Annotated in this window: 96 protein-coding genes, 1 tRNA gene and 1 pseudogene; 50 read left to right on the forward strand and 48 right to left on the reverse strand. The window is 71.2% G+C overall.

All coding sequences use genetic code 11. The annotated features are described in order from the left end of the window. The first annotated feature begins 261 nt into the window (after positions 1-261). Positions 262-2,982, forward strand: coding sequence for a helix-turn-helix transcriptional regulator (locus HALOF300_RS11320; protein ID WP_156741050.1), 2,721 nt, complete (start codon positions 262-264; stop codon positions 2,980-2,982). 46 nt (positions 2,983-3,028) lie between these two features. Here the strand turns inward: HALOF300_RS11320 and HALOF300_RS11325 are convergent, their stop codons facing one another. From HALOF300_RS11325 to HALOF300_RS11370, 10 genes are all read right to left on the reverse strand, one after another. Then, the gene (locus HALOF300_RS11325) at positions 3,029-3,457 is read right to left on the reverse strand and encodes a GNAT family N-acetyltransferase (RefSeq protein ID WP_231955278.1); all 429 of its coding nucleotides are present in this window, start codon (positions 3,455-3,457) and stop codon (positions 3,029-3,031) included. Positions 3,458-3,507: 50 nt separating this feature from the next. Next, entirely contained in the window at positions 3,508-4,728 is a 1,221-nt protein-coding gene (gene manA, locus HALOF300_RS11330) for a mannose-6-phosphate isomerase, class I (RefSeq protein ID WP_156741051.1), read from the reverse strand. 12 nt (positions 4,729-4,740) lie between these two features. Beyond that, a complete protein-coding gene (locus tag HALOF300_RS11335; protein ID WP_269455282.1) occupies positions 4,741-5,676 on the reverse strand; it encodes a phosphodiesterase in 936 nt (311 codons plus the stop codon). A 109-nt stretch (positions 5,677-5,785) separates the two neighbouring features. Further along, the gene (rfbD, locus tag HALOF300_RS11340; RefSeq protein WP_156741052.1) at positions 5,786-6,631 is read right to left on the reverse strand and encodes a dTDP-4-dehydrorhamnose reductase; all 846 of its coding nucleotides are present in this window, start codon (positions 6,629-6,631) and stop codon (positions 5,786-5,788) included. Positions 6,632-6,683: 52 nt separating this feature from the next. Beyond that, a complete protein-coding gene (locus tag HALOF300_RS11345; protein WP_156741053.1) occupies positions 6,684-7,322 on the reverse strand; it encodes a DUF305 domain-containing protein in 639 nt (212 codons plus the stop codon). A 78-nt stretch (positions 7,323-7,400) separates the two neighbouring features. Beyond that, a complete protein-coding gene (locus tag HALOF300_RS11350) occupies positions 7,401-7,781 on the reverse strand; it encodes a hypothetical protein (RefSeq protein WP_156741054.1) in 381 nt (126 codons plus the stop codon). A 186-nt stretch (positions 7,782-7,967) separates the two neighbouring features. Further along, positions 7,968-8,660 (reverse strand): acVLRF1 family peptidyl-tRNA hydrolase, encoded by a 693-nt coding sequence (locus tag HALOF300_RS11355; RefSeq protein ID WP_156741055.1) that lies wholly within the window; start codon positions 8,658-8,660, stop codon positions 7,968-7,970. A 64-nt stretch (positions 8,661-8,724) separates the two neighbouring features. Continuing rightward, complete coding sequence (locus HALOF300_RS11360) at positions 8,725-9,324, reverse strand: hypothetical protein (protein WP_156741056.1); 600 nt, start codon at positions 9,322-9,324, stop codon at positions 8,725-8,727. 71 nt (positions 9,325-9,395) lie between these two features. Continuing rightward, complete coding sequence (locus HALOF300_RS11365) at positions 9,396-10,304, reverse strand: 2-phosphosulfolactate phosphatase (RefSeq protein WP_156741057.1); 909 nt, start codon at positions 10,302-10,304, stop codon at positions 9,396-9,398. Next, the gene (locus tag HALOF300_RS11370; protein ID WP_156741058.1) at positions 10,301-11,533 is read right to left on the reverse strand and encodes an MFS transporter; all 1,233 of its coding nucleotides are present in this window, start codon (positions 11,531-11,533) and stop codon (positions 10,301-10,303) included. Before HALOF300_RS11370 ends, HALOF300_RS11365 begins: the two co-directional genes overlap by 4 nt. Positions 11,534-11,816: 283 nt before the next feature. On the opposite strand from HALOF300_RS11370, the gene HALOF300_RS11375 reads away from it, so the two are divergent. Then, complete coding sequence (locus HALOF300_RS11375; RefSeq protein WP_156741059.1) at positions 11,817-13,583, forward strand: polysaccharide biosynthesis protein; 1,767 nt, start codon at positions 11,817-11,819, stop codon at positions 13,581-13,583. 98 nt (positions 13,584-13,681) lie between these two features. On the opposite strand, the gene HALOF300_RS11380 is transcribed toward HALOF300_RS11375, so the two are convergent. The 3 genes from HALOF300_RS11380 to HALOF300_RS11390 form a co-directional block, all read right to left on the reverse strand. Beyond that, complete coding sequence (locus HALOF300_RS11380) at positions 13,682-13,963, reverse strand: hypothetical protein (RefSeq protein WP_156741060.1); 282 nt, start codon at positions 13,961-13,963, stop codon at positions 13,682-13,684. A 151-nt stretch (positions 13,964-14,114) separates the two neighbouring features. Further along, complete coding sequence (locus tag HALOF300_RS11385) at positions 14,115-14,957, reverse strand: DUF3027 domain-containing protein (protein WP_156741061.1); 843 nt, start codon at positions 14,955-14,957, stop codon at positions 14,115-14,117. A 5-nt stretch (positions 14,958-14,962) separates the two neighbouring features. Then, a complete protein-coding gene (locus HALOF300_RS11390; protein WP_156741062.1) occupies positions 14,963-15,346 on the reverse strand; it encodes a cold-shock protein in 384 nt (127 codons plus the stop codon). A gap of 363 nt (positions 15,347-15,709) precedes the next feature. Here HALOF300_RS11390 and HALOF300_RS11395 point away from each other — a divergent pair, with 363 nt between their 5' ends. The 11 genes from HALOF300_RS11395 to HALOF300_RS11445 all read left to right on the forward strand — a co-directional run bounded on the left by HALOF300_RS11395 (position 15,710) and on the right by HALOF300_RS11445 (position 27,340). Next, positions 15,710-16,867 (forward strand): DegT/DnrJ/EryC1/StrS family aminotransferase, encoded by a 1,158-nt coding sequence (locus HALOF300_RS11395; RefSeq protein ID WP_197522486.1) that lies wholly within the window; start codon positions 15,710-15,712, stop codon positions 16,865-16,867. After that, positions 16,864-17,481, forward strand: coding sequence for a sugar transferase (locus HALOF300_RS11400; RefSeq protein ID WP_156741064.1), 618 nt, complete (start codon positions 16,864-16,866; stop codon positions 17,479-17,481). Before HALOF300_RS11395 ends, HALOF300_RS11400 begins: the two co-directional genes overlap by 4 nt. Next, positions 17,474-18,118 carry an acetyltransferase gene (locus HALOF300_RS11405; RefSeq protein WP_156741065.1) on the forward strand — a complete coding sequence of 215 codons (645 nt, stop codon included), beginning with the start codon at positions 17,474-17,476 and terminating at the stop codon, positions 18,116-18,118. The genes HALOF300_RS11400 and HALOF300_RS11405 overlap by 8 nt, the downstream gene beginning before the upstream one ends. A gap of 77 nt (positions 18,119-18,195) precedes the next feature. After that, positions 18,196-19,392, forward strand: a complete 1,197-nt coding sequence (locus tag HALOF300_RS11410; protein WP_197522487.1) for an MATE family efflux transporter — start codon at positions 18,196-18,198, stop codon at positions 19,390-19,392. A gap of 100 nt (positions 19,393-19,492) precedes the next feature. After that, on the forward strand, positions 19,493-20,647 hold the full coding sequence (locus HALOF300_RS11415; protein ID WP_197522488.1) for an O-antigen ligase family protein: 1,155 nt from the start codon (positions 19,493-19,495) through the stop codon (positions 20,645-20,647). Beyond that, positions 20,637-21,797, forward strand: coding sequence for a glycosyltransferase (locus HALOF300_RS11420; RefSeq protein ID WP_156741068.1), 1,161 nt, complete (start codon positions 20,637-20,639; stop codon positions 21,795-21,797). The genes HALOF300_RS11415 and HALOF300_RS11420 overlap by 11 nt, the downstream gene beginning before the upstream one ends. Before the next feature lie 146 nt (positions 21,798-21,943). After that, positions 21,944-22,708, forward strand: a complete 765-nt coding sequence (locus HALOF300_RS11425) for a D-glucuronyl C5-epimerase family protein (RefSeq protein WP_156741069.1) — start codon at positions 21,944-21,946, stop codon at positions 22,706-22,708. A 256-nt stretch (positions 22,709-22,964) separates the two neighbouring features. After that, the gene (locus tag HALOF300_RS11430) at positions 22,965-23,741 is read left to right on the forward strand and encodes a glycosyltransferase family protein (RefSeq protein WP_156741070.1); all 777 of its coding nucleotides are present in this window, start codon (positions 22,965-22,967) and stop codon (positions 23,739-23,741) included. Continuing rightward, positions 23,738-24,955, forward strand: coding sequence for a glycosyltransferase family 4 protein (locus HALOF300_RS11435; RefSeq protein ID WP_156741071.1), 1,218 nt, complete (start codon positions 23,738-23,740; stop codon positions 24,953-24,955). The genes HALOF300_RS11430 and HALOF300_RS11435 overlap by 4 nt, the downstream gene beginning before the upstream one ends. Before the next feature lie 179 nt (positions 24,956-25,134). Then, positions 25,135-26,721, forward strand: a complete 1,587-nt coding sequence (locus tag HALOF300_RS11440) for a polysaccharide biosynthesis tyrosine autokinase (protein WP_197522489.1) — start codon at positions 25,135-25,137, stop codon at positions 26,719-26,721. A 40-nt stretch (positions 26,722-26,761) separates the two neighbouring features. Continuing rightward, complete coding sequence (locus HALOF300_RS11445; protein WP_156741073.1) at positions 26,762-27,340, forward strand: arsenate-mycothiol transferase ArsC; 579 nt, start codon at positions 26,762-26,764, stop codon at positions 27,338-27,340. Between the two features lie 6 nt (positions 27,341-27,346). On the opposite strand, the gene HALOF300_RS11450 is transcribed toward HALOF300_RS11445, so the two are convergent. Further along, positions 27,347-28,300 (reverse strand): beta propeller repeat protein, encoded by a 954-nt coding sequence (locus HALOF300_RS11450; protein ID WP_156741074.1) that lies wholly within the window; start codon positions 28,298-28,300, stop codon positions 27,347-27,349. Between the two features lie 440 nt (positions 28,301-28,740). Between HALOF300_RS11450 and HALOF300_RS11455 the strand changes: the two genes are divergently transcribed. After that, on the forward strand, positions 28,741-31,017 hold the full coding sequence (locus tag HALOF300_RS11455; protein ID WP_156741075.1) for a helicase-associated domain-containing protein: 2,277 nt from the start codon (positions 28,741-28,743) through the stop codon (positions 31,015-31,017). Between the two features lie 114 nt (positions 31,018-31,131). Further along, positions 31,132-32,454 (forward strand): UDP-glucose dehydrogenase family protein, encoded by a 1,323-nt coding sequence (locus HALOF300_RS11460; RefSeq protein WP_156741076.1) that lies wholly within the window; start codon positions 31,132-31,134, stop codon positions 32,452-32,454. 69 nt (positions 32,455-32,523) lie between these two features. On the opposite strand, the gene HALOF300_RS11465 is transcribed toward HALOF300_RS11460, so the two are convergent. Further along, complete coding sequence (locus tag HALOF300_RS11465; RefSeq protein WP_156741077.1) at positions 32,524-33,729, reverse strand: serine hydrolase domain-containing protein; 1,206 nt, start codon at positions 33,727-33,729, stop codon at positions 32,524-32,526. A 106-nt stretch (positions 33,730-33,835) separates the two neighbouring features. On the opposite strand from HALOF300_RS11465, the gene HALOF300_RS11470 reads away from it, so the two are divergent. Next, complete coding sequence (locus tag HALOF300_RS11470; RefSeq protein ID WP_156741078.1) at positions 33,836-34,120, forward strand: hypothetical protein; 285 nt, start codon at positions 33,836-33,838, stop codon at positions 34,118-34,120. A 20-nt stretch (positions 34,121-34,140) separates the two neighbouring features. Here the strand turns inward: HALOF300_RS11470 and mgrA are convergent, their stop codons facing one another. Then, positions 34,141-35,184: an L-glyceraldehyde 3-phosphate reductase gene (gene mgrA / locus HALOF300_RS11475; protein WP_156741079.1), complete on the reverse strand. Its 1,044-nt coding sequence runs from the start codon at positions 35,182-35,184 to the stop codon at positions 34,141-34,143. A 165-nt stretch (positions 35,185-35,349) separates the two neighbouring features. Between mgrA and HALOF300_RS11480 the strand changes: the two genes are divergently transcribed. Both HALOF300_RS11480 and HALOF300_RS11485 read left to right on the forward strand, forming a co-directional pair. Continuing rightward, positions 35,350-36,717, forward strand: coding sequence for an FAD-binding oxidoreductase (locus HALOF300_RS11480; RefSeq protein WP_156741080.1), 1,368 nt, complete (start codon positions 35,350-35,352; stop codon positions 36,715-36,717). Between the two features lie 56 nt (positions 36,718-36,773). Beyond that, entirely contained in the window at positions 36,774-37,667 is an 894-nt protein-coding gene (locus HALOF300_RS11485) for a sigma-70 family RNA polymerase sigma factor (protein ID WP_156741081.1), read from the forward strand. Here HALOF300_RS11485 and HALOF300_RS11490 read toward each other — a convergent pair. From HALOF300_RS11490 to HALOF300_RS11520, 7 genes are all read right to left on the reverse strand, one after another. Continuing rightward, positions 37,654-38,313 (reverse strand): aspartate/glutamate racemase family protein, encoded by a 660-nt coding sequence (locus tag HALOF300_RS11490; RefSeq protein ID WP_197522490.1) that lies wholly within the window; start codon positions 38,311-38,313, stop codon positions 37,654-37,656. The genes HALOF300_RS11485 and HALOF300_RS11490 overlap by 14 nt on opposite strands. Next, complete coding sequence (locus HALOF300_RS11495) at positions 38,310-38,996, reverse strand: AroM family protein (RefSeq protein ID WP_156741082.1); 687 nt, start codon at positions 38,994-38,996, stop codon at positions 38,310-38,312. Before HALOF300_RS11495 ends, HALOF300_RS11490 begins: the two co-directional genes overlap by 4 nt. A gap of 9 nt (positions 38,997-39,005) precedes the next feature. Continuing rightward, positions 39,006-40,301, reverse strand: a complete 1,296-nt coding sequence (locus tag HALOF300_RS11500) for an alpha/beta fold hydrolase (RefSeq protein WP_156741083.1) — start codon at positions 40,299-40,301, stop codon at positions 39,006-39,008. Further along, positions 40,301-41,368: a M29 family metallopeptidase gene (locus HALOF300_RS11505; protein WP_156741084.1), complete on the reverse strand. Its 1,068-nt coding sequence runs from the start codon at positions 41,366-41,368 to the stop codon at positions 40,301-40,303. Before HALOF300_RS11505 ends, HALOF300_RS11500 begins: the two co-directional genes overlap by 1 nt. A 71-nt stretch (positions 41,369-41,439) precedes the next feature. Then, complete coding sequence (locus HALOF300_RS11510; RefSeq protein ID WP_156741085.1) at positions 41,440-43,110, reverse strand: OPT/YSL family transporter; 1,671 nt, start codon at positions 43,108-43,110, stop codon at positions 41,440-41,442. A 42-nt stretch (positions 43,111-43,152) separates the two neighbouring features. Then, positions 43,153-43,905, reverse strand: coding sequence for an IclR family transcriptional regulator (locus HALOF300_RS11515; protein WP_197522491.1), 753 nt, complete (start codon positions 43,903-43,905; stop codon positions 43,153-43,155). A gap of 174 nt (positions 43,906-44,079) precedes the next feature. Beyond that, on the reverse strand, positions 44,080-45,027 hold the full coding sequence (locus HALOF300_RS11520) for a DUF1177 domain-containing protein (protein ID WP_156741087.1): 948 nt from the start codon (positions 45,025-45,027) through the stop codon (positions 44,080-44,082). A 165-nt stretch (positions 45,028-45,192) separates the two neighbouring features. On the opposite strand from HALOF300_RS11520, the gene pepE reads away from it, so the two are divergent. Both pepE and HALOF300_RS11530 read left to right on the forward strand, forming a co-directional pair. After that, on the forward strand, positions 45,193-45,888 hold the full coding sequence (gene pepE / locus HALOF300_RS11525; RefSeq protein ID WP_156741088.1) for a dipeptidase PepE: 696 nt from the start codon (positions 45,193-45,195) through the stop codon (positions 45,886-45,888). Positions 45,889-45,943: 55 nt separating this feature from the next. Beyond that, on the forward strand, positions 45,944-47,599 hold the full coding sequence (locus tag HALOF300_RS11530; protein WP_156741089.1) for a DNA repair helicase XPB: 1,656 nt from the start codon (positions 45,944-45,946) through the stop codon (positions 47,597-47,599). A 48-nt stretch (positions 47,600-47,647) separates the two neighbouring features. Here HALOF300_RS11530 and HALOF300_RS11535 read toward each other — a convergent pair whose 3' ends face one another. After that, positions 47,648-48,100 (reverse strand): hypothetical protein, encoded by a 453-nt coding sequence (locus tag HALOF300_RS11535; RefSeq protein ID WP_156741090.1) that lies wholly within the window; start codon positions 48,098-48,100, stop codon positions 47,648-47,650. 239 nt (positions 48,101-48,339) lie between these two features. On the opposite strand from HALOF300_RS11535, the gene HALOF300_RS11540 reads away from it, so the two are divergent. After that, complete coding sequence (locus tag HALOF300_RS11540; RefSeq protein ID WP_156741091.1) at positions 48,340-49,056, forward strand: head GIN domain-containing protein; 717 nt, start codon at positions 48,340-48,342, stop codon at positions 49,054-49,056. Positions 49,057-49,259: 203 nt separating this feature from the next. Here the strand turns inward: HALOF300_RS11540 and HALOF300_RS11545 are convergent, their stop codons facing one another. Beyond that, positions 49,260-49,967 carry a type 1 glutamine amidotransferase gene (locus HALOF300_RS11545; protein WP_231955279.1) on the reverse strand — a complete coding sequence of 236 codons (708 nt, stop codon included), beginning with the start codon at positions 49,965-49,967 and terminating at the stop codon, positions 49,260-49,262. Between the two features lie 163 nt (positions 49,968-50,130). On the opposite strand from HALOF300_RS11545, the gene HALOF300_RS11550 reads away from it, so the two are divergent. The 4 genes from HALOF300_RS11550 to HALOF300_RS11565 all read left to right on the forward strand — a co-directional run bounded on the left by HALOF300_RS11550 (position 50,131) and on the right by HALOF300_RS11565 (position 55,414). Further along, positions 50,131-52,260, forward strand: a complete 2,130-nt coding sequence (locus HALOF300_RS11550; protein WP_197522492.1) for a TPM domain-containing protein — start codon at positions 50,131-50,133, stop codon at positions 52,258-52,260. A gap of 78 nt (positions 52,261-52,338) precedes the next feature. Beyond that, positions 52,339-53,205 carry a PspA/IM30 family protein gene (locus HALOF300_RS11555; protein ID WP_197522493.1) on the forward strand — a complete coding sequence of 289 codons (867 nt, stop codon included), beginning with the start codon at positions 52,339-52,341 and terminating at the stop codon, positions 53,203-53,205. A 169-nt stretch (positions 53,206-53,374) separates the two neighbouring features. Then, positions 53,375-53,953 (forward strand): NYN domain-containing protein, encoded by a 579-nt coding sequence (locus HALOF300_RS11560; RefSeq protein ID WP_154795588.1) that lies wholly within the window; start codon positions 53,375-53,377, stop codon positions 53,951-53,953. A gap of 456 nt (positions 53,954-54,409) precedes the next feature. Beyond that, positions 54,410-55,414: a zinc metalloprotease gene (locus HALOF300_RS11565; protein ID WP_156741094.1), complete on the forward strand. Its 1,005-nt coding sequence runs from the start codon at positions 54,410-54,412 to the stop codon at positions 55,412-55,414. Positions 55,415-56,368: 954 nt separating this feature from the next. Here HALOF300_RS11565 and HALOF300_RS27525 read toward each other — a convergent pair. Beyond that, positions 56,369-56,539 carry a hypothetical protein gene (locus HALOF300_RS27525; protein WP_197522494.1) on the reverse strand — a complete coding sequence of 57 codons (171 nt, stop codon included), beginning with the start codon at positions 56,537-56,539 and terminating at the stop codon, positions 56,369-56,371. Between the two features lie 94 nt (positions 56,540-56,633). Here HALOF300_RS27525 and HALOF300_RS11570 point away from each other — a divergent pair, with 94 nt between their 5' ends. The 3 genes from HALOF300_RS11570 (at position 56,634) to HALOF300_RS11580 (ending at position 59,662) form a co-directional block, all read left to right on the forward strand. After that, complete coding sequence (locus HALOF300_RS11570) at positions 56,634-57,299, forward strand: class I SAM-dependent methyltransferase (RefSeq protein ID WP_197522495.1); 666 nt, start codon at positions 56,634-56,636, stop codon at positions 57,297-57,299. Positions 57,300-57,426: 127 nt separating this feature from the next. Next, a complete protein-coding gene (locus tag HALOF300_RS11575) occupies positions 57,427-58,164 on the forward strand; it encodes a response regulator transcription factor (RefSeq protein ID WP_156741096.1) in 738 nt (245 codons plus the stop codon). 1 nt (position 58,165) lies between these two features. Then, positions 58,166-59,662 carry a sensor histidine kinase gene (locus HALOF300_RS11580; RefSeq protein WP_156741097.1) on the forward strand — a complete coding sequence of 499 codons (1,497 nt, stop codon included), beginning with the start codon at positions 58,166-58,168 and terminating at the stop codon, positions 59,660-59,662. Here the strand turns inward: HALOF300_RS11580 and HALOF300_RS11585 are convergent. The 4 genes from HALOF300_RS11585 to HALOF300_RS11600 are packed head-to-tail and all read right to left on the reverse strand — an operon-like array spanning position 59,594 to position 62,881. Beyond that, positions 59,594-60,781, reverse strand: a complete 1,188-nt coding sequence (locus HALOF300_RS11585; RefSeq protein WP_156741098.1) for an ABC transporter ATP-binding protein — start codon at positions 60,779-60,781, stop codon at positions 59,594-59,596. The two genes, HALOF300_RS11580 and HALOF300_RS11585, sit on opposite strands and share 69 nt — an antisense overlap. Further along, a complete protein-coding gene (locus HALOF300_RS11590) occupies positions 60,778-61,665 on the reverse strand; it encodes an ABC transporter permease (RefSeq protein WP_156741099.1) in 888 nt (295 codons plus the stop codon). The genes HALOF300_RS11585 and HALOF300_RS11590 overlap by 4 nt, the downstream gene beginning before the upstream one ends. Next, positions 61,662-62,480, reverse strand: a complete 819-nt coding sequence (modA, locus tag HALOF300_RS11595) for a molybdate ABC transporter substrate-binding protein (RefSeq protein ID WP_156741100.1) — start codon at positions 62,478-62,480, stop codon at positions 61,662-61,664. Before modA ends, HALOF300_RS11590 begins: the two co-directional genes overlap by 4 nt. Beyond that, positions 62,477-62,881, reverse strand: a complete 405-nt coding sequence (locus tag HALOF300_RS11600) for a TOBE domain-containing protein (RefSeq protein WP_156741101.1) — start codon at positions 62,879-62,881, stop codon at positions 62,477-62,479. The genes modA and HALOF300_RS11600 overlap by 4 nt, the downstream gene beginning before the upstream one ends. A 210-nt stretch (positions 62,882-63,091) precedes the next feature. Here HALOF300_RS11600 and HALOF300_RS11605 point away from each other — a divergent pair, with 210 nt between their 5' ends. The 8 genes from HALOF300_RS11605 (at position 63,092) to HALOF300_RS11640 (ending at position 69,447) form a co-directional block, all read left to right on the forward strand. Continuing rightward, complete coding sequence (locus HALOF300_RS11605; protein ID WP_156741102.1) at positions 63,092-63,856, forward strand: SDR family NAD(P)-dependent oxidoreductase; 765 nt, start codon at positions 63,092-63,094, stop codon at positions 63,854-63,856. A gap of 186 nt (positions 63,857-64,042) precedes the next feature. After that, positions 64,043-65,221 (forward strand): ThiF family adenylyltransferase, encoded by a 1,179-nt coding sequence (locus HALOF300_RS11610; protein WP_156741103.1) that lies wholly within the window; start codon positions 64,043-64,045, stop codon positions 65,219-65,221. After that, a complete protein-coding gene (locus tag HALOF300_RS11615) occupies positions 65,206-66,450 on the forward strand; it encodes a molybdopterin molybdotransferase MoeA (protein WP_156741104.1) in 1,245 nt (414 codons plus the stop codon). Before HALOF300_RS11610 ends, HALOF300_RS11615 begins: the two co-directional genes overlap by 16 nt. Beyond that, complete coding sequence (gene moaC / locus HALOF300_RS11620; RefSeq protein ID WP_154795598.1) at positions 66,447-66,923, forward strand: cyclic pyranopterin monophosphate synthase MoaC; 477 nt, start codon at positions 66,447-66,449, stop codon at positions 66,921-66,923. The genes HALOF300_RS11615 and moaC overlap by 4 nt, the downstream gene beginning before the upstream one ends. A gap of 6 nt (positions 66,924-66,929) precedes the next feature. Continuing rightward, the gene (gene mobA / locus HALOF300_RS11625; RefSeq protein ID WP_156741105.1) at positions 66,930-67,712 is read left to right on the forward strand and encodes a molybdenum cofactor guanylyltransferase; all 783 of its coding nucleotides are present in this window, start codon (positions 66,930-66,932) and stop codon (positions 67,710-67,712) included. Continuing rightward, positions 67,709-67,996, forward strand: coding sequence for a DUF6457 domain-containing protein (locus tag HALOF300_RS11630; protein WP_197522496.1), 288 nt, complete (start codon positions 67,709-67,711; stop codon positions 67,994-67,996). Before mobA ends, HALOF300_RS11630 begins: the two co-directional genes overlap by 4 nt. Then, the gene (locus HALOF300_RS11635; RefSeq protein ID WP_154795600.1) at positions 67,993-68,229 is read left to right on the forward strand and encodes a MoaD/ThiS family protein; all 237 of its coding nucleotides are present in this window, start codon (positions 67,993-67,995) and stop codon (positions 68,227-68,229) included. The genes HALOF300_RS11630 and HALOF300_RS11635 overlap by 4 nt, the downstream gene beginning before the upstream one ends. A 21-nt stretch (positions 68,230-68,250) precedes the next feature. Next, positions 68,251-69,447, forward strand: coding sequence for an acyltransferase family protein (locus HALOF300_RS11640; RefSeq protein WP_156741106.1), 1,197 nt, complete (start codon positions 68,251-68,253; stop codon positions 69,445-69,447). Here HALOF300_RS11640 and HALOF300_RS11645 read toward each other — a convergent pair. Next, positions 69,427-70,224: a TetR/AcrR family transcriptional regulator gene (locus HALOF300_RS11645; protein WP_156741107.1), complete on the reverse strand. Its 798-nt coding sequence runs from the start codon at positions 70,222-70,224 to the stop codon at positions 69,427-69,429. The genes HALOF300_RS11640 and HALOF300_RS11645 overlap by 21 nt on opposite strands. 129 nt (positions 70,225-70,353) lie before the next feature. On the opposite strand from HALOF300_RS11645, the gene HALOF300_RS11650 reads away from it, so the two are divergent. Next, positions 70,354-71,133 carry a hypothetical protein gene (locus HALOF300_RS11650; protein WP_156741108.1) on the forward strand — a complete coding sequence of 260 codons (780 nt, stop codon included), beginning with the start codon at positions 70,354-70,356 and terminating at the stop codon, positions 71,131-71,133. Between the two features lie 57 nt (positions 71,134-71,190). On the opposite strand, the gene HALOF300_RS11655 is transcribed toward HALOF300_RS11650, so the two are convergent. From HALOF300_RS11655 to HALOF300_RS11670, 4 genes are all read right to left on the reverse strand, one after another. Continuing rightward, positions 71,191-71,973, reverse strand: coding sequence for an inositol monophosphatase family protein (locus HALOF300_RS11655; RefSeq protein ID WP_156741109.1), 783 nt, complete (start codon positions 71,971-71,973; stop codon positions 71,191-71,193). A 152-nt stretch (positions 71,974-72,125) separates the two neighbouring features. Further along, complete coding sequence (moaA, locus tag HALOF300_RS11660; protein ID WP_156741110.1) at positions 72,126-73,142, reverse strand: GTP 3',8-cyclase MoaA; 1,017 nt, start codon at positions 73,140-73,142, stop codon at positions 72,126-72,128. Beyond that, positions 73,139-73,564: a molybdenum cofactor biosynthesis protein MoaE gene (locus HALOF300_RS11665; protein ID WP_156741111.1), complete on the reverse strand. Its 426-nt coding sequence runs from the start codon at positions 73,562-73,564 to the stop codon at positions 73,139-73,141. The genes moaA and HALOF300_RS11665 overlap by 4 nt, the downstream gene beginning before the upstream one ends. Further along, positions 73,561-74,046, reverse strand: a complete 486-nt coding sequence (locus HALOF300_RS11670) for a MogA/MoaB family molybdenum cofactor biosynthesis protein (protein WP_156741112.1) — start codon at positions 74,044-74,046, stop codon at positions 73,561-73,563. Before HALOF300_RS11670 ends, HALOF300_RS11665 begins: the two co-directional genes overlap by 4 nt. 116 nt (positions 74,047-74,162) lie before the next feature. Here HALOF300_RS11670 and HALOF300_RS11675 point away from each other — a divergent pair, with 116 nt between their 5' ends. The 3 genes from HALOF300_RS11675 to HALOF300_RS11685 all read left to right on the forward strand — a co-directional run bounded on the left by HALOF300_RS11675 (position 74,163) and on the right by HALOF300_RS11685 (position 76,553). Then, a complete protein-coding gene (locus HALOF300_RS11675) occupies positions 74,163-75,188 on the forward strand; it encodes an HD domain-containing protein (protein WP_156741113.1) in 1,026 nt (341 codons plus the stop codon). Positions 75,189-75,326: 138 nt separating this feature from the next. Continuing rightward, on the forward strand, positions 75,327-75,617 hold the full coding sequence (locus tag HALOF300_RS11680; RefSeq protein WP_154795608.1) for a WXG100 family type VII secretion target: 291 nt from the start codon (positions 75,327-75,329) through the stop codon (positions 75,615-75,617). A gap of 63 nt (positions 75,618-75,680) precedes the next feature. Beyond that, positions 75,681-76,553, forward strand: a complete 873-nt coding sequence (locus HALOF300_RS11685) for a DUF4031 domain-containing protein (protein ID WP_156741114.1) — start codon at positions 75,681-75,683, stop codon at positions 76,551-76,553. A gap of 14 nt (positions 76,554-76,567) precedes the next feature. On the opposite strand, the gene HALOF300_RS11690 is transcribed toward HALOF300_RS11685, so the two are convergent. The 3 genes from HALOF300_RS11690 to HALOF300_RS11700 all read right to left on the reverse strand — a co-directional run bounded on the left by HALOF300_RS11690 (position 76,568) and on the right by HALOF300_RS11700 (position 80,826). Then, positions 76,568-77,236 (reverse strand): hypothetical protein, encoded by a 669-nt coding sequence (locus HALOF300_RS11690; RefSeq protein WP_156741115.1) that lies wholly within the window; start codon positions 77,234-77,236, stop codon positions 76,568-76,570. Between the two features lie 149 nt (positions 77,237-77,385). Then, positions 77,386-79,023 carry a chaperonin GroEL gene (gene groL, locus HALOF300_RS11695; protein WP_156741116.1) on the reverse strand — a complete coding sequence of 546 codons (1,638 nt, stop codon included), beginning with the start codon at positions 79,021-79,023 and terminating at the stop codon, positions 77,386-77,388. 318 nt (positions 79,024-79,341) lie between these two features. Next, positions 79,342-80,826 (reverse strand): phytoene desaturase family protein, encoded by a 1,485-nt coding sequence (locus tag HALOF300_RS11700; protein ID WP_156741117.1) that lies wholly within the window; start codon positions 80,824-80,826, stop codon positions 79,342-79,344. A gap of 65 nt (positions 80,827-80,891) precedes the next feature. On the opposite strand from HALOF300_RS11700, the gene HALOF300_RS11705 reads away from it, so the two are divergent. Next, positions 80,892-82,223, forward strand: coding sequence for a glycoside hydrolase family 15 protein (locus HALOF300_RS11705; RefSeq protein ID WP_156741118.1), 1,332 nt, complete (start codon positions 80,892-80,894; stop codon positions 82,221-82,223). 51 nt (positions 82,224-82,274) lie between these two features. Here HALOF300_RS11705 and HALOF300_RS11710 read toward each other — a convergent pair whose 3' ends face one another. Continuing rightward, on the reverse strand, positions 82,275-82,880 hold the full coding sequence (locus HALOF300_RS11710) for a LytR C-terminal domain-containing protein (RefSeq protein WP_156741119.1): 606 nt from the start codon (positions 82,878-82,880) through the stop codon (positions 82,275-82,277). Between the two features lie 27 nt (positions 82,881-82,907). After that, complete coding sequence (locus tag HALOF300_RS11715; protein ID WP_154795615.1) at positions 82,908-83,201, reverse strand: DUF3263 domain-containing protein; 294 nt, start codon at positions 83,199-83,201, stop codon at positions 82,908-82,910. A 241-nt stretch (positions 83,202-83,442) separates the two neighbouring features. On the opposite strand from HALOF300_RS11715, the gene HALOF300_RS11720 reads away from it, so the two are divergent. The 3 genes from HALOF300_RS11720 to HALOF300_RS11730 all read left to right on the forward strand — a co-directional run bounded on the left by HALOF300_RS11720 (position 83,443) and on the right by HALOF300_RS11730 (position 85,425). After that, positions 83,443-84,141 (forward strand): uracil-DNA glycosylase, encoded by a 699-nt coding sequence (locus tag HALOF300_RS11720; RefSeq protein ID WP_231955280.1) that lies wholly within the window; start codon positions 83,443-83,445, stop codon positions 84,139-84,141. Between the two features lie 151 nt (positions 84,142-84,292). Further along, positions 84,293-85,201, forward strand: coding sequence for an SGNH/GDSL hydrolase family protein (locus HALOF300_RS11725; RefSeq protein ID WP_269455284.1), 909 nt, complete (start codon positions 84,293-84,295; stop codon positions 85,199-85,201). Beyond that, a complete protein-coding gene (locus HALOF300_RS11730; protein WP_156741121.1) occupies positions 85,198-85,425 on the forward strand; it encodes a hypothetical protein in 228 nt (75 codons plus the stop codon). Before HALOF300_RS11725 ends, HALOF300_RS11730 begins: the two co-directional genes overlap by 4 nt. An 88-nt stretch (positions 85,426-85,513) precedes the next feature. Here the strand turns inward: HALOF300_RS11730 and HALOF300_RS11735 are convergent, their stop codons facing one another. After that, positions 85,514-85,933 (reverse strand): pyridoxamine 5'-phosphate oxidase family protein, encoded by a 420-nt coding sequence (locus HALOF300_RS11735; RefSeq protein WP_156741122.1) that lies wholly within the window; start codon positions 85,931-85,933, stop codon positions 85,514-85,516. A 211-nt stretch (positions 85,934-86,144) separates the two neighbouring features. Here HALOF300_RS11735 and HALOF300_RS11740 point away from each other — a divergent pair, with 211 nt between their 5' ends. Continuing rightward, positions 86,145-88,061, forward strand: a complete 1,917-nt coding sequence (locus tag HALOF300_RS11740; RefSeq protein ID WP_156741123.1) for an acyl-CoA dehydrogenase family protein — start codon at positions 86,145-86,147, stop codon at positions 88,059-88,061. A gap of 189 nt (positions 88,062-88,250) precedes the next feature. On the opposite strand, the gene HALOF300_RS11745 is transcribed toward HALOF300_RS11740, so the two are convergent. Beyond that, positions 88,251-90,287, reverse strand: coding sequence for a S9 family peptidase (locus HALOF300_RS11745; protein ID WP_156741124.1), 2,037 nt, complete (start codon positions 90,285-90,287; stop codon positions 88,251-88,253). Positions 90,288-90,368: 81 nt separating this feature from the next. Between HALOF300_RS11745 and HALOF300_RS11750 the strand changes: the two genes are divergently transcribed. Beyond that, positions 90,369-91,400 (forward strand): peptidoglycan DD-metalloendopeptidase family protein, encoded by a 1,032-nt coding sequence (locus HALOF300_RS11750; RefSeq protein ID WP_197522497.1) that lies wholly within the window; start codon positions 90,369-90,371, stop codon positions 91,398-91,400. A gap of 110 nt (positions 91,401-91,510) precedes the next feature. Here the strand turns inward: HALOF300_RS11750 and HALOF300_RS11755 are convergent. From HALOF300_RS11755 to HALOF300_RS11775, 5 genes are all read right to left on the reverse strand, one after another. Next, positions 91,511-91,586 (reverse strand) — tRNA-Thr (locus tag HALOF300_RS11755). 60 nt (positions 91,587-91,646) lie between these two features. After that, positions 91,647-92,438, reverse strand: coding sequence for a DsbA family protein (locus HALOF300_RS11760; protein ID WP_156741126.1), 792 nt, complete (start codon positions 92,436-92,438; stop codon positions 91,647-91,649). Between the two features lie 4 nt (positions 92,439-92,442). Next, on the reverse strand, positions 92,443-93,231 hold the full coding sequence (locus HALOF300_RS11765; RefSeq protein ID WP_156741127.1) for a DsbA family protein: 789 nt from the start codon (positions 93,229-93,231) through the stop codon (positions 92,443-92,445). A gap of 83 nt (positions 93,232-93,314) precedes the next feature. After that, complete coding sequence (locus tag HALOF300_RS11770; RefSeq protein WP_156741128.1) at positions 93,315-93,812, reverse strand: hypothetical protein; 498 nt, start codon at positions 93,810-93,812, stop codon at positions 93,315-93,317. Between the two features lie 208 nt (positions 93,813-94,020). Beyond that, on the reverse strand, positions 94,021-96,213 hold the full coding sequence (locus tag HALOF300_RS11775; protein ID WP_156741129.1) for a serine/threonine-protein kinase: 2,193 nt from the start codon (positions 96,211-96,213) through the stop codon (positions 94,021-94,023). Positions 96,214-96,342: 129 nt separating this feature from the next. Here HALOF300_RS11775 and HALOF300_RS11780 point away from each other — a divergent pair, with 129 nt between their 5' ends. The 4 genes from HALOF300_RS11780 (at position 96,343) to HALOF300_RS11795 (ending at position 101,294) form a co-directional block, all read left to right on the forward strand. Beyond that, entirely contained in the window at positions 96,343-97,770 is a 1,428-nt protein-coding gene (locus HALOF300_RS11780) for an alpha,alpha-trehalose-phosphate synthase (UDP-forming) (RefSeq protein WP_156741130.1), read from the forward strand. A 66-nt stretch (positions 97,771-97,836) separates the two neighbouring features. Beyond that, the gene (otsB, locus tag HALOF300_RS11785) at positions 97,837-98,685 is read left to right on the forward strand and encodes a trehalose-phosphatase (protein ID WP_156741131.1); all 849 of its coding nucleotides are present in this window, start codon (positions 97,837-97,839) and stop codon (positions 98,683-98,685) included. A gap of 117 nt (positions 98,686-98,802) precedes the next feature. Beyond that, a complete protein-coding gene (locus HALOF300_RS11790; protein WP_156741132.1) occupies positions 98,803-99,927 on the forward strand; it encodes an ABC transporter ATP-binding protein in 1,125 nt (374 codons plus the stop codon). A 119-nt stretch (positions 99,928-100,046) separates the two neighbouring features. Beyond that, positions 100,047-101,294, forward strand: a complete 1,248-nt coding sequence (locus HALOF300_RS11795; RefSeq protein ID WP_156741133.1) for a DUF4032 domain-containing protein — start codon at positions 100,047-100,049, stop codon at positions 101,292-101,294. A 46-nt stretch (positions 101,295-101,340) separates the two neighbouring features. Here HALOF300_RS11795 and HALOF300_RS27005 read toward each other — a convergent pair. Next, positions 101,341-102,010: pseudogene (locus tag HALOF300_RS27005) on the reverse strand (Gfo/Idh/MocA family oxidoreductase); the annotation flags it as partial.

The raw sequence follows: 102,010 nt of genomic DNA on the forward strand, positions 1-102,010 counted from the left end.
CCCTGGATCGCCCCACCGCAGCACAGGTCGGAGCGTCAGTGGGGCGATTCCGACGCACTGGGTGCCTCGGAATCGCACCACTACGGCCCAGGCATGGGACGGTCCGAAGGGACCACGCGGGGCGACGCGCCTGCACGCTCCTGCCCGCTCCGCGCTCCCCGCCCACCGGCCCACTGTTGAGGTGCGACTCCGACGTACCGCGTGCGTCGGAACCACACCGATCCCGCGGATTTGACTGCGACGGTTCCCTAGACTTGAGCGGTGACGCTCCTCGGCCGGGCCGCCGAGCAGGAGACGGTGTCCCGCCTCCTCGCCTCGGCGCGCCTGGGCAGCGGCGGGGTGCTGACGATCATCGGCGAACCCGGGGTCGGCAAGACGTCGCTGCTCACCGAGGCACTCGCCGGCGTCCCGCCCGGCGACGTCCGCGTGCTCCGGGCCACGCCCGCCGAGGCCGAGGGGAACCTCCCGTTCGCGGCGCTGCACGCCCTGGTGCTACCAGCGCTGCCGCTCCTCGACGACATCCCGGCCCCGCAGGCAGCGGCCCTAGGGACCGCGCTGAGCCTGCGGCACGGTGGCGGCCCGGACCGGTTCGCCATCGGCGCTGCGACACTGAGCCTGCTCTCCCGCTTCGCCGAGGACGGGCCGGTCGTCGTGGTGCTCGACGACGTGCAGTGGGCGGACCAGCCCTCCGTCGACGCCGTCGCGTTCGCGGCACGCCGGGTGCGCAACGACCCGATCGCGATCCTGATCGCGGGACGCAGCACCGAGGTGCCGGAGCCGGTGCGGGGCCTGCCCACGATCGAGCTCGGTGGCCTGTCCCCCGAGGCCGCGGAACAGCTGCTGGACGAGGCGTTCGGCTCGGCGGGTCGGCGTCGCGACGCCGACGGTCTGTACCGCTCGACGGGCGGGAACCCGCTGGCACTCCTTGAACTGGCCGGCGAGCCGGATGCGGCCGACGACGCCGGCGCCGGCCTGCCGCGGACCCTGCCCGACCGGCTGCAGCGCACCTTCGCCCGACGTCTGGACGCGCTCACCCCGGACGAGCGCACCGTCGCGATGGTGGCCGCGATGGCCGGTGACGACCTTCGGCTCACCCGCGCGGCCTGCGGTCGTCTCGGCGTCGACCCCGCCGGACTGGACGGTGCCGCCGGAGCCGGCCTGATCGCCATCGACGGCGGTCATGTGAGGTTCCGGCATCCGCTCCTGCGCGCGGCCGCCTACGGCTCCGCGCGCCCCGACCTGCGGCGACGGGCACACCTCGCCCTCGCCGACGAACTCGCCGGGGTGGACGCCGACCGGCACGCCTGGCACCTCGCCGCCGCCACGACCAGCCTCGACGAGTCCGTGGCCGCGCTCCTGGCCGCACTCGGCGATCGGGCGGGAGTGCGCACCGCGTTCACGGTCGCCTCCACTGCCTTCGAGCGGGCGGCGCGGTTGAGCCCGGATCGCGGTGACAGCCACGAGCGGCTGATCGCCGCCGCGCACGCGGCGTGGGCCGGCGGGCAACGCGTTCGGGCCCTCGCCCTGCTCGACGAGGTGGAGCCTCCGAGCGGACCCGCGACCGCGACCGGCACCGAGCTGCGGGCCACCATCGCGGTGCGCTCGGGCTCTGCGCGCGAAGGCCTTGGCCTCCTCGAGCGCGCGGCCGAGCTCGCCGACCCCGACCAGCGCGTCCTGATCCTGGCCCAGGCCTGGCACGCCTGCATGTACCTCGCCGACACCGGCGCCATGCGGCGGATCGACGCGCGCCTCGCCGCCGCCCTGCCGTTCGCGACGGACCCCGTGGCCCGCGCCGTCGGGCTGGCCGCGTCCGGAACCGCGGGGGTGCTGCTCGGCCGGGACAGCACGGTCCTGCTCAGGGACGCCGTGTCACAGCTGGCCGACCACGTCGACCCGCTCGCGCACCCGGCGGCACTTCCGTGGCTGCTGCTGGCGCCGCTGTTCCTACGGGACGCCGACGGCGGCGGCGAGCTGCGCAGCCTCGTGGACCGGGTGCGGGCCCGGGTCGGTGTCGGAGCACTGCCGAACCTGCTCTTCCACGTGGCCCGCGACCAGGCGACCACGAACGCCTGGGACCGGGCTGCGGCCAACTACGACGAGGCGGCCCGGCTGGCCCGGGAGACCGGTCAGGGTGGCGAGCTGGCGATGTCGCTCGCGGGGCTGGCCTGTCTGGAGGCACGCTCCGGTAGGGCCGCACAGTGCCGCGAGCACGCCGCGGACGCGCTGGCCCGCTGCCAGGAGCGGTCGATCCGCTTCGGCGAGATCTGGTGCGAGCTCGCCGTGGGCGAGCTCGCCCTCTCCGAGGGCAGGTCCGCCGAGGCCGTGGCGAGGCTCGGTGCCACCGCGGCCCGGCTCGACGAGGACGAGGTCGGCGACCCCGATCTACATCCCGGGCCGGACCTGGTCGACGCGCTGCTGCGGACCGGTGACTCCGAGGGCGCGGCAGAGGTGGCCCGCGCCTTCACGGCCGCCGCAGCCGTGAACGGCCGGCCCTGGACCCTCGCGCGGGCCGACCGCGCGCTCGGCCTGATCGCCGACGACGAGGACTTCGAGGCCCACTTCGCCTCCGCGCTGGCGCACCACCGGCATACCCGGGACGAGTTCGAGACGGCGCGGACCCACCTGACGTACGGGATGCGGCTGCGCCGGGCCGGGCGCCGGGTCGACGCCCGCACGCCCCTGCGAGCGGCACTGGCGTCGTTCGACGAGCTGGGCGCACGGATCTGGGCGGCGAACACCCGGACCGAGCTGGAGGCGACCGGGGAGCACGTGCCGCCGCGCGAGGCCGCCGGCCCCGGCGCCCTCACCCCCCAGGAACTCCAGGTGTGCCTGCTCCTGGCCGAGGGCCGGACCACCCGGGAGGCCGCGGCCGCCCTCTTCCTGAGCCCGAAGACGATCGAGTACCACCTGCGCAAGGCCTACACGAAGCTCGCGATCCACTCCCGCGACGAGCTCGCCACGGCCCTGCGCGACGCCGGCTGAGGCGTCTCGGACCCACCGGTGGAACAAGCCGGCACCGACAGCCGAATCACGCCGGGCCGGTCAGGTGGATCAGGCCGGCGGGAGTGGCGCGGAACCCGCACACCTCGAGGTAGAACTCCGCCAGGGTCGGCTCGAAGTCCACGAAGAGCCACTCGCACCCCGCTGCTCGTGCCTCCTCGACCGCGCGGCGCACCACCTCGGTGCCGAGCCCTTGCCGCTGGTGGGTGGGTCGAGTCTTGGTGTCGATCAGGAAGGCGTGGTCACCGCCGTCCCAGGCCACGTTGACGAACCCGACGAGCTGACCGGCCCCGGATCGAGCGGTCACCCAGCCCAGCGAGTGTGCGCGCACCCGGTCCCACCACCCGGCCTCGGGCGAGCCGCCGTGTGATCTGGTGAGCTCGACGAGCTCGTCGTCGGACACAGGTGCCCGCCACTCGATCTGCACGTCCGGGCTCGCCATCGGAGGAGTCACCATCCCACCACCCTGCCCAAGGACGGTGGACAGCGCGAACCGGGGCCGCCGTCCTACCGCGCCTGGGGGAGGTGGGCGACGAGCACCGGCCCGGATGACCGCACCCGGAGCGGGCCGTCCGCGTCGGAGACGAACGCGCTCTGCCCCGTCGAGAGGGTCATTCCGCCGGCGTCCGTGGTCAGCGAGACGGTCGCGCGGCCGCCCGGGCCGGCGTCGGCCTCCGGCGACCACCGATGCAGGCACACCACCAGACGCGGCCCGTGCGCGGGTCCGGGCACCGGCCCGGGTGCGCCCGGCGACGCCCACAACCCCAGATCACCCGCGGGCGACGCGAACACGGCAGCGACGCCGTCGGGCACTGACTCGAGCCGTGACGGCTCGCCGACGGTCAGGCCGGCGATCCGCAGCACCTGCCGCAGGTCCACGTGCTCCAGGCTCAGGCCCGCGCGCACCACGTTTCCGGAGGACGCCGTCAGTTCCAGGCCCATCCCGCTCAGGTAGCCGTGGATCATCCCGGGCGGCAGGTACCGGACCTCGCCGGGCTCCATCCGGACCTGGTTCAGCAGCAGAGCCAGGACCACCCCGACGTCACCGGGGTGGTGTTCGGCGAGCAGGGTGACGAGGCCTGCATCGGGATGCTCGGGGTGTTCCTGGGCGGCCCGCGCGAGACCCTCGGCGATCTGCCGCTGCTTCGTCGCACTCGACGCGAGCAGCGTGGTGAGCGCGTAGAGCAGCTCGTCGCCGGGCCCCGCCTGCGTCAACGCGGAGGCGATCGGGGCCAGGATCGACAGGTCCCAGCCGGCCAGCGACGCCCGGATCGCCGGCACCGGCCGGAACCCGGCGAGCATCTGCACACCTGAGAACGCGTGGATCAGTCCCGGGCGGGCGGAGTCGTCCGGGTAGAGGCGCTGTGGGGCGTAGGCATCGACGCTGGCCGCCTCCTCGCGGGCGTGGCCGACCCGTGCCTGGGTGGCGTCGGGGCACACCTGCAGCGGCAGCGGCGCCGTGGTGGCGAGCAGGCGCGCCTCGAACGGCAGCCGGCGGCCGCCGTCCCGGGTGGCCGCGTCCCCGAGCGTCGCGGCCGGGTGCGCCGCGACGAACCGGTCCAGCCGGACCGCATGGCCTCCCTCGATGAGCTGCGAGGACTCCTCACCGTGGGCACCGATCCGCACCTCGGCGAGCGGGTGCCCGTCCGTCGGCACGCCGAGCAGGCGCTGGAGCAGGTCCCCGGAGCCCCAGCGGTAGCGCAGCAGCGGATTGGTGAGCAGGTGCACGGCGAGGCAGGCTCAGCGGACTTCGTGCAGGACCTGGGCGTCGCGGATGTACATGCCGGCCGCTGCGAGCCGTTCCGCGGTGGCGTTCGCGTCCACGTGCGCACCGACGGTGGCGCCGCCGCCCATCGGGACCACCGAGTGCAGGATCGTGTCGGCGTAGACGTGCACGAGGTTGAAGGCCTGCGCGCCGTCGCGGCCGCGGGTGCCGCGGTCCGGGGTCTGCAGGTCCTGGGTGTAGCAGGTGGCCGACGCCACCGATACCGGGATCCCGGCGAACGTCGACGTGGACGAGTAGTGGTAGTGCCCGGCCAGGATGGCGCGCACGTCCGTGCCGGTCAGGACCGCGGCGAGCGCGTCCTGGTCGCGCAGCTCGAACGTGACGAGCAGGTCCATCACGCACGGCGCAGGCGGGTGGTGCAGGGCGAGGACGGTGCCCTCCGGAGCGGGCTCGGCGAGCACCCCGGCCAGCCACTCGAGCTGGGCCGGGGTGATCTCACCGTAGTGACGACCGGGCACCGTGGAGTCGAGGACGACGATGCGCAGCCCGCCGAGCATGACCACCCGGTCGTAGGGCTCGGTCAGGTCGGCATCAGATCCGTCGGCCGGTGCGTCCAGGAGGGTGCGCCGCATGGTGGCGCGGTCGTCGTGGTTGCCCATCACCCAGATCAGTTCGGCGCCGAGGCGCTCGGCCACCGGCGCCACGATCCCGCGCAGGATCCGGTATGCCTCCTCCTCGCCCCGGTCCGCGAGGTCCCCGGTGAAGATCAGCGCCTCCGGGCGCATGTTGGTGGCCTCCAGGTCCGCGAGCAGTGCCTCAAGGTGGTCACGCATCGGGGCCACGCCGTGCAGCAGCTCGCCCTCGGGCAGGAGGTGGGTGTCGGACAGGTGCACCAGCACGTGGTTCGGGTGCGGGTACTCGGCGGCGCGCAGAGGCAATGAGGAGGTCACGGTTCCGAGTGTGGTGCACCCGTCGAACCGCGAGTTGAACGACACGTGAACAGCCTGCTCCGGTACGGGCCGGCGTCGTCTCGTTCGCGCGGCCCGGCCGGGCGCGAAGTCAGCCCAGCACGACGGCGGCCGCCTGCTCCCAGCGCTCGCGCCAGTCCCCGATCGGCTCGACGCCGATCGCCGTCAGCGCGGTGTGGCCGAGCACGGACCAGGCCGGGCGGGGTGCTGGGCGCGCGAACGAGGCCGAGTCGGTCGGGGTCACCTTCGCCGGGTCGTGGCCTGCGGAGGCGACGACGGCGCGGGCGAAGTCGAACCAGGACCCGTGCCCCCCGGAGGTGGCGTGGTAGGTGCCGGTCGGGGCGCCCGCGGCGATCAGCGCGGCGATCAGGCGCGCGACGTCCCCGGTCCAGGTGGGCTGGCCCACCTGGTCGTCGACGACGCTGAGCGAGTCCTTCTCGCCGGCGAGGCGGGCCATCGTCGCAGCGAAGTTCGGGCCGTGTGCGCCGTACAGCCACGCCGTCCGCAGGATCCAGTGCTCGGGCGCTTCGGCACGTACGGCCCACTCCCCCGCGGCCTTCGTGCGTCCGTACGCGGAGCGGGGGGCGATCGGCGCGTCCTCGGCATACGGTTCGCCTGCGTCACCGGCGAACACGTAGTCGGTGGAGATCTGCACGAGCCGGGCGCCGGCCGCCGCGCACGCACGGGCCAGGTTCGCCGGTCCGACGGCGTTCGCCGTGAAGGCGTCCGCCTCGGCGGTCTCGGCCGCGTCCACGGCGGTCCAGGCGGCGCAGTTGACCACCAGGTCCGCACCTGCGAGGGCCTCGGGTGTGATCGGGCCGGCCGTGATGTCCAGCTCGGCCCGCGAGCGCGCCAGCACATCATGCCCCGCGTCGCGCAGGACCGTCACGACGTCCGTGCCGAGCATGCCGGACGCGCCGGTGACCAGGATCTGCACGTGTTCTCCCTCTGTCCGTGCCGGGACAGGTCCGTCGACGGCAGCGTCCACTCTATCCGGTCGCCCCGGTGGGATCGGCGTCCGCGAGGAGCTCGCGCAGGTCCGTGAGCTCCTCGGGCTGGGCCGTGACGATCTGCTCGGCGAGGGCCGCGAGCTCCGGGCTGGTGCCGGTCGTCAGCACCTCCTCGGCGAGCGCCAGGGTGGCCTCGTGATGGGCGATCATCCCGTTCATGTAGATGACGCTCGCGTCGGAGCCGGTGCCGACGAACAGTTCCTGCAGTTCCTCGGGCGTGAGCATCCCGGTGAGCGTGCCGGCTGCCGCGGGGTCGGCGGGCTCCTCGCCCCAGGCGACCAGCAGCAGCTGGAGGTCCTCGCTCTCGCGGCCCTGAACGTTGCTCAGGGTCCCGGCCAGCGCGAGCACGTCCGCCGGCACTCCGGCCTTGCTGAGGATCGCCTGGTGCATCTGCGAACTCTGCGCGTGGTAGGCCCGGATCGCGTTCGCGAAATCGATGTCGGCCTGGTTGCCCGGCTCGGGCTCGGCGGTGGTCTCCTCGGCGCTCGGGCTCGCCGAGGCCTGTTCACTGGCGGTCTCGGTCGCCGACGGGGACGTGTCGGGCGACGGGTCCGTGCAGCCCACCAGGAGCCCGACGGCGAGGGTGGCGACTGCACACTGGACGAGACGGCGCGTCATGACGGTCCTTCGATTCCCACGCCCCGGTTCGCACGGTGCGTGGGGCAGGCCCACCCTAACGGCCTCCGGCGGGCCGGCTCAGTCGACGAGCCGGGAGGAGTCGAGCGAGTCGCTGATGGCGGAACTGATCCGCGCGTAGAGCGCGTCGGCCCCGTGGAGCAGGTCCCGGTACTGGTCGGGCAGGTCCGCGGGCGCGAACACGGCCAGCTCGGGCCGGCGCGTGACGCGGCCGCGCTTGTTCACGGCCACGCCGACGGCCGTCACCTCGTACCGCCACCGTGGCTCGTCCAGCGGCCGCCCGGCAGCATCGGTCCCGACCAGGGAGATCGCCTCGATGAGTTCGTCGACGAGGAGTTCGGTACCCCAGCGCGGGTGCGTCAACCGTTCCCGGAGCTGCTCCGGGAGCGCGTGCACGAACGTCGCCGACGCCCGGACTGTGGTCGCTGGTTCCGCGCTCATCGGATCCGACCCAGCCCTTCGCACCCGGAGGCGTCCATTACACAGTCCTTCGTCTCGATCGGGCCGGACACGCGCCCCTGCATCGGCCCCACCCGCCACGATACTTGCGTACGGCACCGTAAGCGCAACCCGAGCCCCACCGGGTTCGTCTGATACCGGGATGATCGGCCCGTGCGGTCCACCCCTTCACCCCGCCCCGGGCTCGCGAAGCGTGATCTGCAGGCCCCGGGAGCGGTCGAGGACGTCGCTCAGCACCCGTAGCCGTGGATCCGGCACGTCGTGGAAGGACCGCCGCGGGAGGTCGGCGAGAACGGTCAGCCGCGGGTCCTCCAGCACCTGCGCGGCCAGGGCACGGTCGCCGCCGAGGACCAGCCCGCCGGAGTTCGCGCCCGCCGCCGGTAGGACATGCTCGCCGAGGATGCGCACGACGTGCCCGACGACGGCGGTGACGAGCTCGTCGGCCTGGTTGCCCCGCCGTCGGGCGAACCGCTGCTGCGACCAGCCGCCCGCGGCCGTGCGCGACTGCACGTAGCGGGTGCCGCTCTTATGGGCGGTCAGATCGGCGCCGTGCGCCCGCCCGACGGCGTACCCGCCTCGCCGGACCAGGATCAGCACGAGGTCGGTCGGGCCGTGCGCCCAGCCGGGCACGTCGGCGAGGATGGTGGGTGGCTCACCCGGCCACGCGGTCAGCACTGCTGTGGCGCCGTCCGCACCGAGCAGCGTGACGCCGTCCGGTGGTCCCGGCAGGTCCGCCACCGCTGCACCGGACCCGCCGCCCAGGACCATCTCGGCGCCGCCGTGCCGCTCGCCGAAGCCGGTAACCCAGCGCGCCACACGCGCGCCCGGCACCTCGACGCGGCGTTCGGGATGGGCGGGCACGCACCGATCATGTCAGGTGCCCCGACCTGCCCGGGCAACTGCCCGCCGTCGGGCCGGGGTGGCGTCAGTGGGCGCGGCGGCGCAGCGTCGTGAGCAGTTCCGAGAGCGCCGGGGCGGGGTCGGCGTGCACCGCGTCGGCGTCGGTGCGGTAGCGGTGCACCCGCAGCCGCCCGTGCACCCTCGTGGCGTCCTCGGTCCACTCCGGGGCCCGGACCAGGTCACCGACGGCGCGTGGGTCCACCGCCGTCCGGGTCGCGGTGGTGGCGCCGGAGGCGTCCGTGGTGAGCGTGACGTCGCGCAGCTCGCCGGTGCGGAGCAGCCAGAACTCATGGACCTGGCGTGAGACGTCCGCGCCGAGGCGTGCGCCCTTGTTGTCGGTGACGAAGTGCTCCTCCACGAGGGCGCCGGTCACGCGCCAGCCGCCGATGGGCTCCCGGCGTTCCAGGGTCGGGACCAGCACGGACTCGCCGAGTTCGTGCCACCCGAACTGCTCGGCAGCACGCGGTGGCCGGTACTCCTGGGACACCCACTCGTCCTGCGGCACCCGGGCCGCCTCCAGCTCGTGGGCAACCTTGCGCGCGAACGCGAGCACATGGGTGAACGCGACCGGGTCGTTCGGCTCCGCCGCGGTCAGATCGCTGGGTTGTTCGACCGTCTCCGACATGACGCCTCCTGCTGTGGTGGCTCCACTTTCGAGTCTCCCACAGGGGCGCCTGCGGCGCAGGTCACTCCTGCTCAGGACGGCGTGGCTCGCCGTATGCCGCCTCGTTCGCCTGACCCGACGTGCGGGTCGCGTGCATGACCATCGACAGTTCGCGTCAGCGGAGCCGGATCGGCCGGGGTGAACCCGTGGCCCTCGGCGAGTGCGCCGGCGAGCAGGGGGACGACGTCGGAGCCGCCGACCTCGGCGGCGATGCGCACGTCCTCGCCGTGGCCGGCGGCGACCAGTTCCCGCCCGCTGGCAAGGTCGGCAAGCAGCGCGGGCCAGCCGGCGTCGTCGGCCGCGGCGCGCGCCTCGAGGAACGCAGCGCGGGCCACCCGCGCCTCGGGTGAGCACACTCCGGGCGCACCGGCCGACGCGGCCGCACCACCGCCGTCGGGCAGTGCCTCGGCGACGGCGTCGATCACGGCGCCGGCGCCCCAGAGGTCCTCCACCGCCGGGCGCAGCGTGTCGTCCGGCCACCGCTCGCCGGCCGCGACGACCAGGATGCCGACCCCTCGGGTAGCGGCCCACCGACCGACCGCGGCCGCGTTGCGCAGACAGCCGGCGACCACCTGCGCGCCCGCGGAGTGCAGCGAGAAGGAGATCGTGGCGCCGTTCGGTGACGGCAGCACGACCCGCCGGACCCCCTCGGCCCTGCGGAGCGAACCGGGGGCGAGAGTGATCCGGTCCGGTCCCGCGTCGTCCCGGTGGACGGCGGGTTGGGCGTCGTGACGGAGGGCGTACTCAGCGGCGTCGGCACGCGCCCAGGGGTAGGGCAGCACCGTGATGCCGCGGTCCGCAGCCACCGAGACGGCAGTGCTGAAGCTGAGCACGTCCACCACCACCGCGATCTCGCCGCGCCGGATCAGCGTCGCCCCGGCCCGGCCCCACTCGAAGCGGACCCGGGCGTCTGCCTGAGTGTGGGCGGCGTTCGGAGTCAAAGGATCCCGGCCCGACGGCGGGTGGTCCGGTTCGCGTGCACGGACCAGCGGGGCACCCACCGCCAGAGCGCGAGCGCCGCAACGGCGCCGAGGGCGCCCATCGTCCCGATGCCGGCCGCGAGGGAGCCGAGCGCCGTGCCGGCCGAGACCACGAGCGGGCCGGAGGCGCTGCCGGAGTCGGAGAACAGCCGCCAGATACCGAGGTACTGCGCGCGTTCGCCCGGTGGTGCGGTGTCCGCACCGAGCGTCATCAGGATGCCGGAGCCGATGCCGTTCCCGAAGCCCATGATCATGGCGACGATGCTGACACTGACGAGGCTGTCGGTGAAGGTCAGGGCGATCATCGCGGCGCCCATGACGAGCATCGACGGGATCGCCACCCAGAGCCGGCCGTACCGGTCCATGACCTTGCCGGCCGGGTAGAACAGGAGCATGTCGATGGCGCCGGAGATCCCGAACACCAGAGCGGTCGCGGAGGGTTCGAAGCCGAGGTGCTCGGTCCACAGCGGCAGCACCGTCTGGCGGGCGCCCCGGACCGCGCCGATGAGCAGCACCGCCACGCCCAGGGTGCGGAACACGGGCAGGTACTCGCGCAGCACGGCTCGCATCGGGCGGCGCGGCGCGGCGTCCCGGGCGGCCACGGTGCGCTCGTGGGCCACCTCCGGCGCGACGATCACGACGATCGCGGCGGCCAGGGACGTGCCCACCCCGAGCCAGTAGGCGTTCGCGGTGTCCGCGCCGCCGTGGATCAGGGCGGCGCCGGCGAACGGGCCGATGAACAGGCCGATCCGGGCGACCCCGCCGAGCGTGGACAGCGCCCTGGCCCGGCGCAGCGGGTGGATCACCTCGGTGAGGTAGGACTGCCTGGCGAGGGTGTAGACGGAGTTCGTGGCCCCGACCAGCAGCACGCCCGCACCGATCACGATGAGGTTCGGCGCGAGTGCGAGGGTGGCCATGCCTGCCATTGCCACGATCGAGGAGCCGATCATGGCCTTGCGGTCACCGAACCGGGCCGCGAGCATCCCGGCGGGTACGTCGGCGAGGATCTGCCCGATCGGTAGCAGGGCGGCCACCAGGGCAGCTGTGGCCAGGTCCGCGCCGAGGCCGATGGCGGTGACAGCGATCAGCGGGAGCATCGCCCCGATGCCGATCTCGAACAGCAGCGAGGGCAGGTACACGCCGGGGATCATCGTCCGCAGGGACGTGGTGTGTTCGGGGGTCGGTGTCATCGCGGGGCCATCGTCTCGCACCCGCCGGACCCGGCGCACCGGGGGGTCAGTGGTCAAGACGGTGCGTCGCGGCCAGCTACAACGCCGCGGCGGCAGGAAATCCCAACCTACCGAACTGCGGTCATGATGCCGCGCGTCCGGCGTGCGCTCACACGCGCGCGGGCCTAAATTGGGGCCGGGGCAGACAGGCTGCGGATTGCGTGCCAATGCCCGTCGGCTCGCGCTCGATTCCAGCCACTAGTCTTTGTGGACAGTCGGAAATCTGGGGGAATGAGATCAGTCGATGAATTCGGTGTGGGGACGAAGGGCCCTGCGCGCCGTCTGGGACTGCTTCAGTTGGGCGGCCGCCGTACTACTCGTGGTCGGGGCGCGGTACGACTTCACCTTGCCCGATGATCTCTGGGCCTCGGTCGGTTGGTATGTCGCTGCGGCGAGCGTGCTCCAAGTCGGCGTCGGCACCGTGCTCATGCTGTATCGGGGCCGCTACAGGACCGCGAGCTTCGACGAGTCGATCGGCATGGCGGTCACCGCCGTCACCGTCGGGGCGCTCTTGGCGATCACCTTCGTGGTGCTGCTCGGCTCATCGTTCCCGCGCGCCGTAGCCGTCTTGACCCCGCCCATCGCACTGCTCTTCATGGCCGCGGGCCGCTGGATGTATCGGGCGAGCACCAGCTGGCAGAAGAACTCTCGGGTACGCAACAAGCCGGTGCTCATCTACGGGGCTGGGGATGCGGGGCATCAGTTGATCCGGCTGATCGCCACCGACGACGCGACCCAGTACCGAGTGGTCGGATTCATCGACGACGACAAGGCCAAGAGGAATCTCAGGTTGTTGGGCGTGCCGGTGCTCGGCCGCCGTGAGCACCTCCTCGATGTCGCAGCGAAGGCCGGTGCCCGCACGGTGATCTTCGCCGTGACGAACGCGGACGCCGCGACGATCCGGGAGGTCTCCGACCTGGTGATGGGTGGCGGGCTCAAGTTCCTGGTGCTGCCACCGCTCGCCGACCTGATCGGCGGGCGCGTCCGGCTCAGCGATGTCCGGGAGATCGAGGTGAGCGACATCCTCGGGCGCCGTCAGATCAAGACCGACATCGACTCGATCGCCGGCTACCTGACCGGGCGCCGGGTACTGATCACAGGCGCCGGTGGTTCGATCGGATCCGAGCTCGCGCGGCAGGTGCACCGGTTCGGTCCCTCCGAGCTGACCATGCTCGACCGCGACGAGTCCGCTCTGCACGGCGTCCAGCTCTCGATCTACGGGCAGGGCCTGCTCGACACCCCCGACGTGGTGCTCTGCGACATCCGCGATGAGGACGCGCTGCGAAAGGTGTTCGCGGCCCGGCGCCCGGAGGTCATCCTCCACACGGCCGCGCTGAAGCACCTGCCGATGCTCGAGCAGTACCCGGAGGAGGCGTGGAAGACCAATGTCCTGGGTACCCTCAACGTGCTCCGGCTCGCGGACGAGTACGGCGTGCGGCAGTTCGTCAACATCTCCACGGACAAGGCGGCCGATCCGAGCAGCGTCCTCGGCCACACGAAACGGATCGCGGAGCAACTGACGGCGTGGCAGGCGGCGCGTGCCGATGGCACGTACCTGTCTGTCCGGTTCGGGAACGTGCTCGGCTCCCGAGGATCGATGCTGCATACGTTCAGCGCCCAGATCGCCAAGGGCGGGCCGGTCACGGTCACGCATCCCGAGATCACCCGCTACTTCATGACGATCCCCGAGGCATGTGAGCTCACGATCCAGGCCGCCGCGATCGGACGCGGCGGTGAGGTCCTCGTCCTGGACATGGGTGAACCGGTCAGCATCCTCGACGTCGCCAAGCGCATGATCGCGAAGTCCGGCAAGCGGATCGATATCGCGTTCACGGGGCTTCGCGGCGGCGAGAAGATGCACGAGGTGCTCATTGGCCGGGAGGAGGCCGACGCCCGGCCGTTCCATCCCCTGATCACGCACGTCCCGGTACCGCCGGTGGCGCCGGAGGACCTGCCTGCGGTCCATTCCCCGGCTGCTTCATCGGCGGCCGCCGAGCATCGCGCCCGCTAGTCACCACCTCCTGGGCACCAGGCGAGCCACGACCAGAAGACGAAGGGCTCGTGTGGACACATCCAAGGACATGTCCACACGAGCCCGCGACCCGAAGGTCAGATCAGTTCGTCGCCCCAACCGTTGCGGATGAGCTCATCGCCCCAACCCGCACGGATGAGCTCATCGCCCCAACCGTTGCGGATAAGTTCGTCCCCCCAGCCCGCACGGATGAGCTCGTCGCCCCAACCGTTGCGGATTAACTCGTCGCCCCAGCCCGTGGCGACGGCGTCGTCGGACTGCGTGGCAGCGATGGCCGCGGGTCCGACGGCGACGAGTCCGAGTGCGGTCGCAGCAGCGACGGCGGCAATTCGGAATCTCAGACGGAAGGTCTTCTTCATATTCAGGCTCCTTTAGACGGGGTAAGGCGCGCGGTATCCACAAACGTGGCTTGCACGATCAAATCTACCCCAGCCCTCCCGTCGGGGCGACCCCTCCGTATCACACTGGGCGGGTGAATCACCAACCGGCGTGACGCCGGCCGAGGGTGACTCAGGCGATCGGGTCCTCCTCGGGCGACGGCTCCGCGTCGGGCCCACTCGGCGCTGCCGGCTGGACGGCGACCACCTCGATGTCCGTCTCGTCCAGGTGCGGCGCACTCTGCTGCCATTCGTGGCCCTGCGGCGGGACATCGGTCTCGGAGTGGGCGCCGCAGCCATGATCGAGGGCGACGACCTTGCCGTCGTCGGGCGACCACTCGTTCGCGCAGACCCCGAACACGGTGCCGAGCGACCCGGCGATCCGCACGATGAAGCCGCACTCGGCGCAGTTCGCGCCGGCGGCCTTGGTGCCCGCCGTGTCAGGACCCTGGGAGCCCGCGTACCACCGGCTGGCCGCGGCATCGATGGCCTTACGGTTCATCACCCGGTCGCGTCCGAGACCCAGTTCCGCGATCGCGATCCGGTCCTCCTCCGGGTCCCCGGTGGCCAGGTAGCCGGGCTCGAGCCGCTCGTCCTCGGCCACGTACGGGAGCCGGTCGGTCGGCCCGAGGTCCCCCGGTGCCAGTCGGTCAGCCCACGGGAGCCAGGCGGGGGCCAGCAGGGCGCCGTCGCCCGGCAGCAGTCCGCTCTCGCAGACGGTCGCGGTCCGGGACCGCGAGATCCGGGACACTGTCACGTACCAGCGCCAGCCCTCGTAGCCGGGCGAGGTGGCCGCGAAGTAGTGGGTTGCAAGTCGGTCCGCCTCCAGCACCATGCCGAGGTGGTCGCCGACGTCCTTCGCGCCCCCTTCGAGCAGTGCCTCGCGGGCCTGGTCGACGGCGGCTGCGAGTACGGCGTCCTTGGCAGGCCGGCGGGCGCTGGTGGTCGTTGAGGGCACGGTGAAGGTCTCCGTCATGGGTCTCAGGCGTCGAACTCGTCGGCCACGACGCGCAGCATCTGGGCCACCTTGGTGGCCTCGGACTTGTCCGGGTAGCGGCCCGCGCGGAGCTTGTTGCCGGCGCGGTCGAGCAGTTTGATCAGGTCCTCGACGATCGGGCCCATGTCCTCAGCCGGGCGACGGTGTGCCCGAGCCACGGACGGGGCGGCGTCGAGCACCCGCACCGAGAGTGCCTGGAGGCCGCGGCGGCCGTCGGCAACACCGAACTCCAGGCGTGTGCCGGGCTTCGGGGCCGGGGTGTCAGGGGGCATCGCGGAGGCGTGCAGGAATACCTCGCCGCCGTCGTCGGAGGCGATGAAGCCGAAGCCGCGGTCGGCGTCGAAGAACTTGACCTTGCCGGTGGGCACGAGGATCCCTGACTCTCTCTGGTTCGTGATGCGGGCGCGCCGAAGTGCGCTCGCAGACATGGTGCGGCGCCCAGTTTACCCGGATGCCCCGACGACACCGAGCCAATACGGTGTTGACACCCTCGCTCTGCTCGGCCCGTTCTGTCGAACCCGGCGCGCCCAGGAATACGACCTCGAGGGGAGCTGTAGCCTGAAAATGAGGGCTCCGCTCCGCATCCCCACCAGATGAGGGACAACGAACTTCCGGGAGTCTAGAGGGAAGGAGCACAACTTCCGATGCACGCGACTTCCGATGCACGCGACGCATGGACGCCCGCATCCGAGAGGGACGCCTCGCGGTCGCTTCGACCCGGGTCGGGCAATGTGAGCGGCCGCATCCACCTGTCGTCACCGGACATCGGCGCGGAGGAGGAGGAAGCGGTCCTCAGCGCACTCCGGTCAGGCTGGATCGCGCCGCTCGGGCCACATGTCGACAAGTTCGAGAGCGACCTGGCCGCACTCACTGAGAGAAGACACGCCGTCGCACTGTCCTCCGGGACAGCGGCACTCCACTTGGGACTACTCACCCTCGACGTCGGGGAAGGGGACTCGGTCATCACCTCGACATTGACGTTCGCAGCAACGGCCAACGCGATTGTGTACACGCGTGCCCGACCAGTGTTCGTGGACGCCGACAGCACCGGCAATATGAATCCTGCACTGCTTCGACTTGCGGTCGAGGATCAGGGGAATCATGGCCGACGGGTGGCCGCAATCCTGCCGGTCGACCTGTTCGGCAAGATGGCAGACCACGAATCGATCCGTAATATTGCGAACGAGTTCGCGATTCCGGTGCTTACCGATGCGGCAGAATCGTTGGGTGCATCAAGAGAAGGCCAGAGCGCGGGTTCGACCGGTAGTGCCGCCGCAGTATCGTTCAATGGCAACAAGATCATCACGACCTCCGGCGGTGGAGCGCTGCTGACCGACGATGGCGAAATTGCACAGCGTGCTCGGTACCTCGCGACTCAGGCCCGCCAGCCAACTCGACACTACGAACACGTCGACATCGGATACAACTACCGCCTCTCGAACCTGCTCGCCGCCTTGGGAAGTAGCCAATTGCGACGACTGCCCGCGATGATAGAACGGCGTCGAACGCACCGCCTGATGTATCGCGAGATATTCCACGAAGTCCCCGGAGTGACCGTCTTCGGCGGACCCGACGGTTCAGACGGCAATGGACCCACTCGAGACAACTTCTGGCTCACATCGATCATCGTAGACGCCCAAGTCGCTGGCTGGAGCGCCGACGATCTCATCACGCACTTGGAACGCGCCGACATCGAGGCTCGGCCGATCTGGAAGCCCATGCACCTCCAACCCATATTTGCAAGCAGCGACTGCTACGTCGACGGCACCAGCGAGTCATTCTTCGAATGCGGTCTATCGCTACCGAGTGGCTCATCGCTCGGGCCGGCTGACACCCAACGGATCCGGGCAGCTATCATGGGGTTTCTGGAAGGCGGCCGGGAAAAATGAGCGCCGGACACTACGCACCGGTAAAGCGCTTCGGTGATGTTGTCCTGTCCGCACTGGCTCTAGTCCTGTCCGCGCCAATACAACTCATCGTCGCTTGCCTCCTCGTGACAACCCAAGGACGCCCAGTACTCTTTAGGCAGACCCGCCCAGGTCTCGCCGAGCGGGAATTCACCCTTGTCAAGTTCCGAACCATGCGCGAGCCGGTATATGAGAAAGAACCTGACGCGTTGAGGATCACGCGAACCGGTCGATTCCTGCGCGAGACCAGCCTCGACGAGTTGCCAACCTTCTACAACGTCCTCGTCGGACATATGAGTATCGTTGGGCCGCGCCCGCTTCTGCCGGAGTATCTACCGCTGTATACCAAGGATCAGCGACGTCGGCACGACGTTCGGCCAGGAATCACCGGAATTGCCCAGCTGGCTGGCCGAAACTCCGTGCCGTGGGAGAGACGGTTGGAACTTGACGTGGAGTATGTCGAGCGTATGTCGGTACTCCTCGACGCGTCCATCGCGGTGCGGACCCTGCACTTCGTCATTCGTCGACGAGGTGTAGCCGAACCTGGGCATGCAACCTCGAGCCGTTTCGACGAAGGGCCGCGCACCCATGCCTGACGGAACCGTCGTCTTCGGGGCCTCTGGATTCGGCCGGGAAGCGATCGACGTGATCCTCGACATCCGGGCCGCTGACCCGATGGCACTGCCACCGCTCCTCGGTGTGATGGACGATCGACCGACCCGACAGAGTCTCGAGAAGCTCGCCGCCATCGGGGTGCGATACCTCGGCCCCATCGCCCGATGGTCGGAGTATCAGGGCACGGCACACTATGTCGTCGGCATCGGCGACCCTCGGATTCGGTACGACGTGGTTTCACGGACAGATCCGGCTTCCGAGAGCGCGGCCACAATCGTGCACCCATCGGCAACGGTCGGCCACGCGACACGCTTGGGCCGCGGGGTGATCGTCTGCGCCGGTGTGCAGATCTCAAACAACGTGACGCTCGGCGACCACGTCCACATGAACCCGAATTCCACGGTGGGCCACGATGCCCGCGTCCTCGATTTTGTCTCCATCAATCCCGGAGCAGTCATTTCCGGCGACTGTCTCATCAGCGATCGAGTGCTCATCGGGGCCAACGCCACCGTGCTTCAAGGTCTCGCGGTGGGCGCGGAGGCGATCGTGGGCGCCGCAGCGTGTGTCGTTCGTGACGTCGCGGCAGGACGCACTGTCAAGGGCGTACCCGCCGCATGAAGCGTCCGAGTCCACTCCGCCGCTCCACCGCCTCGCCCACCAGCGCGCGAGTCTCTGCCGAAGGTTCAAGGACATCCTTGAGCACCGCACACGCCATCGGGCTGGTCACGATCTCCCGCTTCGGGACACTCGGCGTCTCTCTTGTCGGCGGCGTTCTCTTGGCTCGGTCCCTCGATGTGCCGGCTCGTGGCGTTCTGTCTGTTTCGATCACGCTGGTCTCACTCCTGGCGTCCGTGGGAGCTGCCGGCCTCGAGACGGCGGCCCTTCGGTCTGCCGGCGGTAGCGACGGCGCCGCCGTGCTCTACACATCGATCAGGCGCTCGGCGGTCGTCGCAGGCATAGCCGTGCCCGTCGCGCTAATGCTGCTCGTGTTCCAAGTGCCCTTGGTCGGCCTCCGACCACTGGAGGTTGCGATAGCGGTTGCCGCTATCCCCCTCGTCGTCCTGAGCCAACTCCTCAGCAACTGCCTCCTCGGCATGAGGCGCTACCGCATCTGGACCATCGCCACCGTCGGAACGGTCGCCGCCTATGTGGTTGGCATCGCAGGCCTGACGATCGCCGGCGTCACGTCGCTGGGCGCCTATCTCACGGCTTTCGTCCTCGGCTACGTGTTCAGTGCGATGGTGCTCCTGGGCTCCCTGCGGGGCAGGGCTCGACGACCATCCCGCGACGCTGCCACCAGGGTCGCGACCAGCGCCAGGCGCATGACCGCCATCACGCTGCTGCAGATCCTCTTCCTTCGCATCCACGCGCCACTTGTTCAGGCTCTCGGATCGAGCGGGGCTGCTGGACTCCTCGCGGTTGCGACTCCACTGGTCGATGCCCTCCTGTTCCTTCCAGTCGCTGCCGGTCTCGTACTTCTCCCACGCTATTCTGCGCAGAACATTGCCCCAGCGAGGCCGCTACGGGACGCGCTCAGAGTCACTCTCATCACAGCATTCGGAGCCCTCGCACTTGGTCTACTCGCACCTATCGTCGTGCCGTTCCTCTACGGGGCGGACTACGCGGAAGCCTCGACACTCGTCCAACTGATTCTTCCTGGAGCCGTTGCATTCGCGTTGGCACGAGTGCTCCAGAGCCACCTCCTGGCAATCGAGAGTTACGGAACGCTCATACTCGGCAGCCTGCTCGCCGTCACCTTGTCAGTGGTCGTGCAACTTTTCCTGTCGCCCCACCTCGGCGCCACGGGGGCTGCGATCGCCATCACTGCTGGTTACATCACGATGACCGTCACGTTCTGTGTCGGATACGCACGGAGACCACAGCATGCTTGATTCGGTTGGAAGTCGACGGGGTGGCAGCCATAACCGGATTGGCGCGATCTGGCGCAAGAATCAGCCCGGCAGTGCGAGTTCCGAGCCAGCACCATCTCAGGTGTGGGCCATCGCCGTCCTGACGGCAACGGTACTCACTGCACCCTTCGCGGGCGCCTTCGGTGCCCTTGCCTACATCGGCCCCCTGATGGTCGGCGTTGGGGTCCTTCTCAACGCCCTAAGTCGGAGGAACGCGACGGGAATCCCGCCGAGTCCGGGTCCAGTGCTATTGGCGACGTGGCTCGTCTTCACCACGCTCGTGACAGCGCTGTTCTCGGTCCAAGCCGAGGTTGCCCCGCTGGTACTGGTGGGCCTGGTTGCCCTTACGGGCTGCCTAGCCGCCAGCTACTACCGGTCGGCTGGCGACCTCCGACGCGTCGAGTCGACGATTCTTGTGACGTCGTCGGTCACCGCGATCGCCTTCATTTCTTTCGCTGGCCCGCGAGTCCTGGGAGGGGGCACCAACTCCTGGACGCTCATCTATGAGAACTCCACCTGGATCAACTCCAATACACTCGGCCTGGTGTTCGCCATCGCAATCGGAGCGGGCGTCGGGCGCAGCCTCCGAACCGATCGACGCCGCCTCCTACCGGTTCTCGCCGTCGCACTCTGCATGGGTGCCCTCGCGTTGACGTTCTCGCGGAGCGCATATCTCGCCGCGGGCGCAATCTTGCTGCTGGTGCTTGTCGGTAAGCGCAAGTCCTTCCTCCTGTTCCTGCCCCTTCTCCTGGTTGGCTACGCGAACCTTCCGATGGCAGTCCAAGATCGTGTCGCCTACACCACTTCGGGAGCCGGCGGGCTGGATGCTTCGTCCTCGGTCAGGCTCGAGTTGTGGGAGGCCGCGCTCGCCATAGCTCGTGACAACCCACTGCTTGGCGTTGGCTTCCACTCGATTCGCCCCGCTCTCGCCGAGTATGGCGCACCTGCCGGGCTCGCATTTCCCCACAACACCTATTTGACGCTTCTACTGGGAACCGGTGCGATCACCTTCGCCATCGTGATGGTCTGGATGGGTCGATACTTCGCTCGTCTTGTGAGGCAGTCCCATCGAGAGCCCGCGGGGCCAGCTTGGACCCGCCTACTTCCACTGACAGCCGCACTTGTTTGCTCATTCTTCGGCGAGCCGCTTCTGAGTCCGATTCCGACGGTCATGCTCGTCGCACTGTTGGCCGCGCCTTACGCGAGGAGCGCATCTGGGAGGTCCAATGACTTATAGAATTCTCCAGATCAGTGGAACTGCGACCGGTGGCGGATGGTTCGTCGACCAGGTCACGGAACTGGCCAGGAGGGGCCACCAGGTCGAAGCCGTTGTCACTGGCGACGGCCCACTGAAGGATCGACTCGAGACGCTTGGAATCAAGGTGCATGTCATCCCATTCCGAGGATACCGACCACGCGAATGGTGGCGTGTTTGGCGCGCCCATCGGCACCTGGCGAGATTGATCCGGTACGGAGAGTTCGACGTGGTGCACGCTCATCTGTACAAGACAATTATCGTGTGCCGGACGATTCTGCGCGGACGGGCGCGCCCTGCATTAATATCACAGGTGGCCGGGACGGTCCATCTGCAGAGCCCGTTGCTCTCAGCGATCGATCGTGCCACGATGCGTTGGGACACGACACTCGTGGCATCATGTACGGATTTTGCGGAGACCTACGACCATCTCGGTGCACGTAATGTCCGGACGAACTTCTACGGATGCCACACGGATGAATTTGCTCCCTCGGACAACCCTTCGCCCTTTCGTGAAGAGTTCTCGCTGGGTATATCCGAGATCGGTGTCGGCATGGTCGCACACATGTACCCAACCACCCTGCGCGCGTTCCAAGCTGTCGGCGTCAAAGGACACGAGACGTTCATCGATGCGGCTGCCATCCTTGCGGAACGCTACGACGACGTGAGGTTCTTTGTCGTCGGTGACGAGTTCAGCGGGGACGGCAGTTATCGCCGCACGCTGCAGAAACGGGCGGAAAAACTCGTGTCGACGAACAGACTTCAATTCCTGGGTCATCGAACTGACATGCGAAACGTCCTTTCAGGTCTCGACATTCTGAGCAACCCATCCCTGAGCGAATCCGCTTCGTATACGATGATCGAGGCTGCGCTGATGGAGAAGCCCGTTGTCGCGACCCGCGTCGGAGGGCTGAAGGACACTGTGCTGGACGGACGAACCGGTCGACTCGTAGACCCGGCGGACGCCTCCCAGTTGGCAGAGGCCATCGGCGTATTGATCGAGGACGCGAACCTGCGGCGTGAGTTCGGAAGGGCAGGGCGGAGACACGTCCTCGGGCTCTTCGACATCCACGCTACGGTCGACGTTCTCGAGGAGATCTATGGGGACACCATCGATGGAGTTCGCTCGTGACGACGCGGTGGCCGCGCCTCTTGCTGAAGGCTGCGAAGGGGACTCGAGGTCGGAATTATCCGCTCTTCCCCCCCGAGACCTGGACAACGCGATATCCACTGGACTGGCGCAGCCTAGCGGCACCAACTGACGCCCGCGGTGCAGTGATGGTGGGTCAGGACGATGGCACGCCCTGGCTTCATCCTGTTGCGACCAGCTTCGCCCTGCTTGCGCGGCTTCAGGCCACTCCACAGCGTTCGGACGGCAAGATCATCGAGGCTTCAGTTCGTAGCCTCATCGAGGCCCAGCAATCAGATGGTTCGTGGCGCTACCCGGTGGCAGTGCCGAGGTACGGTGCGCGCCCAGGATGGTCCTCCGGTATGGCCCAGGGACTCGCGATCTCTGCATTGACGCGGTCGATCGCGGTGCTCGCGGATACCACGCTCGCAGCCACGATCGAAGCCAGTGTCCGTCGCGCGCACGATCACCTGATGCTGCCGACAACCGGAGGTGGTTGCTCGATCTACGACGCTGCGGGAGCACCCTTCTTCGAGGAGTGCCCGGTCGAGCCAGTTCCCTACATCCTGAACGGCGCCTGTTTCGCACTGATCGGACTCTGGGACTTCGAGCGGGCCTTCGGAGGAGAGGCTGGCGCCCCAGCGGCGCGTCGGCTGTCTGCGCTGCTGCCCGCATGGGATCTGGGGTACTGGTCACGCTACGACCTCCTATCGGGCGCCCCAAGTTCACCTGATTACCACAGTCTGCACGTTTCATTACTACGGGTTCTCGCCGCCCTCTACGCCGAGGACTTCGCCGAGTACGAAGCCCGCTTCAGGCGGTACCGCACGTCACGACCTCGCAGATGGAAGGCGTTGGCTGTGCTCGCTGTTGAGCGGTTGGTCGTGCCAGTCGAGGTACGGCATGGGACGTGACAAGCGGACAGTTCGACTCGTCGCGCCGCGCCGATCACCACACACATATACCTGGATGCGTGCATTCAGGTCGCGGGGATGGGAGCCCGAGCTCGTTTCGTTGACCTCCGGCGGCCGCGCCGTGTCGTGGTGGTTGCTTCCATGGCGCGCACTCAGCGGCCGATTCAGCCCGAGACCCGCAGTAACCGTATTTCAGTCCATGGGTGCCCACGGTCTCCTGGGTGCGCTCCTACCGCGGTCTCAACGGAGCGTTGTCGTGCCTTGGGGTAGCGAGGTTCAGGCCGCTCGACGGTCGCGGTGGCGCTCCTGGATCGGCGGCTTCATTCTCCGGCGGGCCGACATCGCCCTAGTGACATCACACGATATGGCGGAGACGCTGCGGACTCTCTGGCCGGCGTCGGCTCCTGAGGTCATGGTCATCTCGTGGGGCGTTTCCGAAGCCGCGCTGCGGCGACATGACCACGCGGCGGCGCGGCACACTGTTGAGGCAGAAGCGACCGTCGACCACGACGCGACCGTCGTGCTAGCCCCACGCGGGGTCGGAAGCGTCTATCGCCATCCCGTTGTCCTCGAGGCATTCCGGCGAGCGCGCAGCACGAGGCTCGATCTCCACCTACTCGTGATCGACACCAGACGCACGGATGTCACCGACTACGAATCATCCGACACCGATGGAGTCACGATCCTCCCCATGCAGCCGCGGTCGGAATTTCACACACTCCTCGCCGGAGTTGACTGTGTGGTATCGATCCCCGCCGCCGACCAGCGCTCAACTGCCGTACTCGAAGCGATAGCCATTGGTGCGCGCGTACTTCTGAGTGACATTGCGGTGTATAGAGAGCTTCGGGTCGATGGCGCCGATGTCGACATCCTCGGAGAACCTGTCCTGGAAGCCCTGACGCTGGCCTTTCGCTCAATCAAGCCGATGTCGCCCGCTGCACGGGAAGCGAACCAACAGTGGGCTCGGACCCACGAACGGGAGTCGATCCAGTTCGATCGGATCGTGATGGCGTGCACCAAGGGCGTCCGATGAAGATCGCCCTCGTCAACCAGTACGTGGTCCCGCCCGGCGCAGGTGGCGGCTCCCGTCACCTGGACCTGGCGCGCGAATGGGCGGCGGCGGGCGACTCTGTCGAAATCGTCTCAGGTTCGTTCAACCACTTCGCGCAGGAGACTCGTCAGCGGCACCGTCGCACAGTCTCGGTGCACGATGGCGTTCGCATCCACCCGCTCTGGACACCGGGATACCGTGGAAATGGCGCGCGCCGGGTTGTGGACATGGTCTGGTTCGGTGCACGCTCGGCGCTGCGTCGCCGATCCCTGAGCGACGTTGACATCGTGATTGGATCCTCGCCTCATCCGTTGGCGGCCTGCGCCGCCGCGATCGTCGCGAGACGCTTGGAGGTTCCATTCGTCTATGAGGTCCGCGACCTTTGGCCGGAGACTCTGATCGACCTCGGATCCATGCAACGCGACGGCGTCGCCGCCCGCTCGCTCTTCGCGATCGAGGCATGGCTCGTGCGCACGGCCGCAGTCACGGTCGGGGTGCCACCTCTGATGCGGTCGTACCTTGACTCGCGGGACCTCCAACCGCGCCGGTACGTGCACATCCCGAACGGTGCCGTCCTATCGGACGAGAGTTCCAACGACCGACCGCATCGAGCCTCACGACTGATCGAGGATCTGGTCGCGAGAGGTAGAACGGTCTTCGTCTACGCGGGGTCGCTCGGTCGAGCGAACGGCGTGGAGGCGGCGCTCGTGGCAGCGGCTCGGCTCGAGTCCCACGGCGCCGACCTCGTTGTGCTCGGGGATGGACCGGAACGTCGCGACCTTGAGGAACTCGTGGCGAAGTTGGGTTCCACGAATGTCCATTTCACCGGCCAAGTGCCCAAGCCGGCCGCCATCGCATGCATGAACGCTGCCAGCGCTTGCATCTTCCACCTTCTCGATGCGCCGGTCTTCAAGTACGGGCTCAGTCCGAACAAACTCATCGATTACCTCGCGGCTGGTCGCCCACTGATTTACGCCGGCCCCGACGTCGAGAATCCGGGTACCCAGTCCGGTGCGTGCGTCATAGCACGACCTGGCGACGCCGAATCGATCGCCGAGGCGATGCGATCGATCATCTCCATGCCCACCGAAGTACGCGAGGAGTTGGGCTCCAAGGCCCGCGACCATGCGATTCGGGAGCATTCAATTTCGAATCTCGCGGTCCGATACCGCGATGTCCTGAATGAATGTGTATGAACGGCGGAGCAGCACCGGTCCATCATCGTGGCCATCGTTCGCGACGACCTCGAGCCGTCACGGGATCAGCCCGCACGGTGCGCCCGACCGACACACCGTAGTATGGACGGACGTGTCATCCGGCCGGGGTGATGTCATGGCCGGTTGGCTGGATGCAACCCAGTGGGCTTGGAGAATTCGTGGATCTGCGGGACTACCTGACACTGATCCGAAAGCGTTGGATCGGTGTCGCGATCGTGACGCTCGCCGTCCTCGCAGTCACGTCGATCGTCACCGTCCTATCTCCGACGAACTACACCGCTCGGACGACCATCTTCTTCGCGGTCCAAGGGGGTGGATCCGTGAGCGACCTGGTGCAGGGCTCCACGTATGCTGAGAAGCAAGTCCAGTCATATGCCGAGGTGGCCGTCGCTCCAATCGTCCTAGCACCAGTGATCGACGAACTCGGGCTGAACACCACTGTCGGCGCGCTAGCACAGCAGGTCACGGCAAGCGTTCCGGCCGGAACGGTCATCATCGAGATCTCCGTGGTCGATGAGAACCCCAGTCGAGCCGCCGACATCGCCAACGCCATCGGATCAGAACTCTCCGATGCAGTCGCCGCACTATCGCCGAGCGGACCGGATGGCGTCGAATCGGTCCGTGCAACCACGATCTCCTCAGCTACCGTGCCGGTCGCCCCAAGTTCGCCCAACGTCCCGCGGAACCTGTTGCTGGGAACTCTCCTGGGTGCCGCTCTCGGAATCGGGCTCGCGATCCTTCGGGAAGTGATGAACACCAAGGTCCGAACGGAAGAGGATGTGTCACGGGTCACAGATGCCTCGATCGTCGCCACGATCGGCTTCGACAGCGACGCATCGGCCCATCCGCTGATCGTGCAGGCCGACCCGCACTCGGCTCGAGCCGAAGCGTACCGTCGACTGCGCACGAACCTCCAGTTCCTGGACATCGCAGATCGCTCGCATTCCATCGTCATCACGTCGTCCCTGCCGGGCGAGGGCAAGTCGACCACGTCCATCAACCTCGCCATCGCGTTGGCGGAGGCCGGCACCCGTGTCCTGTTGGTCGACGCAGACCTTCGGCGGCCGCAGGTGGCGAAGTACATGCAACTCGAAGGCCGGGTCGGGCTGACAACAGTTCTCATCGGTCGGGCTCAGCTCGCCGACGTGGTTCAGCCATGGGGCGCGGGGAATCTGCATGTCCTGCCCTCCGGACGCGTGCCACCGAACCCAAGCGAACTGCTCGGTTCACGTGCGATGGAGACACTCATGGAGTCAGCCGCTCAGGAGTACGACGTGATTCTGCTCGATGCGCCACCCCTGCTCCCCGTAACAGACAGCGCAGTTCTTGCGGGCAAGGCCGGCGGAGCGCTCGTCGTGATCGGAAGCGACGAATTGCACCTGAGTCAACTCGAGGATTCGCTCGAGTCACTGGAAGCAGTCGACACCCGACTCCTGGGTCTGGTCCTGAACAAGGTACGGAAAATGCACGCTGGAAACTACGTCGAATACGACTACAGGTCCACCTATGCGTCACATGCGACACGTGGAACGCGAGTGAAGGGCCATCGGAGGCGAGGCAACCCGCGGCCGACGACCGAACTGGAGTCCTCACCCCGGACTAGGCCCCCCGTCGACGTCCGGGAACCCCAATCCGTCGCCAGCGGCTCACACACCACGGGCGTGTCCGGAGCCCAGTCACCACCACCGACGATCCCCCCTCGGCGTGCCAGCACCGACGGTAGACGTGGCACGAACCAGCACTAACCCAGACGTCGACCGCGGCACTCAACCGAGGCACACCGATATGACGAGTCCCGAGCACTTTCCTTTCGCCGTCCTCGTGATGTGCACAGGCAACATCTGCCGGTCCCCCGCCGTCGAACGGCTCCTGACCGCCGGGCTCGACGCCAGTGTCTACGTGCGCAGCGCGGGCACCCACGCCATGGTGGGTGAGCCGATATCCGCGCCGATGGGGCCACTCATCAAGGCCGCCGGGGCCAACCCCGACCATTTCGCAGCGCGGCAGGTGACCGAGACGACCGTTCGGCAGGCGGATCTCGTGCTGACCATGACGCGGGAGCATCGGGGCGCAGCCGTGGATCTGTGGCCCGGAGCGGTGCGCCGCACCTTCACGCTGCGGGAGTATGCCCGAGCGCTCGGGTTCATCAACCTGAGCGAAGTTCCCACCGGATTGAGCCAGGGACAGCGCCTGGCGGCCGTGACTCCGATGGCCGCGGTGATGCGGGGCCAGGGCCAGCCGCATGACCCGAAGGACGATGACGTGGTCGACCCCTACCGGGAGTCGCCCGAGGTGTACCGACGCTCGTTCGAGCAGTTCGAACCCGCGGTTCGGACGATCGTCAGGATCGCCCGCGGCGACTGACGGCGGTCACCAGGTGGCACCGGCGTCGCTCGAGACGAGCACCTGTTCGCCGGCCCACAGCCAGGCGACTCCCTCGTTGAGGGCGAGCGCGACGGCTCCCGGCTGGGCGTCCGGCACCGGAGCGCACCCGGCCGCGTCGTTGAGCCCCGCGCCGTCCTCGGTGACGAACCGGACCGCGACGCCGTCGCACCCGTCCTCCAGCGACGCGAGCAGGTAGCCGGGGTTGCCGGCGTCGATGCTGAGCTGAGGTGCCACGGCCACTCCCCCGGCGATGCTGCCGGCCGAGGCCCAGGTCGCGCCCGCGTCACCGGTCAGGTGCACGGCGCCGTCCGTGCACAGCACCGCTGCTTGGGTGTTGGTCAGGCCGGCCACATCCACGACCTGCGTGGCGCACGGCGCGGCGGTGCCGCCGGGGCCGTGGACGGCGTTGCGGTCCGCGGGCTCGAGGTACCAGGCGCCGGGGAGTTCGTTGTCCTGGCTCTCCCACTCCGCGCCGGCGGAGCTCGTGATCGTGAAGGACGGTGCGCAGTCCCCGGCGCCGCCGATCGCGAACGCGGTCGTCTCGTCCAGAGCCTTGAGCCGGACGACCGGACCAAGGCCCGGGTCGGCGCTCGCCCAGGTCTGGCCACCGTCGCCGCTGAACTCCACCAGGCCCGGGGTCTCGCAATCGCCCACCATGGCCCGCCACCCGATCTGCGCGGAGGCGATCGTGAGGAGGCGGAGCGCCGGGACCGGCTCGACCGGCGCGGCGGTGGTGGGCTCGTCCTCGGGCGCAGCAGCGGTCGTCGAGGGATCCGGCGCCGGCGCGGTGGTGGTCGGTTCGGGCTGGGTCGGCGGGATGTAGGGGTCCGCGGCCGGCGGCGTCTGCGGCCGGAACAGCAACGCGATCAGAATGACGTTCAGGACCACGAGTGCGGCGAGGGCGAGCGCGGCCAGCCGGTTCTCCTGGAGCCATCGCATGATTGTGGATCCTAGGTGAGAGCGGCACACGTCCGCCCGCGAGGCGAACGCCATCACCCGCCCGCACGCGGCCGGCTGCGGGGTGAGGGCGGAACCTCACCCACCCTTCACCCGCCCGTATCGCGCGACGCCGGTCCGCCGTCGGGAAGTCTGGGACCCGTTCCCGCACCCGACACCGAGGTCGTCCGTCATGAGCACCAGCGCCAGGATCCGCCACCGCACGGTCCCGGTCCCCGGCAGCCCACAGCTCGAGCGCGATCGCGCCGAGGCTGGGCCTGCAGACACCTCGACGGACCGGCGCCCGCAGGCCCGGCCCGTGACCGGGAAGGCAGGTCCGGCACCGGCGCTGCGGCCCCGCTGACCCAGCCCGATCCCCGACGGTAGGCACTCACGTGCCGGCGGGAGCCGGCCGCCCAGGGTTGGCCCGTAGAATTGTGCGGATGACCACCCGCCCGAAAGCCGCCGGTCAGCCCGCCGACGGCGACGCCCTCGCGGCGGCCCTGCGCGGATGGGACGACGCCCGCCTGCTGAACCTCCTGACGGACCGCCCGGACCTGTCCAGCCCGGCGCCGAGTTCGGTGACCGCGATGATCACCCGGGCGGGCTCCCGGGCCTCGGTCAGCCGCGCCCTGGCTCACCTCGATGCTCCGACGCTGACGGTCGCCGAGGCCCTCGTGGTCGCCGACGAAGGAGCAGGCGTCCCCGCAGCCCGGCTCGCTGCCCTGCTCGGCACGGATGTGACCGGCTACCTGCAGCGTCTGCTCGACATCGCGCTGGCCACCGGCGACCTCGACGGCGCCCGGCCCGTACCCGCCCTCGCGGAGGCGATCGGCCCACACCCGCTGGGGCTCGGCCCGAGCCTGAGCGACCTGCCGGTCAATCTCGCCGACGGCTGGCCGACCACCAACCGGGCGCTCACCGCCGTGCTCGCGAAGGCGCCTCCCGGCCCGGTGCGGATGCTTGAGGCGCTGACCTGGGGGCCGCCGCTGGGCACCGTGACGAACGACATCCCGCCGGCAGCCCGGTGGCTGCTCGACGCGCACGTGCTGTACCGCATCGCGCCGACCCAGCTGGTCCTGCCGCGGGAGGTGGCGCTGGCCGCCCGGGGCGGCCGACTGGTCCGCGAGCTACGCACCGAGCCTCCCCTGCCCGCGGCGACCAGCCGCCCACCGGCGACGGTCGCCGCGGAGACGGTGCGCGTCGCCGAGGAGGCGATGCACGCCGTCGGGCTGGTCCTGGATGCCTGGACGAAGGACCCGCCGGCCGTGCTGCGCTCGGGCGGCCTGGGCGTGCGGGACCTGCGCCAGGTCGCGAGCGCGCTCGAGGCGTCGAGCGCCCGGGCCGCGTTCGTGGTGGAGCTCGCCGGGATGCTCGGGCTGCTCGGGCACTTCCACGACGTGGACGGCAGCGTCTGGGCCCCGGTCGCCGAGGCCGAGGACTGGCGCGAGGAGCCCATGCCGACCAGGTGGGCACGGACCGTGCGGGCCTGGCTGGACTCGCCGCGGACCCCGTGGCTGGCGGGTTCACGCACGGACAAGGGTGTGCTCCGCGCAGCCCTGGAACCGGACCTGGAGCGGGCCTGGGCGTCCCCGCTGCGGCGGCGGGTACTGGAGTCGGTGCGCGCCTGGCCGGAGCACGCCGTCCCGGACGCCGCGGCCGTGCACGCCCACGTCGCCTGGCACACGGCAAGGGCGGCGCCGCCGCTGAGTGCCGTGCAGGCGATCCTCGACGAGGCCGCCACGCTCGGCCTGACCGGCGCGGGCGCCCTCGGCGAGCCCAGCCGGCTGCTCCTCGACGGCGCCGGCGAGAAGGAGTTGGCCACCGCGTTCGCGCGGGACCTGCCGCCGTCGGTCGACGAGATCTTCGTGCAGGGAGACCTGAGCGGCATCGTGCCCGGCCGGCCGAGTGCCGCGTTGGCGGCCCTGCTCGCGACGAGCACCGACGTCGAGAGCCGCGGCGCCGCGCTGACCGTGCGGTTCACGGCGACCTCGATCCGGCGGGCCCTCGATTCCGGGCTCACGGCGCAGGCGCTGCTCGACCGGCTGCGGGAGGTCTCCCGCACCCCGTTGCCGCAGCCCTTGGAGTACCTGATCGCGGACACGGCCCGCACCCACGGGCAGGTGCGCGTCGGCTCCGCGCGAGCGTTCCTGCGCTCCGACGACGCCCGCGCCCTGACGGCGGTGCTCGCCGACGCCCGGCTGGCACACCTGGGGCTGCGGCTGATCGCCCCGACGGTGCTGGCCGCGCAGGCGAGCGCGCACGACGTCGCGGACGCCCTGCGCGCGGCGGGCATCGCCCCGCTCCTCGAGGGCGCCGACGGCGAGCTGCTGGTGCTCTCCTCCCGTGCCGTACGCGCGGCCCGGCCGGTCTCGGGCGCGGCAACGCCGAGCCCGACGGCGGCGCCGCTCGCCGAGGTGGTGGCGCTCATGCACGCCGGGGAGGAGCGGGCCCGGCGGCTGCTCACCGAGCGCGCCGCCCAGCCCGACCTGACCGACCCCGGCCGGTCGGTCGACCTGCTCCGCGCCGCCGCGGCGCACGGCACCGACGTGGACCTGGTGATGGCCGGCCCGAGCGGTCGCACCGAGCGGCGACGGGTACGCCCGGTGAGTGTGGACGGCGGCCGGGTGCGAGTGCGGGACCTGAGCCGGGACTCCGAGATCACCGTGGCCGTGCACCGGATCGCGGCAGTACGACCGGTGGGCCCGGCCCCGAACTGAGCGCCGCCGTTCCGAGCTCGCCCGGTCGCGTGTACTGTGCCGCCGGGCCCGACGGCTCCACCTTGCCGACCGATACGGTGCTCAGCGCGGTTGACCCGACCTAGGATGGCGATCATGCATATTTCGGTGATCGGTTGCGGCTACCTCGGGGCCGTGCACGCAACCTGTATGGCAGAGCTCGGACATGACGTGGTGGGGATCGACGTCGACGCCGGCAAGGTCGACCTCCTCAACAGCGGCAAGGCGCCGTTCCACGAGCCGGGGTTCGACGAGCTCCTCGAGCGTCAGGTCAACGGCGGGCGGCTGCGCTTCTCGACGGACTACGCCGACGCCCGCGGCGCGCAGGTGCACTTCATCGCGGTCGGCACGCCGCAGTCCGAGGAGGGCTACGCCGCGGACATGACCTACGTGGACGCGGCGGTCGCGGACCTGATCCCGCACCTGCTCGAGCACCCGGACGGCCCCACCCTGGTGGTCGGCAAGTCCACGGTCCCGGTCGGTACCGCGGCCCGCCTCGCCGCCCAGGTCGGCGGCTCCCCCGCACACCTGGTCTGGAACCCGGAGTTCCTGCGCGAGGGCTTCGCCGTGCAGGACACGCTCACCCCGGACCGCATCATCTACGGGCTCCCCGGCGACCCGGACGCCGCCGAGGCATCCAGCGCGGTGCTCGACGCCGTGTACGCATCGATGCTGGCGGCGGGCATCCCGCGGCTGACCGCGGACTACGCCACCGCGGAGCTGGTGAAGGTGGCCGCCAACTCGTTCCTGGCCACGAAGATCTCGTTCATCAACGCGATGGCCGAGCTGTGCGAGGCCACCGGCGCGGACGTCACCGTGCTGGCCGAGGCGATCGGGCACGACGACCGTATCGGCCCGAAGTTCCTGCGCGCCGGGGTCGGCTTCGGCGGCGGGTGCCTGCCCAAGGACATCCGGGCGTTCATGGCCCGCGCGGGCGAGCTCGGCGTGGACCAGGCCCTGACGTTCCTGCGCGAGGTGGACACCATCAACACCCGGCGCCGCACGGCCGCCGTCGAACTCGCGCACCGCCTCCTCGGCGGCACGTTCAGCGGGAAGCGGGTCGCCGTGCTCGGTGCCGCGTTCAAGCCCGACTCCGACGACATGCGCAACTCCCCCGCCCTGGACATCGCGAATGCCATCGCCGGACAGGGCGCCCGGGTGATCATCACCGACCCGGCGGCCGGACCGAAGCTCGCGAAGTCCCGGCCGGACATGGAGGTGGCCGCGGACGCGTTCGAGGCGGCCAGGGACGCGGACCTGGTGCTCCTGCTCACCGAGTGGCGCCAGTTCCGAGACCTCGACCCGGCCGAGCTGCGGGAGGTGGTCGCCTCTCCGCAGATCATCGACGGGCGCAACGTCCTCGATCCGGCCGCCTGGCGGGCCGCTGGCTGGACCTACCACGGGGTGGGCCGCCCGTAACGCGGCAGGCTCTCGCGGCGAGAGTGCTGTAGCGGCAGCCACCACAGCACTCTCGACCGCGCGAGCGGCTCAACTCACCGGCACCGACTCGGCGAGCGCCTTCCAGAATGCTTCGATCACCGCCGTCGGGACCGGGGCCGCCCACGCCTCGTTCGTGAGCAGCACCGCGCTCAGGCCGCGCGCGGTGTCGTTGCGCCAGGCGGACCCGAGGCCGCCGTCCCAGCCGTAACTGCCCACGACCGACGGCGTCGGCGACAGCGCGACACCCACGCCCAGGCCCCAGCCGGTGCTCCCGTCCGGGCTCGGGCTGTTGGCGGCGAGCTGCGCCGTCGTCAGCCGGTTCGTCGTCAACGCGGCAACACTGCCCGGCAGCAGCACCCGAGTCCCGCCGGTCGCACCGCCGTCGCGGAGCATCACGCCGAACGCCAGCAGGTCGTCGACCGTGGAGACGAGCCCGGCGTCGCCGCCCTCGAAGACCGGCGCCGAGGCCCACTGCCCGTCCGCGGCGTCGTAGATACCGGCGATCCCGGTCTCCGGATCCGGCGGCCAGAAGCAGGCACCGAACCGCTCGGACTGCTCCGTCGGGACACTGAAGCCGGTGTCCCGCATGCGGAGCGGCCCGAGCACCCGCTCGGCCAGCACACTGCCGAGGGAGGTCCCGGTGGCCCGGGCGATCAGGACCCCGAGCACCTCCGCGCCGGTGTTGTACAGCCACCGTTCCCCCGGCTGGTGCCGTAGCGGGAACGTACCGAGCAGGGCGAGCCACTCGTCGGCCGGCAGGTGCCGTTGCGGCGCCGGCGGGCCCGCGGAGAGTCCAGCCTCGGTCATCGCCTCGTCCAGCGGCGTCGGTGAACCCCACGCGCGGAAGTCCATCCCGTGCCCGAGTCGGAACGAGAGCACGTCCTCGACCGTGATCGGCCGGCTCACGGGCTCGGTCTCCTCGAGCGGGCCGTCGGGGCGGACCAGCACGCGGCGGTCCGCGAGCTCGGGAAGGAGGTCGTCGACCGGTGCGTCGAGCGCGAGAGTGCCGTCCTCCACCAGGGCGAGCGCGGCGACGGCGGTGACCGGCTTGGTCACGGAGCTGATCCGGTAGATGGTGTCGGCCGCCGTCGCCCGGCTGTGCCCGGCGTCAAGGTGACCGAGCGCGCCGACCCGGCGCTCGCCGTCGACGTCGATGCCCCAGGTGAGCCCGCACGGGCTCCCACCCTCGACGATCGGGGCGAGCGCGGTGGTCAGCGCCTCGGCGGCGCGGTCTGCCATGGTGCGGTTGCTCATCGGTTCCCTTCCGGTGGTGTGCGCCCAGACAGACCCGCCGCCGGGCCGGAACTCATCGCGGCACTGCCCCGTGCGCGATCCCCCCAGCGAACGGCACCCTGTCGCGATGGATGCACTCAACGACGCAGTGCTGACCGCCGGCGACGCGTTCTGGACGTGGTTGGTGCTGCCGATCGTGGCGCTTCTCGGCCTGTACTTCACCGTGCGTACCGGCGTGGTGCAGTCGCCGACCCTGCCCCAGATGTTCCGCACGCTGACCGATCAGACCCGGTCTTCACCCCGTGACCGGGTGCCGGATCTGGACGGCATCGAAATGCTGGGGGGACGAGCTCTCGGTGACCGGACCGGTCCCGGTGATCGAGACCTCCGCCGCCCGCCAGAGCTGAGTTGACGGCGTTGGTCCCGGCGCGCTCAGCCCTTGCGTGAGGACGACCAGAGGTCGACCGGCGAGTCGGGCTGCTTCTCGCCGAGCACGGCCTCGATCGCCTCGAGCTCATCGCCGGAGAACTCGAGGTTGTCGAGTGCGCCGAGGCTGTCCTCGAGCTGGCCCACACTGCTGGCCCCGATGAGCACCGAGGTCACCCGCTCGTCGCGCAGACCCCAGGCGAGTGCGAGCTGGGCCAGACTCTGCCCGCGACCGGACGCGACCTCGTTGAGCGCGCGGATCTTGGCGAGCGCCTGCTCCGTGAGCTGATCCGGGTTCAGCGACTTGTGCTGGCTGGCCCGCGACCCCTCGGGGATACCGCCCAGGTACTTGTCCGTGAGCATGCCCTGGGCGAGCGGGGAGAACGCGATGCAACCGGCGCCGACGTCCTCGAGGGCGTCCAGCAGTCCCTCGGTCTCGATCCACCGGTTCAGCATCGAGTAGGACGGCTGGTGGATCAGCAGTGGGGTGCCCAGGTCGGCCAGGATCTGCGCGGCGCGGCGGGTGTCCTCGGGCGAGTAGGACGAGATCCCCGCGTAGAGCGCCTTGCCCTGCTGCACCGCGGTGTGCAGGGCGCCCATCGTCTCCTCGAGCGGCGTGGTCGGGTCGAAGCGGTGCGAGTAGAAGATGTCGACGTACTCCAGGCCCATCCGGGTCAGGGACGCCTCCAGGCTGGCGAGCACGTACTTGCGCGAGCCGCCGCCCTGCCCGTACGGGCCCGGCCACATGTCGTAGCCCGCCTTGGAGGAGATGACCAGCTCGTCGCGGAACGGCCGGAAGTCCGCGGCGAGGTGACGGCCGAAGTTGGCCTCCGCGGAGCCGTACGGCGGGCCGTAGTTGTTCGCCAGGTCGAAGTGGGTGACACCGAGGTCGAACGCGCGCCGCAGGATGGCCCGCTGCCGATCCATCGGCACGTCGTCGCCGAAGTTGTGCCAGAGCCCGAGGGAGATCGCGGGCAGATCCAGGCCGCTGCGGCCCACCCGGCGGTAGGTCGCGTTGTCGTACCGGTTCGGCTCAGGGGTGTAGGTCATCGTTCCTTCTTCGGTGAAGCCGGCATGGAGTCGCCCAGCGGACGGGCCGCGTCCGCCGGTGTCCGGTCGTGTACCAACCGTAGTACCGGTCACATTCCGCGACCGGTCGTCGTCCTCCAGGTGAACCGTCGTCCGACGGTGTCACCGCAGAGGAAGGAACAACCCATGACGTCAGCTCTGGACGCCTTGCGTCAGGACTTCACCGGAACGGTCATCGAGCCGGGCACGCCGGCCTACGACGGCGCCCGTCGCACGGCGCTCGCCTTCGGCACCCCCGACCTGGTGCTGCGCCCGGCCGACACGTCCGATGTGCGGCGCGCCATCGCCTTCGCCGCCGCGGAACGGATGCCGCTCGCGGTCCGCGGGGGCGGGCACGCGTTCGCCGGGTTCGGCACCCTCGACTCAGGCGCCGTCCTCGACCTCTCGAACCTCGCGGGCGTCGAGGTCGACCGGGACTCGGGACGGGTGCGCGTCGGCGGTGGTGCGACGTGGGCGCAGGTCGCGACCGCCCTCGCTCCGCACGATCTGGTCATCTCCTCCGGGGACACCTCTAGCGTCGGGGTCGGCGGTCTGACCCTCTCCGGCGGCATCGGCTGGCTGGTCCGGAAACACGGACTGACCCTGGACAGCCTCGTCGCGGCAGAGATCGTGACCGCGGACGCCGCGGTCCGGACCGTGGACGCCGACCGGCACCCCGAACTCTTCTGGGCACTGCGCGGCGGAGGCGGGAACTTCGGGGTCGTGACGTCCTTCGACTTCCAGGCACGTCCCGGCGCTGGTGTCCGGTTCGGGCGGATCGCGTTCCCTGCCGACGAGGTGGGCGCCGTCCTACCCGCCTGGGCGGACCTCATGCGCACGGCGCCGCACGAGCTGACCTCCATCGTGAACCTCGCCAACCCGTTCGCGGGCGGCCGTGAGGCGCCGGTGGAGGTGGTGGTCGCGGTCCACGGTGAGGACGCGAGCGCGGCCGAGGCCGTACTCGAGCCCATCCGCCGGCTCGGCACCCTCGTCGCCGACGACGTCACCCAGCACCGGTACTCGGACATCCTCGTCGATGGCGCGATGCTCCCGCCGGGCCTGCGTATCTCGGCGAGCAATGCCTTCGTCGCTCGGGGCGGGGCGAGGGCGGCGATGGAGATCCTCGCTCGCCGGGCGCGAGACGAGGCACCGCCAGCGATCGCCGTGCGCAGTCTCGGCGGTGCGATGTCGCAGGTTCCGCCGGACGCCACGGCGTTCGGCCACCGGTCGGCGGAGTTCCTGGTCGTCATCGCGGCCGCCGGCCCGGAGGCGGTCGTCGGCGCGGCCCAGGGCCCCATCCGGGACATCTGGCGCGAGCTCGCTCCGCATGTCGACGGCGCCTACGCGAACTTCCTCGATACAGCGACCGCCGCCGACGTCGAGGCCGTGTACCCGCCCGAGACGCTCCGCCGACTGCGCGCGATCAAGCGGTCGTACGACCCGGGCAACGTGTTCGCCGGCAACCACAACGTCACGCCGGCACCCGCGAGCACCGCCGAACCGGCACTGCGGTAGCGTCGATGACGGCGCACAGCGCGAGCCGGCAGCGAACACCGGCGGCAAGGAGTGGGATGACCGGCGCATGCACCCCTGGGCAGGAGCGGAGCGAGGCAGGCGAGTTCGAGGCGCACCGCCGCTACCTCACGACGGTCGCGTACCGGATGCTTGGTTCGTTCACGGACGCGGAGGACGCGGTCCAGGAGGCCTGGCTGCGGCTCCAGCGGACCGATGCGACCACCATCGACGACCTCCGTCCCTGGCTCACCCAGGTGGTGAGCCGGATCTGCCTGGACACGCTCCGCTCCCGCGGGCGCCGCCGCGAGGAGCCGCTGGCCGAGGCGCCCGAAGGGCCGGGGACACGCGCCGATGATGACCCGGCGGCGAGGGCCGAGATCGCCGACGCGGTCGGCTACGCCCTCATGATCGTGCTGGACCAGCTCTCACCCGACGAGCGCCTCGCCTACGTCCTGCACGACGTGTTCGGGCTCCCGTTCGGCGAGATCGGCGAGGTTCTGGACCGGACCCCGCAGGCGGCGCGCAAACTCGCGAGCCGGAGCCGGGGCCGGATCCGCGGCACCGAGTCCGGCCGGCAACTGCGCCGCAGCGGCGAGGACCGGGCCCGGCAGCGGGCGGTGGTTGAGGCGTTCCTCGCGGCCGGCCGGGACGGCAATTTCGACGACCTGCTGTCGATCCTGCATCCCGACGTGGTGCTCCGGGTGGACCTGAGCACCGAGGCCGGCGGGGTGCGGATCGTCCGTGGCGCGGCCGAGGTCGCGAGCGGGGCGAAGCGCCACCGCGTGGGCGCCGCGGATCGCGAGTTCCGGATCGTCGAGATCGCGGACATGTTCGGCGTGCTCACCTACTCCGGCGGCAGGCCGACCGCCCTCCTGGTCATCACCTCGGAGAACGGCCTGATCACCCACCTGCATGCCCCGGCCTGGCCGCAGGAGGTCACCGAGATCTGACGTCGAGGGCGTCCGCGGCAACCAGGCCCGCGGCCCGGACCGCATCCACCACGGGCAGTCCGGTAGCGGCCCGGACCGGCTCGGCCAGATTCAGCGTGGTCAGCCCGGTGCAGGCGAACAGGATCGATGTGGCGCCGGCGTCCCGTAGCTCGATGGCGGCCTCGACCGCCGCCCGTGCTCCCGAAGCCGTGGTCAGTTCCGTGGTGCGGCTCACCCCGGTGGGCACGCGCGAGGCCACGAGCCGGTCGCCGAGCACCGCGGTGACGGACTCGGGCACCTCCTCGGTGATGCCGAGCACCCCGACGGCACCGCCCATCGCCATCGCGATCGCGGCACCCGCCGATCCGGCCCCGATGACCGGCACGTCCACCGCCGCCCGGGCCCAGGTGAGCCCCGGGTCCGCCGCGCACGAGATGATCACCGCGGCGGCACCCTCGGCGACCAGGGCTCGCGCGGCAGCGGGCATCTTCTGGGCTGCGGCCGCGAACGTGCGGTCGTCGTGGACGCCGTGGGGCTGGTCCGGGAGGCACGCGGTCACGGTGCCGTAGCCGTGGGCCTGCTCGAGCACCCGGCCGTGCGCCTCCAGGAACTGCCAGTCGTCGGAGGTGACCACGCGGATCACCCCGACGGTCAGGGGCGCGCTCACAGGACGGCGCCGAGGAGTCTGGCGGCGACGGAGCGGATGGTCACCACGGTGACGTCCGGCCCGACGGCGGCGGTCGCCGCTGCGCGCATGGTCTCGTCGAAGCCCATGCAGTCGAGCACGATCAGGTCTGCCTCCGTAGCGAGCGTCGCCGCCGCTGCGGCGATCGTCTCGACCGGGTCGGTATACGGGCTCGCCGAGGTGGCCGCGTTCGGGCGCACCCCGATGCTGGCCTCCCAGTGTTCGTACGCCTCGCCGGTCTGCTCGGGCAGCGGCCGCACCACCCCCAGCCGCGCGCCGGGGCCGAACCCGCCGAGCAGGCCCCGGACGCCGTCGTGCGCCAGGCGTTCCACCCCGAACAGCGGGCGCTCGTGCACAAGGGCCGGGAAGAGACCGCCGCACATCAGCAGGGTCAGGTCGGCGCCGTCGCGCTCGGCCCGGGAGACGGCCTCCTGCAGCAGTGGCACCGCCCGGTCGTGACCGAAGACCGCCGATCCGCCGTCACGCAGGCGTGAGGTGAGCGCGGACTCGCCGGGGCGCGGTGCGAGGGCGGTGATCTGGTCGGCGTCGAGGTCGTCCAGGGCGCCGTACTCGCGGATGTCGTCCGCCGGCAGCACCGGGAGGATCTCCGGGGTGACATCGGTGCGAGGTGCCTGGCCGATCGTGATCAGGGCGAGCGTGGTCATGACTTCCCCTCAGCGTCGCAGCGTGCGGATCAGCCGGTCGAGCAGGTTGCGCCCGTCCACCCGGATTCCGTCGTGCTGGTAGTCGTTGGTGATGATCGGGCGGAGCCCGCGGATGGCCTCGGCGGTGGCCAGGGAGGTCTGCCGTGGCACGAACATGTCGTCGTGGTAGATCGCCGCAGCGACCGGGACGGTGTTCTCGGCCAGCACGTCGGGGTCATACAGGGCAGGCAGGTCCGCACGCCGGGCGAGCAGGTCCGCGGTGTCCCGGAGCGGGACCAGGGCCGGGTCCTCCTCGAACTGCCACGGGTAGATGTGCTCGCCGGTGAAGCGGAACGGTGCGTCCGGGCCGGCGTCGAGCGCGAACTCGGCGAACTCGTCCCGGACCCGGTGCGCCGCCCACTGCGTGGCGCCTCCGGTGGCCGCGCCCTGGGCGTAGATGCTCTCGTGCAGCACGGCGTACAGGGGGCGTGGCGCGAAGCTCAGGGCCCGGCCGACCTCGTCGAGGAAGGATTCGGTGAGCCTGCGGGTGCCATTGACCGTGGTGAACGGGGCCTCCAAGCTGTAGTGCAGCGAGTCGAAGCCGGTCTGGGTGCCGAGGTTGATCCCGAGGGTCCGCAGCCGGCGGGAGCTGAGCCGCTCCCCGGTGGGAAGGAGCTCCTCCGCGCCGTCCAGGTGCGCCGCGACCGCCCGGGCCGTCTGCTCGTCCTGCGGGTGCCGGGCGAAGTACTCCCGGTTGCGGCGGGCGGTGGCGGCGTACGTGAGCCGGTAGGTGTCCTCGACGGGGGTCCGCAGGCCCGGCAGCCCGGCCGTGATCATGGCCTCCCGGACCCCGGCCGGCGCCTGGGACAGGTAGGCGGTGATGACGAAGCCGCCGAAGCTCTGCCCGAGCAGCGTCCACGGCTCGTCCCCGACGAGCTCGGTCCGCAGCGCCTCGGCGTCAGCCACGATCGCGTCGGCGCGCAGGTGCGAGAGGTAGGTGGCCTGCGCCGCCGCGTCCCCGGTGAGGGTCTGCCGGTTCGCCGGCGTCGACCGGCCGGTGCCACGCTGGTCCAGCAGCAGCACCCGGTAGTCCTCGAGCGCGCGATCGAGCCAGCCGCCGATCGAGTCGGGCCGGTTGGCCCGATTACCCGGCCCACCCTGGAACCAGACCAGGTACGGACGGTGAGCTCCGCCGTCGCGCACGATCTCACGGGCGAACACGCCGATGGTGCCGGGTGTGGCACCGGTGCGGTCGAGCGGGACCTCGAGCTCGTGCTCGCGAACGTCGTGGCCGTCGATCCGGTAGCCGGCCGTGGTCAGGGACATCAGTAGCCCTCGACGCCGAGCCTGCGGCAGATCTCGACGAGCTCGGGGTGCACGTAGCGCCCGTCCTCCTCGATCGCGGTGCCGTCCACGAAGATGCTCGGGGCCACCGCGGACCCGTCGGAGTGCGCCGGCGCGACCCACGGTTCGCCGCCGATCCAGGCGCCCTTGGTGCCGATGCCGAACTCGACGCAGCCGAACACCCGCTCGTCCTCGACGATCCGGCCGGTGGACCGGGTCACACCGGGGTTGTAGCCGAGCGACCAGTGCGCCACCCGGTACATGTTCGGGTCGTTCTGGGCGGCGAGCCAGTTGCGGTAGATCTGGGCGTCGCGGCCCTCGCCGGCCACGTCGGTGACCACGCCGTTGGCGACCGTGAGGGTGATCGGGTTCGTGATCAGCCCGTTGTCGTCCGGCGGCCAGGCGGCGCCGTCGAAGACGATCGTGCCGTTCTGGCTCTCCTCGATGGGGTTCCAGGAGATCTGACCGGCGAGCATCACGGACATGCCGGGCTTGTCGGCCGGGATGCCGCGCACGTGGATCGGGCGGTCGCCGGTGCGACCGGTGATGTCCATCCCGTTCTCGGACGTGATCCGGATCTCCTCACCGACGCTGAGCAGCTCGACGAGTTTGTCCCCGAGCTCGCGGACACCGGCGTAGTCGACCTTCGCCACCGTGTCCACGAGCATCTGCACGTCCAGGCCGGTCAGGCAGGTGTAGCGGGTGCCCCTGGCCATGGCGGCGCGGAACGCGTCCGAGTGCATGAGGTAGCCGAGCTGGAGCTCGATCCAGACGTCCGCCCCGAGAGCGGCGCCGGCGACCGGGGCCGGGGGCTCGATCGCGGAGGCCCACCGGGTCTCGTAGCGGACGATCACGGGGTGCGCCCCGGCGGCCATCGCCGCGCCGCCGAGCAGGTCGGCCACCCGCATGTCCGAGGACGTGTCGGTGGTGATGAGGACGTTCTCCCCCGGTTTGACGCACATGATCTCCTCGATCAGCTTGCGCGCGCCGACCATGGCCTCGAAGGAGAGGTACTCGTTGCGGGATTCGATTCTGTTGGTGACCTCCATGGGTCACTCCCTTCGTTTCGCTCGGTGTGACGGCGGGGCCGTCGCTGGGTTGTCGATGGGCCGGCCGGGCGTCAGCGCAGGACGCGGCCGAGGGATGCGAGCGCGTCGCCGGCGATGAGGCCTGCTCCGACGAGGGAGAGTTCCTCCTCCGCCTTGGGGCCCTTGACCTGCCGGACCACGAAGCGGACCGCGAGCGCACCCGCCACCAGGAAGCAGGCCCAGGGCACCGTGAGGAGCAGGCCGGTGGCGAGCATGACGCCCATCTGGCGCTTCGGGCCGCCGATGGCCTGGATGAGCGCGCCGGGGATCGCCCAGATCACCAGGTTGCGGACGGCATCGGGGTCGGTCAGACCGGCCGTGATGGTGTCGGCGTAGACGACGGCCACCGGCGGGATGAGCCCGTCCTCGAAGTAGGAGCGCCACAGCAGCGCGACCACGACGAGCGCGACCACGAAGCCGACGATCGCCGAGTAGTACTGCTGGCGGCGCCCGTCCCGCTCGTACGCGTCGTACTGCGGGTGGCGGGAGTGGACCTTGCGGAGCACCCAGCCGGCCTTGAGGTCGTAGCCCATGTCCGCGAACGCCGGCCCCGTGGCCGCGCAGTAGCCGACCAGGACCACCAGGGGAACCTCGGGCAGCCCGACGACGAGGCCGATCACCAGGAAGATCAGGGTCACCGCGAAGGCCGGGAACCAACCGGAGTGCATGGCGGCGAGGCCGACGATGATCTCGTGGACGAACGCGGCGAACGCCGCGAACAGAGCCCAGCCGATGATCGCCGCGATGCTCATCTCGGTGAGGAGGCCGGTGATGATCGCCAGCAGCACGGCGCCGGCGAGGAACATCACCACACCGGAGGACAACGCCCGCCGAAGCTGCACGGGGGTGACCGAGTCGGCGTCGGCGGGGTCGGCGGCGTCCGGGTCGGCGGCGGCGGCCTTCGCCGCGGTCTCGTCGCCGGCCTTCTGTGCCTTGCTGCGTCGGTTGCTGAGCAGGACGCCGGCCTGGATGAGGGCAACGATGCCCGCGCCGATCATGACGCCGTGCGGGATGAACTGACCGCTGAGGGAGAAGTCCGCCAGGCCCGGCAGCAGGGTGATGAACTGGTTCACGGCGAGCCCGATGGCGAACATCAGCAGGGCGACGACGTTGCCGATCAGCGCCACGCCCGCAGCGGAACCGCTGAGCCCGACCCAGGCCAGTACGGCACCGACGACGCCACCACCGGCGAGGATCGCGGCGCGCTTGCCGCCCTTGTCACCGGCTTTGATGGTCTCGGCGGCGGCGATCCCCGGGGGCCACGCGGCGGTGGCCGGCAGGAACCGGGAGCCGAAGCTGCGGTAGAGCACCCAGGAGTCCACGCCGAGTCCGACGACAGCCCCGATCAGCAGCGGCCAGACCAGGTCGACGCGCCCGTACGCCCAGCCGATCGCCATCGGGGTCAGCAGCGCGTTCGCGGCGCCGAACGTGGCGGAGGAGATCGCCGTCTGGGCCAGGTTCTGCCGGTTCGTGTCGCGGAACTTCCCGAAGAACCCGATGCCGACCCGGCCGATCACCATCGCGATCAGCGCGCCCACAACGGAGGTGTTCGCGGAGATGCCGAGCGTGGTGATCAGGTGCAGGCCGATGTAGGCGCCGAGGACCGAGAGCAGGACTGTGAGGATGAGCGTGGCGGGCGCGAAGGCGCGGGGGTGCACCAACCGCTCCTCGGTCGTGGTGCTGGGCGTGGGTCGTTCGGCCATGGATGGCCTCCTTCATGGGGGATGCTTGCCGGGTACGCCCGGTCAGCTCCGGAGGGTCGCTCCGATGTCGCTGGCGGCGTGGCGGACGGCGTCGATCAGCTCTGTGGAGCGATCTGCCATGTACTGCGGGGGCCCGAGGGTGGTCACGGATCCGAAGACCGCTCCCTCGAGCAGGATCGGCGCGGAGATCGCCATGACCCGCTCGTCGAACTCGCCCGTCGAGACGGCGTAGCCGAGGCTGCGAACCTGCTCGTGGCGGGTCTGGAGCGTGGCCACCTCGGCAGCCGGCGGGTCCTCGGCGCCCGCCGCGACCAGGATCTCGCGGGCGTCCAGCACCGTCGAGAACGCGAAGATCGCGTGCCCGGTGGCGCCGAGGTGGCCGGGGTAGGTGCGCCCGAGCGCCGTGTTGTAGCGCACCATGCCCGGGCCGTCGACGGCCGCGACGGTGCGGTACCGGGCGCCGTCGGGCACGCAGACGACCGTGCTCTCACCGGTGGCGGTCGAGAGCGCCGCCAGGTGCGGCTCGAGGCGGTGCCGCACGCCCTCGCTGTGTTCGGCGAGATGGCCGAGCACCACGAGGGCCGGGCCGAGGGAGTAGCGCCGGGTGACCGGATCGAGAACGGTGAACCCCTGGGCGGCCAGCGTGGCGAGCACCCGCTGCGTCTGGGACTTGTCCAGGCCGAGCTCTCGTGCGAGCTCGGAGACGCCTCGCGTCGGGTTCTCGTGCGTGAAGGACCGAAGGACTGCGAGCGCGCGGCCGACCGTCTGCAGGTGCCCTGCGGCGGGTGCGGCCATTCCAAGTCTCCGTTGCTCATATCGGGTCGGGCGAACCGATAGTAGCAACACTCCCATGAAGATGTAACGCCTGGGTTAACGCCGACCTTGCGATCGCTGGATGCGTCGCCAGACGCGGACGGGGCGGGACCGCGCGCTCACTCGCGATCCCGCCCCGTCCGGCGGCGGCTGGGCTCAGGCGCTGCCCACGCCCTGCAGGTGCGTGGCATCCCCGTACAGACGCGTGAGGGTGGCGAACTCGTGCTCGTCGCAGAAGGACAGCGAGCCGTCGCCGAACCCCTTCGCGACCTCGAGCGCGTAGCGGGCCGCGAGGGCGATGTCGACCTCGTGGCTCGCCCCGGTCGCGGAGCCGGCCACCGCCGTCACCGCCGTCAGCGCGACACCCACCACCGGCACCTGCGCGGCCACGGCCGGCTGCAGGATCGAGTTGATGTGGTAGAGCCCGTTGGCGTAGGGCGTGATGTCCTGGGTGGACAGCGGGAACACCTGGGCCGGCTCACCGCAGACGCTCTCGTACACGGAGACCAGGTCCGGGCTGACCGGCAGGATGTAGCCCTGCCGCACGGTGGGTGAGATCGCGATGCCGCGGTGGTTGATGACGCGGTTGCCCTTCGTGGTGTCGATCGAGACGATCGCGTCCATCTCCGGCAGCACCTCGTTGTCGTTCATGGCGCCCATGTCCACGGGCGAGTCCATGAACGGGACCGGCTCGTGCGGCCGGGTCGGCGCCCAGGCGCACACGTGGGTGCCGATGATGACGTCGCCGGGCAGCCGGTCGCCCCGGGCGTACATCTCGACCACCTTCGCCGCGGTGGCGAGGGCCGCCGTCGCCCCGTCTCCGTCGGAGACGTAGCCGATCCGCTCGGGGCGCGCACCGATCCCGCCGAGGCGCCCGATCACACCGAGGGTGCGGGCGTCCCCGCCGGACGCGCGCCCCTCGGTGCCGGGCACGCGCACGGTCACGAAGTCGGTGTGGCCCTTGTCGCCCTGCACCCGGCTCACGTCGATGCCGATCGCCTCGACCGCGTCGCCGGCGAGGTCGCGCAGGTGCGCGGCGATCCGTTCGCCGTCGACGCGCGGGTCGTCGAGGAGGTCGAGGATGGTCAGGACGTGCTTGAGCATGGGGGCTCCTGTTCATCGGTCAAGCGGTTGGCGGCACCGGGCGGTCGGCCCGGCGCGGCCTCAGACTAACCACCCCGGCCGAGCGGGAGGTCTCGCGCCGGGTGCTGGGTGCCCGGCCGGAGGTGGCACGATGAACGGGCCCGACACCCCACCCGAGAGGCGACGATGGAACTCCTGCTGCTGTCCAACTCCACGGCCCCGGGCCGGGGCTACCTCGAGCACGCGCGCGACGCGATCGCCGAGGCGTTCACGGGGGTCTCGCGCATCGGGTTCGTGCCGTTCGCGCTCGCCGACCACGACGCCTACACCGCGCAGGTCCGCCGTGGGCTGTCCTTCCTCGACGCCGAGGTGGTGGGCCTGCACGAACGCACGGGTGACCCGCTGGCCGGCCTCGACGCGGTGTTCGTCGGCGGTGGCAACTCCTTCCGGCTCGTGGACCAACTGCAGCGGCGCGGCCTCATCGAGTCGATCCGGGACGCCGTCGCGGGCGGGCTGCGCTACCTCGGTTCGAGCGCCGGCACGAACGTGGCGACGCCGAGCATCCGGACCACGAACGACATGCCGATCGTGGAGCCCGCCTCGTTCGCGGCGATCGGCCTGGTGCCTTTCCAGATCAATCCGCACTACCTCGACCCGGACCCGAGCTCGAGCCATCAGGGCGAGACCCGCGACGAGCGCCTGCAGCAGTACCTCGAGGAGAACGACGTCCCGGTGCTCGCGATGCGGGAGGGCACCTGGCTGCGCCGCAGCGGCGCCTCGCTCACCCTCGGCGGCGAAGCCACCGGCGCGCGGCTGTACCGCAAGGGCGAGCCGACGGCGGAGGTCACCACGGGCATGAACCTGAGCGACCTGCTGGGCTGAGTGGGGTCGCCCACACCCCGAAGCAATCGGGGTGAAGGTGGTGGAGAATGGAAGGATGCCTGATGGCCCCCTGATCGTTCAGTCCGACAAGTCCCTCCTCCTCGAGATCGACCACGAGCTGGCCGGCCCGTGCCGCCGCGCCATCGCTCCGTTCGCGGAGCTCGAGCGCGCGCCCGAGCACATCCACACGTACCGGCTTACCCCGCTCGGGCTCTGGAACGCGCGCGCCGCCGGCCATGACGCCGAGCAGGTCATCAACACGCTGCTCGAGTACTCCCGCTACCCGGTGCCGCACAACCTGCTGGTCGACATCGCCGAGACGATGTCCCGGTACGGGCGGCTCCAACTGACCACCCACCCCGCGCACGGGCTCGTGCTCACCGCCACCGACGTCCCCGTGCTGGAGGAGGTGCTGAAGTCCAAGCGCACCGCCGGCCTGGTCGGCGCCCGGTTGGACGCCAGCACCGTGGTGGTGCACCCGAGCGAGCGCGGCCACCTCAAGCAGGTCCTGGTCAAGCTCGGCTGGCCCGCCGAGGATCTGGCCGGCTACGTGGATGGCGAGGCCCACGAGATCGGCCTCGAGGAGAACGGGTGGGCCATGCGCACCTACCAGAGCGAGGCCGTCGAGAGCTTCTGGCACGGCGGCTCCGGTGTGGTGGTGCTGCCCTGCGGCGCCGGCAAGACGATCGTCGGCGCCGCGGCGATGGCGCAGTCCGGGACCACCACCCTGATCCTGGTCACGAACACCGTCAGCGCCCGCCAGTGGCGCGACGAACTGGTCAAGCGCACCACCCTCACCGAGGACGAGATCGGTGAGTACTCCGGCTCCCGCAAAGAGGTCAAGCCGGTCACGATCGCGACGTATCAGGTGCTGACCACACGCCGGAAGGGCGTGTACACGCACCTGGAACTGCTCGACGCGCGCGACTGGGGCCTGATCCTCTACGACGAGGTGCACCTCCTGCCGGCGCCGATCTTCCGGATGACGGCGGACCTGCAGGCACGCCGTCGGCTCGGCCTGACCGCCACCCTGGTGCGCGAGGACGGCCGCGAGGACGAGGTGTTCTCCCTGATCGGGCCGAAGCGTTATGACGCCCCGTGGAAGGACATCGAGGCGCAGGGCTACATCGCCCCGGCCGAGTGCGTCGAGGTCCGGCTCGACATGCCGCACCACGCCCGGATGGCGTACGCCGTCGCCGAGCCGGAGGACCGGTACCGGATGGCGGCGACGGCGAAGGGCAAGCTGGACGTGGTGCGTCAGCTGGTCGCCAAGCACGACGGCGAGCAGATCCTGATCATCGGCCAGTACCTCGACCAGCTCGAGGAGCTCGGCGAGACGGTCGGTGCCCCCGTCATCACCGGCGCCACCACCGTGCCGGAGCGGCAGCGTCTGTTCGCCGCTTTCCGCACCGGGGAGATCACCACGCTCGTGGTCAGCAAGGTCGCGAACTTCTCGATCGACCTACCCGAGGCCGCCGTGGCGATCCAGGTGTCCGGTTCGTTCGGCTCCCGCCAGGAGGAGGCCCAGCGCCTCGGCCGGGTGATGCGCCCCAAGGCCGACGGGCGCACCGCCCACTTCTACGCAGTCGTCACCCGGGACACGGTGGACCAGGACTTCGCCGCCCACCGGCAGCGGTTCCTGGCCGAGCAGGGGTACGCCTACTCGATCATCGACGCCGAGGACCTCGCGCCCGTCGAGGACGCCGGCTGACGCCGGGCGTCCGGGGGTCGACGGCGGCCCGTACGTCGCGCTCGACCCTCACCCGGCCTGGCTGGCGGCCTGGTTCGCGCGGGCGCGCATCAGGAAGGCGATCCAGAGCAGGAAGACCGCGTCGGCGACCGGCACATCATCGGCGATGTCCAGGGTGGGCTTGATCGACCAGAACCCGCCGACGCCGCTGCTGCCGACCCACTGACCGTCCCGCGTGACCACGTAGGAGCGTCGGAACGCACCCTCCGGTGCGATCTCGTACCGGGTCGTCGGGCCGATGGCGATCACCCAGTTCTGACGCCAGAAACTCGGCCGGACTGCGCGACATCGCGCCGCCGGTTCGCCCACGATGGTGCCGACGCGCTCGGAGCCGTCCTTGCCGTACTCCCAGGGCACGCCCTCGATGACGACCCGTGCCCGTTCGGACCAGAACGACCGGTCCACGTCGGCCACGATCCGCTGATCCAGGAGGACATGGTCGTTGTCCCAGATGGCCTGCATCGATCCACCCTGACATGCCGGGCCTGGCTATCCAACCCCTGCTCGTGACCTCCAGGTGCACATCGATTTCCCCGGAGGTCGCCGGCAGTCGCGGACGACCGCCCCTACTGGGGCACCCTGGGCATCCCGGGGTGCACCTCAGGGTCAGATCGGGGGATATCCCCATGACGCCCGCGAGCCCCGGCTGAGAGGGTGGTGGTGGCCCGCTGGAGGGGCGGGCCACCAACTTCGGAGGAACCATGCACCGCTCGCGCGTCGCCGCCGTCACCGCCATCGCCGGCCTGTCCCTGGTGCTCGTCGGGTGCGGCTCCGGCTCCGGCCCCCGCGTCACCGAGGAACGCGACGACATCGACGCCGACGTCCACGCCATCGAGCTCGAGGGCAGCGGAGACCTGTTCCTGGAGGTCGGCGACACCCCGGAACTGCTGGTCACCGCACGCGAGAGCGTGCTGGAGGACGTCAGCACCGAGAACTCCGGCGGCGTGCTCGTCCTGAACGTCGACGGCGGCTTCCGGCTCTTCGGCGGCATCGGAACGGTGGACTACGAGGTGACCCTGCCCGCGGTCGAGGCGCTGAGCATCTCCGGCGCCGGGTCGATCGACGGCGAGGTCGCCCCGGGCGAGTCCCTGACCCTGGACATCCGTGGCGCGGGCGACGTCCGGATCGAGGGCGTGGACGTCCAGGACCTGACCGTCACCGTCTCCGGAGCGGGCAGCGTGGAGCTCGTGGGCACCGCGGTGAACCAGAGCGTGACGATCGACGGTGCCGGCGACTACCTGGCCGGCGACCTGGAGTCCGAGCATGCGGTCGCGACGGTCTCGGGTGCCGGCAGCATGGACGTCTGGGTGACCGGCACCCTGGACGCCACGGTGTCCGGCGCGGGGGACATCACCCACACCGGCGGGGCCGAGGTGACCGAGGAGATCAACGGCGCCGGCTCGATCTCGGGCGACTGAGCCGCACCACGACGCCTCGGCCACCCACCGCCCGGTCCCACCCGGGAAAGGCCCGCACGCCGCGACTCAGAACCTGCCGCCCGAAATACACCCGCGTACCCACCTTCTTCAGGCGTCCGGTACTGCGTCACGGAGCCACGAGCGGGCACGCACGCAGCACGGGGCGGAACGTGCGTCGTCGGACCGGCCGGGTCTGCCGCGAGTCAGCCGACCCGGTCGTGGACCGCGAGCACCTGGGCCACGAAGCCCTCGGCGATCTCGCGGGTCAGGGTCGCCAGTGCGTCCTCGGCGGCGGCCAGGTCGGCGGTGAGCGTGTCGGCGTCCACGTCCTGGTGCGTGGCCGCCCAGCGCTGCATGAGCTCCGGGCCCGCCTCGGGGTGGAACTGCACGCCGAGGCCACTGCCGAGCCGGAACGCCTGGAACGGGTACTGGTTCGAGCTGGCGAGCCAGACGGCGCCCTCGGGCAGGGTCGTGATCGCGTCGGCGTGCATCGACGGCGCCGACACGGTGCGGCCGAGGGCGGTGACCACCCCGCGCAGGACCGGGTCCTCGGCGGCGTCGGGGCGCAGCCGGAGCTGGATGACCCCACGCTCGGGGCCGATCGGGGCGTCCACGCTCACCTGGCCGCCTCCGGCGGCAGCGAGCACCTGGGCGCCGAGGCAGATGGCGAGCACCGGCACGTCGTGCTCGATCGCGGCCAGCATGAGGTCACCCTCAGCGGCCAGCCACGGTGCCACCTCGGTGTCGTAGGCGTTGTTGGTGCCGCCGAGCACGATGAGTCCGTCGAGCTCGGCGGCTGACGGGAGTGCGTCACCGCGGTCCGGTCGGACGATCCGGACCGCGACGTCGGCGAGCCAGGGCTCGAGCCGGTCGAGGGGTACCGCGTCCTCGTGCTGGATTACGGTCAGCACGGGCGCGCCCTCGTGGGCGGTGTGCTCGGTGGAGTGCGAACTGTTCGGTCACTCGATCGAAGGTACCCCAGAATTCTGGGTGATCGCTGGGAGCCCCCGCGGGTGGTCAGGACTGCCCGTCAACCTCGTTGCGCGAGCCGGTAGGAGAGGAGAGGATCAACGGGTGACCCGAATCGCCCAGCCGTTGCGCCTGTTCCTCGGCCTGTGCCTAGCGCTGTTCGCCGGCGCAGCGCTGGCCGGCCCCGCTCTAGCCGAAGCCCCGTTCCGTGTGGAAGGTCACGTGGAGGACCGCACCACCGAGCAGGTGGCCGCCGGGGACGAGGCCGAGATCGAGGCGGCCGCGGCGCGACTCGCGGAAGGATCCGACCTCGACCTGTTCACGGTCTACGTCGACTCCTTCGACGGCGTGGACGGCCAGGTGTGGGCGGACGAGACCGCCACGATGTCCGGCCTCGGCCAGAACGACATCCTGCTCGCGATCGCCGTGGTGGACCGCGAGTACGCGATCTCGATCGGCGCAGACCTCCCGCTCTCGGACTCCCAGCTGGCGACCGTCGCAGCGGACATCGAGGACGACCTGCGCGTGGACGACTGGAGCGCGGCCGCGATCACTGCGGCGGACGGCTACCTCGACCAGGTGAACGGCGGCAGCGGCAGCGCCGTGGTGCCGGTGCTGATCGGTGCCGGGGTGGTCGGTGGCGGCGCGTTCCTGCTGGTGCGCTCCAGCAACAAGCGCAAGCGGCAGCAGCAGGCGGCGCAGCAGCGCCCAGGCGTGCCGGGTGGCCCCGGCGGGCCGAACGCTCCGGCGCCCGCGAACTCGATCGAGGCGGTGCTGGCCTCGCTGTCCACTGAGGACCTGGCCACGCGCGCCGGGTCGGCCCTCGTCGGCCTTGACGACGACGTCCGCAGCTCCGAGCAGGAGCTCGGCTTCGCTCAGGCCCAGTTCGGGCTGCAGTCCACCCAGAACTTCAAGGCCGTCGTCGAGGGCGTCAAGGGCCAGCTCGCCCAGGCGTTCGCACTGCAGCAGCGTCTCGACGACGCGACGCCGGAGTCCGAGCCGGAGCGCCGCCAGATCCTGACCCAGATCGTGCTGCTCTGCGACCAGGGCGACAAGGCCCTGGACGCCCAGGCGGAATCGTTCGCGCAGCTGCGCAAGCTGCAGGACAACGCACCGCAGCTCCTGGACGAGATCAACACCCGTGCCGGTGAGATCGAGGCCAGGATCCCCGCCGCCCAGGCCACGCTGACCCAGCTGCGGGCCACCTATCCCGAGACCGCTCTCGTCTCCGTCGCCCAAGCCCCCGACCAGGCCGCGCAGCTCCTGGACGCGGCTCGGGACGCCGTCGCCCAGGGCCGCGAACGTGTGACCGGCAACGACCGCGGCACCGCCGTCGCCTTCGCGCACACGGCTGAGGATGCGCTGGCCCAGGCTGTGACGCTGCTCGACTCGGTCACGAACGCCCACGACAACCTCAGCCAGGCGGTCCAGCGACTGGACGCCTCGATCGCCTCGATCACTGCCGACGTGGCCGACGCGCAGCGGCTGGCCCCGCAGGACCCGCAGGTCGGCCCGGCCGCCGAGCGGGCCCGCACCGCGATCGAGGCCGCCACCGCGGCGCGCCAGAAGAACGGAGACCCGCTCGCCGCGCTCACCGAGATCGTGGCCGCGGAGCAGGCCCTCGACGCCGTCCTCGCCGGGCACCGGGAGGCGACCGAGGTCCGCCAGCGCGCCGTGAGCCAGCTCGAGAACGGGCTCTCCCGCACCGACGCACTGATCCGCTCGACGAACACCTACATCGAGACCCACCGGGGCGCCGTCGGGGCGAACGCGCGGACCCGGCTCGCCTCCGCGATCGAGTCCCTGCAGCAGGCCCGTGCGATGTCCGAGTCCGACCCGGTGCAGGCGCTGCGCCTGACCACCGCCGCGTGGCACTCGGCGAAGGCCGCGCAGGACCTCGCTGCCTCGGACGTGTCCAACTGGGAGCGCAGCCGGAGCCCGTACTCCGGCGGCGGCGGGTACTCCTCGCAGCGCGGCGTCGACCCGGGCTCGCTGATCCTCGGCGGAATCCTCGGGAACATGTTCGGCGGCAACAGCGGCGGCTACCGCGGTGGTTACGGCGGCCGGGGCGGCTCCTCGTGGGGCAGTTCCTGGGGCAGCGGCTCCTCATGGGGCGGCGGCAGCTCGCGGAGCAGTTCCCGCAGCCGCTCCAGCAGTTCCCGGTCCAGCGGTTCCCGGCGCTCCGGCGGCCGCTCCGGCGGCGGCCGGCGTTCCGGCGGGGGCGGGCGCTTCTGAGGCACCACGATCAACCCCTGACCAACGGCAGCACGACCCGTAGATTTGCCCGTAACACCCACCACGTCTTCGCAGACGATGAAAGGAAACACAGTGGCTGAGAAGCAGAGCATCCTCGGGCGCATCGCCCAGTTGACCCGCGCGAACATCAACTCGCTGATCGACCGCGCCGAGGACCCGGAGAAGATGCTGGACCAGCTGGTCCGGGACTACACGAACAACATCGCCGAGGCCGAGCAGGCTGTTGCTCAGACGATCGGCAACCTGCGCCTCGCCGAGCAGGACTACAACGAAGACGTCGCTGCCGTTCGGGACTGGGGCAACAAGGCCCTCGCCGCCTCGCAGAAGGCCGACCAGCTGCGCGGCTCCGGCGACAACGCCGCTGCCGACCGGTATGACAACCTGGCCAAGGTCGCCCTGCAGAAGCAGGTCGGTTTCGAGACCGAGGTCAAGCAGTCCGAGCCGATCCTGCGCTCGCAGAACGAGGTCGTCGACAAGCTCAAGCACGGTCTCGCCATCATGAAGGACAAGCTCGGCGAGCTCAAGATCAAGCGCGACCAGCTGGCCGCGCGGGCGAAGACCGCCGAGGCCCAGGCCAAGGTCCAGGACGCCGTCGCCTCGATCAACGTGCTCGACCCCACCAGCGAGCTGTCCCGGTACGAGGACAACATCCGCCGTCAGGAGGCCCTCGTGGCCGGCAAGGCGGAGATCGCGGCCTCCTCGCTCGACTCGCAGTTCGCCGAGCTGGAGATGACTGGTGACGCGCTCGAGGTCGACGCGCGGTTCGCGGCGCTGAAGGCCGGTGCGCTCGGGGCGGCCCCGGCCGCTCCGCAGATCACCGACGAGCCCAGCGGGTACCAGCCCTCGGCCACGGTCGGTGAGCAGGACTTCGCGGCGGCGCCCGCCGAAGACGGTCAGCCGAGCACCGACGAGCAGCGCTACTGAGGGCTGTGCAGGACCGCCCGGCGTAGGGCGGAACGAGTTGCGTGGGGGCGGCGCCCGGTCCGGGTGCCGCCCCCGCGTGGTCCCCACGGACCGCGGCGGCGGGCCGCGGACGCGCGCCGCGGATCGCGCAACCACGGCGGATCGCACCGCCGACCCATAGGGTGTGAGCATGCTCGAGACCCCGACGCCCGCCCCGCGACAGACCTACCTCCTCGTGGACGGCGAGAACATCGATGCCACCCTCGGGCTGAGCGTCCTGAACCACCGCCCCACGCCGGACGAGCGGCCCCGGTGGGACCGGATCACGGACTTCGCGAAGCAGGCCTGGGGGCAGCCCGTGACGGGTCTGTTCTTCCTGAACGCCACCTCCGGCCAGATGCCGATGAGTTTCATCCAGGCGCTGCTCGCGATGGGTTACCACCCGATCCCGCTCGCCGGCAGTGGCAGCGAGAAGGTTGTCGACATCGGTATCCAGCGCACCCTGGCGGCGCTGGAGGACCGCCAGGGCGACGTGCTGCTCGCCAGTCACGACGGCGACTTCGTGCCGCAGGTGGAACGACTGCTCGACGGCGATCGCCGGGTCGGCGTGTTGTGTTTCCGTGAGTTCGTCAGCGCCAAGCTGTCCGAACTGACCGACCGCGGCCTGAGCCTGTTCGACCTCGAGGACGACCTCGGCGCCTTCAACGCGCCGCTGCCGCGGGTGCGGATCATCCCGCTGGAGGCGTTCGACCCGCTGCGCTACCTGTAGCGCGCCGGTCGCTACATGGAGGGCGCCGGTCCGGAACAGCTCGCCACCACGAGCCGAGCTGCCAGTCGGTGAAGACCGCGCGGCCCGAGGCCCGGACCATATGGAATAGGTCGGGCAGGAACTTCTCGGCCAGGCCGGCGGCCCCGGTATGGTCCAGGAGGTGATCGGCCAGGACTCGAGCCGGTGCGGCACCTCACCCGGGTCTGCACCCGCATGCCGACGAGGCACAGCGTCAGGGACACGCCGAAGCCTCGGGCGAGCCAGAGCGGAACCCAGTCCGACGGCCACCATGACGGTCAATCGCCCCGGGGTGGACTGGGCTGCAACTTCGCGCCAGTTTGATACCTGCCGCATTGGGGTTGACACCCCGCCAGCTCACAGGTCACTGTTATCCCCACATTGGGGTGGCGAACATGGGGGGAGTTTGTGAGAGCATGGCGTTTCGCGATCGTGACCATGGCTACAGCACTTGTGGCAACCTTCGCCGCAGCCCCAGTTAATGCGGCGACTTCTCCTGACGGCGGCGAGGCGGATTGTCCGTCGTCTCTGAGCGTCGACGCGATAAGTCGCGGAGTGAATGCGATCGAGTGCAACCTCGTCGGCGCGGAGATACGCGTCGATGGACTTGGTCTCTATGTCCCGGAGCCCGGAACGGGCGTAAGCATGGAGGCCATAGGCGAGTTGGAGGCGATCCACTCGGAGGTCAGCACCTCTCCGGACGGAGTGCTTTCCGTCGAGGGTGACGGCCCAGATGTACTCCGACTTGCTGTCAACAGTGCCTTCGTCGATTCGTCGCTCGAGGACTCGCACGTGTCGGCCCAAACCGACACTCGTGAGCCCGATTACTCTCGCTGTCTGGAGAATTCGGCCACAGTCAACGCGAACTGGTTCATCGGGTATGTGGAGTACGAGTTGAACACGACGGAGAACTTGCCGCCAGGATTGAGCCCAGCGGCCTGGGAGGCACTGGCGTTGGAGTCAGCGGAGACTTGGTCAAACGGCCACAACTCGTGCGGGCTAAATTACACCCAGTTCGACTTGAACCTATTCCGCCTCCTGAACACGACGTCGAATTCTAACATCAACGCAGACACGAGTTGTGGGACAAATGACGGTCGGAGCATCGTAGACTTCGGACCTTTGGATGGGACTTGGCTCGGGTGGACCTGCACCTGGACAAACTGGGTTCCAGGAAGACCGTCCTACACAATCGTTGATGCGGATGTGCGCATCGATAGCACCCGAAGCAACTGGACGACAAGCCCAAACTCCTCGGGGTGCTCCGGCGACTACGACATTCAGGCACTGATGACTCACGAGTTCGGACACTTTATCGGTTTCGGCCATGTGTCGGAGTGGGGTGGCGCCGACCTCACTATGTCGCCTGAGTTGACCCCGTGCGACGGAAGCGCCAGATTGCTGGGACTGGGAGACCTGGCAGTCCTCTCGGAGACTTACTGATAGCCGTGACTCGCTCCCACCTCCAGAAGCCAGCCCAACGAGCACGGTGTGCGCTCGTTGTGCTGGCTGTGGTCCTGTTCATGGGTTCAGTCGCGGCGTGCCAAGGCGGCGTCTCGCCAGGCGGCGGCGAATCCGCTGTGGGCAATGGGAGCTGCGAGTCTGCCGTGATCACGGTCAGCCCCACGGAGGTGCGGGCCGGCGACGCGGTGACTATTTCTGGCGAAGCGTTCAACTTGCAGTGCCCGGACACAGATTCTGGCGCGAGCGAGTTCCCATCCGAAGTCACCGTAACGATAACGGCGTCATGGCCGGGAGGCCCGTCCGGCACGGATGAGGTCGTTTTGACCGAACTCCAAATAGGCGAAGACTCGCAAGGTTCCTTCAGCCTGGCAGTAGCAACACCGGAAGATTCCCCACCAGGCGAAGCCTTGCTTCGTGCAAGTTACCTTCCGGAGTTCGCAGGGCAGCCCTTGGAAGCAACTGGGAACTTGACCATCGTGCCCTAGTGGCGTGTCGCCCCTAATTTGATGGTTATCCTGCGCGCACCTCGGTCGAACGCTACGTCGTGTGGTGGGCCTTTCTGGTTGACACTCGACCAGAAGGAGTTGACGGTATGCCTCGTCCGAAGGAGTTCACGGTCACCCTGGAACTAGCCTCGATCTCCACGGTGAGTCAGTGGGGCATGATGGTGGGGTCGGCGTCGTTGCCTGTGGGTGATTGGGGCATCTTGGGTCCGACAGGCGCCCCGGGCGTGGCGCCGGTTCTATGGCCCGGGGTCTTGCGCGGAGGACGGGCCGGGTGCTCATCCAGGAACTGCGAGCGAGTTCGCGGCGCTTGGTGACGGCGTGGTTGACCACGTGAGCACGGCGGCGCTTCCTCGGCGCGATGCAGCAGTGCGCGGCGGCCGGTACGGACGAGGGTGGCCGGGATCGAGAACAGGCGCACCCGCAGGCTCTAGGGCTCCCACCGGCTGGCGGGATGGCGGCGTAGTGGGAGCATCTGCATCCACGCGGTCACGTCGGCGGCGAGGGCGACGACGGCGCACCAGGTCGAGCCTCCACCCATCTGGGCTTCGACGCTCTGGGTGACGAGGGCGTTTGCGGCGATGGTCCTCGCGCCGATCATCGAGACGACCTCCCGACCGCGGCTTCGCACCCAGTACGGCTCTCGCCCCAACCGATGCGCTACCCCTCGCCGGCTGCCGGGGCACACTGGTGACATGACTGACGGCGAGGACCCGCCCGGCTGCTGCTTCGACGACTGGGCGCGCTCGGAGTCGCGCCGCGCGCGGCGCGTGGGGGCCGACGGCGTCACGTCCGCCCTGCTCGACGGCCTCGCCCGGGTGGGGCTCACCGGCCGCTCCGTGCTCGACATCGGCGCCGGGGCAGGCACCCTCGTCGTCGGTGCCCTCGAGCGGGGCGCCGCCCGGGCCACCGGGTTCGACCTCGGACCCGGCGCCGTCGAGGCGGCGCGGGGACTTGCCGCGGAGCGCGGGTTCGCGGCGAAGGCACGGTTCGAGGTGGGCGACGGCTCCGTCGCCGACCTGCCGCCCAGCGACCTGGTCACCCTGAACCGCGTGATCTGCTGCTATCCGGACCCGGGCCCGCTGGTGGACCACACCGTGGCCGCGGCCGGCCGCGGCTACGCGTTCGTGCTGCCGCGCTCGACCGGTCCGATGGGCCTGATCAACCGCGCGGTGCTGCGGGTCGGCAACCTCTGGTTCCGGGCCCGGCCCGGGGTCTACGGCGGCTACCGGGCGTTCGTGCACGACGTCGGGCCGATCCATGACCGCCTGGTCGCGGCCGGGTTCCGCCGCGTGCATGCCGAGCACCTACGCCTGGTCTGGCAGTTGGCCGTCTACGCACGCGTCGAGGCGACGCACTGACGCGACCGGACCACCGCCGTCGGGCCCCGGCGTTTTCCCATCAGGTGCCTCGCGCCGGCCACCTTCCTTGGCGATCCCCCAGGCGGCTCCCAGGAAACTTCCAGACTTGCGCGTCACACTGGATGTCATGAGAACGAGCCAAGCCCCTGCGCCGGCCACGACCGCGACCACCGAGGCCCGCCTCCTGGTGGTCGACGACGAGCCGAACATCCGCGAACTGCTGTCCGCATCGCTGCGGTTCGCCGGCTTCGAGGTCGAGGTCGCCGCAGACGGGCAGCAGGCCATGCGCCGCGCCCTGGAGATGCAGCCGGACCTGATCGTCCTCGACGTCATGCTGCCGGACCTGGACGGCTTCACCGTGACCCGCCGCCTGCGCGAGCAGGGCGCGCACTTCCCGGTGCTGTTCCTGACCGCGCGCGACGACACCGCGGACAAGATCGCCGGCCTGACCGTCGGCGGTGACGACTACGTCACCAAGCCGTTCAGCCTCGACGAGGTGATCGCCCGGATCCGGGCGGTGCTGCGTCGCGCCCAGGCGACCGCTGCGCTCGAGGACTCGATGCTGCGCGTGGCCGACCTGGAGCTCGACGAGGACGCCCACGAGGTCCGCCGCGGCGGGCAGGAGATCGACCTGTCCCCCACCGAGTTCACGCTGCTGCGCTACCTGATGCTGAATGCGGGCCGGGTGCTGTCCAAGTCCCAGATCCTCGACCACGTGTGGGCCTACAACTGGGGCGGCGACGGCGCGATCGTCGAGTCCTACATCTCCTATCTGCGCCGCAAGATCGACGCTCCGTTCACCCCCGACTCGCCCGCCCTGATCCACACCAAGCGGGGCGTGGGCTACGTCCTGCGCGAGCCCTGACATGGCCCGGCAGTCCCGGCTGCCGCTGCGGCTCCGCCTGTCCCTGATCACCGCGGGGCTGCTCCTTGTCGCGCTGTCGGTCGCCTCGTTCGCCGCCTACACGCTGTTGCAGCGGTCCCTGATCAACCAGGTCGACGAGCAGCTCCGCACCGCCGGGGTGAACACCGCGAACCAGGTGCTCGACACACTGCAGTTCCGCGGTCCCAACGAGATGCTGCCGAGCGACTACTACCTGCGCATCATTCGCGACGATGATCCCGACCCGGTGGACATCCCGGCCACCACCGAGCAGGCGGTCCCGGATATGCCGGATCTTGACGGCGTGACCGGGGACGAGTGGGCGTTCGTGACGGTGCGCTCGGTCGAGTCCGGGCCGAGCTGGCGGGTCGCGGTCGCGCCGCTGGAGGACCAGACCGGCGCGGAGCAGGGTGCCATCGCGATCGCCCTGCCGCTCAGCTCCATGGACAAGACGCTCTCCTTGATGCGCCTGGTGATGGGCGGAGTCGGCGCCGGCGTCGTCATCATCGGCGCGGTCGCCGGGTACATCGCCGTGCAGCGCTCCCTGCGCGGCCTGCGCGACATCGAGAACACCGCCGCCGCGATCGCCGGCGGCGACCTGAGCCGACGGGTCCCCGCCCAGCCGACCACCACGGAGGTCGGCCGCCTCGGGGCGTCGTTCAACTCGATGGTCGCGAAGCTTGAGGCCTCGTTCGCGGCGCAGGCCGCCTCCGAGCAGCGGATGCGCAGGTTCGTCTCCGACGCCTCCCACGAGCTGCGCACGCCGCTGGCCTCGATCCGTGGTTACGGCGAGCTGTACCGGATGGGCGCGGTACCTCCCGAGGAGGTCGGCGCCACCATGAGCCGGATCGAGAACGAGTCCGTGCGGATGGGCAACCTCGTGGGCGACCTGCTTGCCCTCGCCCGCCTCGACGAGGGCCGCGAGCTGAAGCTGACCCGGGTGGACCTGACCGCCGTGGCGGCCGACTCCCTTGCCGACCTGCGCGCGCTGGATCCCAGCCGGGACGGCACGATGCTGGCCACCGGCCCGGTCTGGGTCGACGCCGATTCGGACCGGATCCGCCAGGTTGTCACGAACCTGATCGGAAACGTCGTGCAGCACACGCCCAAGGGCACCCCGGTGGAGATCGCGGTCCACACCGAGCCGCCGGCCCCCGGCCAGTCGCCCGGGGAGCCCGCCGCAGCCGTCATCGAGGTCCGTGACCACGGCCCCGGGATCCGCCCGGAGGACGGCGAGCGGGTCTTCGAACGCTTCTACCGGCCGGACTCCTCCCGGGCCCGCAACGCCGGCGGCGGCTCGGGCCTCGGCCTGGCCATCGTCGCCACGATCGTGGCCGCGCACGGCGGGACCGTGCGGCACCGGCCCACGCCGGGCGGCGGGACCACCATCGAGGTGCGCCTGCCGGTCAGGTCAAGCGGCGGGCGCCAGGTGGACGGCGGCCGGGTCGACTCGCGCCCACACGCGGCCTCCGGGTCGTAACCACTCCCCCTGCGCCTGCGCGGGTTCCAGGTCGGCGAGCAACTCCGGTGCCCCGGCGAGCCGGACCCGGACCCCGCCGGTGGCCGGCTCGAGCCACCGCACGGTCGCCTCGAACGCGTTCGGCCCATCGGGCCGGGCCTCGAAGAGTTCGACGGCGGACGGCCGGAACCGCACGACGCACGCCCCGCCGTCGGGCACGTCGGGCGCACCGCGCCCTGCGGGCGCGGCGGGCGCGCTCAATCGAGCGGTCGCATCGGGCTCGCCGGTCGGTGCGCCACCTCCGGCCGGGTCCGCCGCGGCTCGACCGCCCGCCACCTCCAGCACCCCCACCGCTGTACGCACGCCGGTGCCGTCGCGGTGACCGGCGAGCAGGTTCGTGCCCACCAGCGCGGCGGTGAACGCCGTCCGGGGCGCGCTGAGGACGTCCGCGCAGCGGCCCCGCTCCACGAGCGTGCCGTCACGCAGGACGGCGACGTGGTCGGCGAGCACCACGGCGTCGAGCACGTCGTGCGAGACCACCACTGCCGTGGTTCCGGTGCCCCGGACCTGCTCCGCGAGGAGCTGCCGGATCTGGGGGGCCGCGGTCGCGTCCAGCGCCGCGAGCGGCTCGTCCAGCAGCAGCACGGCGGGCTCGGCGGCCAGGGCCCGGGCGATCGCGACCCGCTGCTGCTGCCCGCCGGAGAGTGCACTCGGACGCCGGTCACCCACTCCGTCCAGGCCGACCTTGGTCAACCACTCACGGGCACGCTCGCGCGCCGGCCCGGCCCGCAGGCCCGCGCTGCGCAGGCCGAAGGCGACGTTCTCGGTGGCACTCAGGTGCGGGAACAGCAGCGGGTCCTGACCGAGCAGGCCGATGCCGCGGTGCTCGGGCGCGACCATGACGTCCGGCTCCGCGCCGCGCTGCCCGCGGCGGGTGAGAACCCGTTCCCCGACCCGCACCGTGCCGACGCTCGGGCGGACCAGGCCGGCCACAACGTGCAGGAACGTGGACTTGCCTGACGCGTTCGGGCCCACCACGGCCAGCACCTCCCCGGCCGATACGTCGAGCTCCACGTCCAGGGTGAAGTGGCCGCGTTCCACCCGGACGGCGGCCGCGACACCCGTGGCCGGCGCAGTCACCAGGCCTCCCGGCGGCGCCAGTCCCGCAGCGCGAGCAGGATCACCAGCGAGACCACGACCAGCAGCACCGCGAGCGCGAGCGCGGAGTCCCGGGTGACCCCGGCGCCGTTGAACGCCGTGTAGATCGCCATCGGCATGGTCTGGGTGACGCCCGGCTGGTTACCCGCGAAGAGTGCGGTGGCCCCGAACTCACCGACGGCGCGAGCGAAGGCGAGCACGGTGCCGGCGATCAGCCCGGGCATCACCAGCGGCAGTGTGATCCGCCGCAGCACCGTCCACCGGCCTGCGCCCAGGGTCGCCGCGACGAACTCGTACCGGGTGCCGGCCGTGCGCAGCGCGCCCTCGAGCGAGATCACCAGGAACGGCATCGCCACGAACGTCTGGGCCATCACCACGGCGACGGTGCTGAACGGGATCGTGATCCCGAACATCGTCAGGAACGAACCGAGGTAGCCGTTGACGCCGAACAGGTACAGCAGCGCCATGCCGCCCACGAGCGGAGGCAGCACCAGTGGCAGGGTGACGATGATCCGTAGCACCTCGGCCAGCCGGGCCGGTGCCCGGGCCGTGTACAGCGCGAGCGGTACCCCGAGGACGAGGCAGCAGACCATGGCGGCGAGCCCGGTCCGCAACGACAGGCTCAGCGCGGCCAGCGCCGCCGGGGAGGTGATCGCCGCGGGGAACGTGGCCCAGTCCACCCGCGGGAACAGGGCCGCGAGCGGCAGCAGCACGGCCGCGAGCCCGAGCACCGCGGGCACGACGAGCAGGACCGGCAGCGGGCGGGGCGCGGTGCCCCGCTCACCACGCGAGCGTGTTTGCGACGCCGCGACGGCCCAGCCGACCGGGGCCGGCGGGCCTGCGGAGTCGTCCGGGCCGGTGGTCATGGTGCGCCGAAGCCGTACTCCGCCAGCACCGCCTGACCCTCGTCCGAGAGGACGAACTCCACGAACAGCGCGGCGGCGGGCTGGGCGCCGTCGAGCTCGACGATCGGGTAGTCGTTCACGATGCCATCGGCGCCGGTCGGCACCACGGCCTCGAGCTCGTCGGACCGGGAGGCAACGTCCGTGCCGTACACGAGCCCCGCGCCCACGTCGCCGTTGACCACCCGCTCGGCCACCGCCGTCACGTTCTGCTCCTGACTGACCGGAGTCCCGTCGAAGCCCGCGACCTCGAACAGCTCGACGGTGGCGTCCCCGCAGGGCACCTCCGGCGCGCAGATCACGAACGTGGTGTCGTCGAGGTCGGGCAGGTCGGCGATGCCCTCCGGGTTACCGGTGGGGACCGCGATCACGAGGGTGTTCGTCGCGAACAGCTCCGGCGCTCTCGCGGCCAGGTCACCGGTCGTGATGCGCTGCATCGTCTCCTCATTCGCGGTCGCGAGCACGTCCGCGCTCGCGCCCTCCTCGAGCTGGGTGGCGAGGGTGGAGGAGCCGTCGTACACGGCCGGGGCAACCTCGACGTCCGGGTGCTGCTCGGCGAACGCGGCGAGCAGCTCGTCGAAGGACTCCTGCAGCGAGGCGGCGGCGAACACCGTCAGGGTGCCACCCACGTCTTCGGCCGTTTCGCTGGTCCCGGCGCCGGTCGGGTCCTCGTCGCCACCCCCGGAGGAACACGCCGCCAGTGCCAGGCCGGCTGCGGTCGCCCCGAGCAGGGCGATCAGACGACGGGGTCGGCGGCGGGTCGTGAGGGAACGGGTCATCGGTGGTGCCTCTCTGCCTCGACGATCACGGTGGTCGCCTTGACGACGGCCACGGCGGTGGATCCGACCTCGAGGCCGAGGTCCCGCACGGCCTCACTGGACATCAGCGAGACCACCCGGAACGGGCCGCACTGGAGCTCGACCTGGGCCATCACGGTGTCCGCGACGATCTTCGTGACGAGGCCGACGAACCGGTTCCGGGCGCTGCTCGCCGCGCCGGTGGGGTCCTCGGGCGCGTGCGCGAGCTCCGTCGCCCAGCGGGCCAGATCCACACCGGGGATCACCTGCCGGCCGGCGTCGTCGCGGGCGGCGGTCAGCGACCCGGATTCCACCCAGCGGCGCACGGTGTCCGCGCTCACGCCGAGCAGCCGGGCGGCCTCGCTGATCCGGTAATGCGTCATGCAGGGGAGCATATCAACGCATCTGCGGCTCTGATGTGCACTATCGATCGCACCTGCGCCTCACGGACCCGCGCCTCTCGACGGGACGCTCCCGCGCCCAGCGAGCGTCCGTGCACGGCTCGCTCGGCCGGAACGCGCCCGCTCGCCGCGGAGGGCGAGCCGTGGCCCGCCGCCGCCGTTCGCCACACCCAGTTGGTTACATTGAGGCACATGCGCATCACACCGAGCAGCGTTGCTCTGATCTCCGGCGCGGCGTCCGGCCTTGGCGAGGCGACCGCCCGCCGCCTCCTCGCCGACGGCGCCGCCGTCGTCCTGGCGGACCTGCCCACCTCTCGCGGCGCCGAGCTCGCAGACGAGCTCGGCCCGCGCGCCGCGTTCGCCCCCACGGACGTGCGCGACGAGGCCCAGGTGCGCGCCGCCGTCGCCAAGGCCGCCACGCTCGGCGAGCTGCGGGTCGCGGTGACCTGCGCCGGCGTCGCGACCCCTGGCCGCATCCTCGGCAGGAAGGGTCTGCTCCCGCTGGACGCCTACCGATCCGTCATCGAGATCAACCTCATCGGCACGTTCAACGTGCTGCGCCTGGCCGCGGAGGCGATGGCCGGCAACGACGAGGTCGACGGCGATCGCGGCGTCGTCGTGATGACGGCGTCGGTCGCCGCGTACGACGGGCAGGTGGGCCAGGCCGCGTATGCGTCATCGAAGGGTGGCGTGGTCGCGCTGACCCTCACCGCCGCTCGCGACCTCGCCGGCCTGGGCATCCGGGTAGTGACCATCGCCCCCGGGGTCATGGAGACGCCGATGATGGCGGGCCTGCCGGAGGAGACCCGCACGTCCCTTGAGGCGCTGGTGCCACACCCGTCCCGGCTCGGGCGCCCCGACGAGTACGCCGCCCTCGCCGCGCACATCGTGGACAACTCCCTGCTGAACGGCGAGGTCATCCGCCTCGACGGCGCCCTCCGGATGCCTCCGCGCTGAGCCGACAGGACAGACCTGCAGTGGTGTGATTGCGAGGCACCCAGAGCGTCGGAATCACACCACTCCCGCGAGCGAGAGCTCTGACGGTGACCAAGAGGGTTGTATCCGCTGGCTCACCCGCACCCGGCGGCCCAGGGACCCTGGCGCGGCGGCCGGAACCGCGCACGCACGGGATACGGTGGGACCATGCCGCTGCCGCCGCTCGTCGCCCCCGGTCCGCCGCTGACCCGCGCGGATTCCGAGCGGCTGGCCAGGCACCTGATGCTGCCCCAGGTCGGCGAGGACGGCCAGCGTCGGATCATGGCCGCGAAGGTGGCCGTGGTGGGCGCCGGCGGCCTCGGTTCCCCGGTGCTGCAGTACCTCGCCGCCGCGGGCGTGGGAACCATCGCGATCATCGACGACGACGTGGTGGAACGCTCGAACCTGCAACGCCAGGTCCTGCACACCGTGGCCGACCTCGGCCGCCGCAAGGTGGACTCGGCCGCGGAGAGGATCGCGGAGATCGCCCCGCAGGCGACCGTCATCAAGCAGGCCGTGCGCCTGGACGCCTACAACGCCGAACAGTTCCTCGCCGGGTACGACGTGGTGCTCGACGGCACCGACAACTTCACCACCCGCTACGCGGTCAATGACACCTGCGCCAGGCTCGGGATCCCGCTCGTCTGGGCCTCGATCTTCCAGTTCGACGCCCAGATCTCGGTGTTCTGGTCCCGTCCGCCCGCACCGGCCACCCCCGTGACGCTGCGCGACCTGTTCCCCCAGGCGCCGCCGGAGGGTTCGGTGCCGTCCTGCGCGGAGGCCGGGGTGCTCGGCGTGCTCTGCGGGCAGGTCGGCTCGGTGATGGCCGCGGAGGCCCTCAAGCTCATCGCGGGCTTCGGAGAGCCACTGCTCGGCCGGGTCCTGGTGGTCGACGCGCTCAACGCCCGCTGGAGCGAGATCCCGCTGCGCCCCGCCACCACGGCCGTCCGGATGCCGCCGGCCCCACCAGCGGCCCCTGCCCCCACGACCACCGCTCCAACCACACCCGCCCGCGCGAGACACGCGCCGCCGTCGGGACCCGGGCGGATCACGCCCGCCGAACTGAACCGTCGTCTCGAGGCGCGTCGCCACCGCCAGGACGACTTCGAGCTCGTCGACGTGCGCGACCCCGTCGAGTTCGCCCAGAACTCGATCCCGGGCGCACAGCTGATCCCGCTGTCGTTCGCCCTCACCGAGGCCGGGCGCACCGGCCTGGACGCCGGCACCGAGGTGATCCTGTACTGCAAGACCGGACCGCGGGCCGACCGTGCTGCGACCGCCTTCGAACGGGCCGGGTTCAGGACCACCGTGCTGGCCGGAGGGATCGACGCATGGGAGACCCGGTGAAGCGCTCGGTCGCCGAACATCAGCGGGCCGTGCTGGCCGCCCTCGAGCCGCTGCCCGCCCGCGCTGTGCCGCTCGGCGGGGCCGGCGGCGCGGTGCTCGCGGCGGACGTGCACTCCCGCACGCCGATCCCGCTCTTCGACAACTCCGCCATGGACGGCTACGCGGTGCGCCGCGCGGACCTCGTCGGCGCCGGACCCGACCGTCCGGTGACCCTGCCGGTGATCGCGGACCTGCCCGCCGGGACGAGCGAGCGACCCGACGTCGGGCCGGGCACCGTGGCCCGGATCATGACCGGCGCGCCGATGCCCCCGGGTGCCGACGCCGTGGTGCCCGTCGAGGACACCGACGCCGGCACCACCACCGTGACGATCACCGCCGAACCCGCCGAGGCGGCCCATGTCCGCCGTGCCGGGGATGACCTCGCGCCGGGCGAGTTGGTGTTGCGGGCCGGCACCCGGCTCACCGCCAGGCACCTCGCGGCCGCAGCCGGCGCCGGGCACGGCACGCTGACAGTTCACCCGCGGCCCCGCGTCGCCGTCATCTCGACCGGCACCGAGCTCGTGGACCCCGGCACCACGCCCGCCTGGGGACAGATCCCGGACTCGAACTCCTACCTGCTCGCCCAGTCCGTGACCGAGGCCGGCGGCACCCCCGTGCGGATCGGCGCCGTGCCCGACGACGAGGCCGAGTTCGCGAGACTCCTCGCCGAGGTCTCCCCCGACGTGGACGCGATCGTGCTCTCCGGCGGGGTGAGCGTGGGCGCCTTCGACGTGGTCAAGGCAGTGCTCGCGCCACTGCCGTCGATGTGGTTCGGGCCGCTCGCGATGCAGCCGGGCAAGCCACAGGGGTTCGGGCGCCTGGCCGACGGCACTGTCGTCTTCGCGCTCCCGGGAAACCCGGTGAGCGTGTACGTCTCGTTCGAGGTGTTCGTCCGCCCGGGCCTACGGCGCCTGGCCGGCGACGCCGACCCGCTGCCCGTCCTGGTCGACGGCATTGCCGAGGTGGGCTGGCGGTCGCCACCGGGGCGTGAGCAGTACATGCCGGTCGTGATCATGAGAGGCGGAGCCGGCGCGGACCGGATACTTCTGGTGCGCCCCTCCGCGCGGCGCGGGTCGGGCTCCCACCTGGTCGGTGGGCTCGCCGGGGCGGATGGGCTCGCCCGGGTGTCCGCGGACGTCGACGAGGTCCGGGCCGGGGACACGGTCGCCGTGCTGCGGGGGGCATCATGAGCGAGTTCACCCATCTCGACGGCGCCGGGCAGGCCCGGATGGTCGACGTCACCGAGAAGGTCCCGACCGTCCGCTCGGCCACGGCCGAGGCGCTCGTCGAGTGCGGGCCGCACGTGGTCGCCGCGCTCCGGGAGGACTCGGTGCCGAAGGGGGACGTGCTCGCCGTCGCCCGAGTCGCCGGGATCGCCGCCGCAAAGCGGACCCCGGAACTGCTGCCGCTCGCCCACGTGATCGGGGTGCACGGGGTGGTGGTCGAGGCCGAGATCGCCGACGACGGCGTGCACCTGCGCGCGACCGTCCGCACCGCCGACCGGACCGGGGTCGAGATGGAGGCCCTCACCGCGGTGAGCGTCGCGGCGTTGAACGTGGTGGACATGGTCAAGGGTCTGGACAAGTCGGTCACCATCACCGGCATCCGGCTCCTGGCAAAGACCGGTGGCAAGTCCGGGGACTGGCACCGGGACCGGGACTGACGAGCGATGAGTGCGGCGCCGGACGTCATCGTGCTCGCCGGCGGCCGCGCGGAACGCCTCGGCGGGACCAGCAAGCCGGATGTGCGGATCGGCGGGCGGACCCTGCTGGAGCGGGTGCTCGCGGCGGCAGCCGCGGGTGCCGCTGGGGTCCGTCCAGGCGGCCCGATCGAGGACGGGACCGGCACCACCCGGGACAGGTCCGAGAAGCCTCCGATCCGAGCGGTCGTGGTCGGGCCGCCCGCGCTGGCAGCCACCCCCGTGCCGCCCGGCCTCGAGGTGCGCGTCACGAGCGAGGACCCGCCGTTCGGCGGGCCGGTGGCCGGACTCGCAGCCGGACTGGCCGCGCTCGAGGACTGGACCTGCGGGGCCACGTTCGCGCACCCGGACTCGGCACCCGAGGCGCCCATCCTCGTGCTGGCCTGCGACCTACCCTTCGCAAGCACCGCCGTCGGCCCGCTTCTTGCGCGGTATGCGGCGCTGGCCCCCGACGAGGACGGCACGTGCGCGGAGCACGCGGGGCGCCTGCAGTGGCTGGCCGGCGTCTACCGGCGCGACTCGTTGCAGCGGGCCGTTGCCGAGCTCGCGACGGTCCGGGATGCCTCCGTGCGCGCCCTGATGGCGTCGCTGCGGCTGGTCGCCGCGCCCGGTCTCGACGCCCGGGACGTGGACACCTGGGGCGATGTCGCGTACGCGCGCGACGAGGCCGGAGAGCCGCGAACCGAGGACGGTCCGTGGCCGGCCGCCGATGTGGCAGAGTCTGCTCAACGGATGGGCGAGGAGGATCGATGAGTCGTGAACTGCCCCCGATCCAGGACTGGGTCGAGACATTGTCGGCAGAACTGGGCGTGGACCCCACCCTGGTCGACCTGCGTGCCCTGCTCGACATGACCAGGGACGTCGCCCACCACGTGGACCGCCCCGCCGCACCCGTGAGCGCGTTCATCGTGGGCCTCGCCGTCGGCGCGGGGGCGAGCCCCGAACAGGTCCGCGCCGCGTGCGCCCGAACGGCCGAACTCGCGATCGCGCGGGGTGGGGATCATCACTCCGACGGCGCAGCGGAGCGGAACCGATGACGCAGGTGCGCTACTTCGCCGCGGCCGCCGAAGCCGCTGGTCGGCACGGCGAGTCGCTCGCCGCGGCCACGGTCGGGGAACTGCGCGAGCTCATGGTCGCCCGGCACGGCGAGACGCTGGAGCGGGTGCTCTCCCGTTGTTCCCTCCTGGTCGACGGGGTAGCCTCCCCCGATGACGTTTTCCTGGATGACGACACCGTGGTGGACGTGCTCCCTCCCTTCGCCGGGGGCTGAGAACCTCGGAGGCTACGGCCGTTGAGGCCGGCCACCACAGCGACCACACCCCCGGCGCCCGCCGACGAGCCCGCGGCCACCGGATCCAGCATCAAGGGTCCTTCGGCCGCGCCGCGTCTGCGCGCCCTTGACGCGCTGCGCCTGCTCGCCGCGCTGACCGTGGTGCTGATGCACTTCACCACCCGGGACCACGGGCGGTGGGGTGACGGAGTGCTGCCGCACGAGCTCTTTCCCGGGCTGAGCGATGTGCTCCGATACGGCTACGTCGGGATGCACCTGTTCTTCGTGCTCAGCGGGTTCGTGATCCTGATGTCGGCGTGGGGGCGCACGACGGGGTCGTTCGTCGCCTCCCGGGTGAGCCGGCTGTACCCGGCGTTCTGGGTCGCCGTGCTGATCACCGGGACGCTGCGCTGGCTGTGGCCGACGTTCGACTCGCGGTCACCGGCCGAGGTGCTCGCGAACCTGACCATGCTCCACGAGCCGTTCGGCGTGGCCCATGTCGACGGCGTGTACTGGACGCTCTGGGTGGAGATGCAGTTCTACCTGCTCATGGCCGTCATGGTGGCGATCGGGCTGACCAGGCGCCGCGTGCTGTTCGTCGCGACGGCGCTACCGCTGGTGGGCACGGCGCTCACCCTGACCATGCCCGGGGCGACCGAGACCTTGACGTCACTGGGCTGGGCCTCGATGTTCGGCGCCGGAATGGTGATGTACGTGATCTACCGGGACGGCCACAGCGTGCGCCTGTGGGCTCTGGCCGCCCTGAACACGGCCCAGGGGGTGCTCATCGCCGCCGTGAAGCAGACCTCGGCGATCGAGGCGATCGCCTCCGGTGCCGAGGTGTCCCCGCTGATCCTCGCGCTGGCCGTCCTCGGCGCGGTTGCCGCGGTCGCGACGATCGCCTTCGTGCCGACGATCCGGAACCTGGACTGGCGCTGGCTGACCGCGGTGGGCACGCTCACGTACCCGCTGTACCTCACCCACGAGTACGTGGGCTGGGCGGTGATCGAGGCACTGCATCCGGCGCTCGGGAAGTGGCCCACCCTCATCGTCGCCGTCGGGACGTGTCTGGCCCTGGCGTGGCTGATCCACCGGTTCGTGGAGAAGCGATGGCACCGGCCGCTGCGACGGCGGCTGGAGGCGCTGTTGTCGCCGCCGAGGCAGGCCGTGGGTTCCCCACCGCGGCAGCCCGCGAGGTCAGTCCACCAGCCCCAGTGACCCGGTCAGCGCCTCGATCGCATGGGCGTACAGGGCGTCCGCCGGCTCGAAGCCGCCGTGGAAGTGGCCGCCGATCTCCAACGTGACGAACCCGATGACCTGCGCCAGGGCGGCGACCCCTGCGGCGAGGCGGACCGGGGTGATGTGCGGACCGAGCAGGGTCCCGGCCGCACGGAGCTGGGCGTTCAGGCCCGCATCGGCGACATCCCCGACCGGCTGGGCAGGGTCCGCTGCGGCCGGGGCCCGACGGTCAGCGTCCGCGACGTCCCTGGCTGGGTCGCCCGCGAGCGCCGCCGCTTCGAGCGGCCGGAAGAACGCGAGCATGACGCGTTCGGCGGGCACGGTCGTCTCCATCGGCGCGCGGTAGCCGGGCACGGGGGTGCCGTACAGCAGCGAGTACCGGTGCGGCTGGGCCAGCGCCCAGTCTCGCAGGGTCACGGCCGCGGCGGCCCACCGCTCGGCCTGGGCGGCCGGCGGGGCCGGCTCGGTCCGCGGTGCGGCCGGAGTGGCTTGCACCGGGGCGGCGAAGGTGGCGTCCGCGGCGTCGAGGGCATCGGCGAGGTCGGCGTAGGCGTCGATGATCAACGCTGTGAGCAACTCGTCACGGCTCGCGAAGTACCGGTACAACGCCGATGACACCATGCCTAGCTCGCGGGAGATCGCTCGCAGCGACAGTTCCCCGGCGCCCGCGTCGCCGAGCTGGCGCAGCGCCTCGTCCTTGATCTGCTGGGTGAGCTCCGCGCGTGCGAGCGCACGGGCCGTTCGTGGTGCTGCCATGTCGCGAGTCTGCCACATGCGAGATCGCTGCTCTTAAATGTGAGCATCGCTCTTGTTTTCGATTCGAGCATGATGCATGCTTGGCAGCAACAGAGAGCACCGCTCTCTATTCGAGACCAGGAGCCCGCCATGACCGCACCGAGCACGAACCCCAGCCCGAGGCTCACGGCGCCCCGTGCGGCGACGGCCACGGCGCCGTCCACCACCGCGACCCCGAGCCGCACCGGGATCGCCAGCGGCGCTTGGATCGCGAGCAGCGCCGGGACCGCGACTCGCACCAGCCGGGCACCGACGTTCAGCCGGGCTGCCCTGGCCGTGGCCGGCGTCCTGTTCGTGCTGTACCCGGCCGTGCGCCCATGGACCGACGAGACCACCCTGGCTGGCGCCGCGGCGTTCGCCTCACAGCAGTGGGTGGCCGCCCACACGATGGGCATGTTCGCCTTCATGCTGGTCGCCGCGGCGCTGCTCGTCCGAGCCTTCGCGACCGGCCGGGCCCTCATCACCGCCACCCTCGCAGCCGTCGGTACCGCGCTGGTCCTGCCGTACTACGGCGCCGAGACGTTCGGCCTGCACGCCATCGGGCTGCGCGCCGTGGCCGACCGCGACGAGAGCCTGCTCGAACTGGCCGACACCGTCCGGTACGGACCGGTGCCGATGACCATGTTCGGGCTCGGCCTCCTCGCGCTCGCCGCGGCCGGGATCCTCCTCGCCCGTGACGCCTGGCGTGCCGGCGGCCTCACGCGCGCGGGTGGGCTGCTGACCGGGCTCATGCTGGCGCTGTACCTGCCGCAGTTCTTCGGCACCCCGGCGATGCGGATCGGGCACGGGGCCCTGCTCGCGATCGGGTGCATCCTGCTCGCGATCGCCTGGGGCCGCGCAGCGAACGGGCGGGCCACCGAGACTCGGTGAATTGGCGAGGGCACTGACGTCACCACGTCAGCGCCCTCGTTCGGGTGGGGTCGCGGCCTAGCCGACGAGGCTCGCGATCGGTCCCCGGACCTCCTCGAACACCTCCGCCGAGGCGGCGCCGATGAGCCAGGGGATGCCGACCCGGCGGGGCGCGTAGGCAGAGCCGTCGAGCCGCCCGGTGAAGCCCCCGGCCTCGGCCACCAGCAGCGCACCGGGCGCGTGGTCCCACGGCCAGTCGTTGCGGAAGCCGACGTAGTCCACCTCGCCGAGGGCGAGGTTCGCGTAGTCCACGCCGGCACACATCCAGGAGTCGCCGATCTGCAGCGGCGCCGGTGCCCGGCTGCGCAGGGGTTCGCTCGAGGTCACGCCGCGCAGTTCGGCGCCGTCGGCCGGGGCACTCCGCTGGATCCGGGTCCCGTTGAGGTACGCACCCGCATCGGCCTCGGCCACGAACGCCTCCTCGCGTTCGGGCACCCAGATCCAGGAACGCACCGGCTTCCCGCCCCGCAGCTCGGCCACCATCACCGCGTGGTCCGGGGATCCGTTGACGAAGTTCTTCGTGCCGTCCACCGGGTCGATGGTGAAGGAGTGCTCCGCCGTGGCGAAAGCCTGCAGCAGCGTCTTGTCCGCGGAGGTCGCCTCCTCGCCGAGGATGAGGGCGTCCGGGTATGCCGCCTGCAACGCCTCGGCGATGACGATCTCGCTCTCGCGGTCCGCCACGGTCACCAGGTCCCCGGGGGCCTTCTCGAACACCTGCCCCTCGGCGAGCGCGCGGAATCGCGGGGTGATGACGGTCGCGGCCGTCTCCTTCAGCAGGTCGAGGACGGCGTCGGTATCCATGCCCTCCAACCTGTCAGAGTCTCACCGTCGGCTGCGACGGCGTCTCACGGCCGGTGCCGAGCCGTCACCGGCCGTTCACCGGGCGACGTGAGGTGTCGCGGGCACGGGCCTCGCCGCCGGGACGATTCGGCCCGGTCGGTCGGACCTACGGGTCAGCCCCCGATGGCGCTCATCGGACGGTCCGGCTGGAGGAAGCCCGGGTCGTCGATGCCGTGACCGGGCAGCTTGCCCGCGATGCAGGTGTGCATGAGCGCCGCGATGTCGTCGTCGGTGCCGCCGCCGCGCAGGACGGCGAGCAGGTCGGACTCCTCGCGGGCGAACAGACAGTTGCGCAACTGTCCGTCCGCCGTCAGCCGGACCCGGTCGCAGGCCCCGCAGAACGGGAGCGTCACAGAACGGATCACCCCCACGGTGGTGGGGCCGCCGTCGATCAGGAACCGCTCGGCGGGCGAGGTGCCGCGGTCGCCGAACTCGGTGAGGTCGAAGACCTGCTCCAGCTCGGCGAGGATCTCCTCGCCGGTGACCATCGCGGCCCGGCTCCAGGTGTGGCCGGCGTCCAGTGGCATCTGCTCGATGAATCGCATCTCGGCGCCCTTGTCCCTGGCGAAGGCGACCAGGTCCACGAGCTCGTCGTCGTTCACGCCCCGCATCGCGACGGCGTTGATCTTCACGGGCGCGAGGCCCGCGGCGATCGCGGCGTCGATGCCGGCGAGCACCTCGGGGAGCTTGTCCCGGCGGGTGAGGTCATGGAACCGGTCGCGGCGCAGCGTGTCGAGGCTGACGTTCACGCGGGTCAGGCCGGCCTCGACCAGCGGCTCGGCGAGTTGCGGCAGCCGGATCCCGTTCGTGGTCATGGACAGCTCGAGCGGGCCGTCCTCGCCGATGATCGCGGACATCCGCGCGACCACGTCCACCGCGTCCGGGCGCAGCAGCGGTTCCCCGCCGGTGAGCCGTACCTCGACGATGCCGAGTGCGGCCGCGACCTCGGCGACCCGCACGAGTTCGTCGGTGGTGAGGATGTTCTCCTTGTGCAGCCACGGCACGCCCTCGGCCGGCATGCAGTAGGTGCAGCGCAGGTTGCACTTGTCCGTGAGGGAGATCCGCAGGTCGCGGTGCACCCGCCCGTACCGGTCGACGATCGGGCGGGCCAGGTCCGGCGAGACGCTCATGCCGATCCCACCCAGGTGTGGCTGCCGTCCGCGAGGTTCTGCTTCTTCCACATCGGCAGCTCCGCCTTGACGACCTCGACGAGGTCACGGCACGCGTCGAAGGCCGCGGCCCGGTGGGCGCTGCCGGCGCACGCGACGATGGCGAGTCCCCCGACGGCGACCTCCCCGGTGCGGTGGCTCACCGCGAGTGCGACGTCCGGGTGCACCGCGGCGACCCGCTCGGCGATCTCGGCGAGCACCCGCGGGGCGTCCGGGTGCGCGCTGTACTCCAGCCCGGTCACGGTGCCGGTCGCGTCGGGGCTGTGGTCGCGCACCGTGCCCAGGAAGCTGGCGACGGCGCCGGTGCCCGAGTCGGAGACGGCGGCCACGTGTGCGGCCACATCGAGCGATTCGGCGGAGATCGCGGTCAGGCGCACGCTCATCCGTGGTCACCGCCGTCCAGCTGGCTCAGCACGTGGGACACGAGCGGCAGCACCACGGCCACCGCGGAGGCGGCCCCACCCGGGGAACCGGGGGCGTTGACCACGAACGCCCGGCCGGAGGTGCCGGCCAGTCCGCGGCTCAGGATCGCCGTCGGCACTGTGGCCGCGTCGCGGCGGCGCAGTTCCTCACCGATCCCGGGCAGTTCGGTGTCGAGGACCCGAGCCGTCCCCTCGGGGGTGCGGTCCCGCGGCGAGATGCCGGTACCGCCGCTGGTCAGTACGAACCGGGCACCGCCGTCGACGGCGTCCCGCAGGGCCGCCTCGACGGCGTCGGCGCCGTCCGGGACCACCTGGACCGGACCGACGTCGTACCCGGCCTCGGCGAGCAGGCCGGCGGCGCGGGCGCCGGAGACGTCCTCGCGCTCTCCGGCCGCGCACCGGTCCGAGACCGTGATCACAACCGTCCGAATACCGTTCTGCATCCAGCCAGCCTACGTCCTGGGAGCGAGGACACGGTGCGGTCGCGCTCGTGCGGCCGGGGCGCCGGACCCGGGCTACGATCGCCTCGTCAGTTCAGTCGTTGAGAGAATGTGAATCGATGGGCGTCATCGACGCACCACAGTGGGTCCTGTCCGCATGGCGCAGGAGTCTGGAGGCGGTGGGTGCCACCGCCGACCGCGAGGCCATCGAAGCCCGCGGGGAAGCACTCATCGGCCGATGGTCCGAGCCGGATCGGATCCACCACAACATGAAGCGGCTCATCGGGGTGCTGGCCCGGGTGGACGAACTCGCCCCGGAGACCCACCACCCGGACATCGTGCGCATCGCCGCCTGGTACCACGGCGCCGTCTTCAACGCGGCCGCCCGCGAGGCCTACGCCCACCGGGGTGGGGTGGACGAGGCGGCCTCCGCCGCCCTCGCGCGCACCGAGCTCACCGAGCTCGGGGTCCCGGAGAAGGTCGTCAACCGGATCGCGGAACTGATCTCCGTGCTGGCCCGCCACGCCGCCCCGGCCACGGACATCGACGCCCAGGCCCTGTGCGATGCCGACCTCGGTGGCCTCGCGTCCGAGCCGCAGAAGTACGAGGCGTACCGGCGCGAGGTGCGCGAGGAGTACCGTCACATCCCGCAGCGGGACTACGTCGAGGCCCGGCTGAGGATCGTGACGAAGCTGCTCGGCCGGACCCATCTGTTCCGGTCCCCGCTCGGGCGGGACTGGGAGGACGCGGCCCGGGAGAACCTGAACGCCGAGCTGGCGCGCCTCACCAGCGAACTGGCCACCCTGCCTCCGCGCGCGGAGGATGAGCCGGATCCGAGCCGGGCGGACGTGGCACGTTCGGGGTCCGATCCGGACGCGGACGACGCCGGGTTCGGACTCTCCGACCAGGCGCCGGAGCCGCGGGACTCCGAGCGGGCGACCCGCACGGCGGTGCCGGACGTGGACCTGCCGCCGGAGCGTGCGCCCGCCTCCGACCGGTCCCGCGGCACGGAGGGTACGTGGCCGAACCGGCCGCCGTCGATGCGTTCCGCAGACGCGGAGCCGGAGGAGGACGAGGCGCAGCACGAGACCTCGCTGAGCCGGCCCCCACGGATGCCGGCCCGACAGCGCCCAACCTCGGACTGAGCGGGCGTCCACAGCGAGCCCGCTGGTGCCGCTGCCCGCACAGCGGCACCGCGGCCAACGCCGTGTCGGCTCGGTTGCTCCTAGCGTCGATCCTCAGGACCGCACACCTCGTGCGGTCATGAGATCGAGGAGACAGACATGACCCGATTCGAGGTCGATGCGGCCGAGGTGGCCAGGGCCGGTGCGGCGGCGCGCAGTTCGGCGACGATCATCAACACGGAGGTCAGTAACATGATGCGGCACCTCACCGCCCTGCAGTCGTCGTGGCGCGGCGGCGCGTCCACCGCGTTCGGCGCGCTGATCGTGGAGTGGCGGGCCACGCAGCAGCAGGTGGAGGCGAACCTCGAGCAGATCTCGCTGGCGCTGGATGCCAGTGCGCGCCAGTACGAGGACACCGAGTTCAACGCGACGCGGATGTTCTCCCGGTAGCACCGCCGGCGCCCGCCGCGGCGACGTGGCGGGCGCGGGCATCCGGCGCCCTACCCTGGAGCGGTGGCAGTCCTGATCGATCCGCCGATGTGGCCGGCGCACGGCACGTTGTTCTCGCACCTGGTCTCGGACGAGTCCCTGGCCGAGTTGCACGAGTTCGCGCGGCGGGCCGGGCTGCCCGAACGCGCCTTCGACCGCGACCACTACGACGTGCCCGCCCGTCGGCACACCGAACTCGTGGCGCAGGGGGCCCGGCCGGTCACCGGCGGTGACCTCATCCGTGGCCTACGTGCGAGCGGCCTGCGGGTGCGGGCCCGGGACCGACGCGAGCACCTCGACGTGGCGCTGACCCTGCGATGGCGCCTGCTCCTGCCGGGCAACGAGGCACTCGGCGCGGAACTTCTGAAGCGGTGGGGCGAGCCGCACCGGCACTACCACGACGGCACGCACCTGCTCGCCGTGCTGGAGGCTGCCGACGCGTTGTCCGAACCCGACCCGGCACCGACGACGGTGCTGCTCGCGGCCTGGTTCCACGACGCCGTCTACGCCGGGGTCGCGGGCCGGGACGAGCAGGACTCCGCCGGCCTGGCCCGGGACCGGCTCACCGGGTCCGGGGTCGCTGCCGCGGATGTCGACGAGGTCGTTCGGCTGGTGCTGCTGACCGCCTCGCACGCGCCGGAGCCGGGCGACACCGCGGGCGCGCTGCTCTGCGACGCGGACCTGTCCGTCCTCGGCCGCGAGCCGGCCGGCTACGCCCGCTACCTGGCCGCGGTGCGGGCGGACTACGCCCACGTCAGTGACACGGACTTCGCCAACGGACGGGCCGCCGTCGTCCGCCACCTGCTTACGTTGGACCCGTTGTTCCACACCGAACGCGGCCGGAGGCTGTGGGCGGAGCAGGCGCGTGCGAACCTGCTGGGCGAACTCCCGGGCTGAGACGGCCGTGCTCGTCAGATCAGGCGGCCGGCAAGGATCGAGCCGAGGTTCGTCACGCCATGGAACACCTGCGGCGGTGCGAACGCACCCAGCGGCTGCGCCAGCGGTCCGAGCAGATCGCCGCGCTGTCCGAGCGATAGTCGGTAGACCTCACCGCGCCGGTACCGGCCGAGGTTCGGGTACTGAGCGTCGGCTCCCGGGTGCAGGGAGAACTCCAGGGCCACCACGACCCCGTCCGAGAAGGGGCCACCGCGCGACCGGGAGTGTCCGTACTTGACGTCGACCGCGGCCAGGTCGACCCAGCGAACCGCCCATGGGTAGCCCTTCGGGTCCTGGTAGTCCAGACCCATCGGCCCGATCTCGAGTGCGCGCGCCCGGAGCACCTTGGGCATCGTCAGCAGCGGCAACAACCCGGCGAGCAGGAAGATCGCCCCGACGGCGATCGGCACGAAACCCTGGTCCGAGGCGAGCCCTCCGAACACCGCGACGAGCCCGACACCGAGCGTCAGCACGGTACCTGCGACCTGGATCAGGATGCCCTTGGCATTCGGCCTCAGGTCCACCCGGACCGGCGCCCCCGTGCCGGTCCGGTGTGGCGCCTGCGACTGCCACCCGGAGGATGCCCCCTGCACACTCCCCGACCAGCCGGGCTGATACCCCGGTTCCTGACTGCCTGCACCCATGGGACCCGAACCTAGTGCGCGGCCCAGCGTCGCAGCCATGGGCAGTCCTTCCCGCCCGAGACGAGGCGAAGACCCCCGGTCCAATCGGACCGGGGGTCTTCGTGTGATGCGTTCGACCGGCGCAGGGCCGGGCTGCGATCCCTAGGGGATCAGAAGCCCATGCCGCCCATGCCGCCCATGTCGTCGCCACCGCCGCCGGCAGGCGCAGAGGCCTTCTCCGGCTTGTCGGCCACGATGGCCTCGGTGGTGAGGAACAGGCCGGCGATCGAGGCGGCGTTCTGCAGAGCGGAACGGGTCACCTTGACCGGGTCGTTGATGCCGGCAGCGAGGAGGTCCTCGTACTCGCCGGTCGCGGCGTTGAGGCCGTGACCGTCGGGCAGGTTGCGGACCTTCTCCGCGACAACTCCGCCTTCGAGGCCGGCGTTGATCGCGATCTGCTTGAGCGGCGCGTCCACGGCCACGCGAACGATGTTCGCGCCGGTGGCCTCGTCACCCTCGAGGTCGAGGGTGGCGAACGCGGTGTTCGCGGCCTGGATGAGGGCCACGCCACCACCGGCGACGATGCCCTCCTCGACGGCAGCCTTCGCGTTGCGGACGGCGTCCTCGATGCGGTGCTTGCGCTCCTTGAGCTCCACCTCGGTGGCGGCCCCGGCCTTGATCACCGCGACACCACCGGCGAGCTTCGCGAGGCGCTCCTGGAGCTTCTCGCGGTCGTAGTCGGAGTCGGAGTTCTCGATCTCGGCGCGGATCTGCGACACGCGACCGGCGATGCTGTCGGCCTCGCCGGCACCCTCGACGATCGTGGTCTCGTCCTTGGTGATGACCACCTTGCGGGCGGTACCGAGGACCTCGAGGCCAACGTTGTCCAGCTTCAGACCCACGGTCTCGCTGACGACCTGGCCGCCGGTGAGGATCGCGATGTCGGTCAGCATGGCCTTGCGGCGGTCGCCGAAGCCCGGGGCCTTGACCGCGACGGACTTGAAGATGCCACGGAGCTTGTTCAGCACCAGGGTCGCCAGGGCCTCGCCCTCGACGTCCTCGGAGATGATCAGCAGCGGCTTGCCGGCCTGGATGACCTTCTCCAGCAGCGGCAGCAGCTCCTTGACGTTCGAGATCTTCGACTCGACGAGCAGCACGTAGGCGTCCTCCAGGACGGCCTCCTGACGCTCCTGGTCGGTGACGAAGTACGCGGACAGGTAGCCCTTGTCGAAGCGCATACCCTCCGTGAGCTCGAGCTCCAGGCCGAGGGCGTTGGACTCCTCGACGGTGATGACGCCCTCCTTGCCGACCTTGTCCAGAGCCTCGGCGATGAGCTCGCCGATCTGGGGGTCGCCGGCGGAGATGGCGGCGGTGGCGGCGATCTGCTCCTTGGTCTCGATCTCCTTGGAGGAGTCGAGCAGGGCAGCGGTCACGGCCTCGACGGCCTTCTCGATGCCGCGCTTGAGGGCGATCGGGTTGGCGCCGGCCGCGACGTTGCGCAGGCCCTCGCGCACGAGCGCCTGGGCGAGCACGGTGGCGGTGGTGGTGCCGTCACCCGCGACGTCGTCGGTCTTCTTGGCGACCTCCTTGACGAGCTCGGCGCCAATCTTCTCGAAGGGCTCCTCGAGGTCGATCTCCTTGGCGATGGACACGCCATCGTTGGTGATCGTGGGGGCGCCCCACTTCTTCTCCAGGACGACGTTGCGTCCCTTCGGGCCGAGTGTGACCTTCACGGTGTCGGCGAGGATGTTGAGTCCACGCTCCATCCCGCGGCGGGCCTCCTCGTTGAAGGCGATGATCTTTGCCATTCGGGTCTGATCCTCCGGTACTGGCTTTCGTAAGGCCGGTGCGATGCCCGCGACGGACGACGCCACCCGATGCGTTCATGTCCCGCACCGGCGCAGCGCCTCATCTCACTGACCAGGTGTTGTCACTCTCAAGGCGAGAGTGCTAACGCCATTATTGGCACTCTCACCCGGAGAGTGCAAGAAGGGCCCGACGGCGGAGGCACGGTTTCGCGGTCAGGTGAACCCGGGCGCGTGGTCGCCCCGGGCGACTCGGCGCGGATGGCCGTGACGCCGGTCACAGCGACCGTCGACCGGAACCGGTCGGCTACCTCAGGAGGCTCAGGCCGTCGAGCGCGGCGCCAGCGACGGCGACCGCACCTCGAACCGCCGGGCCAGTGCCCGCCGCGCCGCGTGGTGCCCGCCCATGCCGTGCACCCCTGGCCCCGGCGGCACCGACGCCGAGCACAGGTACACCCCGGGGATGCCCGCGGCGAACGGGTCCGTGCTGAGCCGTGGGCGCGCGGCCATGCCCCAGGTGGAGACGGCGCCGGCGGCAATGTCCCCGCCGATGTAGTTCTGGTTGTGCTCGGCCATGTCGGCGGCGGGCACGCACCGGGAATCGACGACGACATCCCGGAAGCCCGGCGCGAAACGCTCGATCTGCGCGGTGACGGCCTCCGTGACATCCACGGTGCTGCCCGACGGCACGTGGGCGTAGGCCCAGCCGGGTCGCAGCCCGGCGACGACCCGGCCGGGATCGGCCACGCTCGGGTCCGAGAACAGCACCATCGGCGTCGCCGCATGCGCGCCGTCGGCCACAAGGGACTCGGCGTACGCCATCTCCTCCCGGGTGCCGCCCACGTGCACCGTGCTCGCCGTCCCCACCCGGGGGTCCGCCCACGGCACCGGGCCGGAGAGCACATAGTCCACCTTCGCGGCGGCGTCGCCGTAACGGAACCGGGCCAGCGCCGCGCGGACCCGCTCCGGCATCCGCTCACCCCAGATCTCCAGCAGGGTCGCCGGAGTGGTGTCGAAGAGGTAGGCGCGTGCCCGCGGCAGCTCCCGCCAGGTCCGGACCCGGTGGCCGGTCTGGATCCGCCCGCCGTGCGCCTCGAGATCCGCACGGAGCGCGCCGATGATGGCCCCGGACCCACCGACGGGGATCGGCCAGCCGGCCGCGTGCGCGAGGGTGGCGAGCATGATCGCGGTGCCGGCACCGGCGAGCGAGGGCTGCGTGCTGATCGAGTGGGCGGCCACTCCGGTGAACAGCGCGGGGGCGACGTCGCCCCGGAACCGGGCCGACCAGGCTCGCGTGCCCTGCTCGAACAGCCGGGCGGCCGCTCCGACGGCCGCCCGCAGCCCGGTGGGCGTGAGCAGACCGGCCGGCAGGCTCCGGCGGTCGCCGAGCGCGAGCTCGGTGAGCACGGCCGAGTTCTCGACGAGGGGACCGAACAGGTCGAACCAGGCCGCGCCGTCGGGCCCCAGTTCGGCGGCCGTGCGCCCGAGCGAGCGGTACGCGATCCCGGCCGGACCGTCGAGCATCGGCTGCGCGTAGGCGGCCTCGGGGACCCGCAGGTCCACGCCGCGGGCGGCGAGGTCGAACTCGGCGAAGAACGGGCTGGCCAGCGCGAGCGGGTGCACCGCGGAACAGATGTCGTGGACCACACCGGGGGCGAGGCCGAGATCGAGGGTGCGGGCGCCGCCGCCGACGGTCTCCTCCGCCTCGAGCACGGTGACCTCGAGACCGGCCCGGGCCAGGGTGACGGCGGCCGCGAGCCCGTTCGGTCCGGAGCCGATCACCACGGCGTCCGTCTGTGCCCTCATGCTGCCATTGTCGCGCACCCGTGAGCGGGCCCGCGCCGACGCTCCCTGACTTAGGATCGACCGCAATGAGCTCCCGCCGTCGCAGATTCTGGACGCTCGCCGCCGTGGTCGCCGTGGTGGCTCTCGTCGGTGCTGCAGCAGCCGTGCGCGATCGCGGCCGCGTGGACGAGGTGGGCCTCTACACGCTCGGGATCGGGGTCCAGGCCGACGGATCGGTGACGACGATCCCCACGGACTCCGACGCCCACTACCTGCCCGGTACCCGGGTGATCGCCCCGGGCCCGGACGCGAGCGACGCCGACCGCGAAGCGGCCGAGGCGCTGGCCGAGGAGACGACGGCGTGGCTCGACGCGGGGACCGTGCCGGGCGCCGGTGGCCGGCACGAGGAACTCGTCACGGACGCCCTCCTCGACCTGCACACCCTGACGCTCGACGGCGGCGCCGCCGTCGCCGGGTTCTCGACCAAGTGGCGCTACGTCTGGCCACGCGACGCGTCGTTCGTGGCGGCGGCGCTCACCGTGACCGGCCACCACGAGGACGCCGTCGAGGTCTTCACGTTCCTGGACGGCGTGCAGCACCCGGACGGCAGCTTCGAGGCGCGCTACCTGCCGGACGGGTCCGGCCCACCCGATGCCCGTGGCCTGCAGACCGACGGCACCGGCTGGGTGCTCTGGGCGCTCGCGTACGTGGCGGACGTGCTGGGGCCGGGCACCGAGCGCGACGAGTTCCTGGCCCGGTTCACGCCGATGATCGAGCGGTCCACCGGCTATCTGCAGACCCAGGTGGCGAACCCGCGGTCGCTGCCCGCGCCGTCGGCGGACTACTGGGAGCACCGCGAGAGCGCCCTGACCCTCGGCACCGCGGCCCCGGTCCTGGCCGGCCTCGAGGCGTCCGCGCGGCTGTACTCCTGGCTCGGCCGGGACCCCGACGCCGCCGCGGTGGGCGCGGACGCCGACCGGCTCGAGCAGGCGGTCGTGGCGAACTTCGGGCAGACCGGGTACGGCCGCTACGCCGGCCGGTCTCCACGGGACGCGGCGACCGCGTTCGTGCTGCCGCCGTTCCAGCCCGAGGCTCTGCCGGGGGCGGCCGCAGCCTGGGAGTCCTCGATCGAGGAGATGGACAGGCCCGCCGGAGGCCTCGCCCCGGGCGGATCGTGGCCGGAGACCTCCATCTCCTGGACACCGCAGACCAGCCTGTACGCCTGGTCCGCCGCTGCGAACGGTGAGACCGACCGTGCCGACGGATGGCTGACGTGGATCACGCAGCACCGCACCCCGCTCGGGGCGATCCCCGAAAAGGTGGGGCCGGACGGCTCCCCCGCCGGCGTCGCGCCGCTGATGTGGTCCGCGGCCGTGGTTATCCTCACCGTCGCCGAGCTCGAGGGCAACGCTCCCTGAGCCCGACGGCGGAACTCGCCGCCTCCAGGTCCGGCCGCCTGGGGTGGGGCGTCAGTTCCGGAAGGCGTCGTCGCGCAGCACCACGACGATGCCGTTCGAGGCCGCCGAGGAGTCCTCGATGAGGTCGGTGACGCTGAGCAGCTCGCCGACGGCCGCAGCCTCCTCGGCCATGTCCGCGCTGGTGTAGAAGACTGCCGACGCGGTGGGCAGCTCGCGCGTGTAGTTGTCAGGTGTGACGGTCGTCCAGCCATCCTCGGTGAGGACTTCTGCGGCCTCCCCGGCCAGGCCGGAGATGCCGGCGCCGTTGAGGACGTAGACGGACAGGGCTCGGTCGAGGTCCGCCGGTTCGTCCGTGGTCGGGTCCACGGTGGGCTCCTCGGTGGCCGGGGGCTCCTCGGTGGTGCCGTCCGTCGGGGTCGGCTCGCCTGCCTCGGTCGTGGTGGTCGGTGCGGCGGTGGGGTCGTCCCCGCCGCCGAACCCGCCGGAGAGCAGGCGCACGGCCCCGAACGCGAGCGTCGGGGCGAGGATGATCACCAGGATGAACGGCAGGAACGCTCGCCATCGCGACTGCTGTGCGCGGTGCACGCCCTGTGGGGTCCGATCCGCGCCGAGGGCGTCGAACTCGTCCTCGGAATGCGGATAGTCCCTGTTACTCACACCGGAAGGTTAACGGCTCGGACAGGCTCAGAGTTCATTGCCGAGGCGGCGTGCCGAACGCTCGCGCTGGCGGGTGCTGCGCATGCGGCGCAGCCTCTTGACGAGCATCGGCTCGGCGGCGAGCGCCGTTGGGTCGTCGATCAGGGCGTTCAGGACCTGGTAGTACCGGGTCGCGGACATGTCGAAGAGCTCGCGGATGGCGGTCTCCTTCGCCCCGGCGTACTTCCACCACTGCCGCTCGAAGGCGAGGATCTCGGCGTCGCGTTCACTCAGTGTTGCTGCGTCCGAACTCTGCGTGGACAACACCCGCGCTGCCGACATCGTGCCTCCTCGTTCCCGGTTCCGTCGTGGACCGCCCATCCTGCGGCGACCCGTGGTGGTTCATAGTAGGGGCAAACGACACGCGTGTCATTCCTGCCGCGCCGGAGCCGCTGTGGTACGCGTGTAGCCCGATCGGTGTCGCTCCGCGCCCGTCGTCAGGCTCGTCGCGCTGGTCATGCCCTGGACCCGGATCAGCGCCGTGGAAGGTTGCCCACAGCCGTCGATCTGCCAGGGTAGACGGGTGAACAGCGTCAAGGAGGGCGGCCCGCGCCCGCTCACGGATCTGATCGACCCGGGCTGGGCCGCGGCCTTGGCCGAGGTGGAGCCGCAGGTGCATGCGATGGGCGAGTTCCTGCGGGGCGAGGTGGCCGCCGGGCGCGGTTACCTGCCAGCCGGGGAACACGTGCTGCGGGCGTTCACGAACCCGCTGGCCGATGTGAGGGTGCTGATCGTCGGGCAGGATCCCTACCCGACCCCGGGTCACGCCATGGGCCTGTCCTTCTCCGTGGCCCCCGACGTGCGACCGGTGCCGCGGTCGCTGCAGAACATCTACCGCGAGCTCGGCACGGACCTCGCTCTGCCCACCCCGGCCAACGGCGACCTGTCCCCATGGGCGGACGCCGGCGTCCTGCTGCTGAACCGGAGCCTGACGGTCCGACCGGGTGAACCGGCGTCCCACCGGGGCAAGGGCTGGGAGGCGGTCACCGACGCCGCGATCCGCGCGCTCGTGGCACGAGGCACCCCGTTGGTGGCGATCCTGTGGGGCAACGACGCCCGCTCCCTGACCCCGCTGCTCGGTCAGACGCCGATCGTCGCGAGCGCGCACCCCAGTCCCCTGTCCGCCTCCCGTGGGTTCTTCGGGTCGCGTCCGTTCAGCCGCGCGAACGCCCTGCTCGTGGAACAGGGCGGGCCGCCCGTGGACTGGTCCCTCCAGCCCTGACGCTGCCTCCGGCTGAGACAGAGCGTTCCGGGCGAGTCAGAGCATCACACCGCTCTGATTCGGCCGGGACCCTCTGGATCACCGCCTCGTCTCAGCGCAGCATCGTGGATTCTCGTAGCCAGGACCGCGGTGACCGGAGTAGGAAGGAGTGGTGAACCCCGTGCTGCACCCGGTCTCCGATCCCGCCCGCTGGTCCCGGTACGTCGCCTGCGGTGACTCCATGACCGAAGGCCTGTGGGATCCGGACCCGGACGACGCCGCCCAGGTCCGCGGCTGGGCCGACCAGCTCGCCGGCTCGCTGTCGGCACGCCGGGTCGACGCCGGCCTGGCCCCGCTGGAGTACGCGAACCTCGCCATCCGCGGGCGGCTCCTCGAACCGATCATCGCCGAACAGCTCCCGATCGCGCTCGAGGCCGAACCCGACCTGATCTCCCTCGTCGGCGGCGGCAACGACCTGCTCCGGCCCGGCTCCGACCCGGACCGGATGGCCGCGATCCTCGAGGACGCCGTGCACACGATCCGGCGGGCCGGGGTGGACGTGCTCCTCGCGACCGGGACGGACACCCGGCAGGCCGGGGTGCTGCGCGCCATCCGGGGCCGGGTCGCCACCTTCAACGCGCACATCTGGTCGATCGCCCGTCGGCACGATGCCTACGTGGTCGACGTGTGGGGGCTGCGGGCCATCCAGGACTGGCGGATGTGGGCACAGGACCGCATCCACCTCACCACCGACGGACACCAGCGGGTCGCGCAGGCGGCGCTGGTGGCGCTCGGTCTCACGCCCGACGACGCAGCCTGGGCCGATCCGTTGGCTCGCCTCGCGCCGGTCCCGACCGGGCAGCGGTTCCGTTCCGACGCGGAATGGTTCGTCCGCGACGTCTACCCATGGGCGACCCGCCGCCTGCGCGGCCGTTCCTCCGGGGACGCCCGTGTGCCCAAGCGACCACGGGTCGAGCCGCTGCCACCCGCCACGTCCGCAGCGACGCCGTCGGACGCCGTCCGCGAGCCGGTGCCACCTCCGGAGCCGTCCGGACCCGCCGACACCACGGTGCCGCGATGAGCGGCAACCGCCCGGACGGGTTCTCCTACCGCGAGGTGGGTACCGAGGTGCGGATCACCCACAACGGCCACCATGCCACGACCCTGCGCGGGGGTCGGGCCGCCGAGTTCCTACGCGAGGTCGAGCTCGGCGACCCCCAGGAACTGATGGCCCGGGTGACCGGCAACTACAAGCACGGGAACGAACGCACCGCGCGCAACCATCCGCGCAACCGGGGCCGCTGAGGCCAACTCCGCCGGTGTCGACCACCGCGTCGACCACCTGACACCGGCGGACGGCGACGTCATCGTGCGGCCCAGCACCCCGCCGTCGTCAGTTCGGACCGAGGTCTGCCGAGTACCAGTGCTGCGGCTGCATCCGGACCAGGAGTTGAACCCCGAAGCCGGCCGCCATCTCGACGTACGCGGCCGCGCCGTCGCCCAGGTAGCGGCGTGCGATCGCGAGGTGTTCGTCGTCCGTCGCCTCCCGGGACTCGGTGACCGGGCCCTCCACGCTCACGTACCGCACCCGCGGCGAGGACTGCTCGGCGAGCAGCGAGAACCGGCCGGCGGCTTCGATCAGGCGCGACTTGACGGAGTCCACCGGGGTCACCACCCACAGCGAACCGGCGGGCTGGTAGCCGTACCAGATCGGCACCACGAGCGGTCCGCGGTCCGGACCGGCGCCGACGGCGAGCGCGCCGATGTGGGGCTGGGCCAGGAACTCCTCACGTTCGGCCTGTGGCAGTCCCATGCTGTCTCCTATCGATCGGTGGGTGCCGTCGACGCTAACCGCGACCCCCGACATCACGGACCGCAGGAGATTCGCCACGAGCGAGAGTGCTGTGGTGGCGACCCCTTCCGCTCTCTCGCCGATCCCGGCACCGGCCCCAATGCCGAAAACCGGCGGACGCGGTCGAACCGGTGGAGACTGGAGCAAGGCAGGTGTTCGCAGGGAGGCGATCATGACGGACCAACCGGTAGTCACCGAGCGCGAGGCCAGGGCCGTGGCCGAACAGGCCCGGCAGAGCGAGTGGACCATGGACTCGTTCGCCAAGGACCTGTACCTCGGCCAGTTCCGCCCGGACCGGATCTGGCCCCGGCCACCCGAGGACCCCGAGCGCGAGGCCCGCGGCGACGAGTTCCTGACGACCCTGGACGCCCACCTGCGAGAACACGTGGACGGTCAGCGGATCGAGACCGAGGACCGGATCTCCGACGAGGACCTGGCCGGACTGATCGGGCTCGGCGTGTTCGGCATCAAGATCCCGACCCGCTACGGCGGGCTCGGGCTCAGCCAGGTGCACTACAACCGGGCACTGATGTTGCTCGGGACCGTGCACCCGAGCCTCGGCGCACTGATCTCCGCGCACCAGTCCATCGGGGTGCCCGAGCCGGTCAAGCAGTTCGGCAACCCCGAGCAGAAGGAGCAGTACCTGCGCCGGTGTGCTGAGGGTGCGATCTCCGCGTTCCTGCTCACGGAGCCGGACGTCGGGTCGGACCCGGCCCGGCTGCAGACCTCCGCCACCCGCACCCCCGAGGGCGACTACCTGCTCGACGGCGTGAAGCTGTGGACGACGAACGGCGTCCTCGCCGAACTGCTCGTCGTGATGGCGAGGGTCGCCCCGCACGCGGACGGCAAGGGCGGGATCACCGCGTTCGTGGTGGAGGCGGACGCCCCGGGCATCACCGTCGAGCGCCGGAACACGTTCATGGGACTGAAAGGCCTCGAGAACGGGCTGACCCGGCTCCACCAGGTGCGGGTGCCCGCAGCAGCCGTGATCGGCCGTGAGGGTCAGGGCCTGAAGATCGCGCTCACCACGCTGAACACCGGGCGGCTGTCCATCCCGGCGCTGTGCGTCGCGGCGAGCAAGTGGTCGCTCAAGATCGCCCGCGAGTGGGCGCTCGAGCGGGTGCAGTGGGGCCGGCCGGTCGGGCGGCACCCCGCCATCGCCCATCAGCTCGCGTTCATGGCGGCGACCACCTACGCCGAGGAGGCGATGGTCGAGATCGCCGGCGAGCTCTCCGACTCCGGCGCGGCCGACATCCGGATCGAGGCCGCGCTCGCCAAGCTCTGGTGCTCCGAGATGGCCTGGCAGGTCGCGGACCGGCTCGTGCAGATCCGGGGCGGGCGCGGGTATGAGACTGCCGCGTCCCTTGCCGCCCGCGGCGAACGGGCCGTGCCGGCCGAGCAGGTGCTCCGGGACCTGCGGATCAACCGGATCTTCGAGGGCTCCAGCGAGATCATGCACCTGCTGATCGCCCGGGAGGCCGTGGACGCGCACCTGTCCGTTGCCGGCCGGCTCATCGACCCGGACGCGGACCTGCCGGCCAAGGCCGAGGCGGCCAAGGCGGCGGCCGGCTTCTACGCCGGCTGGTTGCCGCGCCTGGTCGTCGGCCCCGGGGACTCCCCCACCTCCTACGCCGACCTCGGCCCGCTCGCCGGCCACCTGCGGTTCGTGGAGCGCACGTCCCGGCGGCTGGCCCGGTCGACGTTCTACGGGATGGCCCGCTGGCAGGGTGGCCTCGAGCACAAGCAGGGCTTCCTCGCCCGGATCGTCGACATCGGGGCCGAACTGTTCGCGATGACGGCCGTTTGCGCGCACGCCTCACGTCACGGCGGCGGGGCCGGCCCCGGCTCCCCGCAGGCCCTGGCGGACGCGTTCTGCCGGCAGTCGAGGCTGCGGGTGGCCGGGCTGCTGCGGGCCCTGTGGGTGAACACCGACGGCGCCGACGAGACCCTCGCGTCCGACGTGCTCGAGGGCCGCTACTCCTGGGCCGAGGCGGGCATCATCGATGCCTCCGAGGGCTCCGGCCCATGGATCACCGAGGCCACCCCGGGCCCGTCGGCCCGGGAGTCGGTGGCCCGCCGGTACCGCTGAGCGGTCGGCGGTCGGCGGTCGGGGCAGGGCAGGGCAGGGCAGGGCGAACTGTCCCCCTCGCCCGCGCAGCACTGGCGCGAGCATCAGTGGTGCGACTCAGACGCACTGGGTGCCTCGGAATCGCACCACTACGAGTCAGTCAAGTGCCGACCACCACACCACTCCCGTGAATGTGGCGGCCGGCCCCACCTAGCCCACCGGCGCCTGCACCGGCAGGTGCTTGGCCCACCACGCGAGGATGTGCTCGAACCGGGCGATGCGGTGCTTCGGCTGGCCGGACCGGCTCAACTCGTGGCCCTCCCCCGGGAACAGCAGGAACTCGGTCTCGACCCCGCGCCGCTTGAGCCCGACGTACCAGCGCTGCCCCTGCTCGATGGGGCACCGCCAGTCCTGCTCGGAGTGGATCACGAGGGTGGGCGTGCGGACCTTGTCCAGGTGCGCCATCGGACTCTGCGCTGCGACCGCCGTCGGGTCGTCACCGAGGTAGCGCCGCCCGAAGAACCAGCCGATGTCGCTCGAGCCCTCGAAGCTCACCGGGTCGAGGAAGCCGCGCTCCACGATCGCGGCCACGAACCGGTCCGTGCGCGTGGTCAGCCAGGCCGTCAGGTACCCGCCGTAGGACCCACCGAGCACGCCCACGCGATCAGCGTCGAGCCTGGGGTCGGCGGCCAGGGCCGCGTCAAGGAAGGCGAGCACGTCCGCGGTGTCCCGGTCACCGAACCCACCGGTGATCGCCCGGCCGTGCTCCTGCCCGTACCCGGAGGAGCCGCGCGGGTTGCAGAACACGACGGCGTACCCGGCCGACGCGTACACCTGCACCTCGTCGAAGAACGTCGGGGTGTACTGGGCGTGCGGGCCGCCGTGGATGAGCAGCAGCACCGGGTGTGGGCCGGGACCGGACGGCGCCACCACCCAGCCGTGCACGGGGTAGCCGTCGCCACTCGTGGCCTCCAGCTCGACCGGCTCGAGCACACCCGCCTCGGTACGCAGCCGGGCGGAGAGGTCGCTGACCCGGACCGGGCGCTCGCCCTCGACGAGCCAGAGGTCGCCGACACTGTCGACGGCGGTCGCGGCCAGCAGGATCTGGGCGCCGTCGTCGCTGATGTCGGCGCCGGTGACCTCGGCGGCGCCCTCGAAGACGGGCGTCAACTCACCGTCGGCCCAGCGCACGAGCTCGGTGGTGCCGCGCCGTTCACGGGTGAGCAGTACCCCGCCGTCGACGGCGAGGAACACCGTGCCCCCGAGGCTCTCGGTGACCGGGTCGGTCAGGCCCTCCAGGTCGGTGATCGCGGTCCCGTCCCAACGTCCGCGGTACAGGGCCGCCGAACGGCCGATGAAGTCCATGTCGTCGTCACCGAGGTCGGAGCGCAGCAGCCAGACGGCGTCGGCATCGTCGAACAGGACGACGCCGACGTTGCCGGGGCCGACGTCGAGAACGCGTGCCGCGGACGTACCAGTCGCGTCGTGGTGGACCAGCTCGGGCACGAGCGCGTCCGCGACCCCGCGGATCACGAGCAGCCCCGCACCGTCCGGGGTCCACACCGGGCTCCGGTGGTCCTGGGCGGCCGAGGTGACCTGCACCGGGTCGACCCCCGCCGTCGCCAACCGGCCAGGCACCTCGGCGCCATCGGAGCTGTTCTCGCCGGACCCCTTCGGATCGGAAGCCTGCCCCACGGACGGAAGGTCCGCCGTCGGGTCCGGCACCGCCGGCACGTCGATCACGAACACGTGCTGCGGCCGGTCCCCGTAGAAGCCGATGCCGTCGTTGCGGTAGGTGAACGTGGTGATGTGCCGGGGCGGTTCGGCGCCGGGGCCGACCTTCTCGTCGGTGCCGTACCGGCCGGCCTCGGGCACCCGGGCGGTGTAGGCGATCCGCTGGGAGTCCGGGGAGAACACCGGCCGGCCGGAGATCCCGGTGGGGTGGTCGGTGAGGAGCCGGGGTTCGCCGCCGCTGGTGGCCATGACCGCGAGTTGCGGCTTGCCGCCCTCGGGGGCGCGCACGAACGCGAGCCACTGCCCGTCCGGGGAGAACACCGGCTCGGAGTCCTTTGCGCCGTGCGTGAACGGACGCAGCGCGCCGGACGGCAGGTCCTGGCGCCACAGCGCGGTCCGGTAGGAGTCGTCCTCGACGTCGGTGCGGGTCAGCGCGACCACCGCCCAGGTGCCGTCGGGGTGCAGGGTCGGGGTGCCGGGCCGGGTGTACAGGCTCAGGTGTTCGGGACGCATCTCGCGAGCCTATTCCCGCCCGGGGACCGAATCCGAATGGGACCATGGATGGCACCACCATCACCGACGGGGAGGTCGAGTGTGAGTGCGGAGCAGCCGGTGCCGGCGCGGCGCGATGACGTCGGCGAGCACGACGACGATCTGGTCACCGAGGAGGTCGTCGAATTCGACGACGGCGTGGAGTACGTCCCGCCGCCGGCGCCACCGGGCGAACGCGAACCCGGGCCGAGGTGGGTCACGCCGCTGCCCACCGGCGTGCGGGCCACCTCGAACTTCGGTCCGCGCGGCGGGATCCTGCACGCCGGCGACGACTACGCCCCGCCCAAGCCCGCCCAGCAGGGCATCCCGGTCTTCGCGATCGCTGACGGCGTGGTGGTCGCGGCCAAGGTCAAGGCACTGAAGGGCCACTCCGGCAACGGCGTACTGATCGACCACGGCGGCAAGGTCCGGTCCTACTACGGCCACCTCGCGTCGTTCAAGGTCGGCGCCACACAGCGGGTACGCGCCGGGCAGCAGGTCGGCGTGATGGGCCACACCGGCAACGTCAAGCCTTCGGGCGCCGCCGGCACCCACCTGCACCTGGGGATCCTGGTCGGCGGCGCCTTCACCGACCCGTCCGTGTTCCTGACGGCCCGCGGGGTGAGGATCGGCAGTTCCGCCACCCACGGCACCGGCCCGATCACGCCCAAGACCCAGGGGCAGCCGAGACCGAAGGGCCACGACCCCGCGGTGGAGAAGATCATGCGGAACGCCCTGATCCCGCTCGGCTATTACCGGGGCCGGCCCGACGGTGTTGCCGGGGACCTGTACCGGGCCGCCGTCAGCGCCTATCAGCGGGCGCAGCGCTGGCCCAAGGGCGGGCTGCCGGCGCAGGGCTCCTGGGACGCGCGGACCCAGACCCACTTCGGCTGGACGAGAACGCTCCAGGCCTCGCTCAACGAGTGGGCGGGTACCGATATCGCCGTCGACGGGGACTACCTCGCCAGGACCGCCACGCGCGTCCTGGAGGTCATGACCCGCAACCATGGTGGTGCTTACCCGGCCACGGCCCGCGTCGACGGCGAGCCCGGGCCGGTCTTCTGCCGGATGCTCGGGATCGGTGCGCATCCCTGAGGCGGCGCGCCCTCACCTCACTCGCAACCGACGGGCTCGGCACCCAGAGGGCGAATGACGGCCCCGTGACCTCGGATCATCACGGCGGGAAACACGCCGGGCGGCTGATCTGGAGCCACCTGTCGGATTCGAACCGACGACCGTCCGCTTACAAGGCGGGTGCTCTACCAGCTGAGCTAAGGTGGCGCGCCCTCACGGGCTCCGGACGAGTCTGCCAGAGTCCGCGAGGGGGTGACCAAACGAGTTTCACGCCCCGCCGGCGGCGGCCTCGATCGCCTCGCGGAGCACGCCGGGCTCCGTCCAGGTCACGTCCAGGACTTCGCCGTCGAGCAGGACCTGCGGGGTGGACCGGTTGCCGGTGTCCCGCTCCATCTGGTTCGTGGCGGCCTCGACCCACTCCGGGTACTGGCCGTCGGTGAACGTGTCGATGGCTTCCTGCGGCACGCCCGCGTCCGCGGCGATCTCGGCGAGCTGGTCGTCCGAGAGCGCCACGAGCTCCTGCTCCTGGAACGCGAAGACGGCGTCGATGAACGCCGCGAACTGCCCGGGGGCGTAGTTCGCGACCGCCGCGGCGGCGATCGCGGACCGCTGCGAGGCACCGGCCGCGCCGGGGTCAACGATCGCGACCGGGTGGTAGACCACGGTCAGGTCGCCGGCCTCGCGCAGCTCGGTGAGGTCGGCGGCGTTGACCGCCTCGAACTCCACGCAGTGCGGGCACATGAAGTCGAGGTAGGCGTTCAGCACCGGGGCACCATCGTTGGCAGTGCCCGCGGCACCGTCGGCACCGACACTGATCCCGCCGTGCAGGTCGGAGTTCGCCGGCCGCACCTCGACGTCCTCGAGGTAGGACTTGTTCGCCTGCTGGGCGATCAGGATCCCGGCCGCCACGATCAGCCCGACGAGGGCGACCGCGCCGGCGATCAGGATGGCGCGGGTACGCCGTTCCTTCTGCGCCTGCTCGGCCCGGATCCGCTCCGCCTCCGCCCGGGCGCGATCCCGGGCGGAGGCCGACGTGGCCTTGTTCGACCGCGACGCCATGTCGTCAGGCGGCGTCGGTGACGGCGGCCAGGAACGCGCCCGGCTCCGTCCAGTTGCCGCTCCAGTCCTGACCGTCGATGTGGATCGTCGGGGTGCCACTGACGCCGTCGCGCTGTGACTGCTGGGTGGCCACACCGACCCAGTCGGTGTAGGTGCCCGCCGCGAGGGAGTCCGCGACCTCCTGGGACACGCCCGCCTCGACGGCGATCGCGACGATCTCCTCGTCGGTCAGGCCCGGGCCGCCCTCGGCCGGCTGGTTCGCGAAGAGGGCCTCGGCGAACGGCAGGGCCATGGCCGGCTCGGCCGCCGAGACGGTCGCGAACGCGTTCGCGGCGCGGGTGGAGTACATGGTGCCCGCCGACGCGCTGTCCAGGTTGGCGAGCGGGTGGTAGGTGATGGTGGCCGTGCCGTCCGCGGCCAGCGCGGCCACGTCCTCGCCGTTGACCTGCTCGAACTGACCGCAGTAGGGGCACAGGAAGTCGAGGTAGACGTCGACCTCCACGGCGCCCTCGTTCGGGCTGCCGGCGCCCTCGGCGCCGATCGGGATGCCGCCGTGCAGGTTCGAACCCGCGGGGACCTCACCCTCGAAGTCCGAGAGCAGGGTCCGCCCTGCGGCCTGGTAGATGAAGAAGCCGGCGGTCGCGATCAGCGCGATCACGAGTACGACGGCGCCGATGAGGATGCCGCGGTTGCGCTTCTCGCGCTTGGCCGCCTGCTCGCGCAGACGGGCCGCCTCGAGTCGGGCCGCCTCGCGGCGCTCCTCGCGGGTCGCCTTGGGGGTGTTCGCTGCCATGGGAGTCGTCCTTGTCCTGGGTGCGCGGCGTCTGGCCGCTGCGGGTGCGGAGGGCGTGCTGGTCGGCTGCGGTTTCCGCGCGCCTACGCGCACACCGGCGGACCGCGGCGCAACACCTGCCGCGAGGGACGATCGGCGGCCACGGAGTTGGCCAGCCAGTCGACGAACATCTGCCCGACGGCGGGGGTCGCCCTCGGTCGTTCGGGTCGCCGCGAGCGCAGCAACATCGCGATGCCGTCGCGGACGGCGGCCGCGGCCTTCGCCAGCCAGTGCCCGACGGCGACGGCGGCCAGGTTCGCGAGCACGGCGGTCGCCGCGAGCGCGGCGAACACCCCGAGCAGGGTGGCCGTGTGTGGCCCGAAGCCCACGTACCCGGTGGGACAGTCCGCGACCCCGCGCATCTGCGCCACGTTCTGGGCGACGAACCCGATCAGGCCGGTGCCGCGCACGCACTCGCTCGAGCGCAGCAGCGCGGTGAAGCCGGCGGTCAGTGCGGGCCAGGCGAGCACGGTGGCGACGAGCAGGGCAGGGGACGTCGGGCGCGCGAGTGCGCGCACACGCCTGCTCCAGCCACCGGTCACGCCCCACAGGATACGGCGCGCACCTGATGGATCGGAATGGGGGTCTGATCACATCCCTGTCGATGCGCGCACCACCTCCTGCCCTCACGCAGTACATCCCGCCCGAGACAGACCGGTAGAACCGTCTTGCTGAGGCACCAGGTACTGCGTCAGCGCCGCAGGACCTGCCCGGGGCGCCGCGAGCTGTCGCCGGACACCACGGTCGGACTCAGAAGCGAGGGATCGGTGGCTGCTCGAACGGCGCCCAGTCCGCGTCGGCGCTGCCGAGGAGCAGGAGCGCCGCGGCCGTCGCCAGCAGGGCGAGCGCGACGGCGACCCAGGCCCAGGCCCCGCGCACCCCTGGGGCGAACACCGCGAGCACCGACCGGGCCCCCTCCCGCGCGTGCCCGCTCGACGGGGTCCACCACAGCAGCAGCGTCACCACCGCCACGACGGCGGGCACCACGAACTTCAGTGGCACCGACGGCGACGCCAGCCCCCACACGATGACTCCGCCGAGCCCGGCGACGATCAGGCCGGGCAGGGTCAGCAGCGCGGAGAGGACCAGGTGCCACGGGGAGGCGAGGCTCGCCGTGACCAGGTCCCACTTGCCCGGGCCGCGCCGGATCCGTCGCCCGCGCAGACCCCGCGCCGCGGAGCCCACGGTGCCGACGAGCAGGAAGACGGCGAGGAACACCAGCAGCGTCCAGGACGGCCAGAGCGCGCCGAGCCCGACGGCGGCCAACCACCAGGCGCCGGTCACGCCCGGCCGCGGCTTTGCGGGGATGGCCCAGGCGGGCCACTGGCCGGGGACCTCACCCTGGCCGGGCGGCCCCAGATGGCCGGGCTGGTCGAGCAGTTCCCCGGAGGTGGTCGGCTGCCAGGAGGGGTCCGACGGCGTGGGCCGGCTGGGCGGGCCCGCAACCTGGCTGGGTGGTTGCGCCACGTACTGCTGCGCCACCTGCTGCTGCGGGATGGGCTGCTGCGACAGGGGTGACGCGGTGGGCTGGACCTCGCGCAGCGGGGTCGCCTGCGTCGGCGGGTACTGCTGCCGCAGGGCGAGCGGCATCACGGCGGTCGCCGGGCGGTCGCCCGGCTGCGGATCGCGCGGCCCCGAGGTGCCATCGGCGCCGGACTCCGTCTCGGAGCCGGCGGACGGCGCGTACGACGGCGGTTGACCGCTCGGCGGCCGGTACGACGGCGGCTCCTCGCCCAGCGCGGTCGTGCGGACCCCGGCCGGCGAGTACGACGGCGGCACCTCGCCCGCACCGGTCGCGCCGCCCGCCGGCGAGTACGACGGCGGTAGGTCATCAGCACCGGCCGACGGCAGATACGACGGCGGTGGGCCACCCGGCGCAGCAGCGTGGGCCGCGCCGCCCAGAGCACCCGCCGCACCCAGTGCGCCCGCCGCACCAACGGCGCCGGCTGCAGGCGACCGACCGGCGGAGCCCTCGCCGTCGTAGGTGTCACCGTCGTAACCGGCACCGTCGTAACCGGCACCGTCGTCGCGGTCACGACCCGAGGAACCCGCGCCGTCGGCACCGGCCAAGCCTCCGCCGTCGGGCCCGTGGCCACCCTCGTCCCAGTCGCCGGGTGCCAGCAGCGACGTGACCTCCCGGCCCTCGGCGTGATCGGTGAGTGCGCGCAGCACGGTCTCGGCGCCCATCCGACGGTCGGGGTCCGGGTGCAGTGCACGGCGGAGCACCTGCGCGACCCGCGGGTGCAGGCCCGCGACGTCCGCGCGGCCGGCCTCGACCCGCATCAGCACCCCGGGGCCGCGCCCGAACGGTGGCCGACCGGTGGCCGAGTAGACGAGCACGGCGGACCAGCCCCACCAGTCCCCCGCGGACCCCGGGTCGGCGCCGCGCATCACCTCGGGGTCGACGTATCCGGGGGTGCCGGTGACCATGCCGGTCTGGGTCAGCCGGGAGTCGTCGGCGAGCTGGGAGATGCCGAAATCGATCACGACGGGGCCGTCATCGGTCAGCATCACGTTGGCCGGCTTGAGGTCCCGGTGCACCACACCGGCGGCGTGGATCTCCTGCAGTGCCTGCGCCAACCCGTTCGCGAGGCCCGCCAACTCCTCGGCGTCCATCGGCCCGTGCTCGACGATCGAGTCCTCCAGCGACTGCCCGTCGATCAGCTCGGTGACGATGAACGCCTCGTCGGAGTCCGCCTCGGCGTCCAGCACCCGGGCGACGTGCTCCCCACGGACCCGGTGCAGGGTGGCCACCTCCCGGCGCAACCGCTCCCGGGCCGCCTCGTCCGCGCTGAACACCGGGTGCAACAACTTCACCGCGACGAACCGGTCCTCGGCGTCGAGGGCCTTGTACACGGTGCCCATGCCGCCCGCGCCCAGCCTCGCGAGCAGCCGGTATCCACCCACCTCACGCAGTGGGGAGGAGACCGGGCGCTCGTCCATATCGGCAACCTACGCCACCATCCGGGGCGGCCGGGGGCGGCCCGCCGCTCGGCCCACGCATGGCCGCCCTCGGGCAGATCGGGCGGCGCCCCGATAGCCTGGGGCCACGCCACTGAAGAACTGAGGGATATGTCCGGCACTCACGATTTCGTCGTTGTCGCCAACCGCCTGCCCGTGGACATCCAGAACGATGTCGACGGCGAACGTACCTGGACCCGCTCGCCCGGCGGTCTCGTCACGGCGCTGGCACCGATCATGAGGGCCAAGGGCGGGGCCTGGGTCGGGTGGTCCGGTGCCGCGGACACCACGATCGAGCCGTTCGAGGCGGACGACATGTGGCTCGCACCCGTGCCGCTGTCCGCCAAGGAGATCGCCACCTACTACGAGGGCTTCTCGAACGCGACCCTGTGGCCGCTCTACCACGACGTGATCGCCGATCCGGAGTACCACCGGGTCTGGTGGAACGCCTACCTCGAGGTGAACCGCCGGTTCGCGGAGGCAGCCGCGGTGAACGCCGCCGAGCACGCCACGGTCTGGGTCCACGACTACCAGCTGCAGCTCGTGCCGCAGATGCTGCGGCGGCTCCGCCCGGACGTGCGGATCGGGTTCTTCAACCACATCCCGTTCCCGCCGGTTGAGCTGTTCGGCCAGCTGCCCTGGCGCAGGCAGGTCATCGAGGGGCTGCTCGGGGCGGACCTGGTCGGCTTCCAGCGCACCGGGGACGCGGCCAACTTCCTGCGCGCCGTGCGCCGGTTCACCTCCTACGGCACCCGCGGTCAGGTCATCACCATCGGCAAGCACTGGACCCGCCCGGAGCGGCACGTGCGGGCCGCGACGTTCCCGATCTCCATCGACTCGGCGCAGCTGGACGAGCTCGCCCGGACCGAGGCCGTGGAGAAACGGGCCGCCGAGATCCGCTCCGAGCTGGGCGATCCGGACGTGCTGCTGCTCGGCGTCGACCGGCTCGACTACACGAAGGGCATCCGGCACCGGATCAAGGCGTTCGGAGAGCTGGTGGCCGAGAAGAAGCTCACCGTGCCCGCGGCCGCGCTGGTACAGGTGGCCAGCCCGAGCCGGGAGCAGGTGGATGAGTACAAGACGCTGCGCCACGAGGTCGAGGTGATGGTCGGGAACCTCAACGGCGAGCACGGCTCGCTCGGGCGCGCGGCCATCTATTACATGCACCACTCCTACCCGCAGGAGGAGATGGCGGCCCTGTACCGGGCGGCGGACGTGATGCTGGTGACCGCGCTACGGGACGGCATGAATCTGGTCGCCAAGGAGTACGTGGCCGCCCGCAGCGACCTCGGCGGGGTCCTCGTGCTCAGCGAGTTCGCCGGTGCCGCGGACGAGATGAGCCAGGCCCTGCTGGTCAACCCGCACGACATCGAGGGCATGAAGTCAGTGATCATGAGGGCCGCCACCATGGATCCCCGGGAGGGGCGCCGCCGGATGCGCGCGTTGCGCAAACGCGTCCTGGAGCACGACGTCGCGCACTGGGCGAACTCGTTCCTGTCCGTGCTGGAGGCGGTGCCGCAGCGGACCTCACACGTCTGAGCCCGCACCCGCATGAAGGCGCGCAAGCACGGCCATGCGCGCGATCACGAGCCCGAGGAGTACTGCATGGATGACACCCTGAGTGCGGCGCTCGACGACTTCGCCGCATCCTCGCCGATCCTGATCGCCCTCGACTTCGACGGCTGCCTCGCTCCGTTCGAGCAGGATCCTGCGAACTCCCGCCCGCTGCCGGAGTCCTCCGCCGCCCTGGCGCGGCTCGGCGCCGACCCGGGCGTGCAGCTCGCGCTGGTCTCCGGCCGACCGGCCGCGGACCTGCTCACCCTCGCCGCGCCGTCCGCCGGCACCTGGCTGGTCGGCAGCCACGGCGGGCAGACCGGCGAGGTCGGCGCCGACGGCACCCTGCACCTGGACCCCTTCGAGCTGACGACGGCGCAGGCCGAGCTGCGCGCCGCCGTCGCCGACGCGCTGGCCGAGCTGGCCGCGGCGTACCCGGGCGCGTGGGTCGAGAACAAGCCGGCCGCGGCAGCCCTGCACACCCGAGGGCTTCCTCCTGCGGCTGCGGACGAGGCGCTCTCCGCGGCGATGGCGGGACCGGGCGCGTGGCTGGGGGTGCACCCGATCCGGGGCAACCAGGTCGCCGAACTGGCGGTGCTCGAGGTGACCAAGGGGCAAGCCCTCGAGCGCCTGCGGGCGCGGCCGCTCGGCGGCCCACCGGCACCACCGCGGGAGGCGAGCGCACCCGGGGAGGTGACCTCCGCCGTCGGGCCCCGGGTGCTGTACGCCGGCGACGACGTGACCGATGAGACGGCGCTGGCCACCTTGCGTGCGGGCGACGTCGGCGTGAAGGTGGGCGAGGCCCCGACGGTCGCCGGCCACCGCGTCGCGGACGAGCGAGCGGTCGCGCGGATGCTGACGCATCTCGCGGACCGGAGGGCGACGCAGACCACACCGTGACGTGTGGCACAATCGGTCCTGGCTCGCAACGATTGCGAACCGTGTCAGCGGAGACACTCTGACACCTTTCACAACGGATCGTCCGGCACGTACCTGCCGGTGAAGGGAAAGACCAACATGGCATCGGTCACTTTCGACCAAGCAACCCGGGTGTACCCGGGCCAGGAGCGTCCCGCGGTGGACTCGCTCAACCTCGAGGTCGGCGACGGCGAGTTCATGGTGTTCGTCGGCCCGTCCGGCTGCGGGAAGTCCACCTCGCTGCGGATGCTCGCAGGCCTTGAGGACGTGAACTCCGGCCGCATCCTCATCGGCGACCGCGACGTCACCGACGTCCAGCCCAAGGACCGCGACATCGCGATGGTGTTCCAGAACTACGCGCTGTACCCGCACATGTCCGTGGCGGACAACATGGGCTTCGCCCTGAAGATCGCCGGCACCCCGAAGGCGCAGATCCGCGAGCGCGTCGAAGAGGCCGCGAAGATCCTCGACCTGACCGAGTACCTCGACCGGAAGCCGAAGGCGCTCTCCGGTGGTCAGCGTCAGCGTGTCGCCATGGGCCGCGCCATCGTGCGTCAGCCCCAGGTGTTCCTCATGGACGAGCCGCTGTCCAACCTGGACGCCAAACTCCGCGTCCAGACGCGTACGCAGATCGCGTCGCTGCAGCGTCGTCTGGGGGTCACCACCGTGTACGTGACCCACGACCAGACCGAGGCACTGACCATGGGCGACCGCATCGCGGTCCTCAAGGACGGTCTGCTCCAGCAGGTCGGCACCCCGCGGGAGATGTACGACACCCCGCAGAACGTGTTCGTCGCCGGCTTCATCGGCTCCCCCGCGATGAACCTGGGCACCTTCTCCGTCGCGGACGGCAAGGCGAACCTGGGCGACACGCACATCCCGCTGACCCGGACCACGATCGACGCGCTCACCGAGGCGGACAAGGGCGAGATCACCCTCGGCTTCCGTCCGGAGTCCCTGGACGTCTCGACCGAGGGCGAAGAGGGCGCGTTCGGCATCAACGTGAACCTCGTGGAGGAACTCGGTTCGGACGCGTTCGTCTACGGCCAGCTCTCCGCAAAGGAGGTCGCCGAACACGTCACCTCCGGCGCCGGCGAGGCCCAGCTGATCGCGCGCGTCGACCCGCGCCGCCCCCCGATGAAGGGCGACAAGATCTGGGTCAAGGTCCGCCCGGGCGAGGCACACGTGTTCTCCTCCGCCACTGGCGAGCGTCTGCCGGCCTGATCCACAGCAGTACACGAGGGGGCGGGTTCCTGACGGGGCCCGCCCCCTCGCGTGTGCCCCGGTTGGTCCGCCCGGCACCGGCGCACACGTTCACCGGCCGAACCTGAGAGACTTCTTCCATGCCTCAGTCCCTGCAGATCACGGCCGCGGCCCCGGACCCGGCGCTGCTGGACCTGCCCTGGCACGTACCGCTCGAGGAGTGGCCCGAGTCGCACCTGGCCGCGCTGCCCCGCGGGATCTCCCGGCACGTGGTCCGCTTCGTGAAGCTCTCCGGACGGGTCATCGCGGTCAAGGAGATCGGTGAGTCCGTCGCCTACCGGGAGTACGCGCTGCTGCGCGACCTGAACCGGCTTGATGTGCCGTCCGTGGAACCGGTCGGGGTCATCACCGGCCGCACCTCCCCCGACGGTGAGCAGCTGAACTCGGTCCTGATCACCAAGCACCTGAAATTCTCGCTGCCGTACCGGGCCCTGTTCAGCCGCTACCTGGCCCCGGACATGGCCACGCGCCTCATCGACGCGCTCGCCGTGCTGCTCGTGCGGCTGCACCTGACCGGTTTCTACTGGGGCGATGTGTCCCTGTCCAACACCCTGTTCCGGCGGGACGCGGGCGAGTTCGCCGCCTATCTCGTGGACGCCGAGACCGGGGACCTGCATGACACGCTGACCAAGGGCCAGCGGGAGTACGACCTGGAGATCGCCCGGGTGAACATCATCGGCGAGCTCATGGATCTGGCCGCCGGGGACCTCCTCGTGGACGACGTGGACACCGTCGCGGTCGGTGAGATGATCGTGCAGCGCTACGAGGAGCTCTGGAACGAACTGACCGGCGCCGAGGAGTTCGGAGCAGCCGAACGGTGGCGTGTCGCGGACCGGATCCAGCGGCTGAACGAGCTCGGCTACGACGTCGGCGAGCTGCAGATGACCACGGACGTGGACGGCACCACGGTGCAGATCCAGCCGAAGGTGGTCGACGCCGGTCACCACCACCGCCGGCTGATGCGGCTGACCGGCCTTGACGCCGGGGAGAACCAGGCGCGCCGCCTGCTCAACGACATGGACACCTACCAGGCGGCCACCGACCAGCAGGGCGAGGACGAGGAGTTCGTGGCGCACGAATGGCTCTCCGAGGTGTTCGAGCCGACCGTGCGTGCCGTCCCGCGGGACCTGCGCGGCAAGCTCGAGCCGGCAGAGGTCTACCACGAGGTGCTCGAGCACCGCTGGTTCATGGCGCAGAACGCCGGCCATGACATCCCGCTCGCGGATGCGCTGGCGTCCTACGTGGAGAACGTGCTGCGGCACCGCCCCGACGAGGAGGCCATCCTCGGCCTCGACACCGCGACCCTCGCCGCGATCGAACCGGACTGACGCTACGCGGGGCACGCTCCGCCGTCGGCCGTCGGTGCCCGTGCGGCTACGGGCGCGCCGGGTCCGGCTCGGCGAGCACCGCGGGAACGGAAGTGCCGGCCAGGAGGTCGGCGATGTCCACCCGGGCGCCCGTGCGGCGCGAGTCGTTCGCCGCGATGCCCACCAGCACCGACCGCAGTCCGTCCGCGAGCCCGGCGGGGCGGCCGAGCGGATCGACGGCTGGGCCGCGAAAGACGTCGGTCAGGAGCCGGCCGTCGGCACCGCCGTGCCCGCCCTCGCCGACGGGGATCGGGACCTCCTGCGCGACCTCCCAGTGCCGCTGCACGAGCAGTCGCTGCCCACGGGCACGGACACCATCCGCGCCGGCCACGTTGGCTGGGGAGTTCGCGTCGAGGATCGGATGGCCGTCGGCGTCCGGGACAACGGCCGAACGCTCCACGACCTCGAGCTCGGCGCGCCCCTCGGTGCCGTTCGCCGTCACCCGGTATCCCTCCCACGGCGAGTGGGCGTTCAGCGAGTAGGTGAGCACTGCGCCGTGGCCGTAGCCGACCATCACGGACATGTTGTCGTCGATGGAGATGCCCGCCGAGAACACGTCGACGTCGCGCAGGTACCCGTCGTGGTGCTCGGCCTCGTAGTACAGGCGCCGTAGCTCCGGGTCGGTGCGCAGGTCGAGGGCGAACGGGTCCCGGGCGGGTGGGTCCACGGTGCCGCGG

The organism is Occultella aeris (assembly GCF_902703175.1).
Lineage (GTDB): Bacteria > Actinomycetota > Actinomycetes > Actinomycetales > Beutenbergiaceae > Occultella > Occultella aeris.

Excerpts from the sequence above, each read along its gene's own strand:
- HALOF300_RS11635 (WP_154795600.1), top strand. The coding sequence starts at position 67,993 with ATGACGCAGGTGCGCTACTTCGCCGCGGCCGCCGAAGCCGCTGGTCGG.
- HALOF300_RS11615 (WP_156741104.1), top strand. The coding sequence starts at position 65,206 with ATGGGAGACCCGGTGAAGCGCTCGGTCGCCGAACATCAGCGGGCCGTG.
- HALOF300_RS11470 (WP_156741078.1), top strand. The coding sequence starts at position 33,836 with ATGGATGCACTCAACGACGCAGTGCTGACCGCCGGCGACGCGTTCTGG.
- pepE (WP_156741088.1), top strand. The coding sequence starts at position 45,193 with ATGGAACTCCTGCTGCTGTCCAACTCCACGGCCCCGGGCCGGGGCTAC.
- HALOF300_RS11460 (WP_156741076.1), top strand. The coding sequence starts at position 31,132 with ATGCATATTTCGGTGATCGGTTGCGGCTACCTCGGGGCCGTGCACGCA.
- HALOF300_RS11730 (WP_156741121.1), top strand. The coding sequence starts at position 85,198 with ATGAGCGGCAACCGCCCGGACGGGTTCTCCTACCGCGAGGTGGGTACC.
- mgrA (WP_156741079.1), bottom strand. The coding sequence starts at position 35,184 with ATGACCTACACCCCTGAGCCGAACCGGTACGACAACGCGACCTACCGC.
- HALOF300_RS11555 (WP_197522493.1), top strand. The coding sequence starts at position 52,339 with ATGAAAGGAAACACAGTGGCTGAGAAGCAGAGCATCCTCGGGCGCATC.
- HALOF300_RS11580 (WP_156741097.1), top strand. The coding sequence starts at position 58,166 with ATGGCCCGGCAGTCCCGGCTGCCGCTGCGGCTCCGCCTGTCCCTGATC.
- HALOF300_RS11655 (WP_156741109.1), bottom strand. The coding sequence starts at position 71,973 with ATGGATACCGACGCCGTCCTCGACCTGCTGAAGGAGACGGCCGCGACC.
- moaC (WP_154795598.1), top strand. The coding sequence starts at position 66,447 with ATGAGCGAGTTCACCCATCTCGACGGCGCCGGGCAGGCCCGGATGGTC.
- HALOF300_RS11590 (WP_156741099.1), bottom strand. The coding sequence starts at position 61,665 with ATGACCACCGGCCCGGACGACTCCGCAGGCCCGCCGGCCCCGGTCGGC.
- modA (WP_156741100.1), bottom strand. The coding sequence starts at position 62,480 with ATGACCCGTTCCCTCACGACCCGCCGCCGACCCCGTCGTCTGATCGCC.
- HALOF300_RS11535 (WP_156741090.1), bottom strand. The coding sequence starts at position 48,100 with ATGCAGGCCATCTGGGACAACGACCATGTCCTCCTGGATCAGCGGATC.
- HALOF300_RS11485 (WP_156741081.1), top strand. The coding sequence starts at position 36,774 with ATGACCGGCGCATGCACCCCTGGGCAGGAGCGGAGCGAGGCAGGCGAG.
- HALOF300_RS11435 (WP_156741071.1), top strand. The coding sequence starts at position 23,738 with ATGAAGATCGCCCTCGTCAACCAGTACGTGGTCCCGCCCGGCGCAGGT.
- HALOF300_RS11400 (WP_156741064.1), top strand. The coding sequence starts at position 16,864 with ATGAGCGCCGGACACTACGCACCGGTAAAGCGCTTCGGTGATGTTGTC.
- HALOF300_RS11360 (WP_156741056.1), bottom strand. The coding sequence starts at position 9,324 with ATGTCGGAGACGGTCGAACAACCCAGCGATCTGACCGCGGCGGAGCCG.
- HALOF300_RS11505 (WP_156741084.1), bottom strand. The coding sequence starts at position 41,368 with ATGGAGGTCACCAACAGAATCGAATCCCGCAACGAGTACCTCTCCTTC.
- HALOF300_RS11795 (WP_156741133.1), top strand. The coding sequence starts at position 100,047 with ATGCCTCAGTCCCTGCAGATCACGGCCGCGGCCCCGGACCCGGCGCTG.
- HALOF300_RS11610 (WP_156741103.1), top strand. The coding sequence starts at position 64,043 with ATGCCGCTGCCGCCGCTCGTCGCCCCCGGTCCGCCGCTGACCCGCGCG.
- HALOF300_RS11375 (WP_156741059.1), top strand. The coding sequence starts at position 11,817 with ATGAATTCGGTGTGGGGACGAAGGGCCCTGCGCGCCGTCTGGGACTGC.
- HALOF300_RS11680 (WP_154795608.1), top strand. The coding sequence starts at position 75,327 with ATGACCCGATTCGAGGTCGATGCGGCCGAGGTGGCCAGGGCCGGTGCG.
- HALOF300_RS11735 (WP_156741122.1), bottom strand. The coding sequence starts at position 85,933 with ATGGGACTGCCACAGGCCGAACGTGAGGAGTTCCTGGCCCAGCCCCAC.
- HALOF300_RS11760 (WP_156741126.1), bottom strand. The coding sequence starts at position 92,438 with ATGGCGTCGCGGTCGAACAAGGCCACGTCGGCCTCCGCCCGGGATCGC.
- HALOF300_RS11455 (WP_156741075.1), top strand. The coding sequence starts at position 28,741 with ATGACCACCCGCCCGAAAGCCGCCGGTCAGCCCGCCGACGGCGACGCC.
- HALOF300_RS11345 (WP_156741053.1), bottom strand. The coding sequence starts at position 7,322 with ATGACGCGCCGTCTCGTCCAGTGTGCAGTCGCCACCCTCGCCGTCGGG.
- HALOF300_RS11790 (WP_156741132.1), top strand. The coding sequence starts at position 98,803 with ATGGCATCGGTCACTTTCGACCAAGCAACCCGGGTGTACCCGGGCCAG.
- HALOF300_RS11670 (WP_156741112.1), bottom strand. The coding sequence starts at position 74,046 with ATGCAGAACGGTATTCGGACGGTTGTGATCACGGTCTCGGACCGGTGC.
- HALOF300_RS11325 (WP_231955278.1), bottom strand. The coding sequence starts at position 3,457 with ATGGTGACTCCTCCGATGGCGAGCCCGGACGTGCAGATCGAGTGGCGG.
- HALOF300_RS11565 (WP_156741094.1), top strand. The coding sequence starts at position 54,410 with ATGGCTACAGCACTTGTGGCAACCTTCGCCGCAGCCCCAGTTAATGCG.
- HALOF300_RS11450 (WP_156741074.1), bottom strand. The coding sequence starts at position 28,300 with ATGCGATGGCTCCAGGAGAACCGGCTGGCCGCGCTCGCCCTCGCCGCA.
- HALOF300_RS11420 (WP_156741068.1), top strand. The coding sequence starts at position 20,637 with ATGACTTATAGAATTCTCCAGATCAGTGGAACTGCGACCGGTGGCGGA.
- HALOF300_RS27525 (WP_197522494.1), bottom strand. The coding sequence starts at position 56,539 with ATGATCGGCGCGAGGACCATCGCCGCAAACGCCCTCGTCACCCAGAGC.
- HALOF300_RS11745 (WP_156741124.1), bottom strand. The coding sequence starts at position 90,287 with ATGCGTCCCGAACACCTGAGCCTGTACACCCGGCCCGGCACCCCGACC.
- HALOF300_RS11520 (WP_156741087.1), bottom strand. The coding sequence starts at position 45,027 with ATGCTCAAGCACGTCCTGACCATCCTCGACCTCCTCGACGACCCGCGC.
- HALOF300_RS11480 (WP_156741080.1), top strand. The coding sequence starts at position 35,350 with ATGACGTCAGCTCTGGACGCCTTGCGTCAGGACTTCACCGGAACGGTC.
- HALOF300_RS11715 (WP_154795615.1), bottom strand. The coding sequence starts at position 83,201 with ATGTCGGCAGCGCGGGTGTTGTCCACGCAGAGTTCGGACGCAGCAACA.
- HALOF300_RS11575 (WP_156741096.1), top strand. The coding sequence starts at position 57,427 with ATGAGAACGAGCCAAGCCCCTGCGCCGGCCACGACCGCGACCACCGAG.
- HALOF300_RS11690 (WP_156741115.1), bottom strand. The coding sequence starts at position 77,236 with ATGGGTGCAGGCAGTCAGGAACCGGGGTATCAGCCCGGCTGGTCGGGG.
- HALOF300_RS11515 (WP_197522491.1), bottom strand. The coding sequence starts at position 43,905 with ATGGCCGCACCCGCCGCAGGGCACCTGCAGACGGTCGGCCGCGCGCTC.
- HALOF300_RS11350 (WP_156741054.1), bottom strand. The coding sequence starts at position 7,781 with ATGAGCGCGGAACCAGCGACCACAGTCCGGGCGTCGGCGACGTTCGTG.
- HALOF300_RS11560 (WP_154795588.1), top strand. The coding sequence starts at position 53,375 with ATGCTCGAGACCCCGACGCCCGCCCCGCGACAGACCTACCTCCTCGTG.
- HALOF300_RS11370 (WP_156741058.1), bottom strand. The coding sequence starts at position 11,533 with ATGACACCGACCCCCGAACACACCACGTCCCTGCGGACGATGATCCCC.
- HALOF300_RS11665 (WP_156741111.1), bottom strand. The coding sequence starts at position 73,564 with ATGAGCGTGCGCCTGACCGCGATCTCCGCCGAATCGCTCGATGTGGCC.
- HALOF300_RS11775 (WP_156741129.1), bottom strand. The coding sequence starts at position 96,213 with ATGGACGAGCGCCCGGTCTCCTCCCCACTGCGTGAGGTGGGTGGATAC.
- HALOF300_RS11600 (WP_156741101.1), bottom strand. The coding sequence starts at position 62,881 with ATGACGCATTACCGGATCAGCGAGGCCGCCCGGCTGCTCGGCGTGAGC.
- HALOF300_RS11605 (WP_156741102.1), top strand. The coding sequence starts at position 63,092 with ATGCGCATCACACCGAGCAGCGTTGCTCTGATCTCCGGCGCGGCGTCC.
- otsB (WP_156741131.1), top strand. The coding sequence starts at position 97,837 with ATGGATGACACCCTGAGTGCGGCGCTCGACGACTTCGCCGCATCCTCG.
- mobA (WP_156741105.1), top strand. The coding sequence starts at position 66,930 with ATGAGTGCGGCGCCGGACGTCATCGTGCTCGCCGGCGGCCGCGCGGAA.
- HALOF300_RS11740 (WP_156741123.1), top strand. The coding sequence starts at position 86,145 with ATGACGGACCAACCGGTAGTCACCGAGCGCGAGGCCAGGGCCGTGGCC.
- HALOF300_RS11500 (WP_156741083.1), bottom strand. The coding sequence starts at position 40,301 with ATGTCCCTGACCACGGCCGGCTACCGGATCGACGGCCACGACGTTCGC.
- HALOF300_RS11675 (WP_156741113.1), top strand. The coding sequence starts at position 74,163 with ATGGGCGTCATCGACGCACCACAGTGGGTCCTGTCCGCATGGCGCAGG.
- HALOF300_RS11630 (WP_197522496.1), top strand. The coding sequence starts at position 67,709 with ATGAGTCGTGAACTGCCCCCGATCCAGGACTGGGTCGAGACATTGTCG.
- HALOF300_RS11380 (WP_156741060.1), bottom strand. The coding sequence starts at position 13,963 with ATGAAGAAGACCTTCCGTCTGAGATTCCGAATTGCCGCCGTCGCTGCT.
- HALOF300_RS11705 (WP_156741118.1), top strand. The coding sequence starts at position 80,892 with ATGAGCTCCCGCCGTCGCAGATTCTGGACGCTCGCCGCCGTGGTCGCC.
- HALOF300_RS11780 (WP_156741130.1), top strand. The coding sequence starts at position 96,343 with ATGTCCGGCACTCACGATTTCGTCGTTGTCGCCAACCGCCTGCCCGTG.
- HALOF300_RS11645 (WP_156741107.1), bottom strand. The coding sequence starts at position 70,224 with ATGGCAGCACCACGAACGGCCCGTGCGCTCGCACGCGCGGAGCTCACC.
- HALOF300_RS11425 (WP_156741069.1), top strand. The coding sequence starts at position 21,944 with ATGGTGGGTCAGGACGATGGCACGCCCTGGCTTCATCCTGTTGCGACC.
- HALOF300_RS11445 (WP_156741073.1), top strand. The coding sequence starts at position 26,762 with ATGACGAGTCCCGAGCACTTTCCTTTCGCCGTCCTCGTGATGTGCACA.
- HALOF300_RS11540 (WP_156741091.1), top strand. The coding sequence starts at position 48,340 with ATGCACCGCTCGCGCGTCGCCGCCGTCACCGCCATCGCCGGCCTGTCC.
- HALOF300_RS11510 (WP_156741085.1), bottom strand. The coding sequence starts at position 43,110 with ATGGCCGAACGACCCACGCCCAGCACCACGACCGAGGAGCGGTTGGTG.
- HALOF300_RS11570 (WP_197522495.1), top strand. The coding sequence starts at position 56,634 with ATGACTGACGGCGAGGACCCGCCCGGCTGCTGCTTCGACGACTGGGCG.
- HALOF300_RS11650 (WP_156741108.1), top strand. The coding sequence starts at position 70,354 with ATGACCGCACCGAGCACGAACCCCAGCCCGAGGCTCACGGCGCCCCGT.
- groL (WP_156741116.1), bottom strand. The coding sequence starts at position 79,023 with ATGGCAAAGATCATCGCCTTCAACGAGGAGGCCCGCCGCGGGATGGAG.
- HALOF300_RS11405 (WP_156741065.1), top strand. The coding sequence starts at position 17,474 with ATGCCTGACGGAACCGTCGTCTTCGGGGCCTCTGGATTCGGCCGGGAA.
- HALOF300_RS11385 (WP_156741061.1), bottom strand. The coding sequence starts at position 14,957 with ATGACGGAGACCTTCACCGTGCCCTCAACGACCACCAGCGCCCGCCGG.
- HALOF300_RS11495 (WP_156741082.1), bottom strand. The coding sequence starts at position 38,996 with ATGACCACGCTCGCCCTGATCACGATCGGCCAGGCACCTCGCACCGAT.
- HALOF300_RS11765 (WP_156741127.1), bottom strand. The coding sequence starts at position 93,231 with ATGGCAGCGAACACCCCCAAGGCGACCCGCGAGGAGCGCCGCGAGGCG.
- moaA (WP_156741110.1), bottom strand. The coding sequence starts at position 73,142 with ATGAGCGTCTCGCCGGACCTGGCCCGCCCGATCGTCGACCGGTACGGG.
- HALOF300_RS11700 (WP_156741117.1), bottom strand. The coding sequence starts at position 80,826 with ATGAGGGCACAGACGGACGCCGTGGTGATCGGCTCCGGACCGAACGGG.
- HALOF300_RS11530 (WP_156741089.1), top strand. The coding sequence starts at position 45,944 with ATGCCTGATGGCCCCCTGATCGTTCAGTCCGACAAGTCCCTCCTCCTC.
- HALOF300_RS11465 (WP_156741077.1), bottom strand. The coding sequence starts at position 33,729 with ATGAGCAACCGCACCATGGCAGACCGCGCCGCCGAGGCGCTGACCACC.